Origin of the sequence: Streptomyces sp. NBC_00442 (assembly GCF_036014195.1) — a bacterium.
Classification (GTDB): Bacteria; Actinomycetota; Actinomycetes; order Streptomycetales; family Streptomycetaceae; genus Streptomyces.
Map to the genome: position 1 here is coordinate 5,762,385 of NZ_CP107918.1, position 115,343 is coordinate 5,877,727.

The 115,343-nt window shown below is 71.3% G+C and carries 101 protein-coding genes and 2 riboswitches (1 of these 103 only partly in view); of the genes, 65 read left to right on the plus strand and 36 right to left on the minus strand.

The features are described from left to right. Positions 1-1,381: the end of an efflux RND transporter permease subunit gene (locus tag OG432_RS25820; RefSeq protein ID WP_328313349.1), read on the plus strand. It extends 1,739 nt beyond the left edge of the window; the window shows 1,381 of its 3,120 coding nt (coding positions 1,740-3,120); the start codon falls outside the window, past its left edge; it ends in the stop codon at positions 1,379-1,381. A 122-nt stretch (positions 1,382-1,503) separates the two neighbouring features. Here the strand turns inward: OG432_RS25820 and nadA are convergent, their stop codons facing one another. Further along, positions 1,504-2,730, minus strand: coding sequence for a quinolinate synthase NadA (gene nadA / locus OG432_RS25825; RefSeq protein WP_328313350.1), 1,227 nt, complete (start codon positions 2,728-2,730; stop codon positions 1,504-1,506). A gap of 343 nt (positions 2,731-3,073) precedes the next feature. On the opposite strand from nadA, the gene OG432_RS25830 reads away from it, so the two are divergent. Beyond that, positions 3,074-3,430 (plus strand): HesB/IscA family protein, encoded by a 357-nt coding sequence (locus OG432_RS25830; protein WP_030933606.1) that lies wholly within the window; start codon positions 3,074-3,076, stop codon positions 3,428-3,430. An 82-nt stretch (positions 3,431-3,512) separates the two neighbouring features. Here the strand turns inward: OG432_RS25830 and OG432_RS25835 are convergent, their stop codons facing one another. Together OG432_RS25835 and OG432_RS25840 are read right to left on the minus strand one after the other, a co-directional pair. After that, positions 3,513-5,042: a hypothetical protein gene (locus OG432_RS25835; protein WP_328313351.1), complete on the minus strand. Its 1,530-nt coding sequence runs from the start codon at positions 5,040-5,042 to the stop codon at positions 3,513-3,515. 115 nt (positions 5,043-5,157) lie between these two features. Next, positions 5,158-5,370: a hypothetical protein gene (locus tag OG432_RS25840; RefSeq protein ID WP_328313352.1), complete on the minus strand. Its 213-nt coding sequence runs from the start codon at positions 5,368-5,370 to the stop codon at positions 5,158-5,160. Between the two features lie 141 nt (positions 5,371-5,511). On the opposite strand from OG432_RS25840, the gene OG432_RS25845 reads away from it, so the two are divergent. Continuing rightward, the gene (locus tag OG432_RS25845; RefSeq protein ID WP_328313353.1) at positions 5,512-6,486 is read left to right on the plus strand and encodes a carbohydrate kinase family protein; all 975 of its coding nucleotides are present in this window, start codon (positions 5,512-5,514) and stop codon (positions 6,484-6,486) included. Between the two features lie 3 nt (positions 6,487-6,489). Here OG432_RS25845 and OG432_RS25850 read toward each other — a convergent pair whose 3' ends face one another. After that, the gene (locus OG432_RS25850; RefSeq protein WP_328313354.1) at positions 6,490-7,878 is read right to left on the minus strand and encodes a cysteine desulfurase/sulfurtransferase TusA family protein; all 1,389 of its coding nucleotides are present in this window, start codon (positions 7,876-7,878) and stop codon (positions 6,490-6,492) included. 273 nt (positions 7,879-8,151) lie between these two features. On the opposite strand from OG432_RS25850, the gene ctaC reads away from it, so the two are divergent. From ctaC to OG432_RS25870, 4 genes are all read left to right on the plus strand, one after another. After that, the gene (gene ctaC, locus OG432_RS25855) at positions 8,152-9,150 is read left to right on the plus strand and encodes an aa3-type cytochrome oxidase subunit II (protein ID WP_443058453.1); all 999 of its coding nucleotides are present in this window, start codon (positions 8,152-8,154) and stop codon (positions 9,148-9,150) included. Continuing rightward, positions 9,147-10,889 carry an aa3-type cytochrome oxidase subunit I gene (ctaD, locus tag OG432_RS25860; RefSeq protein WP_328313356.1) on the plus strand — a complete coding sequence of 581 codons (1,743 nt, stop codon included), beginning with the start codon at positions 9,147-9,149 and terminating at the stop codon, positions 10,887-10,889. The genes ctaC and ctaD overlap by 4 nt, the downstream gene beginning before the upstream one ends. Next, complete coding sequence (locus OG432_RS25865) at positions 10,886-11,284, plus strand: cytochrome c oxidase subunit 4 (protein WP_328313357.1); 399 nt, start codon at positions 10,886-10,888, stop codon at positions 11,282-11,284. Before ctaD ends, OG432_RS25865 begins: the two co-directional genes overlap by 4 nt. Before the next feature lie 118 nt (positions 11,285-11,402). Next, positions 11,403-12,659 carry a L,D-transpeptidase gene (locus tag OG432_RS25870; RefSeq protein WP_328313358.1) on the plus strand — a complete coding sequence of 419 codons (1,257 nt, stop codon included), beginning with the start codon at positions 11,403-11,405 and terminating at the stop codon, positions 12,657-12,659. A 2-nt stretch (positions 12,660-12,661) separates the two neighbouring features. Here the strand turns inward: OG432_RS25870 and OG432_RS25875 are convergent, their stop codons facing one another. Continuing rightward, a complete protein-coding gene (locus OG432_RS25875) occupies positions 12,662-13,063 on the minus strand; it encodes a hypothetical protein (protein ID WP_328313359.1) in 402 nt (133 codons plus the stop codon). 187 nt (positions 13,064-13,250) lie between these two features. Between OG432_RS25875 and ctaE the strand changes: the two genes are divergently transcribed. The 6 genes from ctaE to OG432_RS25905 all read left to right on the plus strand — a co-directional run bounded on the left by ctaE (position 13,251) and on the right by OG432_RS25905 (position 20,545). After that, positions 13,251-13,871, plus strand: coding sequence for an aa3-type cytochrome oxidase subunit III (ctaE, locus tag OG432_RS25880; RefSeq protein ID WP_328313360.1), 621 nt, complete (start codon positions 13,251-13,253; stop codon positions 13,869-13,871). Positions 13,872-13,935: 64 nt separating this feature from the next. After that, on the plus strand, positions 13,936-14,745 hold the full coding sequence (qcrC, locus tag OG432_RS25885; RefSeq protein ID WP_328313361.1) for a cytochrome bc1 complex diheme cytochrome c subunit: 810 nt from the start codon (positions 13,936-13,938) through the stop codon (positions 14,743-14,745). Beyond that, positions 14,742-15,791 (plus strand): cytochrome bc1 complex Rieske iron-sulfur subunit, encoded by a 1,050-nt coding sequence (gene qcrA / locus OG432_RS25890; protein WP_328313362.1) that lies wholly within the window; start codon positions 14,742-14,744, stop codon positions 15,789-15,791. Before qcrC ends, qcrA begins: the two co-directional genes overlap by 4 nt. Before the next feature lie 4 nt (positions 15,792-15,795). Further along, positions 15,796-17,421, plus strand: a complete 1,626-nt coding sequence (qcrB, locus tag OG432_RS25895; RefSeq protein WP_328313363.1) for a cytochrome bc1 complex cytochrome b subunit — start codon at positions 15,796-15,798, stop codon at positions 17,419-17,421. A gap of 205 nt (positions 17,422-17,626) precedes the next feature. Beyond that, the gene (trpD, locus tag OG432_RS25900) at positions 17,627-18,691 is read left to right on the plus strand and encodes an anthranilate phosphoribosyltransferase (RefSeq protein WP_328313364.1); all 1,065 of its coding nucleotides are present in this window, start codon (positions 17,627-17,629) and stop codon (positions 18,689-18,691) included. 106 nt (positions 18,692-18,797) lie between these two features. After that, a riboswitch (SAM riboswitch) is annotated at positions 18,798-18,915 on the plus strand. A gap of 247 nt (positions 18,916-19,162) precedes the next feature. Then, the gene (locus tag OG432_RS25905) at positions 19,163-20,545 is read left to right on the plus strand and encodes an aminotransferase class V-fold PLP-dependent enzyme (RefSeq protein ID WP_328313365.1); all 1,383 of its coding nucleotides are present in this window, start codon (positions 19,163-19,165) and stop codon (positions 20,543-20,545) included. Positions 20,546-20,914: 369 nt separating this feature from the next. Here OG432_RS25905 and OG432_RS25910 read toward each other — a convergent pair whose 3' ends face one another. Continuing rightward, positions 20,915-21,196 carry an Lrp/AsnC family transcriptional regulator gene (locus OG432_RS25910; RefSeq protein WP_328313366.1) on the minus strand — a complete coding sequence of 94 codons (282 nt, stop codon included), beginning with the start codon at positions 21,194-21,196 and terminating at the stop codon, positions 20,915-20,917. Next, positions 21,193-21,942 carry a rhomboid family intramembrane serine protease gene (locus tag OG432_RS25915; RefSeq protein WP_328313367.1) on the minus strand — a complete coding sequence of 250 codons (750 nt, stop codon included), beginning with the start codon at positions 21,940-21,942 and terminating at the stop codon, positions 21,193-21,195. The genes OG432_RS25910 and OG432_RS25915 overlap by 4 nt, the downstream gene beginning before the upstream one ends. A gap of 155 nt (positions 21,943-22,097) precedes the next feature. Between OG432_RS25915 and OG432_RS25920 the strand changes: the two genes are divergently transcribed. The 5 genes from OG432_RS25920 (at position 22,098) to OG432_RS25940 (ending at position 27,630) form a co-directional block, all read left to right on the plus strand. Then, the gene (locus OG432_RS25920) at positions 22,098-22,352 is read left to right on the plus strand and encodes a hypothetical protein (protein WP_267053635.1); all 255 of its coding nucleotides are present in this window, start codon (positions 22,098-22,100) and stop codon (positions 22,350-22,352) included. A 44-nt stretch (positions 22,353-22,396) separates the two neighbouring features. Then, entirely contained in the window at positions 22,397-23,758 is a 1,362-nt protein-coding gene (locus tag OG432_RS25925) for an NYN domain-containing protein (RefSeq protein WP_443058454.1), read from the plus strand. Positions 23,759-24,044: 286 nt separating this feature from the next. Then, entirely contained in the window at positions 24,045-25,070 is a 1,026-nt protein-coding gene (locus OG432_RS25930) for a C40 family peptidase (protein ID WP_328313368.1), read from the plus strand. Positions 25,071-25,319: 249 nt separating this feature from the next. Continuing rightward, the gene (locus tag OG432_RS25935; RefSeq protein WP_328313369.1) at positions 25,320-26,348 is read left to right on the plus strand and encodes a C40 family peptidase; all 1,029 of its coding nucleotides are present in this window, start codon (positions 25,320-25,322) and stop codon (positions 26,346-26,348) included. Between the two features lie 88 nt (positions 26,349-26,436). Further along, a complete protein-coding gene (locus OG432_RS25940; protein ID WP_443058455.1) occupies positions 26,437-27,630 on the plus strand; it encodes a hypothetical protein in 1,194 nt (397 codons plus the stop codon). A 273-nt stretch (positions 27,631-27,903) separates the two neighbouring features. Here OG432_RS25940 and OG432_RS25945 read toward each other — a convergent pair whose 3' ends face one another. Then, entirely contained in the window at positions 27,904-28,440 is a 537-nt protein-coding gene (locus OG432_RS25945; RefSeq protein WP_328313371.1) for a PadR family transcriptional regulator, read from the minus strand. A gap of 120 nt (positions 28,441-28,560) precedes the next feature. On the opposite strand from OG432_RS25945, the gene OG432_RS25950 reads away from it, so the two are divergent. Further along, the gene (locus OG432_RS25950) at positions 28,561-29,892 is read left to right on the plus strand and encodes an MATE family efflux transporter (RefSeq protein WP_328313372.1); all 1,332 of its coding nucleotides are present in this window, start codon (positions 28,561-28,563) and stop codon (positions 29,890-29,892) included. On the opposite strand, the gene OG432_RS25955 is transcribed toward OG432_RS25950, so the two are convergent. After that, positions 29,853-31,079, minus strand: a complete 1,227-nt coding sequence (locus OG432_RS25955; protein WP_328313373.1) for a glycosyltransferase family 87 protein — start codon at positions 31,077-31,079, stop codon at positions 29,853-29,855. The two genes, OG432_RS25950 and OG432_RS25955, sit on opposite strands and share 40 nt — an antisense overlap. Before the next feature lie 161 nt (positions 31,080-31,240). Here OG432_RS25955 and OG432_RS25960 point away from each other — a divergent pair, with 161 nt between their 5' ends. Next, positions 31,241-32,383 (plus strand): glycosyltransferase family 4 protein, encoded by a 1,143-nt coding sequence (locus tag OG432_RS25960; RefSeq protein WP_328313374.1) that lies wholly within the window; start codon positions 31,241-31,243, stop codon positions 32,381-32,383. A gap of 593 nt (positions 32,384-32,976) precedes the next feature. Here the strand turns inward: OG432_RS25960 and OG432_RS25965 are convergent. Further along, complete coding sequence (locus OG432_RS25965) at positions 32,977-34,773, minus strand: AMP-dependent synthetase/ligase (protein WP_328313375.1); 1,797 nt, start codon at positions 34,771-34,773, stop codon at positions 32,977-32,979. A gap of 276 nt (positions 34,774-35,049) precedes the next feature. Here OG432_RS25965 and OG432_RS25970 point away from each other — a divergent pair, with 276 nt between their 5' ends. From OG432_RS25970 to OG432_RS25995, 6 genes are all read left to right on the plus strand, one after another. Then, entirely contained in the window at positions 35,050-35,811 is a 762-nt protein-coding gene (locus tag OG432_RS25970) for a metallophosphoesterase family protein (RefSeq protein ID WP_328313376.1), read from the plus strand. Positions 35,812-36,004: 193 nt separating this feature from the next. Then, complete coding sequence (locus tag OG432_RS25975; RefSeq protein ID WP_328313377.1) at positions 36,005-36,484, plus strand: SRPBCC family protein; 480 nt, start codon at positions 36,005-36,007, stop codon at positions 36,482-36,484. Positions 36,485-36,486: 2 nt separating this feature from the next. Continuing rightward, positions 36,487-37,617: an ArsA family ATPase gene (locus OG432_RS25980; RefSeq protein ID WP_328313378.1), complete on the plus strand. Its 1,131-nt coding sequence runs from the start codon at positions 36,487-36,489 to the stop codon at positions 37,615-37,617. A 69-nt stretch (positions 37,618-37,686) separates the two neighbouring features. After that, positions 37,687-38,118 (plus strand): DUF5304 domain-containing protein, encoded by a 432-nt coding sequence (locus tag OG432_RS25985; protein ID WP_328313379.1) that lies wholly within the window; start codon positions 37,687-37,689, stop codon positions 38,116-38,118. Between the two features lie 104 nt (positions 38,119-38,222). Next, a complete protein-coding gene (locus OG432_RS25990; protein WP_328313380.1) occupies positions 38,223-39,176 on the plus strand; it encodes an ROK family glucokinase in 954 nt (317 codons plus the stop codon). A gap of 121 nt (positions 39,177-39,297) precedes the next feature. Then, entirely contained in the window at positions 39,298-40,050 is a 753-nt protein-coding gene (locus OG432_RS25995) for an endonuclease/exonuclease/phosphatase family protein (RefSeq protein WP_328313381.1), read from the plus strand. Positions 40,051-40,544: 494 nt separating this feature from the next. On the opposite strand, the gene OG432_RS26000 is transcribed toward OG432_RS25995, so the two are convergent. Further along, positions 40,545-41,171, minus strand: a complete 627-nt coding sequence (locus tag OG432_RS26000) for a hypothetical protein (protein WP_328313382.1) — start codon at positions 41,169-41,171, stop codon at positions 40,545-40,547. Then, positions 41,164-41,943 (minus strand): alpha/beta hydrolase, encoded by a 780-nt coding sequence (locus OG432_RS26005; RefSeq protein ID WP_328313383.1) that lies wholly within the window; start codon positions 41,941-41,943, stop codon positions 41,164-41,166. The genes OG432_RS26000 and OG432_RS26005 overlap by 8 nt, the downstream gene beginning before the upstream one ends. Before the next feature lie 156 nt (positions 41,944-42,099). Here OG432_RS26005 and OG432_RS26010 point away from each other — a divergent pair, with 156 nt between their 5' ends. From OG432_RS26010 to OG432_RS26030, 5 genes are all read left to right on the plus strand, one after another. Further along, entirely contained in the window at positions 42,100-42,879 is a 780-nt protein-coding gene (locus tag OG432_RS26010; RefSeq protein WP_328313384.1) for a lysophospholipid acyltransferase family protein, read from the plus strand. A gap of 59 nt (positions 42,880-42,938) precedes the next feature. Beyond that, positions 42,939-44,153 carry a MacS family sensor histidine kinase gene (macS, locus tag OG432_RS26015; protein ID WP_328313385.1) on the plus strand — a complete coding sequence of 405 codons (1,215 nt, stop codon included), beginning with the start codon at positions 42,939-42,941 and terminating at the stop codon, positions 44,151-44,153. After that, positions 44,150-44,848 carry a response regulator transcription factor gene (locus tag OG432_RS26020; RefSeq protein WP_328313386.1) on the plus strand — a complete coding sequence of 233 codons (699 nt, stop codon included), beginning with the start codon at positions 44,150-44,152 and terminating at the stop codon, positions 44,846-44,848. Before macS ends, OG432_RS26020 begins: the two co-directional genes overlap by 4 nt. Positions 44,849-45,039: 191 nt before the next feature. Beyond that, entirely contained in the window at positions 45,040-46,068 is a 1,029-nt protein-coding gene (locus OG432_RS26025; RefSeq protein WP_328313387.1) for a 6-phosphofructokinase, read from the plus strand. Positions 46,069-46,179: 111 nt separating this feature from the next. Next, entirely contained in the window at positions 46,180-47,178 is a 999-nt protein-coding gene (locus OG432_RS26030; protein WP_328313388.1) for a 2-hydroxyacid dehydrogenase, read from the plus strand. A gap of 16 nt (positions 47,179-47,194) precedes the next feature. Here the strand turns inward: OG432_RS26030 and OG432_RS26035 are convergent, their stop codons facing one another. The 3 genes from OG432_RS26035 to OG432_RS26040 all read right to left on the minus strand — a co-directional run bounded on the left by OG432_RS26035 (position 47,195) and on the right by OG432_RS26040 (position 51,313). After that, complete coding sequence (locus OG432_RS26035; RefSeq protein WP_328313389.1) at positions 47,195-49,099, minus strand: anthranilate synthase family protein; 1,905 nt, start codon at positions 49,097-49,099, stop codon at positions 47,195-47,197. A 104-nt stretch (positions 49,100-49,203) separates the two neighbouring features. After that, positions 49,204-49,260, minus strand: coding sequence for a trp operon leader peptide (locus tag OG432_RS34965; protein WP_079033853.1), 57 nt, complete (start codon positions 49,258-49,260; stop codon positions 49,204-49,206). Between the two features lie 58 nt (positions 49,261-49,318). Beyond that, positions 49,319-51,313 (minus strand): N-acetylmuramoyl-L-alanine amidase, encoded by a 1,995-nt coding sequence (locus OG432_RS26040; protein WP_328313390.1) that lies wholly within the window; start codon positions 51,311-51,313, stop codon positions 49,319-49,321. Between the two features lie 180 nt (positions 51,314-51,493). Between OG432_RS26040 and OG432_RS26045 the strand changes: the two genes are divergently transcribed. Both OG432_RS26045 and OG432_RS26050 read left to right on the plus strand, forming a co-directional pair. Beyond that, positions 51,494-52,834: a class II 3-deoxy-7-phosphoheptulonate synthase gene (locus OG432_RS26045; protein WP_443058456.1), complete on the plus strand. Its 1,341-nt coding sequence runs from the start codon at positions 51,494-51,496 to the stop codon at positions 52,832-52,834. 163 nt (positions 52,835-52,997) lie between these two features. Then, a complete protein-coding gene (locus tag OG432_RS26050) occupies positions 52,998-53,270 on the plus strand; it encodes a (2Fe-2S)-binding protein (RefSeq protein WP_328313392.1) in 273 nt (90 codons plus the stop codon). Between the two features lie 46 nt (positions 53,271-53,316). On the opposite strand, the gene bfr is transcribed toward OG432_RS26050, so the two are convergent. Further along, positions 53,317-53,796, minus strand: coding sequence for a bacterioferritin (gene bfr / locus OG432_RS26055; RefSeq protein ID WP_328313393.1), 480 nt, complete (start codon positions 53,794-53,796; stop codon positions 53,317-53,319). 153 nt (positions 53,797-53,949) lie between these two features. On the opposite strand from bfr, the gene OG432_RS26060 reads away from it, so the two are divergent. Further along, the gene (locus OG432_RS26060) at positions 53,950-54,582 is read left to right on the plus strand and encodes a sulfite oxidase-like oxidoreductase (RefSeq protein ID WP_328313394.1); all 633 of its coding nucleotides are present in this window, start codon (positions 53,950-53,952) and stop codon (positions 54,580-54,582) included. Between the two features lie 52 nt (positions 54,583-54,634). Here OG432_RS26060 and OG432_RS26065 read toward each other — a convergent pair whose 3' ends face one another. From OG432_RS26065 to thiO, 5 genes are all read right to left on the minus strand, one after another. Then, on the minus strand, positions 54,635-55,486 hold the full coding sequence (locus OG432_RS26065) for a deoxyribonuclease IV (RefSeq protein ID WP_328313395.1): 852 nt from the start codon (positions 55,484-55,486) through the stop codon (positions 54,635-54,637). 7 nt (positions 55,487-55,493) lie between these two features. Next, positions 55,494-57,479: a Stk1 family PASTA domain-containing Ser/Thr kinase gene (pknB, locus tag OG432_RS26070; RefSeq protein ID WP_328313396.1), complete on the minus strand. Its 1,986-nt coding sequence runs from the start codon at positions 57,477-57,479 to the stop codon at positions 55,494-55,496. A gap of 104 nt (positions 57,480-57,583) precedes the next feature. Next, positions 57,584-58,405, minus strand: a complete 822-nt coding sequence (locus tag OG432_RS26075; RefSeq protein ID WP_328313397.1) for a thiazole synthase — start codon at positions 58,403-58,405, stop codon at positions 57,584-57,586. Positions 58,406-58,408: 3 nt separating this feature from the next. Then, positions 58,409-58,609 (minus strand): sulfur carrier protein ThiS, encoded by a 201-nt coding sequence (thiS, locus tag OG432_RS26080; RefSeq protein WP_328313399.1) that lies wholly within the window; start codon positions 58,607-58,609, stop codon positions 58,409-58,411. Next, a complete protein-coding gene (gene thiO / locus OG432_RS26085) occupies positions 58,606-59,787 on the minus strand; it encodes a glycine oxidase ThiO (RefSeq protein ID WP_328313400.1) in 1,182 nt (393 codons plus the stop codon). The genes thiS and thiO overlap by 4 nt, the downstream gene beginning before the upstream one ends. Beyond that, positions 59,785-59,897, minus strand: a riboswitch (TPP riboswitch). It overlaps the preceding gene by 3 nt. A 163-nt stretch (positions 59,898-60,060) precedes the next feature. On the opposite strand from thiO, the gene OG432_RS26090 reads away from it, so the two are divergent. From OG432_RS26090 to OG432_RS26110, 5 genes are all read left to right on the plus strand, one after another. Further along, positions 60,061-61,284: an NAD(P)/FAD-dependent oxidoreductase gene (locus OG432_RS26090; protein ID WP_443058457.1), complete on the plus strand. Its 1,224-nt coding sequence runs from the start codon at positions 60,061-60,063 to the stop codon at positions 61,282-61,284. 172 nt (positions 61,285-61,456) lie between these two features. Then, positions 61,457-61,822, plus strand: a complete 366-nt coding sequence (locus OG432_RS26095; protein WP_328313401.1) for an Rv2175c family DNA-binding protein — start codon at positions 61,457-61,459, stop codon at positions 61,820-61,822. A 169-nt stretch (positions 61,823-61,991) separates the two neighbouring features. Then, positions 61,992-62,642, plus strand: coding sequence for a thiamine phosphate synthase (gene thiE / locus OG432_RS26100; protein WP_328313402.1), 651 nt, complete (start codon positions 61,992-61,994; stop codon positions 62,640-62,642). Positions 62,643-62,781: 139 nt separating this feature from the next. Continuing rightward, a complete protein-coding gene (gene metF / locus OG432_RS26105) occupies positions 62,782-63,699 on the plus strand; it encodes a methylenetetrahydrofolate reductase [NAD(P)H] (protein ID WP_328313403.1) in 918 nt (305 codons plus the stop codon). A 61-nt stretch (positions 63,700-63,760) separates the two neighbouring features. Continuing rightward, on the plus strand, positions 63,761-64,696 hold the full coding sequence (locus tag OG432_RS26110) for a hypothetical protein (RefSeq protein ID WP_328313404.1): 936 nt from the start codon (positions 63,761-63,763) through the stop codon (positions 64,694-64,696). 114 nt (positions 64,697-64,810) lie between these two features. On the opposite strand, the gene OG432_RS26115 is transcribed toward OG432_RS26110, so the two are convergent. The 5 genes from OG432_RS26115 to OG432_RS26135 form a co-directional block, all read right to left on the minus strand. Further along, complete coding sequence (locus OG432_RS26115; protein ID WP_328313405.1) at positions 64,811-66,322, minus strand: phytoene desaturase family protein; 1,512 nt, start codon at positions 66,320-66,322, stop codon at positions 64,811-64,813. 31 nt (positions 66,323-66,353) lie between these two features. Next, entirely contained in the window at positions 66,354-66,971 is a 618-nt protein-coding gene (locus OG432_RS26120; RefSeq protein WP_328313406.1) for a DUF4126 domain-containing protein, read from the minus strand. A 444-nt stretch (positions 66,972-67,415) separates the two neighbouring features. Beyond that, positions 67,416-68,024, minus strand: a complete 609-nt coding sequence (locus OG432_RS26125; RefSeq protein ID WP_328313407.1) for a TetR/AcrR family transcriptional regulator — start codon at positions 68,022-68,024, stop codon at positions 67,416-67,418. Positions 68,025-68,062: 38 nt separating this feature from the next. Next, a complete protein-coding gene (locus tag OG432_RS26130) occupies positions 68,063-70,147 on the minus strand; it encodes a YhgE/Pip domain-containing protein (RefSeq protein ID WP_328313408.1) in 2,085 nt (694 codons plus the stop codon). Next, on the minus strand, positions 70,119-70,922 hold the full coding sequence (locus tag OG432_RS26135; protein ID WP_328313409.1) for an ATP-binding cassette domain-containing protein: 804 nt from the start codon (positions 70,920-70,922) through the stop codon (positions 70,119-70,121). Before OG432_RS26135 ends, OG432_RS26130 begins: the two co-directional genes overlap by 29 nt. Positions 70,923-71,120: 198 nt before the next feature. On the opposite strand from OG432_RS26135, the gene OG432_RS26140 reads away from it, so the two are divergent. From OG432_RS26140 to OG432_RS26150, 3 genes are all read left to right on the plus strand, one after another. Then, positions 71,121-71,696 (plus strand): SAV_6107 family HEPN domain-containing protein, encoded by a 576-nt coding sequence (locus OG432_RS26140; RefSeq protein WP_328313410.1) that lies wholly within the window; start codon positions 71,121-71,123, stop codon positions 71,694-71,696. Between the two features lie 222 nt (positions 71,697-71,918). Next, positions 71,919-72,677, plus strand: a complete 759-nt coding sequence (locus OG432_RS26145) for a class I SAM-dependent methyltransferase (RefSeq protein ID WP_328313411.1) — start codon at positions 71,919-71,921, stop codon at positions 72,675-72,677. Positions 72,678-72,953: 276 nt separating this feature from the next. Further along, positions 72,954-73,340 carry a DUF3040 domain-containing protein gene (locus OG432_RS26150; RefSeq protein WP_328313412.1) on the plus strand — a complete coding sequence of 129 codons (387 nt, stop codon included), beginning with the start codon at positions 72,954-72,956 and terminating at the stop codon, positions 73,338-73,340. A 339-nt stretch (positions 73,341-73,679) separates the two neighbouring features. Here the strand turns inward: OG432_RS26150 and OG432_RS26155 are convergent, their stop codons facing one another. The 4 genes from OG432_RS26155 to OG432_RS26170 form a co-directional block, all read right to left on the minus strand. After that, entirely contained in the window at positions 73,680-76,106 is a 2,427-nt protein-coding gene (locus tag OG432_RS26155) for a transglutaminaseTgpA domain-containing protein (RefSeq protein ID WP_328313413.1), read from the minus strand. Next, positions 76,103-77,470 carry a DUF58 domain-containing protein gene (locus tag OG432_RS26160; RefSeq protein WP_328313414.1) on the minus strand — a complete coding sequence of 456 codons (1,368 nt, stop codon included), beginning with the start codon at positions 77,468-77,470 and terminating at the stop codon, positions 76,103-76,105. The genes OG432_RS26155 and OG432_RS26160 overlap by 4 nt, the downstream gene beginning before the upstream one ends. Then, positions 77,470-78,480 (minus strand): AAA family ATPase, encoded by a 1,011-nt coding sequence (locus tag OG432_RS26165; protein WP_328313415.1) that lies wholly within the window; start codon positions 78,478-78,480, stop codon positions 77,470-77,472. Before OG432_RS26165 ends, OG432_RS26160 begins: the two co-directional genes overlap by 1 nt. Positions 78,481-78,681: 201 nt before the next feature. After that, positions 78,682-79,248, minus strand: a complete 567-nt coding sequence (locus OG432_RS26170; RefSeq protein WP_328313416.1) for a beta-class carbonic anhydrase — start codon at positions 79,246-79,248, stop codon at positions 78,682-78,684. 477 nt (positions 79,249-79,725) lie between these two features. Here OG432_RS26170 and rsmH point away from each other — a divergent pair, with 477 nt between their 5' ends. The 16 genes from rsmH (at position 79,726) to OG432_RS26250 (ending at position 97,400) form a co-directional block, all read left to right on the plus strand. Next, a complete protein-coding gene (rsmH, locus tag OG432_RS26175) occupies positions 79,726-80,631 on the plus strand; it encodes a 16S rRNA (cytosine(1402)-N(4))-methyltransferase RsmH (protein WP_443058458.1) in 906 nt (301 codons plus the stop codon). Then, positions 80,628-81,140, plus strand: a complete 513-nt coding sequence (locus OG432_RS26180; RefSeq protein WP_443058459.1) for a septum formation initiator — start codon at positions 80,628-80,630, stop codon at positions 81,138-81,140. Before rsmH ends, OG432_RS26180 begins: the two co-directional genes overlap by 4 nt. Positions 81,141-81,144: 4 nt before the next feature. Then, a complete protein-coding gene (locus tag OG432_RS26185) occupies positions 81,145-83,061 on the plus strand; it encodes a peptidoglycan D,D-transpeptidase FtsI family protein (RefSeq protein WP_328313418.1) in 1,917 nt (638 codons plus the stop codon). A gap of 15 nt (positions 83,062-83,076) precedes the next feature. Further along, positions 83,077-84,744, plus strand: a complete 1,668-nt coding sequence (locus tag OG432_RS26190; RefSeq protein WP_328313419.1) for a UDP-N-acetylmuramoyl-L-alanyl-D-glutamate--2,6-diaminopimelate ligase — start codon at positions 83,077-83,079, stop codon at positions 84,742-84,744. 4 nt (positions 84,745-84,748) lie between these two features. Beyond that, complete coding sequence (locus tag OG432_RS26195) at positions 84,749-86,170, plus strand: UDP-N-acetylmuramoyl-tripeptide--D-alanyl-D-alanine ligase (protein WP_328313420.1); 1,422 nt, start codon at positions 84,749-84,751, stop codon at positions 86,168-86,170. Then, positions 86,167-87,237, plus strand: coding sequence for a phospho-N-acetylmuramoyl-pentapeptide-transferase (gene mraY, locus OG432_RS26200; protein WP_267053688.1), 1,071 nt, complete (start codon positions 86,167-86,169; stop codon positions 87,235-87,237). Before OG432_RS26195 ends, mraY begins: the two co-directional genes overlap by 4 nt. Further along, on the plus strand, positions 87,219-88,658 hold the full coding sequence (gene murD / locus OG432_RS26205; protein ID WP_328313421.1) for a UDP-N-acetylmuramoyl-L-alanine--D-glutamate ligase: 1,440 nt from the start codon (positions 87,219-87,221) through the stop codon (positions 88,656-88,658). The genes mraY and murD overlap by 19 nt, the downstream gene beginning before the upstream one ends. 59 nt (positions 88,659-88,717) lie before the next feature. Next, positions 88,718-90,100 (plus strand): putative lipid II flippase FtsW, encoded by a 1,383-nt coding sequence (gene ftsW, locus OG432_RS26210; protein WP_328313422.1) that lies wholly within the window; start codon positions 88,718-88,720, stop codon positions 90,098-90,100. A 6-nt stretch (positions 90,101-90,106) separates the two neighbouring features. Next, on the plus strand, positions 90,107-91,192 hold the full coding sequence (murG, locus tag OG432_RS26215; RefSeq protein WP_328313423.1) for an undecaprenyldiphospho-muramoylpentapeptide beta-N-acetylglucosaminyltransferase: 1,086 nt from the start codon (positions 90,107-90,109) through the stop codon (positions 91,190-91,192). A 24-nt stretch (positions 91,193-91,216) separates the two neighbouring features. Continuing rightward, positions 91,217-92,029 (plus strand): cell division protein FtsQ/DivIB, encoded by an 813-nt coding sequence (locus OG432_RS26220; protein WP_443058460.1) that lies wholly within the window; start codon positions 91,217-91,219, stop codon positions 92,027-92,029. A 277-nt stretch (positions 92,030-92,306) separates the two neighbouring features. Next, a complete protein-coding gene (gene ftsZ, locus OG432_RS26225; protein WP_328313424.1) occupies positions 92,307-93,512 on the plus strand; it encodes a cell division protein FtsZ in 1,206 nt (401 codons plus the stop codon). 66 nt (positions 93,513-93,578) lie between these two features. Continuing rightward, a complete protein-coding gene (gene pgeF / locus OG432_RS26230; protein ID WP_443058461.1) occupies positions 93,579-94,286 on the plus strand; it encodes a peptidoglycan editing factor PgeF in 708 nt (235 codons plus the stop codon). A gap of 6 nt (positions 94,287-94,292) precedes the next feature. Further along, entirely contained in the window at positions 94,293-95,012 is a 720-nt protein-coding gene (locus tag OG432_RS26235) for a YggS family pyridoxal phosphate-dependent enzyme (RefSeq protein ID WP_328313426.1), read from the plus strand. A gap of 140 nt (positions 95,013-95,152) precedes the next feature. Next, the gene (locus OG432_RS26240) at positions 95,153-95,770 is read left to right on the plus strand and encodes a cell division protein SepF (RefSeq protein WP_328313427.1); all 618 of its coding nucleotides are present in this window, start codon (positions 95,153-95,155) and stop codon (positions 95,768-95,770) included. A gap of 72 nt (positions 95,771-95,842) precedes the next feature. Then, positions 95,843-96,127 carry a YggT family protein gene (locus OG432_RS26245; protein ID WP_114035728.1) on the plus strand — a complete coding sequence of 95 codons (285 nt, stop codon included), beginning with the start codon at positions 95,843-95,845 and terminating at the stop codon, positions 96,125-96,127. Between the two features lie 49 nt (positions 96,128-96,176). Next, complete coding sequence (locus tag OG432_RS26250) at positions 96,177-97,400, plus strand: DivIVA domain-containing protein (RefSeq protein ID WP_328313428.1); 1,224 nt, start codon at positions 96,177-96,179, stop codon at positions 97,398-97,400. Positions 97,401-97,810: 410 nt separating this feature from the next. Here OG432_RS26250 and ileS read toward each other — a convergent pair whose 3' ends face one another. Further along, entirely contained in the window at positions 97,811-100,984 is a 3,174-nt protein-coding gene (gene ileS / locus OG432_RS26255) for an isoleucine--tRNA ligase (RefSeq protein ID WP_328313429.1), read from the minus strand. 563 nt (positions 100,985-101,547) lie between these two features. On the opposite strand from ileS, the gene OG432_RS26260 reads away from it, so the two are divergent. The 5 genes from OG432_RS26260 to OG432_RS26280 all read left to right on the plus strand — a co-directional run bounded on the left by OG432_RS26260 (position 101,548) and on the right by OG432_RS26280 (position 106,303). Then, positions 101,548-102,498 (plus strand): TraR/DksA family transcriptional regulator, encoded by a 951-nt coding sequence (locus OG432_RS26260; protein WP_328313430.1) that lies wholly within the window; start codon positions 101,548-101,550, stop codon positions 102,496-102,498. A gap of 61 nt (positions 102,499-102,559) precedes the next feature. Further along, positions 102,560-103,126, plus strand: coding sequence for a signal peptidase II (gene lspA / locus OG432_RS26265; RefSeq protein WP_328313431.1), 567 nt, complete (start codon positions 102,560-102,562; stop codon positions 103,124-103,126). Positions 103,127-103,204: 78 nt separating this feature from the next. Beyond that, positions 103,205-104,146 carry an RluA family pseudouridine synthase gene (locus OG432_RS26270; RefSeq protein WP_328313432.1) on the plus strand — a complete coding sequence of 314 codons (942 nt, stop codon included), beginning with the start codon at positions 103,205-103,207 and terminating at the stop codon, positions 104,144-104,146. After that, a complete protein-coding gene (locus OG432_RS26275) occupies positions 104,143-104,616 on the plus strand; it encodes a GNAT family N-acetyltransferase (RefSeq protein WP_328313434.1) in 474 nt (157 codons plus the stop codon). Before OG432_RS26270 ends, OG432_RS26275 begins: the two co-directional genes overlap by 4 nt. 100 nt (positions 104,617-104,716) lie before the next feature. Next, positions 104,717-106,303 carry a Na+/H+ antiporter gene (locus OG432_RS26280; protein WP_328313435.1) on the plus strand — a complete coding sequence of 529 codons (1,587 nt, stop codon included), beginning with the start codon at positions 104,717-104,719 and terminating at the stop codon, positions 106,301-106,303. A gap of 30 nt (positions 106,304-106,333) precedes the next feature. On the opposite strand, the gene OG432_RS26285 is transcribed toward OG432_RS26280, so the two are convergent. Beyond that, positions 106,334-107,410 carry a mechanosensitive ion channel family protein gene (locus OG432_RS26285; protein WP_328313436.1) on the minus strand — a complete coding sequence of 359 codons (1,077 nt, stop codon included), beginning with the start codon at positions 107,408-107,410 and terminating at the stop codon, positions 106,334-106,336. A 30-nt stretch (positions 107,411-107,440) separates the two neighbouring features. Between OG432_RS26285 and OG432_RS26290 the strand changes: the two genes are divergently transcribed. Then, the gene (locus tag OG432_RS26290; protein WP_328313437.1) at positions 107,441-108,013 is read left to right on the plus strand and encodes a dienelactone hydrolase family protein; all 573 of its coding nucleotides are present in this window, start codon (positions 107,441-107,443) and stop codon (positions 108,011-108,013) included. 134 nt (positions 108,014-108,147) lie between these two features. Here OG432_RS26290 and OG432_RS26295 read toward each other — a convergent pair whose 3' ends face one another. The 3 genes from OG432_RS26295 to OG432_RS26305 form a co-directional block, all read right to left on the minus strand. Next, complete coding sequence (locus OG432_RS26295; RefSeq protein WP_328313438.1) at positions 108,148-108,960, minus strand: thioredoxin domain-containing protein; 813 nt, start codon at positions 108,958-108,960, stop codon at positions 108,148-108,150. A gap of 52 nt (positions 108,961-109,012) precedes the next feature. After that, positions 109,013-109,687: a hypothetical protein gene (locus OG432_RS26300; RefSeq protein WP_328315244.1), complete on the minus strand. Its 675-nt coding sequence runs from the start codon at positions 109,685-109,687 to the stop codon at positions 109,013-109,015. Between the two features lie 161 nt (positions 109,688-109,848). Next, a complete protein-coding gene (locus OG432_RS26305) occupies positions 109,849-111,177 on the minus strand; it encodes a DUF2252 domain-containing protein (RefSeq protein ID WP_328313439.1) in 1,329 nt (442 codons plus the stop codon). Positions 111,178-111,417: 240 nt separating this feature from the next. On the opposite strand from OG432_RS26305, the gene dnaE reads away from it, so the two are divergent. Next, positions 111,418-114,966, plus strand: a complete 3,549-nt coding sequence (dnaE, locus tag OG432_RS26310) for a DNA polymerase III subunit alpha (RefSeq protein ID WP_328313440.1) — start codon at positions 111,418-111,420, stop codon at positions 114,964-114,966. Positions 114,967-115,038: 72 nt separating this feature from the next. Here the strand turns inward: dnaE and OG432_RS26315 are convergent, their stop codons facing one another. Next, entirely contained in the window at positions 115,039-115,218 is a 180-nt protein-coding gene (locus OG432_RS26315) for a hypothetical protein (protein ID WP_328313441.1), read from the minus strand. Positions 115,219-115,343 lie beyond the last annotated feature (125 nt).

The following is a 115,343-nucleotide window of genomic DNA, read 5'->3' on the forward strand; positions in this document are numbered from 1 at the left end:
CGCCGCGTCGAAGAAGGTCGAGCAGATCCTGTCCGCCGACCCGGCGGTCAAGAGCTACCAGGTCACCGTCGGCTCCTCCGGCTTCATGGCGGCCTTCGGCGGCGGAACCGGTGCCAACCAGGCCTCGTACACGGTGACCCTGAAGAGCGCGGACGACTACGACACGGCCCACGACCGCCTGGAAGCGGCCCTCAAGAACCAGCCGGGCAACCCCGCGGTCTCGACCGGGGGCGGCTTCGGCAGCCAGGACCTGAGCGTGGTCGTCAAGGCCGCCGACGGCGATGTCCTGAAGAAGGCCGCGGAGCAGGTGCGCCAGGCCGTCGCGGGCCTCAAGGACGTCAGCGACGTGCAGAGCGACCTGGCGCAGAGCGTGCCCCGGGTCTCGGTGCAGCCCAACGACAAGGCGGCCGACGCCGGCTTCAACCAGACCACCCTCGGCATGGCCGTCGCCCAGCAGGTGCGCGGCACCCAGGTCACCAAGGCGATCATGGGCGACTCCGAGCGGGACGTGTACATCACCTCGCCCAGCCCGGCCACGACCGTGGACCAGCTCAAGAACCTGTCGCTCGGCCCGGTCAAGCTCGGTGACATCGCCGACGTGAAGCTCGTGCCGGGACCGGTCTCGATGACCAGGATCGACGGCGCCCGCTCGGCGACCATCACCGCCAAGCCCGTCGGCGACAACACCGGCAAGGTCAGCACCGACCTCCAGGCCAAGATCAAGGACCTGAAGCTGCCGTCCGGTGCCACCGCCTCCATCGGCGGCGTCTCCTCGGACCAGTCGGACGCGTTCAAGAACCTGGGCCTTGCGATGCTCGCGGCGATCGCGATCGTCTTCATGCTCCTGGTCGCCACGTTCAAGTCCCTGATCCAGCCGCTGATCCTGCTCGTCGCGATCCCGTTCGCGGCCACCGGCGCGATCGGCCTGCTGATCATCACCGGCACCCCGATGGGCGTCCCCGCGATGATCGGCATGCTGATGCTGATCGGCATCGTGGTCACCAACGCGATCGTCCTGATCGACCTGATCAACCAGTACCGCAAGCAGGGGCTCGGCGTGGTCGAGGCGGTCGTCGAGGGTGGCCGCCACCGTCTGCGCCCGATCCTGATGACGGCCCTGGCCACGATCTTCGCGCTGCTCCCGATGGCGCTCGGTGTGACGGGCGAGGGCGGATTCATCGCCCAGCCGCTCGCCGTCGTCGTGATCGGCGGTCTGGTGACGTCGACGCTGCTGACCCTCCTCCTGGTCCCGACCCTCTACGCGATGGTCGAGCTCCGTAAGGAGCGCAGGGCCACGAAGAAGGCGGCCAAGCGCGCCAGGAAGGCAGGCGAGCCCGTGCCGTCGGACGGCTCCGAGGACCGGGAGCCGGCCAACGCCTGACCCCTGACACGGGGAACGACTCCCGTACGTACGACGAAGGCCGCCCCCCGCGCGGGGGGCGGCCTTCGTCGTACGTACGGGGCCGAGAGCCCGGGGTCACGAGGACTCCGGGTTCACGAGGGCTACGGCAGCGCCAGCATCCGCTCGAGCGCCAGCTTCGCGAAGTGCTCGGTCTCCCGGTCGACCTTGATCTGGTTGATCAGCTTGCCGTCGGCGAGCGATTCCAGGGTCCACACCAGGTGCGGCAGGTCGATGCGGTTCATGGTCGAGCAGAAGCAGACCGTCTTGTCGAGGAAGACGATCTCCTTGTCCTCGGCGGCGAACCGGTTGGCCAGGCGCCGCACCAGGTTCAGCTCGGTGCCGATCGCCCACTTCGAGCCGCGGGGGGCGGCTTCCAGGGCCTTGATGATGTACTCGGTCGAGCCGACGTAGTCCGCCGCGGCCACGACCTCGTGCTTGCACTCGGGGTGCACCAGGACGTTCACGCCCGGGATGCGCGCGCGGACGTCGTCGACCGAGTCCAGCGAGAAGCGGCCGTGCACCGAGCAGTGCCCGCGCCACAGGATCATCTTGGCGTCGCGCAGCTCCTCGACGGTGAGCCCGCCGTTCGGCTTGTGCGGGTTGTAGAGCACGCAGTCGTCGAGGGACATGCCGAGGTCGCGCACGGCGGTGTTGCGGCCCAGGTGCTGGTCCGGCAGGAACAGGACCTTGGCCGAACCGGGCTCCTTCTGCTCGAAGGCCCAGTTCAGGGCGCGCTCGGCGTTGGAGGAGGTGCAGATGGTGCCGCCGTGCCGGCCGGTGAACGCCTTGATGTCGGCCGAGGAGTTCATGTAGGAGACGGGCACGACCTGCTCGGCTATCCCGGCCTCGGTCAGCACGTCCCAGCACTCGGCGACCTGCTCGGCGGTGGCCATGTCGGCCATGGAGCAGCCCGCGGCGAGGTCCGGAAGGACGACCTTCTGGTCGTCGCCGGTCAGGATGTCGGCGGACTCGGCCATGAAGTGCACACCGCAGAACACGATGTACTCGGCCTCCGGCCTGGCGGCCGCGTCCTTGGCCAGCTTGAACGAGTCACCCGTCACATCGGCGAACTCGATGACCTCGTCGCGCTGGTAGTGGTGCCCGAGGATGAAGACCTTGTCCCCGAGCCTGGCCTTGGCCGCGCGGGCGCGCTCGACCAGGTCCGGGTCGGAGGGCGAAGGAAGGTCGCCGGGGCACTCCACGCCGCGCTCGCTCCTGGGGTCGGCCTCGCGGCCGAGCAGCAGCAGGGCGAGCGGCGTCGGCTGGACGTCGAGATCGACGCGGCCGGCGAGGTCCTGACGGGGCTGGGCGGTGGTCACGTCACGCACCCTTTCTTTTCCTGAGCAGTGCGGCGGAGCCGCTCCAGTTGGCCCCAGGTGCTTGCACGCGGGGGTTTTCGTCTAAATGACGCTATCTATCATAACCGGTTCACGTCACTTTGACGATGCCGATAGCGTCGATGTGACGCACCCGGTCCGACCTGGTCTGCCCCTGGTCTGCCCCCGGTCCGCCCCCGGTCGGCCACCCGGTCCCGCACGGAGTTGTCCCCAGGCCTTTTCCCGCCTGCCCCCTTGTGTGCGAGCATGAAAGAGAAGAACCCGGAATGAATCCGGGGCCCCGCCGGTTGCAACCGTCGGCAAGCAGTCTCCGTACAACCCGGGAGAGAAGCAGATGTCCGTATCGGACGAGACCACCACCGTGAGCGACGGCATCCTCCTGTCCGACGCCGCCGCGGCCAAGGTCAAGGGCCTCCTTGAGCAGGAAGGCCGGGACGATCTGGCGCTGCGCGTCGCCGTTCAGCCCGGCGGCTGCTCCGGCCTGCGCTACCAGCTGTTCTTCGACGAGCGCTCGCTCGACGGCGATGTCGTCAAGGACTTCGACGGCGTCAAGGTCGTCACCGACCGCATGAGCGCCCCGTACCTGGGCGGCGCCTCGATCGACTTCGTCGACACCATCGAGAAGCAGGGCTTCACGATCGACAACCCGAACGCGACGGGCTCCTGCGCCTGCGGCGACTCCTTCAGCTAGATCTGACGGCAGCCGAAAGGCGGGCGCCCCCGGGATGACCGGGGGCGCCCGCCTTCGCCATGTCCGCGCGATCTCCGCGCGCCTACTTCTTCGGCAGCTCCTTGCCCGTGTCCGCGTCGATCACCGTGCGGGCGCCGAGCGACTCGTGCAGCTCCACCTGGACCGTCTGCTGCTTGGCCAGGGCGATGCACATCTTCTTCGGGTCCTGCCTGGCCTGCCCGGTCACCTTGACGCGCACCCCGTCACCGCTCTCGTCGGCGGTCGCCGTGTACGTACTGCACACCCCGCCCCAGAACGTGACGGTCAGGGTCCGTCCGTCCGGTGCGAGGGCGTAGGACGCGAGCGCCTGGCCGTGGGCACCGGGCGCCGTGGCCGATCCCGAAGGGGCCGGCACGGGAGCGCCGGTCGGGGACGCCGGGGGCTTGGTCACATACGGGGGAGCCACCGCGGGAGCGGTGACCGTGAACGCCTGGCCGGCGTCCGGCTTCACCTGGAACAACCAGGACGGCACGAGGCTCTGGACCCCGCCCACCGACTGTGCGGCGAGCCCGAACACGGCCCCGTCGACCGTGACGGCCGAGGGCGTGGGCTGCTTGCACGGCTGCTGGATGTTGCCCTGCGGATCGCTCGGCAGCCGGCCCTTGGTGGGCTGACCGTCCAGCGGCACCGGGCCCGTGCAGTCCTTGGCCTTCGGCCGTCCCGTGGCATGGCTGTTGAGCTGGGCCAGCGTCTGCTCCGCGCCCATCACCGGGTACGTCGCGCCCTTGTCCAGGGCCTTCAACTGGCCGCTTCCGCCGACCACTTGACCGCCGGAGCCGACCTGGATGCCGGTGGTCCAGCCGTACGTGGGAAGCCCGTCGAGCACCGGATCGGCGTTCACCACCCGGGCCGAGGCGAGGACCTCCTTGGCGTCGAGCTTGGCGTCGTCCTGGCCGAGCGCCTTGAGGACCGGGGCCGCGGCCGCCTTCGCGGCCTGCTCGCTCACCGGTGCGCCGCCGTCCGCGCCGCCACTGGTGCCGGCGTCGGTGTCCGCGCCCGTGGTGTGCATCGGACACATCTTCCCCTTGGGGCAGTTGTCCGTGCCGCCGCTGCCGAACCGGGCGAACGACCAGGTGCCCGGCGCCTTCTGACTGACCGTCAGGGTCGGCCCCGAGCCGTCCTTCGTGGCGCCCACCTTCCAGGTGCCGTCCTCCAGGCGCGCCGCGCCGTCGACGCCCAGCGCCTGCGCGAGCCGGTGCACCTCGGCCTCGCTCACCGTGCCGTGCGGCTGGTAGACGGACGCCTTGCCGGGTCCGCCGGGCAGCTTCACCGACGCCCGGTACACCACTCCGTTGGGGTCGGGCTCGCCCGGCGCGATGCCGTTGCCCTTCCCGGTGCCGGTGCCGCCGTCGCTGCCCGTGCCGCTCCCCCCGCCGGGGGCGCTGTCGAGCGCGAGCGGCGGCGGAGCGCCGTCCTTGCCGGGCGTACCGCCGCCGGCCGAGGACGCCGTCGTGGCCCAGTACGCCCCGCCGCCTCCCGCGGCCAGTACGGCCACGGCCGCCGCGGCGAGGACCAAGGGAGACCGCCGAGAACGCCGCTGCCGGGGCTCGTCCTGCGTGTGCTCGCTGCTCACCAGATCGCTCCTGTCCAGTCGTATCCAGCATCCCCCTTACGAGGGACGCAGATGGGACGGAGCGGGGGAGCGCACGGTTCCATCCGTGCGCCGCACCCGGCGTGAACAGGCCGTTTCAGTCCCCGTATTCGGACATGCCGGCGATCAGACGTACCGAGGACGGCGGAATGGTCACACCGTGGATGCGGGACGGCGGCACCGGCGCCGGAGCGGCCGCCTCGGGCACGACCCAGTGCGGAGCCATCCGCGCGCAGTCGCCCCGAAGCTCCTCCAGGCCCGGATCGGCCGCCACCCCACGCCCACGCGCACTGCTCACCTTGGTTTCCATGCCCGCACCGTACGCACCGGGTGGTGCGCGCAGAAAGACCTACTATTGGGTAGTTTCCGCCGGTCGGCCCATCGGGGACGACCCGGTAGCGTGAACTGTCAACGCCCGCCCCTCCGCATTCTCATCAGGAGCGCCCCCGTCGTGCGTATCGCAGTCACCGGCTCCATCGCCACCGACCACCTCATGACCTTCCCCGGCCGATTCGCCGACCAGCTGGTCGCCGACCAGCTGCACACGGTCTCCCTCTCCTTCCTCGTCGACAACCTCGACGTACGGCGCGGCGGTGTCGGTCCCAACATCTGCTTCGGCATGGGCCAGCTCGGCGGCCGGCCCATCCTGGTCGGCGCGGCCGGCTCGGACTTCGACGAGTACCGCGCCTGGCTCGACCGGCACGGCGTGGACACCGGCTCGGTACGGATCTCCGAGGTCCTGCACACCGCCCGCTTCGTGTGCACCACCGACTCCGACCACAACCAGATCGGCTCCTTCTACACGGGCGCGATGAGCGAGGCCCGCCAGATCGAGCTGAAGTCGGTGGCCGACCGCGTGGGCGGCCTCGACCTCGTACTGATCGGCGCGGACGACCCCGAGGCGATGCTGCGCCACACCGAGGAGTGCAAGGCGCGGGGCATCCCCTTCGCGGCCGACTTCTCGCAGCAGATCGCCCGCATGTCGGGCGACGACATCCGCACCCTGCTCGAAGGCGCCACCTACCTCTTCTCCAACGAGTACGAGAAGGGGCTCATCGAGTCCAAGACCGGCTGGAGCGACGAGGAGATCCTCGCCAAGGTCGACCACCGCGTCACCACCCTCGGCTCGCGCGGCGTGCGCATCGAGCGGACCGGCGACGAGCCCATCGTGGTCGGCGTCCCGCAGGAAGAGGCAAAGGTCGACCCGACCGGCGTCGGCGACGCGTTCCGGGCCGGCTTCCTGACCGGCCTGTCGTGGGGCGTCGGCCACGAGCGCGCCGCCCAGCTCGGCTGCATGCTGGCCACCCTGGTCATCGAGACCCTCGGCACCCAGGAGTACACCCTGCGCCGGGCCAACTTCATGGACCGCTTCACCAAGGCGTACGGCGACGAGGCCGCCGCCGAGGTGCGGGCCCACCTCCAGTAGCGCTCAGCTCACCCGGCGCACCCGGTAGGCGGTTCCGCCCGCCGCCGGGTGCTCCCCGAGGTACTCCTGCCCCCGCATCTCGCACCACGCCGGGATGTCGAGCCGGGCCGCCTCGTCGTCGGCGAGCACGGTCACGGAGCCGCCGACGGGCACGTTCCCGATCGCCTTCGCCAGTTCGATGACCGGGATCGGGCAGAGCCTGCCGAGCGAGTCCACGGTGACCGCGTCGCTCTCCCGGGGTCCGGCGGGCCCCGCAGGCGCGACGGGCGCCCCGAGGCTGGTCCGTACGGAGTCGACCACGCCGGGCAGCACCTCGATGAACCGGTCGACGTCCTCGGCCGAGGTGCCCAGGGGCAGCGACACCCGCACGTTGCCCTCGCTCAGGACGCCCATCGCGCGCAGCACATGGCTGGGGGTCAGGGTGCTGCTCGTGCAGGACGAACCGGATGAAACGGAGAATTCCACCCGGTCCAGTTCGTGCAGCAACGTCTCTCCGTCGACATAGAGACAGGAGAAGGTGACCAGGTGTGGCAGCCGGCGCACCGGGTCGCCGACCACCTCCACGTCCGTCACCAGCTCCGCGACCCGGCCCCGGATCCGGTCCACCAGGTCCCGCAGACGCGCCGCTTCGGCCGCCGCCTCGGCCCGTACGGCCCGCAGCGAGGCCGCCGCCGCCACGATCGCCGGGATGTTCTCGAAGCCGGGTGCCCGCCCCGACTCCCGCTCGTCCACGGGCCCTTGGGGTGCGAACCGGACGCCCTTGCGCACCGCGAGAAGACCGACTCCTGCCGGACCGCCCCATTTGTGGGCACTCGCCGCGAGGACCGACCACGCGCCCTCGACCGGCCCCCACGCGAGCGACTGCGCCGCGTCCACCAGCAACGGCACCCCGGCCGCCCGGCAGGCCTCGGCCGCCTCGGCGACCGGCTGGACCGTACCCACCTCGTGGTTGGCGGACTGGAGGCAGGCGAGCGCGGTGTCGGGACGCAGCGCCGCCGCGTACGCGTCGGGGGAGACCCGGCCCGTACGGTCCACCGCGACCTCCGTCACCGAACCTCCGTCCGACGCGTGGGACGCGGCCGAATGGAGGACCGATGAGTGTTCGACCGCGGACACCACCAGGTGCCGCCCGACACGCCGACGCCCGGACAAGGATCCGTAAATTCCCAAGTGCACCGCGCGGGTCCCCGAACCGGTGAAGCTGAGCTCGTCGGGGCGGCAGCCGACGGCCTCCGCGGCGGCCTCCCGCGCCGCGTCCAGGAGCAGCCGGGCCCGCCTGCCCTCCCGGTAGAGACGGGCCGGGTCGGCCCACCCCTCGTCCAAGGAGGCTTGCAGCGCTTGGCGTGCGACGGGGTGCAGGGGGGCCGATGAGGCCGCGTCGAAGTAGGGCACGCGGCCACGCTAACCCCGGCCCGCCGCGCGAGCTCCGGTGGCCGGGACGAGGGGTCGTCAGATGGCGCCCGGAGGCCGGGATTCCACCGCGACTCCACCCCTTCGGGGACTCGGACGGCGCGTTGGGCACCCTCCCCGCGCGACCCCAAATAGCGTCCAGTAGGGTTTGGTCCGCATAAACATCCAAACCCCTGCCCGTGTGCCAGGGCGGCGACCGACCAGCGAGACGGCCGTAGCCGACCACCGCGGGCGAGACTCTCGGGAAGGCGCTACGTGAGTCCCAACGGCTCCGACCTCCCCCGCAGCCTGAAAGGCGCGGGTGGCTCCCCCACGTCGAGGCGCCCGATGCGGCGGAAGCTGCCGCAGGTGCTGACTGCGGGTCTGGTCCTGGCGACAGCATCCGGTTGCTCGTACAACTGGAAAGACTTCCCTCGACTTGGTATGCCCACTCCGGTGACGGAAGAGGCTCCCAGGATCCTGTCCCTCTGGCAGGGCTCGTGGGCGGCTGCGCTCGCCACGGGCGTGCTGGTCTGGGGCCTGATCCTGTGGAGCGTCATCTTCCACCGGCGCAGCCGCACCAAGGTCGAGGTACCCCCGCAGACCCGGTACAACATGCCCATCGAGGCGCTGTACACCGTGGTCCCGCTCATCATCGTCTCCGTGCTCTTCTACTTCACGGCACGCGACGAGTCGAAGCTCCTGGCTCTGTCCCCGAAGCCCGCTCACACGGTCAACGTGGTCGGCTATCAGTGGAGCTGGGGCTTCAACTACGTCGAGGACGTACCCGGTGTGAAGGGCGACGCCAAGACGGCCCCGAACCTGGAAGCGATTCCGGACCGGTTCAAGAAGGACTTCCCCGCGAACGCGGGCGGTGTGTACGACGTCGGCATCCCCGGCACCCGTAACCCGCAGACCGGAAACCCGGGCCCGACCCTGTGGCTGCCGAAGGGCGAGAAGGTCCGCTTCGTGCTGACCTCGCGCGACGTCATCCACTCCTTCTGGATCGTGCCGTTCCTGATGAAGCAGGACGTCGTTCCGGGGCACACCAACTCGTTCGAGGTAACGCCGAACCAGGAAGGCACCTTCCTGGGCAAGTGCGCCGAACTCTGCGGCGTCGACCACTCGCGCATGCTCTTCAACGTGAAGGTCGTCTCCCCGGAGCGCTACCAGCAGCACCTCAAGGAGCTGGCTGCGAAGGGCCAGACCGGCTACGTGCCGGCGGGCATCGCCCAGACCGACCCCGCCAAGAACGCGGAGACGAACAAACTGTGAGCATCCTCAACGAATCTCAGGGTGCCGCGGCAGCAGACGACTCGTACGAGAACGAGCTGCCGGTCCGGCGCAAGCAGCCGGGAAACGTCGTCATCAAGTGGCTGACCACCACTGATCACAAGACGATCGGCACGATGTACCTGGTCACGTCGTTCGCGTTCTTCTGCATCGGCGGCATCATGGCGCTCTTCATGCGCGCCGAACTCGCCCGCCCCGGCACGCAGATCATGTCGAACGAGCAGTTCAACCAGGCGTTCACGATGCACGGCACGATCATGCTGCTGATGTTCGCGACGCCCCTGTTCGCCGGATTCGCGAACTGGATCATGCCGCTGCAGATCGGCGCGCCCGACGTGGCGTTCCCGCGGCTGAACATGTTCGCCTACTGGCTCTACCTGTTCGGCTCGACCATCGCGGTCGGTGGCTTCCTCACCCCGCAGGGCGCGGCCGACTTCGGCTGGTTCGCCTACAGCCCGCTGTCGGACGCGGTCCGCTCGCCGGGTGTCGGCGCCGACATGTGGATCATGGGCCTGGCCTTCTCCGGCTTCGGCACGATCCTCGGCTCGGTCAACTTCATCACCACGATCATCTGCATGCGCGCTCCCGGCATGACGATGTTCCGGATGCCGATCTTCGTATGGAACGTCCTGCTGACCGGTGTGCTGGTCCTGCTGGCCTTCCCGGTCCTCGCGGCCGCGCTGTTCGCCCTGGAGGCGGACCGCAAGTTCGGTGCCCATGTCTTCGACGCCAGTAATGGCGGCGCGCTGCTATGGCAACACCTCTTCTGGTTCTTCGGCCATCCAGAGGTGTACATCATCGCGTTGCCATTCTTCGGAATCATTTCCGAAGTGATCCCGGTGTTCAGTCGAAAGCCGATGTTCGGCTACAGCGGGCTGATCGGCGCCACCATCGCGATCGCGGGTCTCTCCGTGACCGTGTGGGCGCACCACATGTACGTCACCGGTGGCGTGCTCCTGCCGTTCTTCTCCTTCATGACGTTCCTCATCGCCGTCCCGACGGGCGTGAAGTTCTTCAACTGGATCGGCACGATGTGGAAGGGCTCACTGTCCTTCGAGACACCCATGCTGTGGGCCGTCGGCTTCTTGATCACCTTCACCTTCGGCGGTCTGACCGGCGTCATCCTGGCCTCGCCGCCGATGGACTTCCACGTCTCCGACTCGTACTTCGTCGTCGCGCACTTCCACTACGTCATCTTCGGCACCGTGGTCTTCGCGATGTTCTCCGGATTCCACTTCTGGTGGCCGAAGTTCACCGGAAAGATGCTGGACGAGCGGCTCGGCAAGATCACCTTCTGGACGCTGTTCGTGGGCTTCCACGGCACGTTCCTGGTGCAGCACTGGCTGGGTGTCGAGGGCATGCCGCGTCGTTACGCCGACTACCTGGCGGCCGACGGCTTCACCGCCCTCAACACGATCTCGACGATCTCCTCCTTCCTGCTCGGTCTGTCGATCCTGCCGTTCCTCTACAACGTCTGGAAGACCGCCAAGTACGGCAAGAAGATCGAGGTCGACGACCCGTGGGGCTACGGCCGTTCGCTGGAGTGGGCGACGTCCTGCCCGCCGCCGCGGCACAACTTCCTCACGATGCCGCGCATTCGCTCCGAATCGCCGGCGTTCGACCTCCACCACCCGGAGATCGCGGCTCTCGACCAGCTCGAGAACCACGGCGATGTCCACGGTGACAACATGCTCACCGGTGGCAAGGAGGCCGGGAAGTGAAGATCCAGGGCAAGATGTTCCTGTGGCTGTCCGCCTTCATCCTGGTCATGGCCGTCGTGTACGGCGCGTGGTCCAAGGAGGCGGCCGGAACCACCGCGCTCGTCATGGCCTTCGGCCTGAGCGTCATGATCGGCTTCTACCTGGCCTTCACGGCCCGGCGGGTCGACGTGGGCGCCCAGGACGACAAGGAGGCCGACGTCGCGGACGACGCCGGTGAGGTCGGCTTCTTCTCGCCGCACTCCTGGCAGCCGCTCGCGCTCGGCATCGGCGGCGCCCTGGCCTTCCTCGCGATCGCCATGGGCTGGTGGCTCCTGTACTTCTCGGCCCCGCTGATCCTGGTCGGCCTGTACGGCTGGGTCTTCGAGTACTACCGCGGCGAGAACCAGAACCAGTAGGTTCCGGGCACGCCGCACCGCACCACCGAGGGGCCCTCCGTCTCACCACGAGACGGGGGGCCCCTCGTTTGCAGTCATCCGACGCGCCGGAACTGACGATTCTTCATACCGTGTGGTCATGAGCCACGCACCGCGCATCCCCACCGTAGTGAGCTGCACCCTCCTGGTCCTGTCCCTCGGTGTGGGGGCCACGGGGTGCGGCGGGTCCCATGACCGCAACCCGCTGTCGGCCAAGCCGTACGACGCGGCCGGCCAGGTCGTCTACAACGGCCCGGCGGGCAGCCAGAAGGCCGATCCCGACAAGCCCCTGGAGATCACCGCCAAGGGCAAGGACGGCCGTCTGACCGACGTCACGGCCGTCGACGGCAACGGGCGCTATTTGGCGGGCGAGCTCGCCGCCGACGGCAGCAGGTGGCACTCCACCGCCCCGCTGGTGGCCGGCGCGCACTACACCGTCAAGGTCTCCACGGAGAACGAGGACGGCTCTCCCGGCCTGCGCACGCTGACGTTCGACACCGCGGCGGTCAAGGACGCCGTGGAGGTGGAATTCGGCCCGGACGCGGGCAAGTACGGCGTCGGACAGCCCATCACCGCGCAGCTGAGCAAGCCCGTGAAGGACAAGGCGGCCCGCTCGATCGTGGAACGGGCCCTGAAGGTCGAGTCGACCCCCTCCGTGGAGGGCGCCTGGTACTGGGTGGACGACAAGGTCCTGCACTACCGCCCGAAGAACTACTGGCCCGCCCACGCCACCATCAACGTCCACTCCAACCTGGAGGGCGTGAAGATCGCCGACAAGCTGTACGGCGGCGCGGGCAAGCCCCTGAAGATCACCACCGGCGACCGCGTCGAGGCGATCACGGACGCCGCGGCCCACACCATGACGGTGAAGCGCAACGGAGAAGTGATCAACACCATTCCGGTCACCACCGGCAAGCCCGGCTTCGCCACCCGCAACGGCGTCAAGGTGGTCCTGGGCAAGCAGTACTTCGTACGTATGCGCGGGACGACCGTCGGCATCTCGGCCGGCAGCTCGGACGCGTACGACCTGCCGGTGTACTACGCGACCCGGGTCACCTGGAGCGGCGAGTACGTCCACGCCGCGCCCTGGTCGGTGGGGTCGCAGGGCGCGGAGAACGTCAGCCACGGCTGCACGGGCATGAGCACCGGCAACGCCGCCTGGTTCTTCGAGAACATCAACGAAGGCGACATCGTCACCGTCGAGAACAGCATCGGCGAGGACATGACACCGTTCGACAACGGGTTCGGCGACTGGAACGTGTCCTGGGACAAGTGGCGCACGGGCAGCGTCCTGCAAGCCGACGTCAAGGCCGGGCAGACCAAGGTCAACTCCGCCCGGCTGCGCCCGGGAGTGTGAGGTCAGGCACCCACAGCGAGCCGCTTGCGCAGCACGGAGGCCAGGGCGTCCGCGAACTCGACCGGGTCCACCGGCAGGGTCACCGCGGCGTCCGCACGGCTCCACGTGGCCAGCCAGGCGTCCTGCGGGCGGCCGATGAGGAGCAGGACCGGCGGGCACTGGAAGACCTCGTCCTTGATCTGGCGGCAGACGCCCATGCCGCCCGCCGGGACCGCCTCGCCGTCCAGGACGCAGACGTCGATGCCGCCGCGGTCCAGTTCCTTGAGGACCGCCGGCAGCGTGGCGCACTCCAGGAACTCCACGGGCGGCACGTCCGAGGCGGGCCTGCGTCCGGCCGCGAGCCGCACCTGGGCACGGGTGTTCGCGTCGTCGCTGTAGACCAGAACGGTGGCGCTCGACTGCATGGATCCTCCGAAGGTCCGGCGCTTTCGCCGACGTTGGGTCATGAACCGATGCGCGGATGCTACTCCGTCCGACTGCCCGTCAACACCGGTTCGGCCAGCCCTTCGATGGGCCGTTCGGGCCCTGCATACGCGGCTGACACACCGAACGGCACCCCCCGGAGTGAGGGCGGGATAAGCGACCGACATAATGTCGGTCGTGGCGACAGCAACGACAGTAGAAACCGGGCACGCGCACCCGTCGGTCAATCGGCCGAACCTCACCAGCGTCGGAACCATCATCTGGTTGAGTTCCGAGCTGATGTTCTTCGCGGCCCTCTTCGCGATGTACTTCACTCTGCGATCGGTAACGGGTGCCGCGCATTGGAAAGAGATGGCCTCGTCCCTGAACGTTCCGTTCTCGGCGACCAACACCACGATCCTGGTGCTCTCCTCCCTCACCTGCCAGCTCGGCGTCTTCGCCGCGGAGCGGGGCGACGTGAAGAAGCTGCGTACCTGGTTCACCATCACGTTCGTGATGGGTGCGATCTTCATCGGAGGCCAGATCTTCGAGTACACCGACCTGGTGAAGGAGGACGGCCTCTCGCTGTCCTCCGACCCGTACGGCTCGGTGTTCTACCTGACCACGGGCTTCCACGGACTGCATGTGACGGGCGGCCTGATCGCCTTCCTGCTGGTTCTTGGCAGGACGTACGCGGCGAAGAGGTTCACCCATGAACAGGCGACCGCGGCCATCGTCGTGTCCTATTACTGGCACTTCGTCGATGTCGTGTGGATCGGCCTCTTCGCCACGATCTACCTGATCCAGTAACCGGACCCGTAGGTCCGCACCACATCCAGCATCGACGCAGAAGATCCTGACACCGGGGTAATCCGTGAAAAAGCTCTCCGCACGACGACGCCATCCGCTGGCGGCGGTCGTCGTCCTACTCCTCGCGCTGGCGGCCACCGGGGGGCTGTACGCCGCGTTCGCACCCGCGGGCAAGGCACAGGCTGACGAAACCGCCCAGTCCCTCGCCATCGACGAGGGCAAGAAGCTCTACTCCGTCGGCTGCGCCAGCTGCCACGGAACCGGCGGTCAGGGAACCTCTGACGGCCCGTCCCTGGTCGGCGTGGGCGCCGCCGCCGTCGACTTCCAGGTCGGCACCGGCCGCATGCCGGCGCAGCAGCCCGGCGCGCAGGTGCCGAAGAAGAAGGTCATCTACACCCAGCCCCAGATCGACCAGCTCGCCGCGTACGTGGCCTCGCTGGGCGCCGGGCCGAGCGTGCCGACCAACTCGCAGTACAACCCGAGCGGTGCGGACATCGCCAAGGGTGGCGAGCTGTTCCGCACCAACTGCGCCCAGTGCCACAACTTCACGGGTGAGGGCGGTGCCCTGACGAACGGCAAGTTCGCCCCCAGCCTGGAGGACGTGGACCCCAAGCACATCTACGAGGCCATGCAGACCGGCCCGCAGAACATGCCGTCCTTCCCGGACACGACGATGCCGCAGAAGCAGAAGCAGGACATCATCGCGTACCTGCACGCCGTGAACAGCGACACGTCCGCGAGCCCCGGCGGCCTCAAGCTCGGCGGGCTCGGCCCGGTCAGCGAGGGTCTGTTCGGCTGGATCTTCGGTCTGGGTGCCCTCATCGCAGTAGCCATCTGGGTCGCGGCCCACACCGCTAAGGCCAAGAAGTCATGAGTAGCCAAGAGAATTCCGAGAGCCTGCCCGAAGCGCAGGCCACCGCGCACGGCGCGGTAGAGCACGCGGGCGACCCCTTCGCCGACCCGGGACTGCCGGCCCACAAGCCGCGCGTCCAGGACATCGACGAGCGGGCGGCCAAGCGCTCCGAGCGCGCCGTGGCGTTCCTGTTCTTCCTGTCCATGGTCGCGACGGTCGGCTTCATCGCCTCGTACGTGATCTTCCCGGTCGACAAGATCGTCTTCATCTTCCCGTTCGGGCACGTCAGCGCCCTCAACTTCGCCCTGGGTCTGACCCTCGGCGTGGCGCTGTTCTGCATCGGCGCGGGCGCGGTCCACTGGGCCCGCACCCTGATGTCGGACGTCGAGATGCCGGCCGAGCGTCACGAGATCGCGGCTCCGCCGGAGGTCAAGGCGCAGGTCCTGGCCGACTTCAAGCAGGGCGCGGCCGAGTCCGGCTTCGGACGGCGCAAGCTGATCCGCAACACCATGTTCGGCGCGCTGGCCATGGTGCCGCTCTCCGGTGTGATGCTGCTGCGCGACCTGGGCACGCTGCCCGAGGACAAGCTGCGGCACACCATGTGGTCCAAGGGCAAGGCCCTGATCAACATGAACACCAACGAGCCGCTGCGTCCCGAGGACCTGCTGGTCGGTTCCCTCACCTTCGCCAAGCCCGAGGGCCTGGAGGAGGACGCGGAGGACTTCCAGACGCAGATCGCCAAGGCCGCCCTGATGCTCGTCCGGATCAAGCCGGAGGACATCAAGGACAAGCGCGAGCTCGCATGGTCGCACCAGGGCATCGTCGCGTACTCGAAGATCTGCACCCACGTCGGCTGCCCGATCTCCCTGTACGAGCAGCAGACGCACCACGTGCTCTGCCCGTGCCACCAGTCCACTTTCGACCTCTCCGACGGCGCCCGTGTCATCTTCGGCCCGGCCGGTCACGCCCTTCCGCAGCTGCGGATCGGTGTGAATGACGAGGGTTACCTCGAAGCGCTCGGCGACTTCGAAGAGCCCGTCGGTCCTGCCTTCTTCGAGAGGGGCTGACCCGATGAGCACTTCGACGAATTCACGTGAGCAGGCACCGGCCGGCGAGCGGATCGCGGACTGGGCGGACGGCCGGCTGGGGATCTACTCCCTGGCCAAGGCCAACATGCGCAAGATCTTCCCGGACCACTGGTCCTTCATGCTCGGCGAGATCTGCATGTACAGCTTCATCATCATCATCCTCACGGGTGTGTATCTGACGCTGTTCTTCCACCCGAGCATGAACGAGGTCGTCTACGACGGCTCGTACGTGCCGCTGCAGGGCATGCACATGTCCGAGGCTTTCAACTCGACCATGCACATCAGCTTCGATGTGCGCGGTGGTCTGCTGATCCGGCAGATCCACCACTGGGCGGCGCTGATCTTCCTCGCCGGCATGTTCGTGCACATGATGCGCGTGTTCTTCACGGGCGCTTTCCGCAAGCCGCGCGAGGTCAACTGGCTGTTCGGCTTCCTGCTGTTCGTCCTCGGCATGTTCACCGGCTTCACCGGTTACTCGCTCCCGGACGACCTGCTGTCGGGCACCGGTGTCCGCTTCATGGAAGGCGCGATCCTGTCCGTGCCGGTCGTCGGCACGTACCTCTCGTTCTTCCTGTTCGGCGGGGAGTTCCCCGGCGGCGACTTCGTGGCCCGGTTCTACTCGGTGCACATCCTGCTGCTGCCGGGCATCATGCTCGGCCTGATGGTGGCGCACCTGATCCTGGTCTTCTACCACAAGCACACCCAGTTCGCGGGCCCGGGACGTACGAACAAGAACGTCGTCGGCATGCCGCTGCTCCCGGTGTACATGGCGAAGGCGGGCGGCTTCTTCTTCCTGGTCTTCGGCGTCATCGCGGTCGTCGCGGCGATCGCCTCGATCAACCCGATCTGGGCGATCGGCCCCTACCGGCCGGACCAGGTCTCCACCGGCGCCCAGCCGGACTGGTACATGGGCTTCTCCGAAGGCCTCATCCGTGTCATGCCGGGCTGGGAGATCAACCTGTGGGGCCACACCCTCGTCCTGGGTGTGTTCATCCCGCTGGTGATCTTCCCGCTGGTCCTCGCGGCCATCGCGGTCTACCCGTTCATCGAGTCCTGGGTCACCGGCGACAAGCGCGAGCACCACATCGCGGACCGGCCGCGCAACGCGCCGACCCGCACCGGCTTCGGTGTCGCGTGGATCACCTGGTACACGGTGCTGCTCATCGGTGGTGGAAACGACCTCTGGGCCACGCACTTCCACCTCTCGATCAACGTCATCACCTGGTTCGTGCGGATCGCGTTCTTCGTCGCTCCGGTCCTCGCGTTCATCGCCACCAAGCGGATCTGTCTGGGTCTGCAGCGGCGCGACGCCGAGAAGGTGCTGCACGGACGCGAGTCCGGCATCATCAAGCGGCTGCCGCACGGCGAGTTCGTCGAGATCCACGAGCCGCTCGACGCCGGTGCGCGCTACAAGCTCACCGCGCACGAGCAGTACAAGCCGGTCGAGCTCGGTCCCGAGACCGACGAGAACGGTGTCGCCCGCAAGATCTCGCGGACGCAGAAGCTGCGCGCCAAGCTCAGCAAGGGCTACTACGGCGAGGGGAACCAGATCCCCAAGCCGACGGCCGAGGAGTACGAGGAGATCACGAGCGGCCACGGCCACCACTGATCCCCGCTTGACCTGACGGTCGCCACAACCGAGGCTCCGGCCCGGCCCCTTCCACGGGGCCGGGCCGGAGTCTTTGCCGTTCCCCGCACCGCCCTTCCCCCGGGTGCGCGCCACGTCCGCACTGCGGGCACGCATGCCGCGGCCGCTCCCGCTCTCGATAGGCTGACGGGCGGAATCCCATCCTTTTTGACCACCAGGAGCGACCATGAGCGCTGTTACCCCCACCGGAGGCGACACCGTGGCGGCCTACTCCTGGCCGGGTGTCCTGGACTCGCTGCTGAGCGGTACCGACCAGAGCGAGGACGCGACCGCCTGGGCGATGGACCAGATCATGAGCGGCGAGGCGACCAACGCCCAGATCGCCGGCTTCATGATCGCGCTGCGCGCCAAGGGCGAGACGGTCGCCGAGATCACCGGCCTGGTGCGCACCATGTACGCGCACGCCCACCTGATCGAGGTGCCAGGACCCAGCGTCGACATCGTCGGAACCGGCGGCGACGGCGCCAAGACCGTGAACATCTCGACCATGTCGGCGATCGTGGTCGCGGGCACGGGCGCCAAGGTCGTCAAGCACGGCAACCGCGCCGCCTCCTCCTCCAGCGGCGCCTCCGACGTCCTGGAGAAGCTCGGGGTCAATCTGCGGCTCACCCCGCAGCGGGTCGTGGAGGTGGCCGAACAGGCCGGGATCACCATGTGCTTCGCGGTGACGTTCCATCCCGCGCTGCGCCACGTGGCCGCGGCCCGCAAGGAACTGGGCATCCGCACCACCTTCAACGTGCTCGGTCCGCTCACCAATCCGGCCCGGGTGCGCGCCCAGGCCACCGGGGTCGCCGACCCGAGGATGGCGCCCATCGTGGCCGGAGTGCTCGCCGAGCGCGGCTCGTCGGCGCTGGTCTTCCGCGGCGACGACGGCCTGGACGAACTGACCACCACCGCCACCTCACGGGTGTGGGTGGTGCGGGACGGCGCGGTCCGCGAGGAGTCCTTCGACCCGCGGGACGTCGGCATCGAGATCGTGCCGATCGAGGCGCTGCGCGGCGGCGACCCGTCGCACAACGCGGAGGTCGTCCGCCGGCTCCTGGCCGGCGAGAAGGGGCCGGTGCGGGACGCGGTGCTGCTCAACTCGGCCGCGGCCCTCGTCGCCCTGGAACCGGGCGGGGGCCCGCTCGCCGGGCAGCTCGCCGCCGCGATGGCCCGAGCCGCCGAGGCCATCGACTCCGGGGCGGCCGAACGGTCCCTGGAGCGGTGGATCGCCGCGAGCAACGCCTGAGCCGTACGGGACGACGTCCGAGCCGTACGGGGTGTGACGCACGGCGCAGTCCGGATCGCGGACTGTGCCTTGCGCCCGCGGCGACGTGTGGCAGGATGCTGTTCAAGGTCATGAGTGACAGCGATTTAGGCCCCGGCTCGCTGTCCGGCAACCCTCCGTCCGTGGCGGGGTGCCCCGGGTGAAGACCAGGTCGTAGGCAGCAAGGCCTGCGGCAAGCGCGGACCCCTGGACATCGCGTGATGTCACAGCCCTGGGGTCCTGGTCCTCAAGGGAGCAGTCTCGTGAGCAAGCGAATGCGATAGGGCGTTTCCGCCCCTTCTTCACCGTTCTCCGCACGGCCTTCCTGTGTGCCGCGCGTCCGAGAACAACACCCGTATGCGGCACGCCAGTTGAGCCCTCTCCTTCGCTGGGCAACGCGGCCGTACCCGGGGTCCGAAGCCAACGCGCCTTGCCCTGCTGGGAGATACCGCCATGTCCGCACGCCCCGCCGCCACCGCCACCGCCTCTCTCGATTCCGCCCCCTGCTGTGCCGCGCCGCTGCCGGTGCTCGGCCGCGATGTCACCGTGCCGCTCGTCACCGGCGGCGAGGTGACGTACGCCGCCCTCGACTACGCGGCCAGCGCCCCCGCCCTCCAGCGGGTCTGGGACGACGTGGCCGCGTACGCCCCGTACTACGGCAGCGTGCACCGCGGGGCCGGCTACCTCTCGCAGCTCTCCACCGACCTGTTCGAGAACAGCCGCGTGACGGTGGCGGAGTTCCTCGACTGCCGCCCCGGTGACCAGGTCGTCTTCACCCGCTCCACCACGGACTCGCTCAATCTGCTCGCCCAAGCGCTCCCCGCCGACTGCCAGGTCTTCGTCTTCGAGACCGAGCACCACGCCTCGCTGCTGCCGTGGCAGGACGCCCGGGTGACCTACCTGAACGCGCCGCGCACCCCGCACCAGGCCGTCGAGACCCTGGAGCGCGCCCTCGCCGACCGCGACCCCTACGGGCCCGCGCTGGTCTGCGTCACGGGCGCGTCCAATGTCACCGGCGAGCTGTGGCCGGTACGCGAACTCGCCGCGGCCGCGCACGCCCACGGCGCGCGCATCGTCCTCGACGCGGCCCAGCTCGCTCCTCACCACCCCGTCTCCGTACGGGAGTTGGACGTCGACTGGGTCGCCTTCTCCGGGCACAAGCTGTACGCGCCGTTCGGCTCGGGTGTGCTGGCGGGCCGCGCGGACTGGCTCCAGGAAGCGGAGCCGTACCTGGCCGGCGGCGGCGCGTCCAAGCGCGTCGCCCGGCGCGCCGACGGCGGTGTGGACGTCGAGTGGCACACGACGGCCGCGCGCCACGAGGCCGGCTCGCCCAACGTCATCGGCGTCTACTCCATCGCCTCCGCGTGCAAGGCGCTGACCGAGGCGGGATTCGACGCGCTGGTCGAGCGGGAGCGGCATCTGATCGCGAAGGTCCGCGAGGGGCTCGCGGAGGCGCCCGAGGTGCGGGTCCTCTCCCTCTTCGGGGACGACGCGCCCCGGGTCGGCGTGATCTCGTTCGTCGTCGACGGCTGGAACAGCTCGCACTTCGCGGCGGCGCTCTCCGCGGAGTACGGGATCGGGGTGCGCGACGGGCTCTTCTGCGCCCACCCGCTGGTGCGCACGCTGCTCGGCAGCGACCCGCAGGACCCGGGGGAGTGCGGTGCCCCCGAGGCGGAGCCGGGCGAGCGGTCCCTGAACGCGATCCGGGTCAGCTTCGGGGCGGGCACGCCGGACGAGCACGTGGAGCGGTTCGTGGGGGCGGTGCGGGAGCTGGTGCGGGACGGGGCGGCCTGGCAGTACCGCACGGAGTCCGGCCGCTGCGTCCCGGCGGTCTGACGCCGCCAGGCCACGCCTTCCTGGGGCTCCGCCCCAGACCCCGTTCGCGCGTTTTCCCACCCTCCCGCCCGTGCGGCAACTCCGAAGGATGCGGCTCCCTGGGGCTCCGCCCCAGACCCCGTATCGCGCCTTGAGGGCGCTCGTCCTCAATCTCCCCCAAGGCCTCAAGGGCCAGGGGGGACCCCCATGACGGGCTGAGGGTGTCCATGCGGGCCGGCAGCGAGTAGTTCAGGGGCGGGGAACTGCGCGCTCAGCCACGCACGACCCGCACCCGAAAGCGAACCGGGTTTCTCAGGGGCGCGGGAAACTGCGCGGGAAGGGGGGTACGGTCCGCGGACGAAAGCGGGGCGGGGTTCGGGGCGCGCGGGGCTAGGAGTCCAGGCCGATGGCGAACGCGGCTTCCAGGTCGTGCTGGGAGTAGGTGCGGAACGCCACGTGCGTATCCGTCCCCTCGACCCCGGGAATCTTGCTGATGCGGCCGGGGATGATGTCCGCCAGATCGTCGTGGCGGGCCACCCTGACCAGCGCGATCAAGTCGTACGTACCCGTCACCGAGTACACCTCGCTGACGCTGTCCAGCGCCGCGATGGACTCCGCGATCTCGGGAATGCGGTCCACGCTGGTCTTGATGAGCACGATCGCGGTGATCACGGCTGGCTTTCTCCCTCGGTGGCGGCCGGACCCGCACTCTTCACGGGCTTTCGGCGTTTCACTCTAGCCGCCCCGCCGAACCGGGCCCACGCGTAGAGGAAGCCCAGGCCGAAGCCGACGAGATGGGCGAGGTAGGCCACCCCGGGCCCGGACGACGCGCTCCGGACCGCCAGCCACTGCAGCGCGAACCAGAAGACGAGCACGATCCACGCGGGGAAGCGCAGCGGCAGGAAGAGCAGGAACGGGAAGATGCTCGTCACCCGGGCCTTGGGGAAGAGGTAGAGGAACGCGCCGAGGACGGCCGAGATCGCCCCCGATGCCCCCACCAGGGTCTGCTCCGATTCCGCGTGCGCCATCGCGTACCCGAGCAGCGCCAGATAGCCCGACACGAGGTAGAACAGGGCGAACTCGATCCGGCCGACGTGCTCCTCGGTCATCGCGCCGAACACGTACAGGAACAGCATGTTGCCGAGCAGATGCAGCCAGCTGCCGTGGACGAACAGGGCGGTGAGCGGCGTGAGCAGGGCGTGCGCGTGTCCCGTCATCAGCTCCGCGGGGACGACGCCCCACCGCCGGAAGTAGTCGCTCTGGGCGCTCAGGATCGCGTCGCCCGTGCCGTAGCCCGGGTTCAGGCCGGAGACCGGGCTCACCAGGAAGAGCAGGCAGCACGCGGCGATCAGCCCGTACGTCATGGTCGGGCCCCGTACCGCGCCCCTGACGATCGCCGCACCCCGCCACTTGATCATGGGGAGAGAATGGCTCAAAGGGAGCTTTCGGTACAGACCGCCTCGCCGTGGAGGCGGTCGACGGGTAGGCCGTAGGGTTGCGGGCAGTACTCCCGCAGTTCGATGGCGCACCGCGAGATCCTGGACCATGGAAGTGGAAAAGAGGGCGGCACCACATGACCACTGTTCCCCAGCCGACCACCGAGACCCGGTGGCGCTGCACGCTCTGCGGAAACCTCACCCGTTTCGATGTCACCCGCTCGTCGAAAGTGATCGAGTACGTCCATCTGGACCTCGCCGGAGAGCCCAAGGTGGAGGAACGCGAGGTGGTCAGTGAGACCATCGAGTCGGTCCGCTGCCGCTGGTGCAACGCGGTGGACCAGATCGAGCTGGTGGACAGGCCGGGTGCCGACTCCGCGACCGCTTCCTGAGAGGCGGCCCGCGCGGTACGTAATGACAGTTGGGGTGACGGATTGTGGAGCATGCAAGCGGTGCCGAACCGGCCGCTGCGGCCGGTGACGGCCCCGCCGAGGTGCTCGACCGCCCGCTGCCCGAAGGCGTGCGGCGCAGGGTCGTCGCCTTCGTCTCCGAGGCGTTCGGCGGCCTGACCGTCGCCGAACTGCCCGGACAACTGAGGCAGTACGCCCGTTTCACCCCGACCCGGCGCGCCAAGTTCGCGGGCAACGCGATGGCCGCCGCCCTGGAGAGCGACCCCGTCTTCCGCCAGCGCATCGGCGAGCGGCTCAAGGACGCGCAGCCGGAGCTCGCCGGCGCGGTCGAGGCCGGCTCGCCGCCCGCCGCGGCCGACCCCGTCGACGTCGCGGCCGCCGCCTACGTGCTGCGCCCCACCGGCTGGGTGAAGCTGGTCGCCGCGGCCGGCGAGGAGGCCCAGCGGGCGTTCGCCGAACGCGCCGACGAGGAGGGCAGACGCGAGGTCGAGCGGCTGCGCGAGGAACTCGCCCAGGCGCGCGCCCTGATCAAGTCCGAGAACGAGGCCCTGCGCACGGAGCTGCTCGCCGCCCGCAAGGAGGCCGAGACGCTCCAGCGCAAGCTGCGCAGCGCGCAGAGCGATGTGAAGCGCGGCGAGGCCGCCCTGCGCAAGGTCGTCTCCGAGATCGACGGCGCGAAGGCCGAGGCGGCCGCCCAGGTCGCCGCCGCCGAGAGCGAGACGCGGCGGCTCAAGACGCGGCTCGGCGAGGCCGAAGCGGGCCTCGAGGCGAGCCGGCGCGCGGTGCGCGAGGGGCGTTCCGTCGAGGACATGCGGCTGCGGCTGCTGCTCGACACCGTCCTCGAAGGCGCCCAGGGGCTGCGCCGCGAACTGGCCCTGCCGCCCGCCTCGGTGCGCCCCGCCGACACCGTGGACGCGGTGGCGCCGGGCACCATGACACCCAAGGACATCGCGGCCCGCGCCCTGTCCGAGACCGACCCGGCGCTCCTGGACCAGCTGCTCGGGCTGCCCCAGGTCCACCTGCTCGTGGACGGCTACAACGTCACCAAGACCGGTTATCCGACGATGCCGTTGGAGAAGCAGCGCCTGCGCCTGCTCGGCGGTCTCTCCGTGCTCGCCGCGCAGACGGGCGCCGAGGTGACCTGTGTCTTCGACGGCGCGGAGCTGGCCGCTCCGGTGCTGCTCGCCCCGCCCAGGGGCGTGCGGGTGCTGTTCTCCAAGCCCGGGGTGACCGCGGACGAGCTGATCCGTCAGCTGGTGCGGGCCGAGCCCTCCGGCCGCCCGGTGGTGGTCGTCTCCACGGACAAGGAAGTCGCGGACGGCGTCGCGAAGGCGGGCGCCCGCCCGGTCGCCTCCCTGCTGCTCCTCAAGCGGCTTTCACGGGTCTGAGGCATTGAGACGGCATTGCGGGCGTTCCGCAACTCCTGTGTTCAATGCCCGAATTCGGGTGATCGCTGTCGAGCACTCCGTCAAGTGCCAACTACTGCGCGTGGGATGACAGTAAAGAATCCTCTCGGCGATGGACTTTTTCCCCATCAGGATTTGAACTGATCACAAGAAGGTCACTAAGGTCTGGCTTCGTACCTTCATGCGGTTGATCACTCGTTCGGGGTGTCCGTGAAGGGCCCGCCGACTCTGCTCTGTCCGGCGGCCGAGGAAGAAGGAGCTCGCCTTCGTGGGGTCCCACCGCCGTCCCAAGCCCGCGAGCCGCACCCGCGTGACCGTGCTCAGCGCGACCGCCGCCGCTGTCGTCGCCCTCACCTCGCAGGCCGCCCAGGCCGACCCCAAGCCGACCAAGGACGAGGTCAAGAGCAAGGTCGACAAGCTCTACGACGAGGCGGAGCAGGCGACCGAGACGGCCAACGGCGCCAAGGAGAAGCAGACCCAGCTGGAGAAGCAGGTCAGCGAGATCCAGGACAAGGTGGCCCGCGGCCAGCAGGAGCTCAACACCCTGCGCAGCGGCCTCGGTTCGATGGCGTCGGCGCAGTACCGCTCGGGTGGCATAGACCCCTCGCTCGCGCTCTTCCTCTCCTCCGACCCCGACGACTTCCTGGACAAGGCCTCCGCGCTCGACCAGTTGAGCACCTCTCAGGCCGAGGCGTTGCAGAAGATCCAGGGCAAGCAGCGCACCCTCGCGCAGGAGCGCAAGGAAGCCCAGGACAAGCTGAAGGACCTCGCCGACACCCGCAAGGTGCTCGACGACAAGAAGAAGGAAGTCCAGGGCAAGCTCGCCGACGCGCAGAAGCTGCTCAACTCCCTGACCGCGCAGGAGAAGGCGGCACTCACCGCGGACACCGAGCGCGCCAACCGCTCCACCGAGCGCCCCAACCTCGGCAAGGACGTGCCCGCCTCGCAGGTCGGAGCCGCCGCCCTCGCCGCGGCCCAGACCCAGCTCGGCAAGCCGTACAGCTACGGCGCGACCGGCATGGCGACCTTCGACTGCTCGGGTCTGACCGGCTACGCCTACGCCCAGGCGGGCGTTCACCTGCCGCGCACCTCGCAGGAGCAGGCCACCCGGGGCACCCGGATCGGCCGCGGCGAGCTCAAGCCCGGTGACCTCGTGCTCTTCTTCGGCGACCTGCACCACATCGGCCTGTACGCCGGCAACAACACGGTGCTGCACGCCCCGCACACCGGCGCGGTCGTCCGTTACGAGTCGATGGACAACATGCCCTTCCAGTTCGGTGTGCGCATCGGCTGATCCGCGCCTTTCCCTTCGTCAGCCGTCGACACCGCCCAAACGGGCGAATTGCGGCAACTCCCGCTGACGCGACGCCCCGCCGGTGACCTGTGTTCTCCGGTGGGGCGTCACTTTGCGTAGGCGGCACGGGCGTTGGCGTCGTTGGTCCACGGGTATCCGCCCGGTTACTGTCCGGCGTGCGGTTCCCCCGGTGACTCGCCGCCCGTCCGGGCGGCAGGGGCCGCACGCAGTGCAAGGGAGTGCGGATCCGTGGCGTCCCATCGCCGGCCTTCGCAGTCGGGCCTGACCCAGAGCGCCCGCGTCACCGTCCTCTCGGCCGCGGCGGCCACCGCGGCGGCGGCCTTCGCGGCGCCCGGCGCGAGCGCGGCCCCGCACGAGCCCGGCTCGTCGGGGAAGGCCACGGTCGACCGTCTCTTCGAGCAGGCCGAGCAGGCCACCGAGCAGTACGACAAGGCCGATGAGCACACCAAGCAGTTGCGCCAGCAGGTCGCGCAGGCGCAGGACGCCGTCGCGCGCGGCCAGGAGAAGATCAACCGCATGCGGGGCGCGCTCGGCGCGATCGCCGGAGCGCAGTACCGCTCGGGCGGCATCGACCCCGCGCTCGCGCTGCTCCTCTCCTCGAACCCGGACACCTACCTCGACCGGGCCGTCACCTTCGACCGGCTGAGCGAGCGCCAGGCCGGCGCGCTGCACGACCTCCAGCACGAGCAGCGCCGGCTGGCGCAGCAGCGTGCCGAGGCCGGGCGCAAGCTCGCCGAACTGGAACACAGCCGCACCGAGGTGGCCCGGCACAAGCGGACCGTCGAGTCGAAACTGGCCCAGGCGCGCCGGATGCTCAACGCGCTGCCCACCGCCGACCGGGCCGCCTTCGACCGTGCCTCCCGCTCCGGGCGGACCGAGCTGCCCCCGCTCTCCGGCTCCGCGCCGGCCTCGTCGCGGGCCGCGGCGGCCGTGATGGCGGCCCGCTCCGCGATCGGCAAACCGTACATCTGGGGCGCCAACGGGCCCTCCGGGTTCGACTGTTCGGGCCTGATGCAGTGGTCGTACGCCCACGCGGGAATCGGCCTGCCGCGCACCTCGCAGGAGCAGCGGTACGCCGGCCACCAGGTGCCGCTCTCCGAAGCCAAGCCCGGTGACCTGGTCGCCTACCGGCACGACGCGAGTCACATCGCGATGTACGTCGGCAACGGCCAGGTCGTGCACGCCCCCTACCCGGGCGCGCCGGTGCGCTACGACCCCGTCGGGATGATGCCCATTTCCTCGGTGACGCGGGTGTGACCGTACGATCGGCGGCGTGGCGGGTCAGGGACGCGGTCGAAGAGCGGGACGCGGGCGGCGCGCGGGGCGCGGGCGGGTGGCGGGGTGCGTGCTCGCCGTGCCGCTGCTCGCCGTGCCTCTGCTCGGCACCGGCTGCTCGGCGCCCGGCGCCGGGCCGGACGCCGCCACGGGCGCGGTGCAGCGGATGCTCGACCGGCGCGCGACCGCCGTCCTCGAGCACGACGCGGACGCCTACCTGGCCGCCGTGGATCCCTCCGCGAGCGGCCTGCGTGCGGCCCAGCGCACGGAGCTGGGCAATCTCGCGCAGGTGCCGCTGACGTCCTGGACGTACCGGGTCACCGGGCTCGACCGGCACGGTGCGTCGGCCACCGCCAAGGTGGACCTGCACTACCGGATCCAGGGCTACGACACCGCGCCCGTGTCCACCTCCCGCGTCCTCACGCTGTACCGGCGCGGCGAGAACTGGTACGTCACCGGCGACCGGCCCGCCGAGGGCGCCGGCCAGATGCTGTGGCAGCAGGGCCCGGTCACCGTCGTGCGCGGCGCCCGCACCCTGATCCTGGGGGTGGGACAGGAACCGGCCGAGCTGCACGAGATCGCCGCCGCCGAGGACGCGGCGGTGCCCGCGGTGTCCGCGGCCTGGCCCGGCCGGTGGGCGGGCCGGGTCGTCGTCCTGGTCCCCGCGTCCCTGGACGCCATGGCCGCGCTGCTCGGCGCTCCCGCCGCCTCCTACCGGGGCATCGCGGCGGTGACCACCGGTGAGGCGGGCGGCGCGGGGGCGGCCCCCGCGGACCGGGTCATCGTCAATCCGGCGGCGTACGCGATCCTCGGTGACATGGGCCGGGAGGTCGTCCTGACCCACGAAACGACCCATGTCGCCACCCGCGCCCACACCTCGGCCGCCACCCCGATGTGGCTCTCGGAGGGGTACGCCGACTGGGTCGGCTACCGCCGCACCGGCCGCACCGCGCCCCAGGCCGCCCCCGAACTGCAGAAGGCGGTCCGCGCGGGCGACCTCCCCGCGGGCCTTCCCACGGACGCGGACTTCGGCTTCGACGGCGGCGCGGACCGCTTGGCGCGGGCGTACGAGGGCGGCTGGCTGGCGTGCCGGATGATCGCCGCGCGCTGGGGCGAGGCGAAGCTGGCCCGCCTCTACGAGGAGGTGGGCGACCAGCCGGGACGCGAGGGCGCCCTGGAAAAGGCCATGACCGACCAACTGGGCCTGACCCCACCCGAGTTCACGACCCAGTGGCGCGCCTACGTACGCACCCAACTGACCTGACCTCCCCCGACCCGCGCGGCCGGGTGGAGCCCGCGCTCGTCCGCGGATCGTGCTGGGTCGCCCGCGTCTGCCTCCGGCGGGGTGCGGTTGGGCTGTGGGTTCGTCCGCGGATCCTGCTGGGTCGCCCGCGCAGTTTCCCGCGCCCCCGACGGGATGCGGCTGGGCCGCGCGTCATGGTTTTCAGGGGCGCGGGGAACTGCGCGACCAGCCATGCGCGGTCTGCGGGTGAAGACGGGGTTTGGGGGCTGGCGCGCCGCGCGGCCCGGTCGGGGGTCAGGGCCGAGGGGGGCCCGGGAGCTGATCGAGCGTCTCGGTCAGCCACGTCTTCTCCTCCGCCGTCGCGGCCCGAGCGATCCGCAACATGCCCCGCCGGAACGGGTCTCCGGCCTGCTCGGCGCGGACCGGTTCGCCCTCGCGGTAGAAGAAGCTCGCCGGCGTGTCGAGGAAGACCTGCCGCCGCTTGAGCACGGCCGCCTGGTCGGCGGGATCCGGCAGATGCCGCAGGAAGGCGAGCAGCGTGAAGAACCGCTGGCCGTCGGTGATCTCGGCGTCCTTGGGGTGTCGCAGCCGCGCCAAGAGGTCGGTGCGGCCCGTGTCGGTGAGGGAGAGGATCCGCCGGGGCGCGGCCCCGCTGCCCGGCTCGGTGCGTTGCTCCAGGGCGCCCGCCTTCACCAGGCGGGCGATCGCCGGATAGAGCGCTCCGTCGCTGACCGGCCGGATGTGCCCGGTGAGCCCCTTGATGCGCTCCTTGAGCTCGTATCCGTGCAGCGGTTCCTCGTACAGGAACCCCAGGATCGACAGTTCCAGCATGAGCATCCTCGCCTTGTCCGGTGGTCGCGGCCCATGGTACCTCTTATCGCGCTACCTCGAATCGATGTAGCTCGATAAGAGAACCAGGAACCAGGAATCGAAAACCAGGGAGGGGGACCCATGGGCTGCCCGACCGCTCATCGCCGGGCGCTGGTGTCGCTGGCGTATCCGGTCTACTTGGAGCTCCTGGCCGGGGTCGCGGCCGGAATCATCAACACCGTCTGGGTGGCCCGGCTCGGTGGGGGCGCCGTTGCCGCCGTCGCCGTGGCGACCAACGTCGAGAACGTGCTGCTCGGCGTCGCCCTCATGGCCGGGTCCGGCACGACCGTGCTGCTCGCCCGCGCCAGGGGCGCCGACGACCCGGACGGGATGCGGGCGGCCGTGCGGGGCGGCTGGGCGTTGTGGGCCCTGCTCGCCCCGGCCGTCGCGGCGGGCGGGTTCCTGTGCCGGGAGACGCTCGCCCGCCTCGTGCTCGGCGCCGACGCGGGAGAGGCCCTGCCCCTCGCCACCGGCTACTTCTCCATCGCGCTGCCCGCGATGGCCGTCCTCTTCGCCACCAATCTGGTGGACGGCATCCTCAAGGGCGCCGGTGACACCCGCACCCCGATGCGCCTCGCGCTGCTCGCCAACGGGATCGTCCTCGTCCTCGACCCCGTGCTCGTCCTGGGCTGCGGCCTGGGGGTGCGGGGTGCGGCCATCGCCACCGTTGCCGGGCGAACGGCCGCCCTGGCATGGGGAGTTCGCGCGCTACGGCGCAACCGGGTGCTGCGCGCGGCCGGACCGCGAGGGCGCTTGCGGTACGCCGATCTGCGCCGCACGGTCCGGGTCGGGCTTCCCCTGTCCGCCGACTTCGTCGTGCGCATGGGTGGCACGCTGGCCCTGGTCGCGATCGTCGCCCGGATCGGTGTGGCCGAGGTCGCCGCGTACGGCATCGCGACCAAGGCGGTGTACGGGGCGACCATGGCGTTCTACTCCGTACGCCAGGCGGCCTCGATCCATACCGCACGCCTGCTCGGCGCCGGGCGCGACGAACGGCGGGCCGTGGGGCGCGCGGCGCTGAGGCTCTCCGGAGCGCTGGGCGTCACGGCGTCGCTGGGGCTGCTCGCCGGCGCCCCATGGATCATGGCGGCGTTCGGTGCGGGCGGGGAGGTCGCCGCCGCGGGGACGCTGTACCTGCGGTGCCTGGGGCCCTATCTGCTGCTGCTCTCCTGCTTCATCGCGCTGGGCGGGGTGTTCGAGGGCGGCGGCGCCGGCCCGCTCCTGGCGCGGATCACCGCGTGCGGTGTGGCGCTCCAACTGGGGCTCGCCCACGGCCTGTCGGGGCTCGGGATGCCGGGCGTCTGCCTGGCGATGGCCCTGGCGGCGGCCGTTCAGTGCGCGGCCCTCGCCCGGCTCCACCGCGGTGGCGGCCGTCAGCGACTGGCCGACGGCTCTGTCGTGCGGGCGGGTTGAACCGACGGCGGGCGCAGGCCGTGGCTTCGGGGCGTGGAGCGCCACAGTTGGCGGCAGGCGAGGAAGGATGCCGCGACCAGGAGGCCGTTGCGGGTGGTGAGGAGGAGCAGGCCGAGCCAGTCGCCGGACACCACGTGCGAGAACCAGATCGGGAACTCCAGGAACGTCACGGCCGTCGCGGCCAGGACCAGCTGGGCGGGCCGGGTCATGGGGCTGCGGCGGAAGGCGAGGCACACCGCGGCGAGGCCGACCAGCCACAGGAGGTACTGGGGGCTGATGACCCGGCTCGTGGTGGTGAAGAGCAGCACCGCGGTGAACGCCGCGTCCGCGAGCGTGCTCGGACGCGCGGGGCCCCGGGCCCGCAGGCGCCACACCAGCAGCCAGCCGAACGCGAGCACGCTCAGCGCCATCGCGAGGGCGGACACCAGCGGCACGTAGGGGCCGAGGAACTCCACCGAGCCGTAGTTCAGCTGCACCCGGCCCCGCCAGCCGAAGTGCCGGGCCACCTGGAAGACCAGCGCGCCGAGCGACTCGACCTCCGTACCGCGCTCGCGCTGGAAGGTGAGGAAGGCCAGCGCGCCCGGCGCCGCCGCCACGCAGGCCACCAGCAGGGCGGCCGCCGTGACGACGGAGGTCGCCCAGGCCCGGCGCGGCGCGCGGACAAGCAGCAGCACCGGCCACACCTTGAGCAGCGCGCCGACGGCGGCCAGCGCGCCCAGGATCCGTGGATGGCGGATCCCCGCGAGCAGTGCCGCGACCGCGACGGCCGTCACCATCAGGTCGTACCGGGCGTACGCGGTGGGCCCGAGCAGGGGCACGCCGAGCGTCCACACCCAGGCCCCGTTCAGGGACTTGCCGGGCCGGCCCGCCGCGTACATCAGGAGGGCGAAGACCAGCGCGTCCGCGAGGAAAGCGAGGACGAAGAACGCCGACGCGTACGGCAGGAACGGCAGCGCCGCGGGGGAGAGGATCGCGAGGGCGGCGAGCGGCGGGTACTGCCAGGTCACGTCGTCCAGCGGATACGTGCCGGTGCCGAGCACCTGCGCCCAGCCCTGGTAGATGACGTGGACGTCGCTGGTGACGTCGGGGCCGGGCGGTGCCAGCACCCCGAAGACGCAGAGCAGCAGCGGATAGCGGGTCGCGGCCCAGGTGACCGGCACCGCCAGGGTGCGCCGGGGGATGCTCATGATGTCCGTCTCGTCCTCATATCGGGGCCCGGAGGCAGCCATGATGCCGGGTGCGCGGACACCTCGGCCGTCAGGCGCGGCCGGGCGCCCTCCGGTTCAACGGCGCCGCCCCGCGAGCGGCCCTTCGGCTCCGCGCCCCCGGTTCGGTACTGTCGGCGGCGATGCACAAGACCTTGATCGTGACCAATGACTTTCCGCCGCGTCCCGGCGGGATCCAGGCGTTCCTGCACAACATGGCGCTGCGCCTCGACCCCGAACGGATCGTCGTCTACGCCTCGACGTGGAAGCGGAGTAGGGAAGGCGTCGAGGCGACCGCCGCGTTCGACGCCGAACAGCCGTTCACCGTCGTACGGGACCGCACGACGATGCTGCTGCCGACGCCCCGGGTCACCCGGCGTGCGGTCGCCCTGCTGCGCGAACACGGCTGCTCGTCGGTGTGGTTCGGGGCGGCCGCGCCGCTCGGTCTGATGGGGCCCGCGCTGCGCAGGGCCGGAGCCGAACGCCTGGTGGCGACCACACACGGGCACGAGGCGGGCTGGGCCCAACTGCCCGGTGCGCGAAGCCTGTTGAGACGGATCGGCGAGGGTACGGACACGATCACCTATCTCGGCGAGTACACCCGCTCGCGGATCGCCGGCGCGCTGACCGAGCAGGCCGCGGCCCGCATGGTCCAACTCCCGCCCGGCGTCGACGAGAAGACCTTCCACCCCGGCTCGGGGGGCGACGCGGTGCGCGCGCGGCTCGGGCTCGCGGACCGGCCGGTCGTGGTCTGCGTCTCGCGCCTCGTGCCGCGCAAGGGTCAGGACACGCTGATCCGCGCCATGCCGGCGATCCTCGCGCAGGTGCCGGACGCGGTGCTGCTCGTGGTGGGAGGCGGACCGTACGAGGCCGACCTGCGCAAACTCGCGCTCGACACCGGGGTCTCGTCCTCGGTCCGCTTCACCGGCGCGGTGCCGTGGGCGGAGCTGCCCGCGCACTACGGCGCCGGTGACGTCTTCGCCATGCCGTGCCGCACCCGGCGCGGCGGGCTCGACGTCGAGGGCCTCGGCATCGTGTACCTGGAGGCATCCGCGACCGGCCTGCCCGTCATCGCGGGCGACTCGGGCGGGGCGCCGGACGCGGTGCTCGACGGAGAGACGGGGTGGGTGGTTCCGGGCGACTCCGCCGGGGCCGCGGCGGAGCGCGTCGTGACCCTGCTCCAGGATTCCGATCTGCGGCGGCGCATGGGGGAGCGGGGGCGGGCCTGGGTCGAGGAGAAGTGGCGCTGGGACCTCCTGGCGGAGAAGCTACGGGGCTTGCTGTAGCCCCGCCCGGGGGCGGCCCGGCCCGGGGGTGACCCGGCCCAGGGGGTGACCCGGCCTAGGGGGTGCCCCGCCCAGGGGGTGCCCCGCGCCCCTGCAACCCGCTTTCGTCCGCGGGCCGTGGGCGGTTGCTCGCGCAGTTCCCCGCGCCCCTGGTAGGACGCTCGGCGCCGAGGGGTCGCGCCCGCCGCGGCGGAGCCGCGCAAGGTCACAGCCCCGCGTCCCTGGTAGGGCGCTCGGCGCCGAGGGGTCGCGCCCGCCGCGGCGGAGCCGCGCAAGGTCACAGCCCCGCGTCCCTGGTAGGGCGCTCGGCGCCGAGGGGTCGCGCCCGCCGCGGCGGAGCCGCGCAAGGTCACAGCCCCGCGCCCCCCCCCGGACCCCGGCGGGGGCTTCGCCCCCGGACCCCGGTTCGTTTTCGTCCGCGGGCCGTGCGTGGCTGGTCGCGCAGTTCCCCGCGCCCCTTACGGGGCTTGGCAGAGGCATCCTCAGCCCGTTATGGGGGTCCCCCCTGGCCCTTGAGGCCTTGGGGGAGATTGAGGGCGAGCGCCCCTAAGGCGCGAACGGGGTCCGGGGCAGAGCCCCAGGGGGCCGCACCCTCAGGGCGTGTAGATCGCCTCGATCTCGTTCGCGAAATCCTTCGCCACGACATTCCGCTTGAGCTTCAGCGAAGGCGTGATGTGCCCCGCCTCCTCCGTGAACTGCGCCCCCAGGATGCGGAACTTGCGTACCGACTCCGCCTTGGAGACCGCCGCGTTCCCGTCGTCCACCGCCCGCTGCACCTCCGCGAGGAGCTCCGCGTCGTCGCGCAGCGAGATCGCCGTGGACCCCACGGGCTTGCCGTTCTCCTCGGCCCAGCGGGCCAGGAACTCCTCGTCGAGGGTGATGAGCGCGCCGATGAACGGCCGCCCGTCGCCGACCACCATGCACTCCGCGACCAGCGCATGCGCACGGATGCGGTCCTCGATCACCGCCGGGGCGACGTTCTTGCCGCCCGCCGTCACGATGATCTCCTTCTTGCGGCCGGTGATCGCGAGGTAGCCGTCCTCGTCGAGGGTGCCGATGTCCCCGGTGTGGAACCAGCCGTCGGCCAGCGCGACCGCGGTCGCCGCCTCGTTGTTCCAGTACCCCTGGAACAGGTGCTCGCCGTGCAGCAGCACCTCCCCGTCGTCCGCGATCCGTACCACCGAGCCCGGCAGCGGCTGCCCGACCGTGCCGATCTTCGGCCGGTCCCACGGGTTGAACGCGGTCGCCGCGCACGACTCGGTGAGACCGTAGCCCTCAAGGACCGTGAAGCCGATGCCGCGGAAGAAGTGGCCGAGCCGCTCGCCCAGCGGCGCACCGCCGGAGATCGCGTACTCGCCGCGCCCGCCGAGCACCGCCCGCAGCTTGCTGTAGACGAGCTTGTCGAAGACCTTGTGCTTGATCCGCAGGCCCACGGACGGGCCCGCGTCCGTGCTGAGCGCCGTGCTGTAGGCGATCGCGGTGTTCGCGGCCTTGTCGAAGATCGCGCCCTTGCCGTCGGCCTGCGCCTTGGCGCGCGCCGAGTTGTACACCTTCTCGAAGACGCGCGGCACTCCGAGGATCAACGTCGGCCGGAACGAGGCGAGTTCGTCGGTGAGGTTCTTGATGTCGGGGACGCAGCCGAGCTTGATCGGCGCCATCACCGAGGCCACCTCGACCAGCCGCCCGAAGACGTGGGCCGCCGGCAGGAAGAGCAGCACCGAGCACTCGCCGGTGCGGAACAGGGGCTTGAGCCGCTCCACCACGTTGCCGCACTCCGCGAAGAACGCGCGGTGGGTCAGCACACAGCCCTTGGGGCGGCCGGTGGTGCCCGAGGTGTAGACGATCGTCGCCGGGTCGTCGGCGTGGGCCGAGGACATCCGCTGGTCGAGCAGGTCGTCGGAGACGTCCGCGCCCATCGCGGTGAGCCGCTCCACGGCCGCCGCCTCGACCTCCCAGACGCTCTTGAGGGCGGGGAGCCCGGCCTGGACCGAGGACACCGAGGCGTGGTGCGCCGCGGACTCGACGATGGCGAGCGTCGCGCCCGAGTCGCCGAGGATCCACTGGATCTGCTCGGGCGAGCTGGTCTCGTACACCGGCACGGTGACCGCGCCCGCGCTCCAGATCGCGAAGTCGAGCAGCACCCACTCGTAGCGCGTGCGCGAGAGCAGGGCGACCCGGTCGCCCGCCTCGACGCCCGCGGCGATCAGGCCCTTGGCGACGGCGCGCACCTCGGCGAGGAACTGGCGGGCGGTGACATCGGCCCAGGGACCCGCGATCTTGCGGCCCATCACCGCGACATCGGGGTGCTGCGTGGCATTGCGGCGGATCAGATCCGTCAGGTTGCCGTCCGAAGGGACCTCGTACAGGGCCGGAAGGCTGAACTCGCGCAAGACTGCTGCTCCTCATCGGGCGCCGGCGCCACGGCTCTGTGTGATGCACCGGCTGCGGTCCAAGATCGGGCAGGTGCCCGGCGGATCCGTGGGGGGCGGAACTCTCCGAGCACGACTGGACTGCCCGGACGTTACCCATGGGTAGTGGGTTCCCGATAGGGGGTTCTGGCCAGATGTTCGGTGCGTCACACAACTTTGACTCTGCTTCGCGCACAGTAGTCCACACCTTTGACCACTCGGAAGTAACCGCAGGTCCGACGGCCTAAGGTGGCTCGCATGCGAGTTCATGTGGTCAGTGACGTGCACGGAAACGCCGAAGGTCTGGCACGGGCGGGCCAGGGCGCGGACGCGCTGGTCTGCCTGGGTGACCTGGTCCTCTTCCTCGACTACGCCGACCACGCGCGCGGCATCTTCCCCGACCTCTTCGGCGTCGAGAACGCCCACCGGATCGTCGCCCTGCGCACCGCCCGGCGCTTCGACGAGGCCCGTGAGCTGGGGCGTTCGCTGTGGGCCGGCCTCGACCGCGAGGCCGCGATCGAGGCCGCGGTCCGACGCCAGTACGCCGAGCTGTTCGCCGCCTTCCCCACCCCGACGTACGCCACGTACGGCAACGTCGACATACCGGACCTCTGGCCGCAGTACGCGGGGCCGGGCACCACCGTCCTGGACGGCCAGCGCGTCGAGCTGGCCGGGCGTGTCTTCGGCTTCGTCGGCGGCGGCCTGCCCACCCCGATGCGCACCCCGTACGAGATCTCCGAGGAGGAGTACGCCGCCAAGGTCGAGGCGCTCGGCGAGGTCGACGTGCTCTGCTCGCACATCCCGCCCGAGGTCCCCGAGCTCGTGTACGACACCGTGGCCCGCCGCTTCGAGCGCGGTTCGCGCGCCCTGCTCGCCGCGATCAGGAAGACCCGGCCCCGCTACTCCCTGTTCGGCCACGTCCACCAGCCGCTGGCCCGCCGCATGCGGATCGGCCGCACCGAATGCGTGAACGTCGGCCACTTCGCCGCCACCTCACGGCCGTTCGCCCTGGAGTGGTGAGCCGCCCCCCCGCCCGTCGCCCGCCCGTGGCGATCCGGCCACCTCCCGTCCCTCGCCCGCGCGGGGTGGCCCGGCCACTGGACCGGCCACCGGCCCGTACGCGATAGCCTGCACACACCTCCCCACCGCCGCAGGCCCCGCCGGGCGGGGGAGACCCAGACCCACCGGACCGCGCACTGGAGGAGCCACGACGATGGCGGAACACACCAGCTCGTCTATCACCATCGAGGCGGCCCCCGCCGACGTCATGGGAGTGATCGCGGACTTCGCCCGCTACCCGGAGTGGACCGGTGAGGTGAAGGAGGCCGAGGTGCTCTCCACCGACGCCCGGGGCCACGCCGAGAAGGTGCGCCTGCTGCTCGACGCGGGAGCCATCAAGGACGACCACACCCTCGCCTACACCTGGCAGGGCGACACGGTCAGCTGGACGCTGGTCAAGTCCCAGATGCTGCGCACCCTCGACGGCTCGTACACCCTCGCCGACGCCCCCGGCGGGCAGACCGAGGTCACCTACCGGCTGACCGTCGACGTCAAGATCCCGATGCTCGGCATGATCAAGCGCAAGGCCGAGAAGGTCATCATCGACCGCGCGCTCGCCGGCCTGAAGAAGCGCGTCGAGAGCGGGCCGGGCGAGGCGGCGGCCGGTTCCGCCGACGGGGCCGAGAAGCTCTAGACGTGCGTACGGTCCTGGTCACCGGCCCCGGCGGCGCGGGCCGCACCACCGTCGCGGCGGCGACCGCACGCGCCGCCGCCCGCCGCGGCGCCCGGGTCACCCTGCTGACCTCGGACCGGCTGCCCGGTGACCTCGCCGGGGTCACCGTGCGGCGCATCGACGCGGCGGCCCACTTCCGCGCCGAACTCCTCGCCTTCCAGGACCGCGCGGGCGCCGCCCTCGACCTGCTGGGCGCCTCCCGCCTCGACGCCGAGGAACTCACCGAACTTCCCGGCGCCGAACAGCTCGCCCTGCTCAGCGCCCTGCGCGAGGCCGCGGCCGAAGAACCCGGGCTGCTCGTCGTCGACCTCCCGCCGGCCGACCGGGCGCTCGCCCTGCTCGCCCTGCCCGAGCAGCTGCGCCGCTATCTGCGCCGGCTCCTGCCGCCCGAACGCCAGGCCGCCCGCTCGCTGCGCCCGGTCCTCGCCCAGCTCGCCGGGGTCCCCATGCCCGCGCAGTGGCTGTACGAGACCGCCGCGCGCTGGGATCTCGAACTCGCCGCGGTGCAGGGCGTCATCGAGGACCCCGGCACGACGGTACGGCTCGTCGCGGAGCCCGGAGAGGCCGCGGCCGAAGCCCTGCGCACCGCCCGGCTCGGCCTCGCCGTCCAGCGGCTCGCCCTCGACACGGTGGTCGCCAACCGGCTGCTGCCCGCCGAGACCCCCGACCCCTGGCTCGCCGGGCTCGTCGCCCAGCAGCGCAAACATCTGGCCGAGCTGACCGACGAGTACCCCGCGGTGTGCGAGGTGGCGCACCTCGGGCGCGACCCGCGCGGCGACGACGACCTGGAGCTCCTCGGCCTCGGGCCCGGCCCGTCCGGGCCCGGCGACGCCGGCCCGCGGTGGACCGTCACCGACCGGCTCGCCGACGACGACGTCCTGGTGTGGAGCCTGCCGCTGCCCGGCGCCGTCAAGGAGGGACTCTCGCTGGTGCGGCGCGGCGACGAACTCCTGCTCACCGTCGGCCCGTTCCGCCGCATCGTGCCGCTGCCGTCCGCGCTGCGCCGCTGCACCGTCACGGGGGCCGGCCTGCACGACGGCGTCCTGGAGATCCGTTGCGCACCGGATCCCGAGCTGTGGCCCCGCGGACGCTGAACGCAGTACCGCCGTTCGGGTAACGTCGAAGGAAACAACACCGTAGGAAACCAGCTGCTGGAGTCCGCCATGAGCGAAGCCACCGAGCGCCCCGCACCCGACGCGGATGCCTGGGCCGACGCCTGCGCCGAGGACCTGGCGGCCGAGAAGGAGCGCCTGCGCGCCGAGTACGGCACCCCACCGGGCTCCGCCGCCGAGGAGCTGCGCAAGCTGTTCGACGCCGTGGCCGACAAGGTCGGCGGCATCTTCGCCGGCCCGGCGGGTCTCTCCGGCATGGCCGCACAGGGCGCCGTGCAGCAGCTGATCAGCCAGGCGAAGTCGGCCGTCGAGCCCGTCATCGAGCGCAACCCCGAGGTCTTCGACCACCTGGCCGCGGCCGGCGGCGAGCTGCTGGCCGCCTACCGGTCGGCCGTCGAGGGCCATGAGCGCCGCTGGACGTCCGACGACACGAGCAAGCGCGACGAGGGCCCCGGCCCGACCGAACACATCGACCTCGACTGAACCCCCGGTCTCACCCCCCGGACGAAGGCGGGCTCGGCACGCTGGATGCCGCCCCGCCTCGGGTACGGTTGGCCGTAGCGGGGCTCGACCGAACTGAGGGATTCATGGGACTCACCATCGGTGTCGATATCGGCGGCACGAAGATCGCGGCGGGCGTGGTCGACGAGGACGGCAACATCCTCTCGACGCACAAGGTGCCGACTCCCGGCACGCCCGATGCCATCGTGGACGCGATCGCCTCGGCCGTCGACGGCGCGCGCGCCGGGCACGAGATCGTGGGCGTGGGCATCGGGGCCGCCGGTTACGTCAACCGGCAGCGGTCCACCGTCTACTTCGCGCCCAACATCGACTGGCGTCAGGAGCCGCTGAAGGAGAAGGTCGAGCAGCGCGTCGGCCTCCCCGTCGTCGTCGAGAACGACGCCAACGCGGCGGCCTGGGGCGAGTACCGCTTCGGCGCCGGCAAGGGCCACCGCAACGTCATCTGCATCACGCTCGGCACCGGCCTCGGCGGCGGCATCATCATCGGCAACAAGCTGCGCCGCGGCCACTTCGGCGTGGCCGCCGAGTTCGGGCACATCCGGATGGTGCCGGACGGTCTGCTGTGCGGCTGCGGCAGCCAGGGCTGCTGGGAGCAGTACGCATCCGGCCGTGCCCTGGTCCGCTACGCCAAGCAGCGCGCCAACGCCACCCCCGAGCGCGCCGAGTTCCTGCTCGGGCTCGGCGACGGCACCCCCGAGGGCATCGAGGGCAAGCACATCTCGATGGCCGCCCGTCAGGGCGACCCGGTCGCGGTCGACTCCTACCGCGAGCTGGCGCGCTGGGCGGGCGCGGGCCTGGCCGACCTGGCCTCGCTCTTCGACCCGTCGGCGTTCATCGTCGGCGGCGGGCTCTCGGACGAGGGCGAGCTGGTGCTCGACCCGATCCGCAAGTCCTACAAGCGCTGGCTGGTCGGCGGGAACTGGCGCCCGGTCGCCGACGTCATCGCGGCCCAGCTCGGCAACAAGGCCGGCCTGGTCGGCGCCGCCGACCTGGCGCGCCAGCCGGACCCGATCATGTAGGACCGCACGGCCGCAGGGCCGTACGAACCCGTACGACCCGTACGGGTTCGCGGGACCCGTACCACCGACAGCGCCCCCGAGTCCTCCCCGGACCGGCGGGCGCTGTCATACGTTGTGGACCATGACCACCCACCCTGCCGACGGAATGCCCGCGTCCGCGACGGAGAACGGCTCGGCCGTGATCCGTGTCCTCAGCTACAACATCCGCTCGATGCGCGACGACAACGCGGCGCTCGCCCGGGTGATCCGCGCCTGCGCGCCCGATCTCGTCCTGATCCAGGAGGCACCGCGCTTCTTCCGCTGGCGCAAGGCCGCGGCGCGCCTGGCCGCGGCGACGGACCTGGTGGTCCTCGGCGGCGGCGCCACGGCCGCGGGCCCCATGCTCCTGTGCTCCCTGCGGGCCACCGTGGAACGCACCGAGGACGTGCTGCTCCCGCTCACCCCCGGGCTGCACCGGCGGGGCTTCGCGACCGCGGTCGTACGGATCGGCGGGGCCAGGATCGGTGTCCTGAGCGCACATCTCAGCCTCCAGGAGGCCGAGCGGTACGAGCAGGCGGGCGCGCTGCTCGACCGGCTCGCCGGGATGGGTGTGGACCATGCGATCGCCGGCGGCGACCTGAACGAACGGCCCGGCGGGCGCGGCTTCACCCGGCTGTCCGCGGGGCTGAGGGACTGCTGGGAAGTGGCCCCGTGGGGCGGGGAGTTCACCTCCACGCCCGGGGACCCGCATCAGCGGATCGATGCGATCTTCACGACCCCGGGTGTCGAAGTCCTGGCCTGCGGCGTGCCGTTGCCCCTGACGCGGCCGGACGATCTGCTGTCCGCCACGGACCACCTGCCGGTACTGGCGGCACTCCGCGTCCCCACGCGATAACCCCTGGGGCTCCGCCCCAGCCCCCGTTCGCGCGTTTCCCCACCCACCCGCCCGTGCAGCGGGGTTGGCGAGGCCCGGCTCCCTGGGGCTCCGCCCCAGACCCCGTTTCGCGCCTTAAGGGCGCTCGTCCTCAATCTCCCCCAAGGCCTTGAGGGCCAGGGGGGACCCCCATGACGGGCTGAGGATGCCCATGCTGGCCGGCACCGAGTAGCCAAGGGGCGCGGGGCTGCAACATCGCGCGGCTCCGGGTGCCCTACAAGGGGCGCGGGGAACTGCGCGAGAAGCGGGCACGGTCCGCACCCGAAAACGGGCTTTTGGGGGCGCGGGGAACTGCGCGACCAGCCGTCCACGGCCCGCGGACGAAAGCGGGGTTTTCAGGGGCGCGGGGAACCGCGCGGGACGCGGGCGCGGTTCGTACGCTGAGGCGGGATTGGGGGCGTGAGCAGGCGCGATGGGCCCGCAGACGAAACGAACCCCCCGCGGAGCGAACCCGCTCAGACGACCGCGCCCCGCCCAGGATCATCGTCGTCCTCATCCGGCTGCATCCGAGCGAACAACGTGGCGATCCCCCCGAGAAACCCGCCCACCCCCAACGTCGTGAGCCACCACGTCATGTCCCAGCCGAAGACCGCGGCGAGGAGGAGCAGCAGCGGGCCCCCGACCACGCCGAGCCAGGCGAACTTGGCCGTGACGTCGGCCTCGGGCAGCGGCGGCGGCTCCGGCGGTACGAAGTGGCCCTCGTCCGAGCCGTCCGAGCCGTCCACGTCGTGGTCGAGGGGCTCGGCGGGCCGGAAGTCGCGCGGGCCGCGCACGCCGGGGGCGAACACCACCGAGCTGCCGAGCGCCGGCTTGTCGAGGCCCTTGTCGGGTGCCTCGGGACCGGCCGCCGCCGCGCGTCCGGGCCCGCCGCCGTCCTCACGGTCCTCTCCGTCGGCCCCGTCGGCCCCGTCGCTCTCCGCCGTGTCCGGCTCGTCCTCGATCAGGACGAGGTCCTCCACCGGTCGGAACGGTCTGGTGCCCGGCGGGTCGGACGGCTCCTCGCCGTATCCCGCCACGATCGCCGCCCAGGCAGCCTCTTCGTCGATCGGCTGCGGCTCGCGGTCCGCGTCGTGCTCAGCCACCGGTCGTGCTCCCCTTCTCTTTGACCCCAGGAGCGAGGCGGCCGATGAACGAGTAGCTCTCCTCGAAGATCCGCTCCGCGTCGTGGTCCAACGTCGCGACGTGGTAGCTCTGTTCCAGCAGGATCTCCTCGACGTCCGTGGACGACACCCGGCTGAGGATCCGTGCCGAGTCGACGGGCGGCACCACATGGTCCTGCGGGCTGTGCAGGACCACCAACGGCTGGGTCACCTGCGGCAGTTCGCCGTCGACCATCTTGAAGAAGGTGCGCAGCGAGTGCGCCGCGTGCAGCGGCACGCGCTCGTAGCCGATCTCCTCGGAGCCCTCCTTGGCGATGTCGCTCGCGATGCCCTTCGTGGACGGAACGAAGTGGCGGACCACCGGCAGCGCACGGGCGGCCACGCCGTGCACCTTGTTGCCCGGGTTGACCAGCACCAGGCCGCTCACCGTGTCGCCGTGCCGCGCGGCCAGGCGCAGCGCCAGGGCGCCGCCCATGGACAGCCCGAAGACGAAGACGTGGGAGCAGCGCTCAAGGAGCTCGCGCAGGGCGCGGTCCACCTCCGCGTACCAGTCCTGCCAGCCCGTGAGCTGCATGTCCTGCCAGCGGGTGCCGTGTCCGGGCAGGAGCGGCAGCGAGACCGTGAGGCCGCGCTCCGCGAGGTACTCCGCCCAGGGGCGCAGCGACTGCGGGGAACCGGTGAAACCGTGACAGAGGAGGACGCCGACCTCTCCGCCCTCGTGGCGGAACGGCTCGGCTCCAGGGAGGACCGGCACCAGGGGTCTCCTGTTCATGAGCGGGGGCGGGGGGTTGTGCGAGGGAGTCGTACTTCACGGTACGCGACCGGACCGACACCGACCAGAGCCGTCGCGCGGGAGGGCGGCTCCCGCACGGGTTAAGGTCTGTTCGACAAGCACAGGAAGGCATCCGAGTTGATCTACGGCGCTATGAAGTTCTCCATCGGCGGCTCGCTGAAGCTCGCCTTCAGGCCGTGGGTGGAGGGCCTGGAGAACATCCCCGCCGAGGGACCGGCGATCCTCGCGAGCAATCACCTCTCGTTCTCGGACTCCTTCTTCCTGCCCGCCGTCCTCGACCGCAAGGTGACCTTCATCGCCAAGGCCGAGTACTTCACCTCGCCCGGTGTGAAGGGCAAGTTGACGGCCGCGTTCTTCAAGGGCGTCGGCCAGCTCCCGGTGGACCGCTCGGGCGCGCGCGGGGCCGGCGAGGCCGCGATCAACGCCGGCATCGACGTCATCAAGGGCGGCGGGCTCTTCGGTATCTACCCGGAGGGCACCCGCTCGCCCGACGGCCGCCTCTACCGCGGCAAGCCGGGCGGTCTCGCCCGGGTCGCCCTGGCCACCGGTGCCCCGGTCATCCCGGTCGCCATGATCGACACCGAGAAGATCCAGCCGCCCGGCAAGGTCGTCCCCAAGCTGATGCGCCCCGGCATCCGGATCGGCAAGCCGCTCGACTTCGGCCGCTACCAGGGCATGGAGGGCGACCGCTTCATCCTGCGCTCGGTGACCGACGAGGTCATGTACGAGATCATGAAGCTCTCCGGCCAGGAGTACGTCGACATCTACGCGACCGCCGCCAAGCGGCAGATCGCCGACGAGGCCAAGCGGGTCGCGGACGAGCAGAAGGCCGCCGAGCGGGCGGAGAAGGCGCGCGAGATCGAGCAGGCCAAGCGTGCGGAGCGGCCCGGCGACTAGCCGCGCCCGGCCGGGGGGCCGTGTGCGGGGTGTGTGTCGGTGGCGTCCAGGGGTGGGAAATGGCGAAGCGCGAACGAGTCGTACGGATGTCGGTGGAACTGCCGCTGTGGCGTGCCCTGACCGGCTACCGGGTGCTCACCACCCTCTACGCCCTCGCGCTCTTCGCCAACGGATACGAGAAGTTCGAACGGCCCTGGGTCGGCATCGGGTACCTGGCCGTGCTCACGGTGTGGAACTTCGCGACCCTGCCCCGGGTGGCCAACGCGGCCGCCTGCACCAAGCCCTTCCTCGCCCTCGACCTCGCCGTGGTGATGACCGGCATCCTGCTGACCCCGCTCGCCGACATGGACGCCCAGCACATCGACGGCCCGACGCTGCCGACGATAGCGACGGCCGGGGCGGTGCTCGCGTACGGGATCAAGGGAGGCTGGCGCTGGGCCGCGTTCGCCTCCTCCCTCGTGGCCGTGGCCAACATCGTCGAGCGCGCCCACCCCACCCGGGACACCTTCCACAACGTGCTCCTCGTGTGGATCGCCTCCATCGCGATCGGTTACATCGTGGAGGTGGCTCGGGCCAGTGAGGCCACGCTCGCCCGAGCCCTGGAGATCGAGGCGGCCACCCGCGAACGCGAGCGTCTGGCCCGCGACATCCACGACAGCGTGCTCCAGGTGCTCGCCATGGTGCAGCGCCGCGCCAGTGCGCTCGGCGGGGAGGCGGCCGAGCTCGGCCGGCTGGCGGGCGAGCAGGAGGTCGCCCTGCGCACCCTCGTCTCCAGTGGCCTGGTGCCGACGAGCCGGGCCTCCGAGGACGTGGCGAACGGCGCCGTCGTGCGGGTGGTGGAGGTCGACGACGAACCGGGCGCCCCGGGCGCCGTCGACCTGCGCTCGCTGCTCGCCCGGCACGCCGGGGCGAAGGTCTCCTTCGCGGAACCCGGCGCCCCGGTGCTGCTCGCACCCGCAGCCGCACGGGAGCTGGCGGCCGCTGTCAGTGCCGCCCTGGACAATGTCCGTATGCACGCGGGGGAGTCCGCCCAGGCCTGGATCCTGGTCGAGGACTGGGGGGACGAAGTGGTCGTGACGGTACGGGACGACGGGCCCGGAATCCCGGCGGGCCGGCTGGAGAAGGCCGAGGGGGAGGGGCGCATGGGCGTCGCCCTCTCGATCCGTGGCAGGCTGCGCGACCTGGGCGGCACGGCGGAGCTGATCTCCGTACCGGGCCAGGGCACGGAAGTTGAACTGAAGGTCCCACGGGGGAAGGCAGGACGGCACGGATGACGGAGCAGCAGAGCGGGCGGGCGGACGCGACGGTGCGGGTGATGGTGGTCGACGACCACCCGATGTGGCGCGACGCGGTCGCCCGCGACCTGGCCGCCGCCGGCTTCGACGTGGTCGCCACGGCCGGCGACGGACCGCAGGCGGTGCGCAGGGCCCAGGCCGTGGCGCCCGACGTCCTGGTCCTCGACCTCAACCTGCCGGGGATGCCCGGCGCGCAGGTCTGCAAGGAACTGGTCGCGGCCAACCCGGCGTTGAGGGTGCTGGTCCTCTCCGCGTCGGGCGAGCACGCCGATGTCCTGGAGGCGGTGAAGTCGGGCGCGCTCGGCTACCTCCTGAAGTCGGCGAGCACCGAGGAGCTGACCGACGCGGTGCGCCGTACGGCCGTCGGCGACCCGGTGTTCACACCGGGCCTCGCCGGTCTCGTCCTCGGCGAGTACCGCAGGCTCGCGAGCGACCCGGCGCCCGCCACCGCCGACGAGCCCAAGGCCCCCCGGCTCACCGAGCGCGAGACCGAGGTGCTGCGCCTGGTCGCCAAGGGCCTGAGCTACAAGCAGATCGCCGAACGCCTGGTGATCTCGCACCGCACCGTGCAGAACCACGTCCAGAACACCCTGGGCAAGCTCCAGCTGCACAACAGGGTGGAGCTCGTGCGCTACGCGATAGAGCGCGGCCTCGACAGCGTCGGCGACGGCTGAGGCTCGCGCCTCGTGAGCGCCGGCCTCGTGAGCGCCGCCCCCCCCGCGAGCGCCATCCCTCGTGAGGGTGAACGACGGGTCATCAACTCCCTTTCTTGTCCCATGAATTGACCTTTCACCCCATCCCGGAGTGACGTACGTCACCACTAGCGTGGACCGCGTACGTCACTCCCAGGTGAAGGGACCATTCCATGCGGGTCGGAGTACTGACCGGAGGCGGCGACTGCCCCGGGCTCAACGCGGTCATCCGGGGCATCGTCCGCAAGGGTGTGCAGGAGTACGGATACGAGTTCACCGGGTTCAAGGACGGCTGGCGCGGCCCACTGGAGGGCGCCACCGTCCCGTTGGACATCCCGGCGGTGCGCGGCATCCTGCCGCGCGGCGGCACCATCCTCGGCTCCTCGCGCACCAACCCCCTGAAGGCGGAGAACGGCGTCCGCCGTATCAAGGAGAACCTCGCCAAGTACGAGATCGACGCCGTGGTCGCGATCGGCGGCGAGGACACCCTCGGTGTCGCGGCCCGCCTCAGTGACGAGTACGGCATCAAGTGCGTCGGCGTGCCCAAGACGATCGACAACGACCTGTCCGCCACCGACTACACCTTCGGCTTCGACACCGCCGTCGGCATCGCGACCGAGGCGATCGACCGGCTGCACACCACGGCCGAGTCGCACATGCGGGTCCTGGTCGTCGAGGTCATGGGCCGGCACGCCGGATGGATCGCCCTGCACTCGGGCCTGGCCGGCGGCGCCAACGTCATCCTCATTCCCGAGCAGCGCTTCGACGTCGACCAGGTCTGCGGCTGGGTCACCTCACGCTTCAAGGCCTCCTACGCCCCGATCGTCTGCATCGCCGAGGGCGCCATGCCCAAGGACGGCGAGATGGTGCTCAAGGACGGCACGCTCGACTCCTTCGGGCACGTGCGCCTGTCGGGCGTCGGCGAATGGCTGGCCAAGGAGATCGAGAAGCGCACCGGCAAGGAGGCGAGGACCACCGTCCTGGGCCACGTGCAGCGCGGCGGCACCCCGAGCGCGTTCGACCGGTGGCTCGCGACCCGCTTCGGGCTGCACGCCATCGAGGCGGTGCGCGACGGCGACTTCGGCAAGATGGTGGCGCTGCGCGGCACCGACATCGTGCGGGTGCCGATCGCCGAGGCGACCGCCAAGCTGAAGACGGTGGACCCCGCGCTCTACGCCGAGGTAGGGGTCTTCTTCGGCTGACCCGGACCGTCCCGGCCGGGCAGGGCGGGGCTGTGGGCCGTATATTCGCGATATCCGGCCCATAGCCCTCATGCCCGGCGAAACGCCCGGGAGTGCCCCCAAGGGAGCATCGTGGAGATCCTGGCATTCGGCGTGCAGGCCGACGAGAAGCCGCTGATCGAGCGGGCCTTCGCGGGCCGCCACCAGGTGCGCTGTCTCGATGTCTTCCTCACCGAGGACACGGCGCCGATCGCCGCCGGCTACGAGGCGATCTCCACCAGCGTCAACGCCGACCTCGGCGCCCGGGTCCTGCAGAGCCTCGCCGTCGGCGGCACCCAGCTGATCGCCCAGCGCTCCACCGGCTTCAACAACATCGACCTGGACGTGGCCGAGCGCCTCGGCCTCACCATCGCCCGGGTCTCCTCCTACTCCCCGTACTCCGTCGCCGAATTCGCCTGGACCCTGGCGATGGCCGTCAACCGCCGCATCGTGCGGGCGTCCAACCGCACCCGCGACTTCGACTTCCGCCTCGACGGACTGCTCGGCCGCGACCTGCGGGGGCGCACCGTCGGCGTGCTCGGCACCGGCAAGATCGGCGAGGCCTTCACCCGGATCGCCCACGGCTTCGGCATGAACCTGCTCGGCTGGGACGTGGCGCAGAACCCGGCCTGCGTGGAGCTCGGCATGACGTACGTCGACAAGGACGACCTCCTCGCCGCCGCCGACGTGATCAGCCTGCACGTGCCGCTGCTGCCCTCGACGCACCACATCATCGGCCGCGCGGAGCTCGTCGCGATGAAGGACGAGGCGATCCTCGTCAACTCCAGCAGGGGCGGCCTGATCGACACCGATGCGCTGGTCGACGAGCTGCGCAGGGGCCGCTTCGCCGGCGTCGGGCTCGACGTGTACGAGGCCGAGGCCGGGCTGTTCTTCCACGACCGGTCCCTCGACGCGGTCGAGGACGACACCCTGGCCCGCCTGGTGACCTTCCCGAACGTGGTGGTCACCTCGCACCAGGCGTACTACACCGTGGACGCGGTGAGCCAGATCGTCGCGGCGACCGTGGAGAACGTGGCGGCCTACGCGGAAGGCCGCCACACCGAGAACATCCTGGTACCGGCCGCTCCGTGAGCCGGGCGGCGCGGCCTCAGCGGACCGCCGCCACCCCCGCGAGCAGCTCCCTGACGATCTCCGGGCCGCGCAGCGTCAGCACCGACTCCGGGTGGAACTGGATGCCCGCGTAGCCGGCGCCGCGCAGCGCGTGCACCTCCCTGGTCACCGGGTCCAGCGACACCTCGACCCCCGCGGGCGCCTGCGCGCAGCGCGCCGCGAAGCTGTTGTAGAAGCCCACGGTCTCCTCGCGGCCGAACACATCGATCCGCACCTGCGCGCCCTGGTGGGGCTCCCGCTTGCGGACGATCGGCAGGCCGAGTTCCGCCGCGATCAGCTCGTGGCCCAGGCACACCCCGAGCAACCCGTGCCGGTGCGAGCGCAGCAGCTCCGCCGTGAGCGGGCGAAGCAGGCGCATCTTCGGGTCGGCCGCGTCCACGGGGTTGCCCGGACCCGGCCCCAGGATCACCGGGCCCTCATGCGCGAGGGCCCGCCCGCGCAGTCCGGGGGCGTCGTAGCGGAGCACCGACACGTCCAGGCCCGCCGAGCGCAGCACGTGCGCGAGCATCGCCGTGAAGGTGTCCTCGCCGTCCACCACGAGCGCCGAGCCGCTCGGCTCCGCGGGGCGGTCCCGCATCCGCAGCCAGAACGGCGCGAGGCCGGCCCGCCGGGCGTCCAGGGCGGCCCGCACCCGGGGATCGTCGGCGAGGCGGGGGCGTACCGACTCGGCGGCCGGGCGGGCGGGGCGCACTCCGAGCGCGGCCAGCACCCCGGCGGCCTTGGCGTGGGTCTCGGCGACCTCGCCCGCCGGGTCCGAGTGCCGGACGAGGGTCGCGCCGACCGGGACCTCCAGCCGTCCCCCGGGGGAGATGTGGGCGGTGCGGATCAGGATGGGCGAGTCGAGCGTCTGGGCGCCGCCCGCGTCCAGGCCGAGCAGCGCGAGCGCGCCCGCGTAGTAGCCGCGTCCACCGGGCTCGTGGCGCTCGATGACCCGGCACGCGTTCTGCACCGGGGAGCCGGTGACGGTCGCCGCGAACATCGTCTCCCTGAGCACCTCGCGCACATCCAGCGAGGAGCGGCCCCTCAACTCGTACTCGGTGTGCGCGAGATGAGCCATCTCCTTCAGGCGCGGGCCGATCACGACGCCGCCCATGTCACCCACCGTGCACATCATCTTGAGTTCCTCGTCGACGACCATGGAGAGCTCGTCGGTCTCCTTGCGGTCGGCGAGGAAGGCCAGCAGGTCCTCGGGAGTGGGCCCGCCGGCCGGATAGCGATAGGTCCCGCTGATCGGGTTCATGACGACGGTGCCGCCGGACATCCGCACGTGCACCTCGGGGCTGGCCCCGATGAGTGTGCGCCCGCCCGTCGCCCGCCGCCGCCCTTCCGAGGAAGGCCCTCCGGGCCCCTTGCTGTTTCCGGTGTGCACCACATACGTCCAGTACGCGCCCCGCTCGCCCTCCAGCAGGCGGCGGAACAGGGCCAGCGCGTCGGCCCGCCCGAAGCCGGGGATCTCGCCCCTGAACGTGCGGCGGATGACGAAATTGGCGCCTTCGCCGCGGCCGATCTCGTCGTCGATCACCCGCCGCACGATGCCCGCGTACTCCTCGTCGCCGACGTCGAAAGCGCCGTCCTCGACCCGTACCTCGTGCGTGGGCAGCTCCGCGAGCACCTTGGCGAGCGGCAGCTCGTGCGCCTCGGCCGCGACGAGCACCGAGAGCGGCGTCCCGTCGTCGCGGACGTCGAAGCCGCGCTCCCTGATCTGCCGGAACGGCACCAGGGCGAGAGCGGGGAGTTCCCCGACGGGCAGGTCGGCCAGGTGCTCGGCCTCGTGGACCTCGCCGATCAGCAGCTCGACGGTGTCGTGGTCACGGCCCGGAGTGCGCCTGCGCAGCAGCGCGAACGGCGGGCAGTCCTCGTCCAGCAGTCTCTCGATGAGCATGGGACGGGTGGTTCCTTCCGGTGGGGAGCGGGAGGAACGGCCCGGGAAACACCGAAGGCCGCCCCTCGGGGCGGCCTTCGCGAGTCTGTGTGTACGCGCAGAGATCAGCGGGCCGCCGGATGAGCGGTCCACCACCAGTTCTGGATCGAGTGCGCGAACATGGCGGGCACTCTACCCGACGATCCGACGGCACCGCCGCCGGGCGGTGCCGTCGGATCTCTAGCGGGTCCCGGGCGTGACCGCCTGGACGTCGCTCGCCCGCACCCAGGCGATCCGGTGGTTGTACCGGACCGGGTAGAAGGTCTGGGCGCCCTTGACCAGGGTGCCGAGCGTGGTGCCGCCGTAGTAGTAGTCGCCCGCGACCGCGTCACCGGCGGCCACGTAGGCCTGCCCGGCCGGGAGGGCGTACTTCGTCAGGGAGGCGGAGTTGCTGCCCTGCACCGGCACCCCGGTGCCCGCGTACGCCGCGTCCTCGGGGTAGGCGCGGCCGTAGACCTGCACCGGGGCGTCGCCCTTGGCCTTCAGGACGACCGGGGCCGCCGAGCGCGCGACGGCCGAGGTGTAGCGGCCTCCTGGGTTGTGGAACCAGGCCTTCTGCCCGCCGTACCAGATCGCCGTCCAGTCGCCCTGCCGGTCCGCGACGACGTACCGGCCGCCCGCGACGACCTTGTTGCCCCAGTTCGGGCCCTCGGTCGCGACCTGCTCGCCCAGGTAGGGGTCGCTCAGCGGGGCGGCGTCGGTGGACGGTGCGGCGTACAGGTAGCCGAAGTTGACGGGCTCGTCGAAGGTGGTGCGGACCTTGGTGGCCGGGTCGTAGTACGTCGTGGTGCGCGGGGTGAACGGCGGCACGACCTTGACGACCTGGCCGGCCGCGGGCATCCGGGGGGCGGCGCAGTCGTCGGCGCCGAGCAGGGACATGTAGTGGTTCCAGTCCCAGAACGGGCCGGGGTCCCAGTGCTGCCCTGCCACATAGCCGTCCAGCGGGCCCGGCACCTCGTCGTGGCCGAGGACGTGCTCGCGGTCGAGCGGGATGGAGAACCGGCCGGCCAGGTATTTCACCAGCGTCGCGGACGCGTCGTAGAGCGGCTCTCCGTACCAGCTGCCCTGCTTCATGGCGAAGCCCACGTGCTCGATGCCGAGGGCGTGCATGTTCACCGACTTGTTGCCCGCGTGGTACGACTCGTCCTTCGTCGCCACCACCTGGGTGACCAGGCTGCCGTCGTCCTTGACGATGTAGTGCGTGCTGGCCGAACTCCTCGGGTCCTGGAAGGTCTTGATGGAGCCGTCGTAGGAGCCCTCGGTGTCGTGGATCACGATCTGCCGGATGTCGTATCCGTTGTCCGGCCGGGTCGCCACGTTGTAGTTGTTCGGGTCGGCCGGCCGGTAGTCGCAGTTGAGCCCGGCCGGGCACTCGGGGGCCGGAGCGGCCGGGTCGGCAGCCAGGGCCTTCTTCGCCGGGCCCGCCGGCCTGACGCCGGGGTCGGCGGGCAGGGCGAGGGCCTGGCCGTCCGTGGTGACCCGGCTCTCGCCCGAGCGCACCGAGGCGAAGACGCGCTCCGCGAAGGCGTCGGCGCCCTTGGCGTCGGGGGCCTGGCTGTAGCGGGCCACCGCCGGGTACCAGGCGCCCGGGTCGGCGGGCAGCGAGCCGGTCGCCGCGCGCTGGTAGTGGGCGAGCAGGGCCGCGCCCGCCCGGATGCTCCGGCCGGCGTCGGTACGCACCGCGTCCACGGGCTCGCCGATGAGTCGCGCTGCCTCGTCCAGGGTGTGCAGGCCGGGCGCCGTGGTGTCGACGGCGGGCTCGGCGGCCGGCGCCTTCTTGGCGTCGAACCGCTTCATGACGGCCGGGTCGCCGCTCAGATCGAGGTGCGCGAGCCGGTCCTGGGCGCTGGGCTGCTCGACATCGCCGGGCAGCACCCGGGTCAGGCCCATGACGTTGTACGCGCCCGACGTGCTGGGCCTTCCGTCGTGGTCCTCCCAGAGCGTCTGACGGTAGGAGACCGCCATGAGGACGCTCTGGGGAACCTTGAACTCCCGTGCGGCACCGGCGAATTGGGCCTGGAGGGCCGTGCTTGCCCGGGTCTGTCCGCCGGCGCCGAGCGGCGCCGCGAGCGCCTGCGGGCCGAGCGCGGTGAGCGCCAGTGCCCCGGCCACCGCCGACCCCACCAGCTTCGCCTTCGTGTGTTTCCGCTGTCCGCCGGTCACGCTTCGGCTCACACCCACCCCTGGTCACGTTTGTCCCACATTCGGTAACTGGCGTGACAGTAACAGGGGATGATCATGGTCGGTCACGATCGGGACCTTCCGGACCGCATGCCTGCCCTTACGGTCATGGCCGCGTGCCCGGGTGTCTCATTTGGCGGTCGTGGGAATGGACGGCTTTGCCGACCACGTAATGTGGGTGCGGTGACCGTGAACGTAAACACCTGGCGTGACCTTCCCGCGGCGCAGCAGCCCGAGTACCCCGATGCCGAGGCTCTGCGCGATGTGATCGCGGACCTCGAATCGTATCCGCCGCTCGTCTTCGCCGGCGAGTGCGACCAGCTGCGTGCCCGTCTGGGAGCCGTCGCCCAGGGCGAGGCGTTCCTCCTCCAGGGCGGCGACTGCGCCGAGGCCTTCGATGCCGTGTCGGCCGAGCAGATCCGGGCCAAGCTCAAGACGCTCCTGCAGATGAGCGCCGTCCTCACCTACGCGGCCTCCGTGCCCGTGGTGAAGGTCGGCCGCATCGCCGGCCAGTACTCCAAGCCCCGCTCCAAGGGCACCGAGACCCGCGACGGCGTGACCCTGCCGACCTACCGCGGCGACTCCGTGAACGGCTTCGCCTTCACGGAGAAGGACCGCGTGCCCGACCCCGAGCGCCTGAAGCGGATGTACCACGCGTCCGCCTCGACGCTGAACCTGGTGCGCGCCTTCACCACCGGTGGCTACGCCGACCTGCGCCAGGTGCACGCCTGGAACCAGGACTTCGTGAAGTCCTCGCCGTCCGGCCAGCGCTACGAGCAGCTCGCCCGCGAGATCGACAACGCGCTGAACTTCATGAAGGCCTGCGGCACCGACCCGGCCGAGTTCAAGGCAGTCGAGTTCTACGCCTCCCACGAGGCCCTGCTGCTCGACTACGAGTCGGCGCTCACCCGCACCGACTCGCGCACCGGGCACCTGTACGACACCTCGGCCCACATGGTCTGGATCGGTGAGCGCACCCGGCAGCTCGACGGCGGGCACATCGAGTTCGCCTCCCGGATCCGCAACCCGATCGGCATCAAGCTCGGCCCGACGACCTCCGTCGACGAGGCGCTCACCTACGTGGACCGTCTCGACCCGGACCGCGAGCCGGGCCGGCTGACCTTCGTCGTCCGCATGGGCGCCGACAAGGTCCGCGACAAGCTGCCCGAGCTCGTCGAGAAGGTCACCGCCTCCGGCGCGGTCGTCGCCTGGGTCACCGACCCGATGCACGGCAACACCTTCGAGGCGGCCTCCGGCCACAAGACGCGCCGCTTCGACGACGTCCTGGACGAGGTCAAGGGCTTCTTCGAGGTCCACAAGGCGCTGGGCACCCACCCGGGCGGCATCCACGTCGAGCTCACCGGTGACGACGTCACCGAGTGCGTGGGCGGCGGCGACGAGATCTTCGTCGACGACCTGCACCAGCGCTACGAGACGGCCTGCGACCCGCGCCTGAACCGCAGCCAGTCCCTCGACCTGGCGTTCCTGGTCGCCGAGATGTACCGCGATCAGTAAATTCCCGTACGCAGCGGCAGTGGGGCGCGGATCCATGTGATCCGCGCCCCACTGGCGTATCCGGTCTTTTGCGCACCCGGGGCGGCAGGTAAGGTTAGGTTAGCCTCACCGAGTCATCGGGACGGGCTTTCCATGACGATCCCGCGCCGAGCGCCCACGGGAGGTGAACCGCGTGTACGTATGCAACTGCTTCGGTGTCACCGAGGAGCAGGTCAAGAAGCACGCGGACGGCGGTGCCTGCACCCCCCGTCAGATAGCTTCGGCCTGCAAGGCCGGCACCGACTGCGGTTCGTGCGTGCGCCGCATCCAGGCCCTGCTCGGACGCGGCGCCTGCCCCCGGCGCGAGCTGGTGGACCAGGGCGTTCCCGCGCTCACCGCCGTCACGACGGAAGCCGTGACGGCGCCATTCGCTCCCGCCCTCGACGACGCGGCCTGACGCTCGCCGCCCCGCGAGCCCGCAGGCCTGAACGCCGGCTCTCCCGCTAGCTCTCCGGCTGCTCGATGAGCTGCGCGATGTAGAGCGCCTCGCCGAGCTTCTCGACGAGCTCCAGCTGGGTGTCGAGGTAGTCGATGTGGTGCTCCTCGTCGGCCAGGATCGACTCGAAGATGTTCGCGGACGTGATGTCGCCCTTGCCCCGCATCACCTCGATCCCGCGCTTGAGGCGGTCGATCGCCTCGACCTCGACCTGCCGGTCCGCCTGGAACATCTCGGTGACCGTCTGCCCGATGCGCACATGGAAGAGCCGCTGGAAATTGGGCAGACCGTCCAGGAACAGGATCCGGTCGGTCAGCACCTCCGCATGCTTCATCTCGTCGATCGACTCGTGACGCGTGTACTTGGCCAGCTTCGTCCAGCCGAAGTTGGCCTGCATCGCGCTGTGCAGCCAGTACTGGTTGATCGCCGTCAGCTCGGCACTCAGCTGCTCATTCAGGAATTCGATGACCTCGGGGTCGCCCTGCATCGCAGAGGCTCCTTCCAAGCGGTAACTGGGCAGGTTTCGCGCATCCTTGCACCGTGATTCGGGACCGTCCAGTAAGTGCATGCTTAGTAGGAGTTGCCCGAATCGGGATGTCCCTGGTCATCACCACCCTCCGGGGTCTGTCACCATGGAGTCATGGGTCAGCCGGAGAGCCGGGAGCGGCAGGGAGCAGCGCAGACGGAGCTTCCGCCGGGCCAGCGGCTCCAGCGCGGCTGGCCGGTCACCCACTACGGGCCGGTGCCCAAGTTCAAGCCGGAGCGCTGGGAGTTCCGGGTCTTCGGGGCCACCGCCGACGGCGACAAGCGCTGCTGGAACCACGAGGAGTTCTCGGCGCTGCCCTTCGAGACCGTGGTCGCCGACCTGCACTGCGTCACCAAGTTCTCGATGCTCGGGGCCGAATGGGGCGGGGTGAGCGCCCGCACGATCGCCGAACTCGCGCCGCCCGCACCCGATGTCACCCACGTGATGGTCTGGGCCGAGTACGGCTTCAGCTCCAATCTGCGCCTCGCCGACTTCCTCTCCGACCGCACGGTCTTCGCCACCCACAACGGCGGCGAACTGCTCACCGCCGAGCACGGCTTCCCGCTGCGCCTGGTCGTGCCGCACCTCTACGCCTGGAAGGGCCCCAAGTGGGTCCGCGGCATCGAGTACATGACGGCCGACCGCCGGGGCTTCTGGGAGGAGCGCGGCTACCACAACGTCGGCGACCCCTGGCGCGAGCAGCGCTACTCCTACCAGGAGGAGCCCGGGGACGGCCCCGAGCTCTGAGCGCGGCCCGCCGAAGAACCCCGGGTGCCGACAGGATCCGCCGGGCAGGTCCTCAGGCCCGCAGGGACTTCAGCCGGGCCACGTCGTTCGCGTGGCCCTCCTTGCCGCCCGGCGTCTCGATGACCAGCGGCACGCCCGCGGTCGCCGGGTGCCCGAGCAGCTCGCGGAACGGCTCCTCGCCGATGTGTCCCGAGCCGATGTTCTCGTGACGGTCCTTGTGTGCGCCGGCCACGTCCTTGGAGTCGTTGGCGTGGATCAGTTTCAGCCGTCCCTCGCCGACGGTGTCCACGAGCAGGTCCAGGGTCTGCTTCATCCCGCCGGGACCGGCCAGGTCGTGCCCGGCCGCGTAGATGTGGCAGGTGTCCAGGCAGACGCCCAGCATCGGATGCGCGTCCAGGGCCTCGAAGTACGGGCCGAAGTCCCAGGTGCGCGAGCACAGCGAGGACCCCTGGCCCGCGGTCGACTCCAGGAGCAGGAACGGGTCGTCGTCGTGGGTCAGTTCGTCGAGCAGCGGCAGCAGATGCGACCTGACCTGCGCGAGTGCCTCGGCGCGCGGCCGGCCGCCGGTCGCCGAGCCGGTGTGCACGACCACGCCGAGCGCCCCGATCTCCCGGCCCCTGCGCAGGGAGTGCCGCAGCGACTCCACCGACCTCTCCACCGTCGCCGCGGTGTGCGAACCGAAGTTGATCAGGTACGGAGCGTGCACGTACGCCGGGATCGACGCCTCGGCGCACTCGGCCCTGAACCGCTCGTCCTGGGCCGGGTTCCCGGTGGGGGTGGCCCAGCCGCGCGGGTTGGCGGCGAAGACCTGCACGGTCTCGGCGCCGATCTCGCGCGCGTAGGCGAGGCCGACCGTGGCGAGGCCGCCGGCCACGGGCACATGGCCGCCGATGGGGTTGCGCATGGAGTGACTACAGTCCCTTGGTGGTGATCGTGATGGTGGAGCCCTCGGGGGCCTGGCTGCCGCCGGCGACGGACTGACCGGAGACCTCGTCGCTGAGGAACGGGAAGCTGCGGTCGACCTTCACCTTGAAGCCGGCCGCCTCCAGGGCCTTCTGCGCGTCGTCCGCCTTCTGGCCGGTCACCGTGGGGACCGGGACCATCCGGGGCCCCTTGGACACGGTCAGCGTGACGGTGTCGCCCTTGGTGAGCCGGGCGTGCTCGGCCGCCGACTGTGCGGCCACCTTGCCCGCCTCCTGCTCCGAGTTGACCTGGTCGGGCGCGACGGTGACCTTGAGACCCGCGCCCTGGAGGGCGGCGGTGGCGTCGGCCACCGGATCGCCCACCACATTCGGCATGTCGACCGGGGCGCCCTTGCTCACGACGAGCGCGACCGCGGTGTCGGTGTGGCGCTTGACGCCGGCCGCCGGCTCGGTGCGGATCACCGCGCCCTGCGCGACGCCGTCGCTGAACTCGCTCGTGGTGTCGCCGGGCGCGAAGCCCGCCTTCTGCAACTCGCTCCTGGCCCGGTCGAGCGGCATCCCGTCGAGCTTGGGCACCTGCGCCGTCTCGGGGCCGCGCGAGACGACGAGCGTCACCGAGCCGTTGCCGCGGATGCGGGCGCCGGTCGCCGGGTCGGTCGAGATGACCTGGCCCCGCTCGACGGTGTCGCTGAACTGCCGGTCCACCTTCTTGAGGTCGAGCCCGGCGCCCGACAGCTTCTTCTTCGCCGCGTCCTCGCTCCGCCCGATGAGCGCGGGGACCCGGGTGAACTGGCCGGAGTTGATGTACCAGACGCCCGCGCCGACCCCGAGGATCAGCAGGAACGCGGTCACCAGCGCGACGACCCCGCGCCGGTTGTCGAACCGGCCGCGAGCCGCGCGCGGCACCGGCCGCCGCTCCGGCCCCTCCTCGACGCGCTGCGGCATGATCAGACGGCTGGTGCGGTGGACGGGATCCGGCCCGGCGGACTCCGCGGGCAGCGGCACGCCCGCCGGCGTCACCTGCGTCACCGGCGTCGCCGCGGCCCGCGGGATGACGCTCGTACGGTCGTCGGCGCCGGCCCCCGCCGCCACGGCGTGGGCGCCCGGCGGGAGGGCGTCCAGCTGGTCGTCGTCCAGGGCGGCGCGGGCCGTGAGGGTCTCGGCGAGCAGGGCCACCGCGTCGTACGGGCGGACGTCGGGGTTGCGGGCGGTCGCCGAGGCGACCAGATCGTCCAGCTCGAAGGCGAGGCCGGGCACGGCCGCGGACGGCGCGGGCATGCCCTCGTGGAGGTGGGCGTAGAGGATCTGGGCGGGGGTGTCCCCGCCGTGCGGCTTGGCGCCGGTGAGCATCTCGTACAGGACGACGCCGCACGCGTACACGTCGGCGCGGGTGTCGGCGGTGCCGTGCTCGATCTGCTCGGGGGCGAGGTAGGAGACCGTACCGAGGACCGAGCCGGTGCTGCTCGTCACCGAGTCCACGGCCCTGACCAGGCCGAAGTCGGCCACCTTGACCCGGCCGTCGTCGCCGATCAGGACGTTCTCGGGCTTCATGTCCCGGTGCACGAACCCGGCCCGGTGGGCGGCGCCGAGCGCGGCGAGCACCGGCTCCAGGATGTCGAGCGCCGCGCGCGGCTGGAGCGCGCCGCGCTCGCGCAGCACGTCGCGCAGGGTGCAGCCCGCGACGTACTCCATCGCGAGATAGACGTACTGGTCCTGGGCGCCCTGGTCGAAGACGCCGACCACATTGGGGTGCGCGAGCCGGGCGACCGACTTGGCCTCGCGGATGAAGCGTTCCACGAACGTGGCGTCGGCGGCGAGGCCGGGGTGCATCACCTTGAGGGCGAGCACACGGTCGAGGCGGGTGTCGACGGCCCGGTAGACCGTGGCCATACCGCCGACGGCGATGCGCGCGTCGACGCGGTAGCGGCCGTCGAGCACCTGCCCGACGAGGGGGTCATGAAGGGTCGTATCCACGGAGGAGAGTTTACGAGCGCCACTCGGCCCCCTTCACGCCGCGTACGTGGTGGGGGCCGTACTGAAGCCGAGCTGTGACGCGGACCGGGCCGGAAGGCGGGCTGCTACGGCCGCGACGCGGGACCGTCGGGCGAGAACGCCGGGCGCTCGGGGTCGAGGGCGGCCCGCCCGGCCATCGTGGAGGAGGCCTCCGCGAAGTGGCGGCGCGGGATGCGCCCCGCACGCCGCGCCAGGCGTCCCGCCTCCACCGCGTGCCGCATCGCCTCCGCCATCAGGACCGGCTCCTGGGCCCGGGTGACGGCCGACGCCAGCATCACCGCGGCGCAGCCGAGCTCCATGGCGAGCGCCACGTCGGAGGCGGTGCCCGCGCCCGCGTCGAGAATCACCGGGACGTTCGCCCGGTCCACGATGAGCTCGAAGTTGTGCGGGTTGCGGATGCCGAGCCCGGAGCCGATGGGCGAGCCGAGCGGCATGATCGCCGCGCAGCCGACGTCCTCCAGTTTGCGGGCGAGGACCGGGTCGTCATTGGTGTACGGCAGCACCGTGAACCCGTCGTCCACCAGCACCTCGGCGGCGTCGAGCAGCTCGATCGGGTCGGGCAGCAGGGTGCGTTCGTCGGCCACGACCTCCAGCTTCACCCAGGCGGTGCCGAGTGCCTCGCGGGCCAGGCGCGCGGTGAGTACGGCCTCGCCCGCGGTGAAGCAGCCGGCCGTGTTGGGCAGCACGCGGATGCCGAGCCGGTCGAGCACGGACAGGACCGAGCCCCGCACGGTCGGGTCGAGGCGGCGCATGGCGACCGTGGTGAGTTCGGTGCCGGACACCGCGAGCGCCCGTTCCAGGACGTCGAGACTGGGCGCCCCGCCGGTCCCCATGATCAGGCGGGAGGCGAAGGTGGTGTCGGCGATGGTCAGCGCGTCGTCGGCCATGGGTCAGCCCCCCTGCACGGCGGTGAGGACCTCGACACGGTCGCCGTCGTCGAGCGTGGTCGTCGGCCAGGCGCTGCGGGGTACGACCGCCTCGTTGACGGCGGCGGCGACACCGGAGCGGGACGGGGTGAGGGCGGTGACGAGGGCGTCGAGGGTGGTCCCGGAGGCGAGCGCGCGGGGCTCGCCGTTGACGGAGATGGTCATGCGGTCGTCAGCTCCCGAGGTGCGGAGGTGAAGCGGCGGGGGGTGAACGGGCGTGCCGCGTCGGGCAGTTCGCCGGTGGTCAGCACGTGCGCCATGACATCGCCGGTGACCGCGGTGAGCAGCACGCCGTTGCGGTAGTGCCCGGTGGCGAGCAGCAGGCCGGGCAGCGCGGTCGGGCCGAGCAGGGGCGCGTTGTCGGGCGATGCGGGGCGCAGTCCCGCCCGGGTCTCGGTGAGCGGAAGCTCGGTGATTCCGGGCACCAACTCGTGCGCGTCGCGCAGCAGTTGATAGACCCCGCCCGCGGTGACCGTGGTGTCCCAGCCGAGTTCCTCGCTGGTGGCGCCGACGACCAGCTCACCGTTCTCGCGCGGTACGAGATAGACGTCGCTGCCCCGCACCACCGCCCGCACGGTCCGGGACAGGAAGGGTGCGTACGCGGGCGGCACGGTGAGCCGCAGCACCTGGCCCTTCACGGGCCGTACGGGCGGAAGGAGTTCCTCCGGTACGCCGTCGAGCCTGCCGCTGAGGCTTCCGGCCGCGAGCACGACCTGGTCGGCGGCGAGCGTGGCGCCGTCCGCGAGGACGACCCCGGCCGCTCGCTCCCGCACCACCGAGAGCCGCTCGGCCCAGCCGTGCGCGAACCGCACCCCGGCCCCCGTGCAGGCGGCGACCAGGGCCTTGGCCAGGCGCCGGGGGTCGACCTGATGGTCCCCGTCCACCCGGAGGCCGCCGCGCACACCCGGTGCGAGCATCGGCTCCAGACGGCGGCACTCGCGCCCGGAGAGCCACTCCGACTCCAGGCCGCAGCGGACCTGGAGCGCGTGCAGATCCCGCAGGTGCGCGCGGTCGTCGGAGTCGAGCGCCACGGCGAGCGTGCCACAGGCGCGGTAACCGGTGTCGAGCCCGGTGGTCTCGCTCAGCTCGGCCGCGAAGGCCGGATAGCGGCGGGCGGACTCGACGTTGAGCGCGAGCAGGGTCTGCTCGCCGTAGTGGAGTTCGGTGACGGCGGCGAGCATCCCGGCCGCGACCTGGGCGGCCCCGCCGCCCGGCTCGGGGTCCACGAGCACGACCGCCAGGCCGCGCTGGGCGGCCCGCCACGCGGTGACGAGGCCGATGATGCCGCCCCCGACCACGAGGACGTCGGACCCGTTCGCGGATCCGCTGTGTGAAGAACGCATGGGCGTCCAGCCCCTCCCTTCGCCGGCATGACCCGGATCAGGTTCGTACGGTCGGAGGCCGCCCAGCCTCCCTCTCAGCCCGGTGCGTCCGGGCTCCCGCGAGTGCTTTACGCCTGCCACCATAGCCCGAGCCTCCAGCGCGCAGTAAGGGAGCGTCCGGGTGCCCGGGGGGTGTGCGGGCGGGTCCGGCGGGGTGTGCGGGCGGGGCCGGCGGGGTGTGCGGGCGGGTCCGGCCCCTTACCTGACGAATAGTCAGCTGCTTATGGTGATCGGGTGAGCGAACAGCAGACGCAATCCGAAGCGCGGCACGTGGTCGTCGTCGGCGCGGGCATGGCCGGCGTGCAGACCGCGGTGGCCCTGCGCGAACAGGGCTTCACCGGAGCCATCACCCTCATCGGTGCCGAACCCCACCAGCCCTACGACCGGCCGCCGCTGTCCAAGGCGGTCCTGCTCGGCAAGGCCGAGAGCTCGGCCTTCGAGGTCGACTTCGACGCGCTCGGCGTGGACCTGCGCCTGGGTCTCGAAGTCACCGGGGTGCGGCCCGCCGAGCACCGGGTGGTGACCGAGGCGGGCGAGGTGGGGTACGACACCCTGGTCATCGCCACCGGCGCCGAACCGCTCACCCTGCCCGGCAGCCGGGGGGTGCCCGGCGTCCACCTCCTGCGCACCCTCGACGACGCGCGGCGGCTGCGCCCGGTCCTCGACCAGCGCCACCGGATCGTGGTCGTGGGCGCGGGATGGATCGGCGCGGAGTTCGCGACGGCCGCGCGCGACGCGGGATGCGAGGTCACCGTCGTGGAGGCCGCCGACCGCCCGCTGGCCGGGGTGCTGCCCGCACAGGTCGCCGCGCCCATGGCCGACTGGTACGCGGAGTCCGGCGCGGAACTCCTCACCGGCGCGCGGGTCGAGGCGGTCGTACCCGGCGAGGTGCGGCTCGCCGACGGCCGCGCGCTGCCCGCGGACGCGGTGGTCATCGGCATCGGCGCCCGCCCCTCGACGGGCTGGCTGACCGGCTCGGACATCGCGCTCGGCCCCGAGGGCGCGATCACCGCGGACGCCCGCCTGCGCACCTCGCTGCCCGATGTGTACGCGGTCGGCGACTGCGTGTCCTTCCCCTCGGCCCGCTTCGGCGAACGCCTGCTCGTCCACCACTGGGACAACGCGCTCCAGGGTCCGCGTACGGTCGCCGCCGACATCGTGGGCGAGGACCCCACCGACTACGACCCGGTGCCGTACTTCTGGTCCGAGCAGTTCGGCCGCTTCGTCCAGTACGCGGGCCACCACGCGGGCGCCGATCAACTGATCCACCGCGGCGACCCCTCCATGACGCCCTGGTCCGTGTGCTGGCTCCGGGGCGGTGCGCTGGTGGCGGTGCTGGCGGTGGGGCGGCCCCGGGACGTGGCCCAGGGCCGCAAGCTGATCGAGTCGGGCGCGTTGGTCGATGCGTCGAGGGTGGCGGAGCCTTCGGTTCCACTGAAGTCGACGGTGCTGCGGTAGCGGTGGCGCGGGCCCGCCGGGCACCCTGCCGAGGTCGGCCCCGGCAGGGGTCGGGGAACCGCGCGAGCGACCACGCACGGTCCGCGGCGGGAGGGGCCGGGGGGTTCGGGGGCGGAGCCCCTGAAAGGTCACCCCGGTACCGACTGTCAGTCGGAGGTGGCACGCTTGTCCCGTGACCGAGATTGACGCAAAGATTGATGCTCTCGTCCCCGCCTGGCTCCACCTCCCCGACATCGCGGAGATGCTGGACGTGGAGGTGACGCGCGTACGGCAGCTGGTCAAGGAGGGCCAGCTCGTCGCCGTGCGCCGAGGTGAGAACAGGACCCTGCAGGTACCGGCTGCCTTCATCGACACCGACAAGGTGGTCAAGGGGCTCGCCGGAACCCTGACGCTCCTGCGGGACGACGGCTTCTCCGACGAGGAAATGCTGGAGTGGCTGTTCACTCCGGATCCGAGCCTGCCCGGCACCCCCGCGCAGGCCCTCAGTGAGAACCGCGGCACGGAGGTGAAGCGCCGCGCCCAGGCGCTCGCTCTCTGAGCCGAGCGAGCCCACCCGTCAAGCGCCGACCAGCCGCGGTGTACGGTCCGGTCCTGCCGGCCCGTACACCGCGCGGCGCGGCCGAAGACCGAAGGCCCAAGGCCAGGCCCAAGGCCGAAACGAAAAACGCCAACGAACGCGCATACGCAGACCCACGGGGGACCCAGCCATGCCCACCGCCCGCGAGCAGCTCGCCGACGCCCGGCTCTATCTGTGCACCGACGCGCGCAGGCGTCAGGGCGACCTGCCCGAGTTCCTGGACGCCGTCCTGTCCTCGGGCGTGGACATCGTGCAGCTGCGGGACAAGGGCATGGAGGCCGCCGAAGAGCTGGACCACCTGGCCGTCTTCGCGGACGCCTGCCGCAGGCACGGCAAGCTGCTCTCGGTGAACGACCGGGCCGACGTGGCCCACGCCGTCGGCGCCGACGTGCTGCACCTGGGCCAGGGCGACCTGCCGGTGCCCGCCGCTCGGGCGATCCTGGGCGCGGAGGTGCTGATCGGCCGCTCCACGCACGCCGATACGGAGGCCGCCGCGGCCGCCGCCGAGCCGGGCGTCGACTACTTCTGCACGGGCCCCTGCTGGCCCACCCCCACCAAGCCGGGCCGCCACGCCCCGGGCCTCGACCTGGTGCGGTACACCGCCTCGCTCGGCACCGGCCGGCCCTGGTTCGCGATCGGCGGGATCGACGCGGGCAACCTGGACGAGGTCCTGGACGCGGGCGCCGACCGCGTCGTCGTCGTACGGGCGATCACCGAGGCCGCCGATCCGGCGGCGGCCGCCGCCGACCTGGCCAAGCGGGTCAGGGAGCGGCTCGGCTAGAGCCGGCCCCCGGCCCCCGGCCTCCCCCGAGGACGGCCTCGGGGCGGGTCGTGTCCGAGGAGTGGACAGAAGTCCGACAATGTGGACAATTTACCCCCGTTCTGTTGGGGGACCGACCACCCCTGGCTAACCTGCAAGTATGGCCCTTGGCACCGCTTCCACCAGGACTGATCGCGCACGCACCGTGCGCGACATGCTCGCTACCGGCGAGACCACGTACTCCTTCGAGTTCTACGCGCCCAAAACCGAGAAGGGCGAACGGAACCTCTGGAACGCGCTGCGCCGGGTCGAGGCCGTCGCCCCCGACTTCGTCTCCGTGACGTACGGCGCCGGCGGGACCACCCGTACCGGCACCGTCGAGGCCACCCAGCAGATCACCGAGGACACCACCCTCACCCCGGTCGCCCACCTCACCGCCGTCGGGCATTCGATCGCCGAACTCCGCCACGCGGTGGGCCAGTACGCCGACGCGGGAATCCGCAACATCCTCGCGGTGCGCGGCGACCCGAAGGACGACCCGATGGGGGAGTGGGTCCCGCACCCCCAGGGCGTGACGTACGCGGCCGAACTGGTCTCGCTCATCCGGGAGTCCGGCGACTTCTGCGTCGGGGTGGCCGCCTTCCCCGAGATGCATCCCCGCTCCGTCGACTGGGACTCGGACATCCGTAACTTCGTGGACAAGTGCCGCGCGGGCGCCGACTACGCGATCACGCAGATGTTCTTCGAGCCCGCGAACTACGCGCGCCTGCGCGACCGGGTCGCGGCGGCCGGCTGCGAGACCCCGATCATTCCCGAGGTCATGCCCGTGACCAGCGTGAAGCAGTTGCAGCGGCTGCCCCAGCTCAGCAACGCGGTCTTCCCCGCGGAGCTCGGGGACCGCATGCTGGCGGCCAAGGACGATCCGGCCGCTGTACGCTCCATGGGCATCGAGTTCGCCACTGAGTTCTGCTCACGGCTGCTCGCCGATGGCGTTCCCGGGTTGCACTTCATTACCCTCAACAACTCCACGGCGACGCTCGAAATCTACGAGAATCTCGGTCTGCACCAGCAGGCGTAGCCGGAAACCGGTACCCGGGTCAGGGGACAGCTGCACCCGGGGCAGGAGAAGAGGGGCGTACATGGGCTGGACGGTCCTCTACATCGCGTTCGCGTTCGTCGCACTGTGGCTGCTCGGGGAAGTGCTGTTGCAGTACAAGGCGCGACTGCGCTGGCGCCTGCTGGCCTTCACCGGGTTCCTCGGGGTGGTCCTCGGCGTCATGCTGTCGTCGGTCTTCGTGATCATCGTCGGCGCGATCGCCTTCGCCGTCGGCCAGGTGTACGTGACGCTCTCCTTCCGGCGCGGCTTCTCCACCGGCTGGGCGCTGGGCGGCAGGCCGGGCGCGAGCCGCCGCCGCCGGGCGGCCCGCAAGGGGGCCCCCGCGGCCGAACCGGTCCTCGAAGTCACCGACCTCCAGTACGAGGGCGGTGCCGGGCCCGACGACCCCCACGCGACCGACGACCCCAACGGCGCCGACGGCTCCAACGGCCGGGCGCCGCACGGCGATTCGGTCTACTCGCCACAGCCGATGCCCGACGAGACCGGTCAGTACGGCATCTACAACCCGGCGCCGCAGCAGCAGAACGAGACGCAGGCCCAGCCCCAGTACGGCGCGTTCGACCCGCAGCAGCCCTATGCCGACCCGTACGCCGATCCCTACGCCCCGCAGTACGACGAGAGCGGCGCCGGGCAGCAGCAGTACGCCGCCTACTCCGACCCGTACATCGGCAACGGCGGCCAGGCATACGGCACCTACAGCGACTACGACAGCTTCGGCGGGCAGCAGTCGCAGCCCTACCCCGATCCGCTCACCGCGCAGTACGGCACGGACACCCCGCCGGGCGGCGTCTGGGTGCCGCAGCAGCGCGACGGTGAGCAGGCGTACGCCCCGTACGAGCAGCAGCAGGCCCAGCAACCCCCGCAGCCGTACGACCCGAACCAGCCGCATCACGTGTACGACCCGGCCCACCCGGATCCGCCGCCCTACCGGCCCGAGCAGCAGAACTACCGCTACTAGGGACTTACCAGGGCCTCCCGGCCCCGAGCACCCCCACCGCGCCCGGCGCGCACCGCAGTTGGGCCGTGCGCGCGGCAGTTGGAGCGCGGGCACGGCAGTTGGGCCGCCCGGGGCTCACTGCGAGCCCCGGAAGTCCTCCCCCTCGACGATCAGCCCGGCCACCAGCGCGCCGGACATTCCCGCGTAGGCGAGCCCGCCGCCCGGGTGGGCCCAGCCGCCCGCCAGATGAAGCCCCGGCAGGCCGGTGGTGTTGGCGGGGTGCAGGAAAGCGGCCTGCCCGCCGGCCAGCGAGGGCGCCGGCACCGAGCCACCCTCCGCGCCGGTGGCCCGCGCCACGTGCAGCGGGGTGCGGACCTCCTGCCACAGCACGCGCTCCCGCAGACCGGGCACGGCCCGTGCGGCGGCCCCGATCAGCTCGTCCGCGTACCGCCCGGTCAGCGCCTTCTCCGTCCAGTCGACCGGGCCGTGCGGTGCGACGGTCGCCGTCAGGGTCACCGCCTCGTGATCGTCGTCGGGCCGCACCGACGGATCGTCGGGGCGCAGGACCGTGACCGTGGGCGGCGCGGTGTGCGGGCCGGCGAAGGCCGCGCGGGCCTCGGCCGCGGCGTCCGGCGCGTGCACCACCGTGCGGTGCGCCGTGTCCGAGGGGCGCCCGCCGCGCAGCGCGAGCAGCACCGTGAACCGGCTCGGCCGGGCCTCGGCGCCGGGGCCGACCGTGTCCGGCGCCCACAACTCCCGGCCGAACAGCATCCGTTGGAGGCCGCGCGGGTCCGCGCCGCACACCACCTGGTCCGCCTCCACGACCGTGCCGTCCGCCAGCTCGATCCCGGCGGCCCGGCCGTCCTTCTCCCGCACCAGCGTCACCTCGGCGTCGAAGACGAACTCGACCTTCCGCGCCAGACAGCGCTCGTACACCGCGCGCGCCAGCTCCCGCATGCCGCCGCGCACGTACCAACTGCCGAAGGTCTGCTCCATGTAGGGCAGCACGGCCGCGGCGGCCGGGGCCGTGCCCGGGGCCAGGCCGTACTCCAACGCGTAGCTCTCCAGGAGCGCGCCGAGCCGCCCGCCCCCCAGCTCCCGGGCGGCGACCTCGCCGAGCGTGACGGCCCGGCGCGGCGACCGCAGCAGGCGGCGCTGCTTCAGGGCGGGGTAGGGCTCGCGGGCCAGGGTCTGCCAGTTGGGCCACAGGGGCTCTTCGAGCAGTGGCCGGCGTGTGCGGTCCCAGGTCTCCCTGGCCCGGCCGAGGAACGCGCCCCAGCGCTCGCCCGCGTCCCCGCCCAGGGCCTCGTCCAGCGCGGAAACCACTCCGGCGCGCGAGGCATTGGGCAGCGATACCTCGCTGCCGTCGGCGAAGAGGTGGCGCGAGGCCGGGTCCACCGGGGCGAGCTCCACGAGACTCTCCAGCGGCTCCTTGCCGGTCTTCACGAACAGGTCGCGGTAGACGGCGGGCAGCCGCAGCAGCGCTGGGCCGGTGTCGAAGACGAACCCGTCCCGCTCGAACCGCCCGAGGGCGCCGCCGTAGGTCGACGCGCGCTCGTACACCGTCACCCGGTGGCCTGCCACGGCCAGCCGGGCGGCAGCCGCCATGGCGCCCGCGCCGGCGCCGATCACCACAATCCGTGCCATGTCAGCGACTTTATCCGCCGCCACTGACACCTCACTCCGGCGGCCGCACCACCCCGGCCGCGGCCAGCCGCTTCTCCTCCCGGCGCTGCGCCCTGCGCCGCCGGAAACGGCGGATCCTGCGCCACAGCACGACCAGTATCACGACGCCGAGCACGAGCAGCGTGCCCGCGATCACGGCCGCCGCGACCGGATGGAAGATCGCGAAACTTATGATCCCGGCGACGCCCAGATCCTCCGCCGTGCTCAGCGCGATGTTGCTGAACGGCTCGGGCGAGGTGTTCACCGCCATCCGCGTCCCGGCCTTCACCAGATGACTCACCAACGCCGTCGACCCGCCCACGGCGCCCGCCGCGAGGTCCGGCAGCGAACCGTTCTGGCCGGCGAGCAGCGCCCCCACGACCGCGCCGGCGATCGGCCGGATCACCGTGTGCACGGAGTCCCAGACGGAGTCGACGTACGGAATCTTGTCCGCGACCGCCTCGCAGAGGAACAGCACCCCGGCGACGATCAGCACATCGGGCCGCTGCAACGCCTCCGGCACGTCGTCGGTGAGCCCGGTCGCCCCGAAGATCCCGAGCAGCAGCACCACGGCGTAGGCATTGATCCCACTGGCCCAGCCGCTGGTGAAGACGAGGGGGAGTACCTGCATACGGGCTCCTGTGCGTGGGCTCGTGGCTCGACTGATCGTGCGGGCGGCGCCCCGTCGACATGGGGCACCTGATCATGCCGCACGAGGCATGCCCGCCGGGACGGATACCGGGCCGTCAGCGGAAGTGGACGTCGCATGTCACGAACGGCGACGGCGGCCCGGGGCTGAGGGCGTGAGCGGATGTCTGAGTACGCGTACTCAGATCGCTAGATGAGTACCCGCACGGATGGGTTCCCACCTGCGGAGAAGGGATGGTTGAGGCCACGGAAGGGGCGCGGCGCCGGTACCGCCGGCACGGGGCGGCGGAACCGGCGCGGCTCCCCTGACGTGACGGGGTACGGGGGGTACCCGGGGGACGTACGGGGGAAGCGCCGGGCCGGCGCGGTTCAGGGGGGACTGAGCCGCGCCGGCCCGGCGTGCTTCTCACGGCGGCGCCGCGTGGTGTCAGCGGCCGCCCACGCGGCCGTGGAGCAGTCGTGACAGCGCCGCGTGGACGTCGTCGAGGGAGCGCTCGCTCTGGAAGGCCTGCCAGTCGAGCGCGGCCACCAGGACCATGCCGACCAGGGCCGCGGCCGTGAGCGGGATGTCGATCTCCTCGCTCAGTTCGCCCGCCGCCACCGCGTCCCGGAGCACCCCCTCCACGACGGCCACCGCCTCCTGACGCACCACGAGCAGGGTCGACTGCCAGGCGCGGTTGGTGCGCCACAGCTCGGCGACGTACAGCTGGGTGAAGGCCGGGTAGCGGTGGATGAAGCCCAGGCCGGCCCGGATCATCGCGTCCAGGGCCTCGATCTTGGTTCCGCCCCGCTCGTCGGTCTCGTCCGCCGCCGCCTGCAAGGACGAGGTCAGCAGACCCACGCCGTGGCGCAGCAGCTCCTCGAAGAGCTCGGTCTTGCTCTTGAAGTTGTAGTAGACCGTGCCCTTGGCGACCCCGGCCCGCTCGGCGATCTCGTCCACCGTGGTGGCCGAGAAGCCCTGCTCGGCGATGAGCGTCACGGCGGCCTCGTACAGCTTCTGCCGGGTCGCCTGCCGTCTGGTGCTGCTGCTCTCCATGGCGTCGATTCTCACAGGTCTCACCGCTCTCGCCGCTCTCACAGGCTCAGTTCGGGGTGCAGCCGGTCGAGCGACCACACCTGCTTGTGCCGGGCGGACAGCGCGGTCAGCGCGAGGGCGCCCGCGGTGAACGCCGCGAGGACCGCACAGCCCTGCCACACCACGCCCAGGTCGCCGCCGGTGATCAGCCTGCGCAGGCCGTCCACGACGTAACTCATCGGCAGATAGGGGTGGATGGCGCCGAAGAAGGCCGGGCTGGTCTGCACGGGGTAGGTGCCGCCCGCCGACGTCAGCTGGAGCATCAGGACGGCGAGGACGAGGATGCGTCCGGCCGCGCCGAACTTGGCGTTCAGCCACTGCACGATCGCCGCGAAGCAACAGGTCGTCAGGACCAGATAGCCCAGTGTGCCGGCGGTGCGCTGCATTTCGAGCCCGAGCCCGAAGTGCAGCACCGACATCAGCGCGGCGACCTGGAGCACCCCGACCGCCGCGACCGGCAGCCAGCCGGCGAACGCGATCCGCCAGGCCGAGGCGCCGGCGGCGAGCGCGCGCCGGTTGAGCGGCGCGATCAGCATGTACGCCACCATCGCGCCCACCCACAGGGAGAGCGGGATGAAGTACGGGGCGAAGCCGGTGCCGTAGTTGGGCGCCTTGTGCATCGCCTGCGAGGCCAGCTTGACCGGGTCGGCCATCACCCCGGTGCGCTGGTCGCGCTGCTGCTTGTCGTAGTCCGGGATCTTGTCCACGCCCTCGTGCAGGCCGTTCGACAGCTGGACCGACCCGTCGGAGAGCTTGACGATGCCGCCGTCGAGCGCGCCCGCGCCCGTCTTCAGCTTGCCGATGCCCGTGTCGAGGTCGGTGGAGCCCGTCTTGGCGGTGCCGAGGCCCGTGTGAATGGCGGCCGCACCCTTGGCGACGTCGTGCGCGCCCTTGTTGAGCTTGTTGACGTCGGCGACCTGCTTGTCCAGGTCGCTGGAGAGGTGCGGCGCCTTCGCGGCCAGGCTCCGGGCCTTGGTCTGGAGGTCTTCGAGGCTCTTGTCGAGCTTCTTGAAGTCACCCCCCTGGTCCTTGACGAGGTTGTTGACGTCCGCGGTAAGGGTCGCGCCAGTGGCCATCGCCTTCTTGGCCTCCTTCAGCTTCGGACAGACCTGGCCCTCGGTGGACGTGTCCACACAGAGCTGCTGGTAGAGCGTGTCGAGGTCCTGGGAAGCCTTGCGGGTGCCGGCCGCGGCGGCGGGCGCGAGGTCGATGATGTGCGTGAGCTGGTCGCGTACCGGCTGGATGGAGTCCGCGAGCAGCTTCGCCGCGTCCCCCACGGTCTTGCCGTTGTCCTTGAGGTACGGACGCACCTGTCCGGCCACCCCGTTGACCTGGTCCGCGAGTTGCTGGGTGCCGTCGGCCACCTGCTGGGCGCCGCCGGCCAGGGTGCCCGCGCCGGTGTCGAGCTTGGAGATCCCGCCGGCCAGCTTGCCGCTGCCGTCCTTGGCGTCCTTGAGCCCGTCGGCCAGTTGCTTGGAGCCGTCCTTGGCCTTGCCGAGGCCGTCCTTGAGGTCGCCCGCCCCCTTGGCGGCCTTCTCGGTCTGGTCGTGGAGGTCGCCGAACGAGATGAAGATCTTGTCGAGGAAGGAGCGTGACGCCTTGCTGGAGGCGGCGGCGCGCACCTCGGAGAAGACCGAGCGGGAGATCGAGCCGACGATGTAGTTGTTGGCGTCGTTGGTGCGCACCTGGAGAGCGCCCGTCTCGGGGGAGTTCCCGGAGCTGGACGCGATCCTCTCGCTGAAGTCGGCGGGCATGGTCAGGGACAGGTAGTACGTGCCCTTCTCCAGGCCTTCGCGCGCCTCGGTGTCGCTGACCTCGTGCCATGCGAAGGTCTTGCTGTCCCGCAGCTTCGCGCTGAGGTCGTCACCGGCGTGGAGTTTCTGCCCGGCGGCCTCGGCGCCCTTGTCGTCGTTGACCAGCGCCACCGGGATCCGGTCGAGCCGGCCGTAGGGGTCCCAGAACGAGCACAGGTACAGCGCGCCGTACAGCAGCGGCAGCAGGAGCAGCGCGACCAGGGCGGCCCGTGGCATCCGCCCCCTGCCGAACCGCTTCAGCTCAAGCGCTGCCAGTCGTGGCGAACGCATCGGCCGCCCCCTCCTCGCTCGTGGCCCCGCCGTCGGCGCCGGTGTGTGTCGTCACGGTGGTGTCGGCCTCGTCGGGCGCTTCGCTGCACACGGCGAGCACGGTCGTGCCGCCGTCGGCCACGCGGCGCAGCAGCGCCCAGGCGGCGGCGCGTTCGGCGTCCGACAGCTTCATGTCGGTGTCGTCCACCGCCAGGAGCCGCGGCCGCTGGATCATCGCGAGGGCCACCGTGAGCCGCAGCGCCTCCAGGCGCTCCAGATCCCGTACGGAGGTGCGGTCCCGCTTGGGCAGGGAGGCGAGATCGAACCCTGCCGCGGCGAGCGCCTCGTCGATCAGGGCGCGGGACTCGGCCCTGCGCCGCGCGGGGGAGCGCACCAGTGCGCGGAGGGAGCCGTCGTAGCGGCGGGTGAGCATCACGCGCTCACGCAGGTGCTCGGCGACGGTGAGGGCGGGGTCGAGTTCGCTGACCCCGGGCACCTGGCCGAGCGCGCTGATCCGTCGCACGGCGGCCATCTTGCGGGGCAGCTGGTGCTCGCCCACCCGCGCCCGGCCCTCGGCGGGCTTCATGCGGCCGGTGAGGGCGAGCAGCAGGCAGGTCCGGCCGGATCCGGAGGGGCCCGTGACCGCGACGAGCGAGCCGGGGGCCGCGTCGACGCCGATGCCCCGGAAGGCCCAGCCGCGCGGCCCCTTGAGTCCGAAGCCCTCGGCGCGGATCGCCGCGCCGGTCGCTCCGGCGCCGGTCGCCGTGCCGGTCACTTTCGAGTGCGGGCTGTCCACATTCCCCCCTGCTCTCGCGTCCCCCGGACCGGATCGCCGGCCCATTTTTAAACTGACTGGTCAGTGCAAAAGATAGCCGTACCTGCTACCTCAGGCAAAGCAGCAGGTCAGAGGGCGGATTCGGGGTAATTGTCAGTGGTGCCCCTCACGATGGGCACATACGGCCACAGTGCCGTCACAGACGACAGGAGGTTCGTCATGGCCAGCTCCCACGCAGCAGCTGTACCCCGGCGCCGCGCAAGCAGCCCTGTCCCCTCACTGAACGGTGCCGCGAACGACGTCCACCCCGTCCTGCGCCGGGCCGGCGCACCGCCCGCGGCTCTCGATCTGCTCGCCCAGGCGCGCGGGGGCCTCGACGAGGCGGCAGCCCTCGACGCCCCCAACGAGCGGTACGCCACGGCCCATCTGGCCGCCCTGCGCACCGCGGCCGCCGTCCTCGCCGCCCGCGGCCGCCCCGAGACCAGCCCGCGCCGGCGGCAGCGAATCCGCAGTGCCTGGGAGGTGTTGCCGGAGATAGCGCCCGAACTGACGGAGTGGAGCGCCCTGTTCGCCTCGGGGGCGGACCGGCGTGCCCGCGCCGAAGCCGGCATCCGGGGCGCGGCCACCCGGCGGGACGCGGACGATCTGCTCCGCGACGCGGCGATGTTCCTGCGCCTGGTCGAGCGCCTGCTCGTCCTCCAGCCGGTGCTGCCCCAGCCGAGGCCCGGCGAACCGGAGGGGTCGGCGGAGCAAGGGGCGAGGGAACGGGGGGCGGGGGAACAGGGGTCGGGCTGAGGCGTGCCGACCGGGTTCGTCGTGGGTCCGTCCAGGGGCCGCAGAGGGGTCTGTCGCGGGAGCGTTCGGGGTCCCGTCCAGGGGGCCGGCGCGGGCCGGTCGTGGCGGCTCGCGGTTGATCGGGGACGGACCGGGCACGGACCGGGGAGGCAATAGGGTGGACGGGTCTTCACCCTTCCCACGCCGCGTCCGCGGCGGCACCGCGCCAAGGAGTCAACTGCCGTGTCGGACCCCATGCGCCCCCGCGCCTCCCTTCGTACCGCCGTGGTCTGGGAGGTCCTCAAGGAAGCGCTCGACCGCCGGGTCAAGGCGACCGGGCGCGAGGCCCTCGACGTCCTGGACACCGGTGGCGGCTCCGGCAACTTCGCGGTGCCGCTGGCCGCCCTCGGCCACCGCGTCACCGTCGTCGACCCCAGCCCCAACGCGCTGTTCGCGCTGGAGCGCAGGGCAGCCGAAGCCGGGGTGGCCGAGCGGGTGCAGGGCGTCCAGGGCGATGTGCTCGGCCTCTTCGACGTGGTCGAGCGCGGCGGCTACGACGCGGTGCTGTGCCACGGCGTCCTGGAGTACGTCGAGGACCCGGCGGAGGGCGTACGCAACGCGGTGGACGCGCTGCGCCCCGAAGGCGCGCTCAGCCTGCTCGCCGCGGGGCTCGGCGGCGCGGTGCTCTCGCGCGCCCTCGCCGGACACTTCACCGAGGCCCGGCACGCACTCTCCGACCCGGCCGGCCGCTGGGGCGAGGGCGACCCGGTCCCGCACCGGTTCACCGCGGAGCAGCTCATCGACCTCGTCGGGGCGGCCGGGGCCAGTGCCGGGGCGGTGCACGGCGTGCGGGTCTTCGCGGACCTGGTCCCCGGCGTCCTGGTGGACACCGAGCCCGGAGCCCTCGACGCGCTCCTCAAGCTGGAGGCCGCGGCCGCCGAGCTGCCCGCCTTCCACGCGGTCGCCACCCAGCTGCACGTACTGGGCGAGAAGCGCGGCTGACGTCGTGCCGGCCCTCCGCGGCAGGCTGATCAGCGGCGCTGTGCCGCATGGAGTACGCCCCAGGCCCCCCGATCGGCGGCTTCGCCCCGTATGATCGGGGGACACCGTCCGGCATGACGGATCGACTCTTGGGGAATTGAATCTCCACAGCCGAGCCGCCGTGGCGGCCCGGCTGGTGAATTGGCGTAGAGGGCGGGTTTCACGGGGGCGATTCCCTGCCTATCCTGAAGGGGCCGCATCCGGTCGCCCCCCGCGACCGACGAGTAGGAGGACTCCGTGCCGCTCTCGGAGCACGAGCAGCGCATGCTCGAGCAGATGGAGCGAGCGCTGTACGCCGAAGATCCCAAGTTCGCGACAGCGCTTGAGGGAAGCGGGCTGCGTACGTACACCCGGCGACGGGTCTACCAGGCGGTCGTCGGCTTTCTGGTGGGTATCGCGCTCCTCATGGCAGGAATGGTCGCGCAGCAGATCTGGATCAGTGTGGTGGGGTTCCTCGTCATGCTCGGATGTGCGGTGCTCGCGGTGACCGGCTGGCGCAAGGCGCCGCGGCCCGGTGAACAGGCCCGTGGTGGTTCTGCCGCGCCCCGGCAGGCCCGGCAGCGGCGGTCCGTCATGGACCGGATCGAGCAGCGGTGGCAGCGGCGCCGCGACGAGGGGCGCTAGCCCGCCCCGTTCCGACCTGAACCACAGGGGCGGCCACCATCTCCAGGTGGCCGCCCCTGGGCGTACCCCCGCTCGGGCACCCCGCCAAGGTCAACCTCGACAGGGGCGCGGGGAACTGCGCGCTCAGCCACGCACGGTCCGCACCCGAAGGCCTGGGTTCCCTGCGGCTCCGCCCCAGACCCCCTGTCGCGGTATCGCGCCCGAAGGGCGCTCGTCCTCCATCTCTCCCGAGGCCTCAAGGGCCAGGGGGACGACCCGCATGACGGGCTGAGGTGGCTCATGCTGGCCGGCACCGAGTAGCTGAGGGGCGCGGGGAACCGCGCGGGCTGTCCCCCCGGGTCAGGGGGACGGTTTCGGTGGGGGAGACGTGCGGTGGCGGGGTCGTAGGCGTGAGCCAAGTGCGCGGACCCGCCACGCCACCCCCTCCCTCACCCGGCCCCAGCGGCGCGCCACCGTCCAGATCACCCGGACAGCTGAGCGAGGCGCGACAATCGCTCGCAGGGTCTCCCACCGCGTCGCTGCCGCGCGCAGCCCTGCCGTCACGCGGGCCACGTCGTCCGCAAGGCCCGGCGTCGGCCGCGGGTCCGGGGCGTACAGCACCTGCTCCACCGCGCCCGCCGCCCGCTGGACCGATGCGGCGGCCGCTCCGGTGAGGCGGCCGAGGAGGATCACCCGGGTCGCCGCCTTGCGGGGCGTCAGCGACTCGTCGGGCGGGATGCCGTGGTCCCAGGCCGTGTCGGTGATCTCCTGCCAGGCGGCCAGCGTGCGGGCCACCGCGTCGGCCGGGGTGCGGCCGCCCGAGCCGAGCCGCCTGGCCCGGATCCTCCTGCGCCACAGCAGCGGCAGCAGGGGCAGCACGAGCAGCGCGGCCACGCCCAGGACCGTACCGATGAGGGCGGGGGCGGACGGGCCGCTGTCCTGCGGGCTCGTCGCGGTCGCCGCCGCGCTCGGGCCGCAGTCGCCCAGGCGCCGTGCGCTCGGCGGGCAGGAGTCGGCGGCGGAGGGCGCCGCCGAGGGCTCGGCCGAGGCGCTCCTGGCCGGCTGGGCCGGGCCGCTCGGGGTGCCGGCGGGGGTTTCCTGCCGGGTGTAGTCGGGGGCGCTGCCCCGCGTCGGCGTCGGCTCGAAGCGCGTCCAGCCCACGCCCTCGAAGTACAGCTCGGGCCAGGCGTGCGCGTCGCGCAGCCCCACCGACATCGTGCCGTCCGAGCGCGGCTCACCGGGAGTGAAGCCCACCGCGACCCGGGCGGGGATGCCCAGGGTGCGGGCCATCGCGGCCATCGAGAAGGAGAAGTGGACGCAGAACCCCTGCTTCTCCCTGAGGAAGTTGGCTATCGCCTCGGTGCCGCTGCCCGACGAGACGTGCGTGTTGTAGGTGAAGCCGCCGCTGGTGGAGAACCAGTCCTGGAGCTTGACCGCCCGCTCGTAATTGTTGGCGGCGCCGCTCGTGACCTGCCGCGCCGTTGCGCCCACCACCGACGGCAGCGAGTCCGGGACGCGGGTGTACTCCTTGACGAGGCTCGCGGGCGGCGCCGCCGCCTGGGCCAACTGGGCGGCCGTCGGGCGCACCAGAAGGCTGGAGACGGTGTACTGCGCGCCCCGGGTCGTCTGCTTGCGGTCGCCCACCAGCGTCCGGCCCACCGGCTCGTACCGCCAGTCGCCCTTGATCTTCACCTGGGTCGCGGGGAACGGCATCGGCAGCCAGCTCTGCGCGTACCAGCCGGCCGCCGAGACACTGGTCTGGACTTCGGTGGTGCCGACCGCGGCGCTCAGGCCGTCCGGCGGGGGCAGCGGATCGGGCACGTCCTTGATGTGACGCTCCGAGGACTTCCAGGAGGAGCCGTCGAACTCGTCGAGCGCGACGATCCGCAGATACATCTCCTGGGTGTCCTGCGCGTTGGTGTTGTACCGCATCACCTCGCGGTCCTCGGGCTGGTTGAGGCTGTTCTGCAGCGACACCAGCGGGTTGACCGCGGAGATGGTCCCGCCGACCCCGTCGCCGCCCTCGCCGTTCGCACCGGGGCCGAGCAGCCCGCTGTCGAGAGCGGGCAGCATCGCCGGGATCACCAGCGCGATGCCGAGCGCGAGCGCCCCGATGCGCCGTCCCGTACGGACCGGGGCCAGCGGGGCCGTGTTCTCGAACATGCCCTCCTTGACCCGGCCAGGACGCGCCGAGCCGCTGAAGACCCGCCCCCACTGCGACAGCCGGTCGCGTCCCTCGGCGAGCAGCAGCAGCAGATAGCCGGCGGCCGCGATCACGAACCAGAGCCAGCTCGCGCCGCCCGGGGAGAGCCCGGCGGCCACCGAGTACAGCGCGAGCAGCGGCAGCCCGGCCGGCGCGGCGCTGCGGAACGTCACCGCGAGCGCGTCCACCGCGAGCCCGATGAGCAGCACCCCGCCGACCATCATCAGGCGGATGCCCGGGGTCGCCGGTGCCGGTATCGCGTACTGCCCGACATCCGAAGCACCCTGCTGGAGCAGGGCGTTGAGCTGGACGAATGCGTCGGGCCCCGGCAGCACTCCGACGATCGCCTGCTGCCGCGCGAACACCAGCGTCAGCGTCAGGAGCGCCACCACCGCCTGGGCGAGCACGGTGAGCGGCCGGGCCAGCGGCACCCGCCGCGCCAGCGCTCCGACCCCGCTCACGATCGCCATCAGGAAGGCGGCCTGGACGATCCAGAGCGCCGGGTCGACCAGCGGCAGCATCGAGCACGACGCCATCACCGTGGCCGCGTAGGCGCACAGCGCCAGCCGTCCGCGCCCGCTCATGACCATCCCCCTGCCGTGCCGGCCGCGCCACCGGGCGCCGCTCCCGCGTTCGTACGTTCCCGACCCGCCAGGCGCCACAGCTCGGACAGGGCGGTGCCCGGCCGTACCGCGAGCGCCGTCCACCCGCCCTCGCGCAGCAGCCGCAGCGACTCCTCCACCGGGCCGGACTCCGGCGCGCCGTGCGTCCACTCACCGCTGTCGAGCACGAAGGCGACGGCCGCGCCGCTGCGCCGCCGCATCTTCGCCGCGATCGCCGCCTGTTCCTCGTCGAGGTCGCCGAAGAAGCCGACGAGCAGCCCTTCGTTGCCGCCGCGCAGTACGTCGTACGCGCGGGAAAGACCGCCGCCGTCGGAGTGGTCGACCACCGCGAGGGTGTCCATCATCAGCCCCGCCGCGTCCGACGAGTCCTGGCCCGAGCCGGCGAAACCGCCCGAGCCCTCGCCCGGAACCGATGTGCCGGTGTCGGTCAACAGCCGGACGGAGAAGCCCCGTTCGAGCATGTGCGTCAGGGCGGATGCCGCACCCGAGACCGCCCACTCGAAGGCCGAGTCGGGACCGGCGCCCGCGTAGGCGATGCCCCGGGTGTCGAGCAGCACGGTGCACCTGGCCCGCTGCGGCTGCTCCTCGCGGCGCACCATCAGCTCGCCGTAGCGCGCGGTGGAGCGCCAGTGCACCCGGCGCAGGTCGTCGCCGTGCCGGTAGCCGCGCGGAATGACGTCGTCCTCGCCGGCGAGCGCGAGCGAGCGGTGCCGCCCGTCGCCGTACCCGGCGGCCTCGCCGGAGAGCCGCACCGGCGGCAGCGGTTCGGTCCGCGGGATGACGGTGAGCGTGTCGTACGCGCTGAAGGCGCGGGTCAGCTCGCACATCCCGAACGGGTCGGTGAGGCGCAGCTGGAGCGGCCCCAGCGGATAGCGGCCGCGCAGGTCGGAGCGGACCCGGTAGGACACCTCGCGCTTGCCGCCGGCCTCGACGCGGTCGAGCACGAAGCGCGGGCGCGGCCCGAGCACGTACGGCACCCGGTCCTGGAGCATGAGCAGCCCGGTGGGCAGCCGGGAGATGTTGTCGATCCGCAGCTGGACGCGGGCCTCGGAGCCGGCGGGGACCCGGCCGGGGGAGAGCCGGCGGCTGCCGGCCACGCGGTAGCGCGTGCGGTAGAGCACCACCGTGCAGACCACCGGAAGCACCGCGAGCAGCAGCCCGACCCGCAGCAGGTCCTCCTGGCCGAGCACGAAGGCGCAGATCGCGGCGGCCACGCCGGCCGCGAGGAAGGAGCGGCCGCGGGTGGTCAGGCCGGAAAGGGCGGCCCACGGGCCGCCCTTGGCCTGCTCGTCGGCGGACTCGGCGGGGACCTCCCCGGCCGCCATCACAGCCGCCGGGCGCCGGGCGGCTGCCGGCCGTACAGCGGATTCCCGGCCTGCGGAACGGGCGTGTGCTGGAGGATTTCCAGGACGACCTGCTCGGCGGTGCGCCGGTTGAGCTGGGCCTGTGCGGTGGGCAGCAGCCGGTGGGCGAGGACGGCCACGGCGAGCGCCTGGACGTCGTCGGGCAGCGCGTACTCCCGGCCGCTCAGGGCGGCGGACGCCTTCGCCGCGCGCAGCAGATGGAGCGTGGCGCGCGGCGAGGCGCCGAGTCTGAGGTCCGGGTGGCTGCGCGTCGCGCCGACCAGCTGCACCGCGTACCGCCGCACCGCGTCGGCCACGTGCACGCCGCGAACCGCGTCGATCAGCTTCACGATGTCGTGGGCGTGTGCCACCGGCTGGAGGTCGTCGAGCGGGGAGACGGCGCCGTGCACGTCGAGCATCTTGAGCTCGGCCTCGGGCGTCGGATAGCCCATCGACACCCGGGCCATGAACCGGTCGCGCTGGGCCTCGGGGAGGGGATAGGTGCCCTCCATCTCCACCGGGTTCTGGGTGGCGACCACCATGAAGGGGCTGGGCAGTTCGTAGGTCTGCCCGTCGATGGTGACCTGCCGCTCCTCCATGGACTCCAGGAGCGCGGACTGCGTCTTGGGCGAGGCGCGGTTGATCTCGTCGCCGATCACGATCTGCGCGAAGATCGCACCCGGCTTGAACTCGAAGTCCCGCCGCTGCTGGTCGTAGATCGACACACCGGTGATGTCCGACGGCAGCAGGTCCGGCGTGAACTGGATGCGCCGCACCGAACAGTCGATGGACCTGGCCAGTGTCTTGGCCAGCATGGTCTTGCCCACGCCGGGCACGTCCTCGATGAGGAGATGCCCTTCCGCGAGCAGTACGGTCAGCGAAAGCCGTACGACCTCGGGCTTGCCCTCGATCACGCTTTCCACCGACTCGCGGACTCGCTCCGCTGTGGCGGTCAGATCGTTGAGGCTCGCTCGATCGTCATAGGTCGTCACCCGGCCCTCCTCGGCCCTTTCATACGGGCCGATGCACAGCAAACGGCCCGGCCCACCCCGACATACGGACACCACGGCCGAACGGTTCGGTCCGATGTCACATCCGCATTCTTGTTGCCGTTGCCGCGTCGTGTCACTCGCCTGTGGACAACCGAGGGGGATTCATGGTGAGTTGTCCCCCTATTTCCGTTCCTGGGACGCTCAGTCGGCCGGGTCGATCTCCCTCAGCAGGCCCGTCGTCACATCGAAGACGAAGCCGCGCACGTCGTCGACGTGCGGCAGGAACGGCGAGGTCCGCACCCGCCGCATCGACTGGCGTACGTCCTGGTCGGCGTCGCGGAACGACTCCACGGCCCAGGCCGGCCGCTGGCCCACCTCGGCCTCCAGGTCATGGCGGAACTCCTCGGTGAGCGACTCCATGCCGCAGCCCGTGTGGTGCACCAGCATGACGCTGGTGGTCCCGAGGGCGCGCTGGCTGATGGTGAGGGAGCGGATCACGTCGTCGGTGACCACGCCGCCCGCGTTGCGGATGGTGTGGCAGTCGCCGAGTTCGAGCCCGAGGGCGGCGTGCAGGTCGAGCCGGGCGTCCATGCAGGCCACGACGGCGACGCGGAGGACGGGGCGGGCATCCATGCCGGGGTTGCCGAAGGCGGCGGCGTACTGCCGGTTCGCCTCGACCAGCCGGTCGGTCACCGTGCCGCCGCCGCGGACGGTGAGGTGCGGGCGGGGGGCGGGAGGCTCTGCGGGTATGTGCGCAGGAGTCGACATGTATACGACGGTAGCCGCCGCAGATCTCCCGGTCGCGCCCTGCGGGCGGAAAAAGAGCGTCAACTCGGGCACCTGTGAGGTACCCCACAGGCCTCATGTGAACTCACCCGGACGAGTGAAAAAAGTGCTCGGCGGCGCGCTGGAGGGTTGATTGACCGCAAGGACGAGTGGACTAAAGTGGCGCGAAGTGGGAGGCGTGACGCACGGTCTCCCCCTACGCGCGACCTCCCTTGCGCAACTCCACGCTTCCGGGAAGCACGGCCTCCCGGACCATACGTTTACCCGCGTGCGCGGCGCACGTACGGCTCGGCCTCCTCCCGCCCTCCGGTCGGCTGACGCCCCTTCACCGGCGCCAGCGGTCCGCCACCACGGCGGAGCGGTGCGGCCCGGCCCGTATGCGCGGCGGCGCGCCGGATCCTTGAGAGGGCGGCTTTGAGCCAGCGACACGTCCCGGTGATGCTCCAGCGATGCTTGGACATGTTGGCCCCGGCCCTGACCGAGCCGGGTGCGGTCGTCGTCGACTGCACCCTCGGCCTCGGCGGCCACAGCGAGGCCCTGCTCACCCAGTTCCCCGAGGCGCGCCTGATCGCCCTCGACCGCGACAAGGAAGCCCTGCGCCTGTCCGGCGAGCGCCTCGCCCCCTTCGGGGAGCGCGCCACCCTGGTCCACGCCGTCTACGACGAACTCCCCGAGGTCCTCGAACGTCTCGGCATCCCGCGCGTCCAGGGCGTCCTGTTCGACCTCGGCGTCTCCTCGATGCAGCTCGACGAGGCCGACCGCGGCTTCGCCTACGCCCAGGACGCGCCCCTGGACATGCGCATGGACCAGTCGACCGGCATGAGCGCCGCCGAGGTGCTCAACACCTACCCGGCCGGAGAACTCGTGCGGATCCTGCGGCTGTACGGCGAGGAGAAGCAGGCCAAGCGGATCGTCTCGGCGATCGTGCGCGAGCGCGAGAAGGAGCCGTTCACCAACAGCGCCCGGCTCGTCGAACTGATCCGCGACTCGCTGCCGCAGGCCGCCAAGCGCACCGGCGGCAACCCCTCCAAGCGCACCTTCCAGGCGCTGCGCATCGAGGTCAACGGCGAACTCGCCAGCGTGGAGCGGGCGATCCCCGCCGCCGTCGGGGCCATCGCGGTCGGCGGCCGCGTCGCGGTGCTCTCCTACCAGTCGCTGGAAGACCGCATCGTCAAGCAGGTGTTCGCGGCCGGCGCCGCCAACACCGCACCACCCGGGCTGCCGGTGGTGCCCGAGCGTTACCAGCCGCGGCTCAAGCTCCTCACCCGCGGCGCCGAACTCCCCACGGAGGAGGAGGTCGCCGAGAACCGGCGCGCGGCCCCCGCCCGGCTCCGAGGGGCCCAGCGGATCAGGGAGGACGTGTGAGCAAACCGGCCAGGCAGCTGCGCGGCACGGCCGCTCGGCTCGGCAGGCTGATGCCGGCGCAGGGGCCCAACAGCGCCGCCCGCACCCCGTTCGTGCTGCTCGTCGTCGCGTTGCTCGGCGGCGGGCTCATCACCCTCCTGGTGCTGAACTCCGCCCTGAACGCGGGCTCGTTCAAGCTCAGCGAATACCGCAGACAGACCACCGAACTCACCGACGAGCAGCAGGCGCTCCAGCGGGACGTCGACGACCTGTCCGCCCCCGACGCGCTGTCCCGCCGGGCCGGCGACCTCGGCATGGTCCCCGGCGGCAACCCCGTCTTCCTCGGCCCCGACGGCACCGTCAAGGGCGTTCCCACCCCCGCGGGCGAGCCCTCGCCGGCCGAGGCGGCCGAACCGTCACCGCTGCCCGCGGCCCAGCAGAACCAGGCTCCCGCGCCCCAGCCCAAGCACCACACCCCGGCCGCCCGGCCCCACAAGCCCGCGAAGACCTCCCCGACTCCCGGCAGGTGACGCAGTGAGTGCCAAGGAACCCCCGCGCCGCCGGGTGCCCGCGCCGGCCCGGCCCCGGCCGCAGGCCCGCAGGCCCGCGCCGAAGAAGTTCAAGCGCGGTAGCCACCGGCCGCGGCTGCGCCTGGTCAGCCTCGGGCTCACCCTGGTCATGCTGGCCTTCGTCGTACGGCTGCTCCAGGTGCAGGCCGTGGACGCCAGCGCGTACGCGGCCAAGGCCGACAAGAACCGGTACGCCAGCTACACGCTGCCCGCCGAGCGCGGCCGGATCACCGACCGGGCCGGCATCGCGCTGGCCACCAGCGTCGACGCGTACGACATCACGGCCGACCCCACCTTGTTCACCCCCGAGGCGACCAAGATCCCGGACGCCGCGGAGCAGGCGGCCGCGCTGCTCGCGCCGCTGGTCGGCAAGAGCCAGGCGGAGCTCGCCAAGAAGCTCAAGACCCCCAAGACCCGCTACGTGGTGCTCGCCCGCCGACAGACCCCGCAGGTCTGGAACCAGATCAAGGACCTCAAGAAGGTCTTCACCGAGAAGGCGGCCACCGACCGCGCCAAGGGCGGCCCCGGCGCCAATGTGCTGGCCGGCGTACTCAACGAGTCCAGCACCAAGCGGGTGTATCCGAACGGCGATCTCGCCGCCGGGATACTGGGCTACGTCAACGCCGAGGGCAAGGGCGGCGGCGGCCTGGAGTCGTCCCTGAACAAGGAACTGGCCGGCACCGACGGCAAGATCTCCTACGCCCAGTCCGGCGGCCGCCGGGTGCCCACGGCCGGCACCCACGAGACGCAGGCCGTGCCCGGTTCCGACGTCGAACTCACCATCGACCGGGACATCCAGTGGATGGCGCAGAAGGCCATCGCCGACCAGGTCGCCGAGTCCCACGCCGACCGCGGGTACGTCATAGTGCAGCGGTCCGACACGGGCGAGGTCCTGGCCATGGCCAACGCGCCCGGCTTCGACCCCAACAACATCGCCCAGGCCAATGCGGCCGCCATGGGCAACGCGGCGCTCCAGGACGCCTTCGAGCCCGGATCCACCGCCAAGGTCATGTCCATGGCCGCGGTCCTGGAGGAGGGCGTCGCGACGCCGGAGACCCATGTGGTGGTGCCCAACCGGCTCCAGCGCGGCGACCGCCTGTTCAAGGACGACGTCGACCACGCCACCTGGAACCTGACGCTCAACGGTGTCCTCGCCAAGTCCAGCAACATCGGCACCATCCTCGCCGTCGAGCAGCTCGGCAAGACCGACGCCCAGGCCGACGGCGTGCTCTACTCCTACCTGCGCAAGTTCGGCATCGGCCTGCCCAGTGGACTCGGCTTCCCCGGCGAGACCCCCGGCATCCTCGCCCCGGCGAACAAGTGGTCCACTTCGCAGCAGTACACGGTCCGCTTCGGCCAGGGCCTCTCGCTCAACGCGATGCAGGCGGCCTCGGTGTACTCGACCATCGCCAACGGCGGCGTACGCGTCGAGCCGACCCTGGTGCGCGGCACCAAGGGGCCGGACGGGCGGTTCACTCCGGCGCCCGCGCCCAAACAGACCCGGGTGGTGAGCGAGAAGACCGCCAAGACCCTCGCCCAGATGCTCGAATCGGTCGTCGGCGACGCCGAGGGCACCGGAACCAAGGCCGCCATCCCCGGCTACCGCGTCGCGGGCAAGACCGGCACCGCCAACCGGGTCGACCCCAAGACCGGCACCTACAAGGGCTACACCGCGTCCTTCGCGGGCTTCGCCCCCGCCGACAACCCCAAGATCACCGTCTACTGCGCCATCCAGAACCCCACCAAGGGCAGCTACTTCGGCGGCCAGATCTGCGGCCCCATCTACAAGCAGGTCATGGAGTTCGCCCTCAAGACCCTCCAGATCCCCCCGAGCGGAGCCCAGCCGCCCAACCTGCCCGTCACCTTCGGCGGCAACGACTGAAATCCGGAACCCTCAGTGACAACCATCACCCAGGGCCCTGGGAACCAGGACGGGTCCCAGGACGACGTGCCCCCCTCTTTTGGCGACCCGGCCGGTACGCCCGGTACGCTCACCGCCGTGCCACACGCTGATCAGTACCGAACCGCCCCGAAGGACACCCCCGCGAAACAGCCGGGAGCGCCCCGACCGGAACAGGCCCGTCCGACCCCGCTCGGCACGCTGGCCGAGCGCCTGGGGACGAGCGACCCCGGACCCGGAGAGGTCACCGGCATCACGCACGACTCCCGGGCAGTGCGCCCCGGAGACCTGTACGCCGCGCTGCCGGGCGCCAACACGCACGGCGCCGACTTCGCCGCCCAGGCCGCGAGCCTCGGCGCGGTCGCCGTCCTCACCGACCCCGCGGGCCGCGAGCGGGCCGCCGCGACCGGCCTGCCGGTCCTGGTCGCCGGCGACCCGCGGGGCCGGATGGGCGAGCTGGCCGCCGAGATCTACGGCCACCCCGGCCGCGACCTGCTCCAGCTCGGCATCACCGGAACCTCCGGCAAGACCACCACCGCCTACCTCGTCGAGGGCGGCCTGCGCGGCGCCGGACACGCGACCGGCCTGATCGGCACGGTCGAGATGCGCATCGGCGACGAGCGCATCAAGTCCGAGCGCACCACCCCCGAAGCCACCGATCTCCAGGCGCTGTTCGCGGTCATGCGCGAGCGCGGCGTCGACTCGGTGGCCATGGAGGTCTCCAGCCACGCCCTGGTGCTGGGCCGGGTCGACGGCTGCGTCTTCGACGTGGCCGTCTTCAACAACCTCAGCCCGGAGCACATGGAGTTCCACTCCGGCATGGAGGACTACTTCCAGGCCAAGGCGCAGCTGTTCACGCCGCAGCGCGCCAGGCGCGGCGTGGTGAACTTCGACGACGAGTACGGCCGGCGCCTCGTGAAGGAGGCCGGCATCGAGATCACCACCTTCTCCGCCGAGGGCCACCCCGACGCCGACTGGCGGGCCGAGGACGTGGCGATCCGCCAGGACAGCAGCACCTTCACCGTGGTCGCCCCGGGCGGCGAGCGGATCTCCGCCACCGCCCCGCTGCCCGGCCCCTTCAACGTGGCGAACACCCTCGCCGCGATCGTCACGCTCGCCATCGCGGGCGTCGACCCGCAGACCGCCGCCGACGGAGTGGCCGCCGTACCCGGCGTGCCCGGACGTCTGGAGCGGGTCGACGCGGGCCAGCCCTACCTCGCCGTCGTCGACTACGCCCACAAGACCGACGCCGTCGAATCGGTCCTGCGCTCGCTGCGCAAGGTCACCGAGGGCAAACTGCACATCGTGCTCGGCTGCGGCGGCGACCGCGACAAGACCAAGCGGGCCCCGATGGGCGCCGCCGCGGTCCGCCTCGCCGACACCGCCGTACTGACCTCGGACAACCCCCGCTCCGAGGACCCCCTCGGGATCCTCGCCGCGATGCTGGCGGGCGCCGCCGAGGTGCCGGCCCACGAGCGCGGCGAGGTCCAGGTCTTCGAGGACCGTGCCGCCGCCATCGCGTCGGCCGTCGCCCTCGCCGAACCGGGCGACACCGTGCTCGTCGCGGGCAAGGGCCATGAACAGGGCCAGGACATCCACGGAGTGGTACGCCCCTTCGACGACCGCCTGGTGCTCCGCGCCGCCATCCAGAAGAGTCAGGGATGAAGTTGTGATCGCTCTCTCCCTCGCCGAGATCGCCGCAATCGTCGGCGGGCAGCCGCACGACATACCGGATCCGTCCCTCACGGTCACAGGACCCGTCGTCATCGACTCCCGCCAGGTGGCGGCCGGTTCGCTCTTCGTGGCGTTCGCGGGTGAAAACGTCGACGGCCACGACTACGCGCGGCGCGCCTTCGAGGCGGGCGCCGTCGCGGTCCTCGCGGCCCGGCCCGTCGGGGTGCCCGCGATCGTCGTCGACGACGTGCAGGGCGCGCTCGGCGCGCTCGCCCGCGACGTGGTGGGCCGGCTCGGCGCCGAAGTCGTCGCGCTCACCGGCTCGTCGGGCAAGACCTCGACCAAGGACCTGATCGCGCAGGTGCTCCAGCGGCACGCGCCGACGGTCTTCACGCCGGGCTCCCTCAACAACGAGATCGGTCTGCCGCTGACCGCGCTCACCGCCACCGCGGAGACCAGGCACCTCGTCCTGGAGATGGGTGCGCGCGGCGTCGGTCACATCCGCTACCTCACCGGTCTGACCCCGCCCACCGTCGGCCTCGTCCTGAACGTCGGGTCCGCTCACATCGGCGAGTTCGGCGGCAAGGAGCAAATCGCCCTGGCCAAGGGCGAGTTGGTGGAGTCGCTGCCGGAGTCGGGGTGCGCCGTCCTGAACGCGGACGACCCGCTGGTGCGGGCCATGGCGTCCCGCACCACGGCGCGGGTGCTGTTCTTCGGGGAGGCCGCGGACGCCGACGTACGTGCCGAGAATGTCCGGCTCACAGCGGCCGGACAGCCTTCCTTCAGCCTTCACACACCCTCCGGGTGCGGTGATGTGACGTTGCGCCTGTACGGTGAGCACCACGTGTCGAACGCGCTCGCCGCGGCCGCCGTCGCCCATGAGCTGGGCATGTCCGCAGACGAGATCGCCCGCGCGCTCTCCGAGGCGGGCTCCCTCTCCCGCTGGCGTATGGAGGTCACCGAGCGTCCGGACGGCGTGACGGTCGTCAACGACGCCTACAACGCGAACCCCGAGTCCATGCGAGCCGCTCTCCGCGCGCTCGCGGCCATGGGCAAGGCCCCACGGGCACAGGGGGGACGTACGTGGGCGGTGCTCGGTCCGATGGCCGAGCTGGGTGACGAGTCGCTCGCCGAGCACGACGCGGTCGGACGGCTCGCCGTCCGGCTCAACGTCAGCAAGCTCGTGGCAGTCGGGGGCCGGGAGGCGTCCTGGCTGCAACTGGGCGCATATAACGAGGGTTCGTGGGGTGAGGAGTCGGTGCACGTGTCCGACGCACAGGCGGCCGTCGACCTGCTGCGCAGTGAACTGCGCCCGGGTGACGTCGTGCTGGTGAAGGCTTCCAGGTCGATCGGTCTGGAACGGGTGGCGCTCGCGCTGCTCGATGGCGCCGCCGAGGGTGAGGTCGCCGCCCGATGAGGCAGATCCTCTTCGCGGGAGCCATCGGTCTCTTCCTGACCCTGGTCGGCACCCCGCTGCTCATCAAGCTGCTCGCCCGCAAGGGCTACGGCCAGTTCATCCGTGACGACGGCCCGCGCGGCCACGCCGGGAAGAAGGGCACACCCACCATGGGTGGCATCGCCTTCATCCTGGCCACGCTGATCGCGTACGCGCTGACCAAGGTGTTCACCAGCGAGGACCCGACCTTCTCGGGCCTGCTGGTGCTCTTCCTGACCGCCGGCATGGGCATGGTCGGCTTCCTCGACGACTACATCAAGATCGTCAAGCAGCGTTCGCTGGGCCTGCGGGCCAAGGCGAAGATGGCGGGACAGCTGATCGTCGGCATCGCCTTCGCGGTGCTCGCCCTCCAGTTCGCCGACAACCGGGGCAACACCCCGGCCTCCACCAAGCTGTCGTTCATCAACGACTTCGGCTGGTCCGTCGGGCCGGTCATCTTCGTGGTGTGGGCCCTGTTCATGATCCTCGCCATGTCGAACGGCGTGAACCTGACGGACGGTCTGGACGGCCTGGCCACCGGTGCGTCCGTGATGGTCTTCGGCGCGTACACCTTCATCGGCCTGTGGCAGTTCCAGGAGTCCTGCGCCAACGCGCAGACCCTGACCAACCCCAACGCCTGCTTCGAAGTGCGCGATCCGCTCGACCTCGCGGTCGTCGCCTCAGCCCTGATGGGCTCCTGCTTCGGCTTCCTGTGGTGGAACACCTCGCCCGCCAAGATCTTCATGGGCGACACCGGCTCGCTCGCCCTCGGCGGCGCGCTCGCGGGCCTGGCGATCTGCTCCCGCACGGAGTTCCTGATCGCCCTGCTCGGCGGCCTGTTCGTCCTGATCACGATGTCCGTGGTCATCCAGGTCGGCTCGTTCAAGATGACCGGCAAGCGGGTCTTCCGGATGGCGCCGCTCCAGCACCACTTCGAACTCAAGGGGTGGTCCGAAGTCCTTGTCGTGGTCCGGTTCTGGATCATCCAGGGCATGTGCGTGATCGTGGGTCTGGGTCTCTTCTACGCGGGATGGGCAGCCGACAAGTGAGCACCACCTGGCAGGGCAAGCGCGTGACGGTGGCCGGTCTCGGCGTCTCCGGGATGCCGGTGGCCCGGGTCCTCAACGGGCTCGGCGCCGTCGTCACCGCCGTCAACGAGGGCACCGACGAGCGCTCGCGCAGCCAGGCCGCGGAACTGGAGGCGCAGGGCATCACCGTGCGCCTCGGCGACGGAGACACCCTGCCCGAGGGCGCCGAACTCGTCGTCACCACGCCCGGCTGGCGGCCCGACAAGCCGCTGTTCGCGGCGGCCGCAGAGGCGGGCGTGCCGGTGTGGGGAGACGTCGAGCTGGCCTGGCGCCTGCGCGACCTGGACGGCCGCACACCGGCCCCCTGGCTCGCGGTCACCGGCACCAACGGCAAGACCACCACCACCCGGATGCTCGCCTCGATCCTGGAGGCCGCGGGCCTGCGCACCGCCGCCGTCGGCAACATCGGCGTCTCGCTGCTCGACGTCGTCCTCGGCGAGACGGAGTACGACGTCCTGGCCGTCGAGCTCTCCAGCTACCAGCTGCACTGGGCGCCGTCGCTGCGCGCCCACTCCGCCGCCGTGCTCAACCTGGCGCCGGACCACCTCGACTGGCACGGCTCCATGGAGGCGTACGCCGCCGACAAGGGCCGCGCCTACGAGGGCAACACCGTGGCCTGCGTCTACAACGCCGAGGACAAGGCGACCGAGCACCTGGTGCGCGAGGCCGACGTGGAGGAGGGCTGCCGGGCGATCGGCTTCACCCTCGCCACCCCCGGCCCCTCCCAGCTCGGCGTGGTCGACGGCATCCTCGTCGACCGGGCCTTCGTGCAGAACCGGCAGAAGAACGCCCAGGAGCTCGCCGAGGTCGCCGACGTCAACCCGCCGGCCCCGCACAACATCGCCAACGCGCTCGCGGCCGCGGCCCTGGCCCGCGCCTTCGGCGTCGAGCCCAAGGCCGTACGCGACGGCCTTCGCGCCTTCCGCCCCGACGCCCACCGCATCGAACACGTCGCGGACGTCGCCGAGGTCGCCTACGTCGACGACTCCAAGGCCACCAACACCCACGCCGCCGAGGCCTCCTTGGCCGCCTACGACCCGATCGTCTGGATCGCCGGGGGACTGGCCAAGGGCGCCTCCTTCGACGAGCTCGTCCAGCGCTCGGCGAAGCGGCTGCGCGGCGTCGTCCTGATCGGCGCCGAGCGCCACCTCATCGCCGAAGCCCTGGCGCGACACGCCCCCGAGGTCCCGGTGGTCGACCTCGACCGGACCGACACTGGGGCGATGTCGGCGGCGGTCCGCGAGGCGGCGGGGCTCGCCCGGCCGGGGGACACCGTCCTGTTGGCCCCGGCCTGCGCCTCGATGGACATGTTCGCGAACTACAACAAGCGCGGCGAGGCCTTCGCGGAAGCGGTCCGCGACCTCACCGCAGGGCGCGCCTAGCCGGACCACCCGTTCCACGGACCGGCCGGCGCCGGGCACGACTGGAGGGGACAGCACACATGGCGGCCGATGTTCTTGGCGGCTCCGGGGACGCCGCGCGCGGGGTCCGCGCACGCGCCGGTCTCCTGCTGCGCAGCCGTACCGCGGGCCCCGCGCGGCGCCCGCCCGTCCGCGGTGGCTCGTCCGGCGCCCCCCGGCGCTCCGGGCCACGCGGCCCCCGGCGCCTGGTGGAGCAGGCCAGGAGGGCCTGGGACCGCCCCCTGACGGCGTACTACCTCATCCTGGGCAGCGCCCTGCTCATCACCGTGCTCGGCCTCGTGATGGTCTACTCCGCGTCGATGATCAAGGCGCTCGAACTGTCGCTGCCGGGCTCGTACTTCTTCCGCAAGCAGTTCCTCGCCGCGCTCATCGGCGGGGGCCTGATGATCGCGGCCGCCCGGATGCCCGCCAAACTCCACCGGGCGCTCGCCTACCCGATACTGGCCGGCACGGTCTTCCTGCTGATCCTGGTGCAGGTCCCCGGGATAGGGAAATCGGTCAACGGCAACCAGAACTGGATCTACCTCGGCGGCCCCTTCCAGCTCCAGCCCAGCGAGTTCGCCAAGCTCGCCCTGCTCCTGTGGGGCGCCGACCTGCTCGCCCGCAAGCAGGACAAGCGACTGCTCACCGAGTGGAAGCACATGCTGGTGCCGCTGGTCCCGGTCGCCTTCCTGCTGCTCGGGCTCATCATGCTCGGCGGCGACATGGGCACCACGATCATCCTGACCGCGATCCTGTTCGGCCTGCTCTGGCTGGCCGGCGCCCCCACCCGGCTGTTCGCGGGGGTGCTCGCCGTCGCGGGCACGCTCGCCGCGCTCTTCATCAAGATCAGCCCGCATCGGATGGGCCGGCTGAACTGCATCGGCGCCACCGACCCCGGCCCGCAGGACCAGTGCTGGCAGGCCGTGCACGGAATCTACGCGCTCGCCTCCGGCGGATGGTTCGGATCCGGCCTGGGTGCGAGTGTGGAGAAATGGGGTCAACTCCCCGAGCCCCACACGGACTTCATCTTCGCCGTGACCGGTGAGGAACTGGGTCTGGCGGGGACGCTGTCGGTCGTCGCCCTCTTCGCGGCTCTAGGCTATGCGGGTATCCGCGTGGCCGGACGCACGGAGGACCCCTTCGTGAGGTACGCCGCGGGAGGTGTGACCACCTGGATCGTGGCCCAGGCCGTGATCAACATCGGTGCGGTGCTCGGCCTGCTGCCGATCGCCGGTGTCCCGCTCCCGCTGTTCTCCTACGGAGGGTCCGCGCTGCTGCCGACCATGTTCGCCGTGGGGCTGTTGATCGCGTTCGCGCGGGACGACCCCGCGGCGCGGGCGGCGCTTGCCATGCGGCAGCCTCGGGTGAGTTGGAAGTCGATGAGACGGCGCGTCAAGAAGCGTCCGTCCGGAGAGCGGTGAATTTCGGTGCATGTCGTACTCGCCGGTGGGGGGACCGCCGGCCACATCGAGCCCGCGCTCGCCCTCGCGGATGCCCTGCGCAGGCAGGACCCCACCGTGGGGATCACGGCACTCGGTACCGAGAAGGGTCTGGAGACCCGGCTCGTACCCGAACGCGGCTATGAGCTCGCGCTCATCCCGGCCGTCCCGCTGCCCCGCAGGCCCACCCCCGAACTGATCACCGTCCCCGGGCGGCTGCGCGGCACCATCAAGGCCGCCGAGCAGATCCTGGAGCGCACCAAGGCCGACTGCGTCGTCGGCTTCGGCGGCTACGTGGCGCTGCCCGGCTATCTGGCCGCCAAGCGGCTCGGGGTGCCGATCGTGGTCCACGAGGCCAACGCCCGGCCCGGCCTCGCCAACAAGATCGGCTCGCGGTACGCGGCAGGCGTGGCCGTCGCGACGCCGGACAGCAAGCTGCGCAACTCCCGCTACATCGGCATCCCGCTGCGGTACTCGATCGCCACACTCGACCGGGCCCGGGTCCGCCCCGAGGCCCGCGCCGCGTTCGGCCTGGACCCCGGCCTGCCGACGCTGCTCGTCTCGGGCGGCTCGCAGGGCGCCCGCCGTCTCAACGAGGTCATCCAGCAGGTCGCCCCGGTGCTCCAGCGCTCCGGCATCCAGATCCTGCACGCGGTCGGCCCGAAGAACGAACTGCCGCGTGTCGAGCACATGCCCGGGATGCCGCCGTACGTCCCGGTACCGTACGTGGACCGGATGGACCTCGCGTACGCCGCGGCCGACATGATGCTCTGCCGCGCGGGCGCGATGACCGTCGCCGAACTCTCCGCCGTCGGGCTGCCCGCCGCCTACGTACCGCTGCCGATCGGCAACGGCGAACAGCGGCTGAACGCCCAGCCGGTGGTCAAGGCGGGCGGCGGTCTCCTCGTCGACGACGCCGAACTCACCCCGGAGTGGGTGCAGGGCAACGTCCTCCCGGTACTGGCCGACCCGCACCGGCTGTACGAGATGTCGCGCTCCGCCGCCGAGTTCGGGCGGCGCGACGCCGACCAGCTCCTCGTGCAGATGGTGTACGAGGCCGTCGCAGGACGTTGATCGACTGACGGAAGGCAGGGGACCGTGGCCGGACAGGCGACCGCTCAGCGCGGTGGCGGACAGAGCGTGCAGGCGAAGTCCGCGAAGTCCGGCCGGCCCGGCCCCCGTCCCGGGCGGGGCGGCCGGCTCCGGCTGCCCCGCCGGCGCTCCCTGATCCTGCTCGCCGCCGCCGCGGCCCTGATCGGGGCCGGCGTCATCTGGATCCTGTACGGCTCTTCCTGGCTGCGCGTCGAGCACGTGAAGACCACCGGGACACGGGTTCTGACCACGGCCGAGGTCGAATCGGCCGCCGCGGTACCGATCGGTTCACCGCTGATTTCCGTCGACACGGGTGCCATTGAGGCACGACTGCGTCAGAAGCTGCCCCGCATCGACTCCGTCGAGGTCGTCCGTTCATGGCCGCACGGAATCGGTCTCAAAGTGACCGAACGCCGGCCCGTCCTGGTCGTGAAGAACGGCGCGAAGTTCGACGAAGTGGACGCGAAGGGTGTGCGTTTCGCCACGGACGCGCAGCCGCTGAAGGGCGCCCCACAGCTCGAATTGACGGTCTCCCAGTCCCCGAGCGTGCGCCGCTTCGGCGCCGACCGGCTCGTCCTCGAAGCGGTCCGCGTCGCGGGCGAACTCCCGGCCGCCGTCGCCAAGGAGACGCGCTCCGTGAAGATTTCCTCCTACGACTCCGTCACCCTCGAGCTGACCGGCGGCCGGAGCGTCCGATGGGGAAGCGAGGAGGAGGGCGAGCTGAAGGGACGTACCCTCAGTGCACTGATGAAAGCCCGTCCCAAGTCCGTCCACTTCGATGTGAGCGCCCCCACCGCGCCTGCGGTATCGGGTAGTTGACGGACATTTGCGCTGGCCAGCACCCTGGTTGGTCAGCGACACGGGTGATCACATAGGGTGAAAAGAAAAACGGGAGGTTCGGCGTGTTCGTTGAACGTGCGCCACTTGTCGACTTAGTGTCCTGTTCGGAAGAGTCCAGCGAACAGACACACTGGTAACCCTAAACTTCAGCGTTAGGGTTCGGGTCGGCGATACGGACCGTCCCAATCGGCATTCGTCGTCACCTTGCGGAACCCGCGAAGTGACGACCCGTAACTCGAGGCGAGAGGCCTTCGACGTGGCAGCACCGCAGAACTACCTCGCAGTCATCAAGGTCATCGGTGTCGGCGGCGGTGGTGTCAATGCCATCAACCGAATGATCGAGGTCGGTCTCAAGGGCGTCGAGTTCATCGCGATCAACACTGACGCACAAGCACTGTTGATGAGCGACGCCGACGTCAAGCTCGACGTCGGCCGTGAACTCACCCGCGGCCTCGGGGCCGGAGCCAACCCGGCAGTCGGACGCAAGGCGGCAGAGGACCACCGTGAGGAGATCGAGGAGGTCCTCAAGGGGGCCGACATGGTCTTCGTCACCGCCGGCGAAGGCGGCGGCACCGGCACCGGCGGCGCGCCCGTCGTCGCCAACATCGCCCGCTCGCTCGGCGCCCTGACGATCGGCGTGGTCACCCGCCCGTTCACCTTCGAGGGCCGGCGCCGGGCGAACCAGGCGGAGGACGGCATCGCCGAGCTCCGCGAAGAGGTCGACACCCTCATCGTCATCCCCAACGACCGGCTGCTGTCCATCTCGGACCGCCAGGTCAGCGTGCTCGACGCCTTCAAGTCCGCCGACCAGGTGCTGCTCAGCGGCGTCCAGGGCATCACGGACCTGATCACCACGCCGGGCCTCATCAACCTCGACTTCGCCGACGTCAAGTCGGTCATGTCGGAGGCCGGTTCGGCGCTCATGGGCATCGGCTCGGCCCGCGGCGACGACCGCGCGGTGGCGGCCGCGGAGATGGCGATCTCCTCGCCGCTCCTCGAAGCCTCCATCGACGGCGCCCGTGGTGTGCTGCTCTCCATCTCCGGCGGTTCCGACCTCGGTCTCTTCGAGATCAACGAGGCGGCCCAGCTGGTCAGCGAGGCCGCCCACCCCGAGGCGAACATCATCTTCGGCGCGGTCATCGACGACGCCCTCGGCGACGAGGTGCGGGTCACGGTCATCGCGGCCGGCTTCGACGGCGGACAGCCCCCGGCCCGCCGGGACACCGTGCTCGGCGCCGCCTCCAACAAGCGCGACGAGCCCGCCCCTTCGCGGCCGTCCGAGGTGTCCCGTCCGCTCGGCGGCCTCGGCACGGTGCCCACCCGCGAGGAACCCCCGGCCCCGCCGGTCCCGGTCGAGCCCGCCCCGGTCAACGAGGCCCCGGCCCCCTCGGCCATCCCGACGGCCCGTCCCTACCCGGACAGCCAGGCCGAGGAGCTGGACGTGCCGGACTTCCTCAAGTGAGCGGACTCACGTGAGCGAAGCGACGTTTCGAAGCGATTCCTCGAAGTGATACGAGAGCAGGGCACTGTGAGCGGCGCGCACTTCGCCTTCACCGACCGGTGGGGCGGGGTGAGCGCCGTTCCGTACGAGGAGCTCAACCTCGGCGGTGCGGTCGGCGACGACCCCGCCTCGGTACGCGCCAACCGTGAGCTCGCCGCCAAGGGGCTCGGGCTCGACCCGGCCCGAGTGGTCTGGATGAACCAGGTGCACGGGCGCGAGGTCGCCGTCGTCGACGGCCCCTTCGGTCCCGGCGAGGCGGGCACCGTGGATGCGGTGGTGACGAGTCGTCGGGGAACCGCGCTCGCCGTGCTGACCGCGGACTGCACGCCGGTCCTGCTCGCGGACCCGGTGGCGGGCGTCGCGGGCGCCGTCCACGCCGGCCGGCCCGGAATGGTGGCGGGCGTGGTGCCCGCGGCCGTCGAGGCGATGGTCTCGCTCGGCGCCGACCCGGCCCGGATCGTCGCCCGTACCGGGCCCGCCGTCTGCGGGCGCTGTTACGAAGTCCCCGAGCGGATGCGGGCCGAGGTCGCCGAGGCCGAGCCCGCCGCCTGGTCCGAGACCAGTTGGGGCACGCCCGCCGTGGACGTCACCGCGGGGGTGCACGCACAGCTCGCGGCCCTCGGCGTCACCGACGTCGAGGCCTCACCGGTCTGCACGCTCGAATCGCTCGACCACTTCTCGTACCGCCGCGACCGCACCACGGGGCGGCTCGCCGGATATGTCTGGCTGGACTGACGACTCATGACGGATCGCAAGACCGAACTCGCCTCGAACCTGGCACGGGTGGAGGAACGTATCGCCTCCGCCTGCGCCGCGGCCGGGCGCGAGCGCGCGGAGGTGACCCTCATCGTGGTCACCAAGACCTACCCGGCGAGCGATGTGCGCCTGCTGCACGAACTGGGGGTGCGTCAGGTCGCGGAGAACCGTGACCAGGACGCGGCCCCCAAGGCGGCGGCCTGTGCCGACCTCGATCTGACCTGGCACTTCGTGGGCCAGCTCCAGACCAACAAGGTCCGCTCCGTTGCGGGTTACGCCGCCGTGGTGCAGTCGGTCGACCGGGGCAGGCTGGTCGGTCCGCTCTCCACCGCGGCGGTCCGGGCCGGACGCGAACTCGGCTGTCTCATCCAGGTCGCCCTGGACGCGGAGTCCGGTGAGCGCGGTGAGCGCGGGGGCGTCGCTCCGGACGGGATCGAGGAGTTGGCGGCGCTCGTCGCCGAGGCGCCCGGACTCCGGCTCGACGGTCTGATGACGGTCGCGCCGCTGGCCGGCGAGTACGCCGGAAGGCAACGGGCCGCCTTCGAGCGGCTGCTGGAATTCTCATCCCGCCTGCGCGCGGACCATCCGGCTGCGAACATGGTGTCAGCAGGGATGAGTGCGGACCTCGAAGAGGCCGTCGCGGCCGGAGCGACACATGTACGCGTCGGAACGGCGGTACTCGGAGACCGACCCCGGCTCGGGTAACGTCGCCAAGCAAGTCGGACCACAGCAGAAAATATGGTCATTCCCACTCTTCGGTGGGCGGACCGCGTGGATCGTGGGCCCTTGATGACGCTGCCACTCGGCGACAGGAGCGATCCACCACAGAGCGGAGGAATCTGAGCATGGCCGGCGCGATGCGCAAGATGGCGGTCTACCTCGGCCTCGTGGAGGACGATGGGTACGACGGCCGGGGGTTCGACCCCGACGACGATTTCGAACCCGAGCCCGAACCGGAGCGCGACCGTCGGCGGCACCAGCCCCCGCACCAGGTACCGCTCCAGGACGAACGGGACGAACCGGTACGAGTAACTCAGCCTCCAGCGCCGAGAGAACCGGTTCAGCTATCGGTAGAAAGCGGACGACCAGCGCGAATTGCACCCGTGGCGTCCATCACACCTGAACGTCCGAGCCTGGAGAAGAACGCACCGGTGATCATGCCCAAGGTCGTGTCCGAGCGGGAGCCGTACCGCATCACCACGCTGCACCCGCGGACCTACAACGAGGCCCGTACCATCGGGGAACACTTCCGCGAGGGCACCCCGGTGATCATGAACCTCACCGAGATGGACGACACCGACGCGAAGCGACTTGTCGACTTTGCCGCCGGTCTCGTCTTCGGCCTGCACGGCAGCATTGAACGCGTGACGCAGAAGGTGTTCCTGCTGTCTCCTGCTAACGTCGATGTCACGGCGGAGGACAAGGCCCGCATCGCAGAGGGCGGATTCTTCAACCAGAGCTGAGAACACGACACCGGGAACGAACCGGCCGACAACTGGCCGGAGCTTTGATGCAAGGGGAGAGGGAAGCGCGAGATGGGCGTCGCACTACAGGTGGTCTACATCGCGCTGATGTGCTTCCTCATCGTGCTGATCTTCCGGCTCGTCATGGACTACGTCTTCCAGTTCGCCCGTTCATGGCAACCCGGTAAGGCGATGGTGGTCGTTCTTGAGGCCACCTACACTGTCACCGATCCACCGCTCAAGCTTCTGCGGCGGTTCATTCCGCCGCTGCGTCTCGGGGGCGTGGCACTCGACCTGTCCTTCTTCGTTCTGATGATCATCGTCTACATCCTGATCAGCATCGTGGTCAGGTTGTGAACGATTCGGTCCTGCCGACTGCCGACGACTACGTAGAGGTGAAGAAGAGATGCCGCTGACCCCCGAGGACGTGCGGAACAAGCAGTTCACGACGGTCCGCCTCCGAGAAGGCTATGACGAGGACGAGGTCGATGCCTTCCTCGACGAGGTCGAGTCCGAGCTGACACGACTGCTCCGTGAGAACGAGGATCTGCGCGCCAAGCTGGCCGCCGCCACCCGCGCCGCCGCGCAGAACCAGCAGCAGCAGGGCATGCGCAAGCCGGAGCAGCAGCAGGACGGCCGAGGCCCCGGCGCGCCCGTTCCCGCGGCCATATCCGGTCCGCCGCAGGTCCAGCAGCAGCAGCCGCAGATGGGTCCGCCGCAGCTGCCGAGCGGCGCGCCGCAGCTGCCCGCGGGTCCCGGTGGCCACGGCCCGCAGGGCCAGCACGGCCAGGGCCCCATGGGCCAGGGTCCGATGGGTCAGGGCCCCATGGGCCAGGGTCCGATGGGGCAGAACCAGCTGGGCCAGAACCAGATGGGCCAGAACCAGATGGGCCAGAACCAGCTGGGTCAGGGCCCCATGGGGCAGAACCAGCTCGGCCAGGGCCCCATGGGCCAGCAGATGGGCGGCCCCATGGGCGGCCACGGCCCGCAGATGGGACAGCCGGCCCAGGCACCCGGTGGCGACAGCGCCGCCCGTGTGCTCTCCCTCGCGCAGCAGACCGCCGACCAGGCGATCGCGGAGGCCCGTTCCGAGGCCAACAAGATCGTCGGCGAGGCCCGGTCCCGCGCCGAGGGTCTGGAGCGCGATGCCCGTGCCAAGGCGGACGCCCTGGAGCGGGACGCGCAGGAGAAGCACCGCGTCGCGATGGGCTCCCTGGAGTCCGCCCGCGCGACCCTTGAGCGCAAGGTCGAGGACCTGCGGGGCTTCGAGCGCGAGTACCGCACGCGTCTGAAGTCCTACCTGGAGTCGCAGCTGCGTCAGCTGGAGACCCAGGCCGACGACTCGCTCGCGCCGCCGCGCACCCCGGCGACGGCCTCGCTGCCGCCGGCTCCGCAGATGAGCGGCTCCATGGCGTCGGCCGGTGCCGGTTCGATGGGGCACCAGATGGGTGGCCAGCCGTCCATGGGCGGCCAGCAGTCCATGCCGAGCGGGCCGTCCTACGGTGGCCAGCAGCAGATGTCGCCGGCGATGACGCAGCCGATGGCGCCGGTGCGGCCGCAGGGGCCTTCGCCGATGCAGCAGGCGCCTTCGCCGATGCGCGGCTTCCTGATCGACGAGGACGACAACTGACGGGCTCTACGCGCGTGACACGCGCGTAGCCGTCGGCAGGCTGCGAGGGCCGGTACCGGGTTTCCCCGGTGCCGGCCCTTCGCCGTACCCGGCGCGCGGGTCGCCTGCGGCGGGCGGTTTCTCCCCGCCCCGCCCCTTCCCGCAACCCTCCGGGGGTGAAAAGGTTCCTGGGGCTCCGCCCCAGACCCCGTTCGCGCCCGAAGGGCGCTCGTCCTCAAACGCCGGACGGGCTGACTACGCCCATGCGGGCCGGCACCGAACAGTCAAGGGGCGCGGGGAACTGCGCGAGCAACCACGCACGGTTCGCGTACGAACCACCCCCGGAGGGCTGCGGGAAGAGGCGGGGCGGGGAAAACAACGGCCCGCCCCCGAACCGCGGGAGCGGGCCGTCAGCTCGGCTGGGCCGGGGATTACACCTTGCGGAGGCGGAACGTCAGGGACAGGGGCTCGTCCGTGAAGGCGGAGCCGTACGACGCGTCGGCCTCACCCGAGGCGTAGTCCGTCGCCAGAACCTCGTCCGCGATCAGCTCCGCGTGGGCCGAAAGGGCCGAGGAGACCTCCGGGTCGGTGGACTCCCAGCGGACCGCGATCCGGTCCGCCACGTCGAGCCCGCTGTTCTTGCGCGCCTCCTGGATCAGCCGGATCGCGTCACGGGCCAGGCCCGCGAGGCGCAGCTCCGGGGTGATCTCCAGGTCGAGGGCGACCGTCGCCCCGGAGTCGGAGGCCACCGACCAGCCCTCGCGCGGGGTCTCGGTGATGATGACCTCGTCGGGGGCGAGCGCCACGGACTCGCCGTTGACCTCGACCGACGCCGTACCCGTGTCGCGCAGGGAGGCCGAGAGGGCCGCCGCGTCCGCCGCGGCCACGGCCTTGGCCACGTCCTGCACGCCCTTGCCGAACCGCTTGCCGAGCGCCCGGAAGTTGGCCTTCGCCGTGGTGTCGACGAGCGAGCCGCCCACCTCGGAGAGCGAGGCGAGCGACGACACGTTCAGCTCCTCCGTGATCTGCGCGTGCAGCTCGGGGGAGAGCGCCTCGAAGCCCGCCACCGCGACCAGTGCCCGCGACAGCGGCTGGCGGGTCTTGACGCCCGACTCGGCGCGCGTGGCACGGCCCAGCTCCACCAGGCGGCGGACGAGGGCCATCTGCCGCGACAGTGCCGGGTCGATCGCCGAGGTGTCCGCCGTCGGCCAGGACGAGAGGTGGATGGACTCCGGTGCGTCCGGCGTCACCGGCACGACCATGTCCTGCCAGACGCGCTCGGCGATGAACGGCGTCAGCGGCGCCATGAGACGGGTGACGGTCTCGACCACGTCGTGCAGCGTGCGCAGCGCGGCCTTGTCGCCCTGCCAGAAGCGGCGGCGCGAACGGCGCACGTACCAGTTGGAGAGGTCGTCGACGAAGGACGAAAGGGCCTTGCCCGCCTTCTGGGTGTCGTACGCCTCGAGGGCCGAAGTGACCTGCTCCACCAGCGAGTTGAGCTCGCCGAGCAGCCAGCGGTCCAGGACCGTGCGGTCGGCAGGGGCCGGGTCCGCCGCGCTCGGCGCCCAGCCGGACGTACGGGCGTACAGGGCCTGGAAGGCGACCGTGTTCCAGTAGGTGAGGAGCGTCTTGCGGACGACCTCCTGGATGGTGCCGTGGCCGACGCGGCGGGCCGCCCACGGGGAACCGCCGGCCGCCATGAACCAGCGCACCGCGTCCGCGCCGTGCTGGTCCATCAGCGGGATCGGGTCCAGGGTGTTGCCCAGGTGCTTGGACATCTTGCGGCCGTCCTCGGCGAGGATGTGGCCGAGGCACACCACGTTCTCGTACGAGGACTTGTCGAAGACGAGGGTGCCGACCGCCATCAGCGTGTAGAACCAGCCGCGGGTCTGGTCGATGGCCTCGGAGATGAACTGCGCCGGGTAGCGGCTCTCGAACAGCTCCTTGTTCTGGTGCGGGTAGCCGTACTGCGCGAACGGCATCGAGCCCGAGTCGTACCAGGCGTCGATGACCTCGGGCACGCGCACCGCTTCGAGGGAGCAGCCCTCGGCGGTGCAGGTGAAGGTCACCTCGTCGATGTACGGCCGGTGCGGGTCGAGCGCCGACTGGTCGGTGCCGGTCAGCTCGGTGAGCTCGGCGCGCGAGCCCACGCAGGTCAGGTGTCCCTCCTCGCAGCGCCAGATGGGCAGCGGGGTGCCCCAGTAGCGGTTGCGGGACAGCGCCCAGTCGATGTTGTTCTTCAGCCAGTCACCGAAGCGGCCTTCCTTGACCGACTCCGGGAACCAGTTGGTCTTCTCGTTCTCCCGCAGCATCGCGTCCTTGACGGCGGTGGTGCGGATGTACCAGGACGGCTGCGCGTAGTAGAGCAGCGCGGTGTGGCAGCGCCAGCAGTGCGGGTAGCTGTGCTCGTACGGGACGTGGCGGAAGAGGAGGCCGCGCTCCTTGAGGTCCTCCGTCAGCTTCTCGTCGGCCTTCTTGAAGAAGACGCCACCGACCAGCGGGACATCCTCCTCGAAGGTGCCGTCGGGGCGGACCGGGTTCACGACCGGCAGGCCGTACGCCTTGCAGACCAGGAGGTCGTCGGCGCCGAAGGCGGGGGACTGGTGGACCAGGCCCGTACCGTCCTCGGTCGTGACGTACTCGGCGTTGACGACGTAGTGGGCCGGGGCCGGGCTGTGCCCGTGGGTTCCCTCGCTGTCGCTCGGGAACTCCACCAGCTCGAAGGGGCGCCGGTAGGTCCAGCGCTCCATCTCGGCGCCGGTGAAGGACTGGCCGGTGCGCTCCCAGCCCTCGCCGAGGGCCTTCTCCAGGAGCGGCTCGGCGACGACGAGCTTCTCCTCGCCGTTCGTCGCCACGACGTAGGTGACCTCGGGGTGGGCCGCGACCGCCGTGTTGGACACCAGGGTCCAGGGCGTCGTCGTCCACACCAGGAGGGCCGCCTCGCCGGCGAGCGGGCCGCCGGTGAGCGGGAAGCGGACGAAGACGGAGGGGTCGACGACCGTCTCGTAGCCCTGCGCCAGCTCGTGGTCCGAGAGGCCGGTGCCGCAGCGCGGGCACCAGGGGGCGACGCGGTGGTCCTGGACGAGGAGGCCCTTGTTGAAGATCTCCTTCAGGGACCACCACACCGACTCGACGTACTGCGGGTCCATGGTGCGGTAGGCGTCGTCCAGGTCGACCCAGTACCCCATGCGGGTCGTGAGGTCGGCGAAGGCGTCGGTGTGCCGGGTCACGGACTCGCGGCACTTGGCGTTGAACTCGGCGATGCCGTACGCCTCGATGTCCTTCTTGCCGGTGAAGCCGAGCTCCTTCTCGACCGCCAGCTCGACGGGCAGGCCGTGGCAGTCCCAGCCGGCCTTGCGGGCCACGTGGTAGCCCTGCATCGTGCGGAAGCGGGGGAAGACGTCCTTGAAGACGCGGGCCTCGATGTGGTGGGCGCCCGGCATGCCGTTGGCGGTGGGCGGGCCCTCGTAGAAGACCCACTCGGGGCGGCCCTCGGACTGTTCGAGGCTCTTGGCGAAGACCTTGGACTGCTCCCAGAAGTCGAGCACGGCGTGCTCCAGGGCGGGCAGGTCTACCTGGGCGGGCACCTGGCGGTACTGCGACATCCGTTCATCCTCCGGCGGATCGTCGTGCGGCTCCGTCGAAGGGACGAGAGCGGGCCCACGTGGGGCGCTCCCGCGGTACCACCCTCCTTGGCGGTGTGCGGAACACCGCCCCCTCATTGGGGCGCGAAGCCGGTTCTACTGGACTGCGTGGCGCACGCGGTCGTTCTTCCGGCGGCTCGGGGGTGATCTTCACCGCGCGCTCGCCTCCGGGCTCCCACCGTCCCCGGATCGCTCTTGGCTGCGTACGCCGCTACTCGTCCCGTCCACGCCTCTCGCTGGGGCCAGTGTACGGGGCCCGGAGTGGGGCGGCCCACCGGATTTGAGAGGGCCGCGCGCGGGGCGGCGCGTGACCCGAATGGCCATACCGGCCGCGGCGGCGTCGGGGCCCGCCCGTACGGCGGATTCGCCGGGCCGGGAGCTGGGCACAACCGATGCAGGTTCGCCGTGCCCGGGGCCGGGGCGGGGCGAACCGGCGGCGTGCCCCGTTGCCGCGGGCCTGGAGTCGATTTATCGTCCCAGCACGATTCGCGTGCAAGATCACAATATGTGAAGGGGCCGCGGCCATGGTGGCGAAGAAGACCGCCGTAGAGACCACAACGGCGTCGAGGAAGACCAGTGCCACACGTGCTGCCGCAGGTGCCACCACGGACTCGGCGGCCAAGGACGCGAAGGGCGGGAAGACCGCCGTCGCCAAGAAGGCGACGGCCAGGAAGACGGTGAGGAAGACGGCGGCCAAGGACACGGCGGCCCAGGACACGGCGGCCCAGGCGGCGCCGGTCACGGGGGCGGCCGACGCCGTCGCCGGCACGGCAGCCGAGGCGGAGCCCGCCAAGAAGGCTCCGTCGAAGAGGGCCACCGCCAAGAAGACCGCGGCCCGCAAGGCAACCGGGACGGCGTCCGCCGCGTCCGACAAGGCGACCGACAAGAAGGCGCCGGCGAAGCGGGCCGGGGCGGGCGCCGGGAAGGCCGCGACCGCGGCCGAGGGGGCGGCTGCGGCCGCGGAAGAGACGGGAGCCGACAAGGTGGTTGCGAAGAAGACTGCGGGCGGGGCAACGGCGGCCAGAACCGCCGCGGCGTCGGCGGTGCCGACGGCCCGTGCTGTGGCCACGGCCGCCCCGGGTGAGCTTCCGGTCCGGCCGGGCGAGGACCCGTGGACGCCGGAGGAGGTCGCCGAGGCCCGCACCGAGCTGTCCAGCGAGGTGCTGCGCCTGCGCACGGAGATCGAGTCCTCGGAGGCGGCGCTGGCCGGCCTGATGCGCGACTCGGGCGACGGAGCGGGCGACGACGACGCCGACACCGGCACCAAGAACATCACCCGCGAACACGAGATGGCGCTCGCCGCCAACGCGCGCGAGACCCTGGAGCAGACCGAGCACGCCCTGGAGCGGCTCGACGCCGGGACGTACGGGTACTGCGAGGTCTGCGGAAACCCGATCGGCAAGGCCAGGATGCAGGCGTTCCCGCGGGCCACGCTCTGCGTGGAGGACAAGCAGAAGCAGGAAAGGCGGGGCTGATCCCGCACAAGTGTGCCGTACCCTCGTGCTCAGTCAGGCACCTAGCGGTTGAGGGACTCACGTGGCAGAGGCGGAGCGCATCATCGGTACGCCGGATGCGGAGGGGGCCGACGAACAGGCGGCACCCTCCGAGCAGCCGAAGGGCAAGCGGAAGATCCCCGTGCTGTTCGCGGTGGCCGCCTTCGCCTACCTTCTGGACCTCGGCAGCAAGATGCTCGTGGTGGCCAGGCTGGAGCACCACGAGCCGATCGGGATCGTGGGTGATCTGCTGCAGCTGAACGCGATCCGCAACCCGGGGGCCGCCTTCGGGATCGGCGCGGCGTTCACCGTGATCTTCACGATCATCGCGGCGACCGTGATCCTGGTGATCGTGCGGCTCGCGCGCAAGCTCTACAGCACGCCCTGGGCGTTCGCGCTCGGCCTGCTGCTCGGCGGTGCGCTCGGCAATCTCACCGACCGGATCTTCCGTTCGCCCGGGATCTTCGAGGGCTGGGTCGTCGACTTCATCGCGCCCAAGGGCTTCGCGGTCTTCAACCTCGCGGACTCGGCGATCGTCTGCGGCGGCATCCTGATCGTGATCCTCTCCTTCCGCGGCCTCGACCCGGACGGCACCGTCCACAAGGACTGAGCCCGCCACGGGGGCCGGCCGCGCCCGCCCGCCGGACGCGCGGCGGGCGATGCCGGTACGGCAAGGCATACTCGACGGGTGAGTACGATTCCCGAGATCCGCACCCTGCCCGTTCCCGACGGCCTCGAAGGCGAGCGCGTCGACGCCGCCATCTCCCGCATGTTCGGGTTTTCCCGGACCAAGGCGGCCGAGCTTGCCGCGGCGGGGAAGGTGCAGGTCGACGGCGCCGTGGTCGGCAAGTCCGAGCGGGTGCACGGCGGGGCGTGGCTGGAGGTCGAGATGCCGCAGGCGGCGGCCCCCGTGCAGATCGTCGCCGAGCCCGTCGAGGGCATGGAGATCGTCCACGACGACGACGACATCGTCGTGATCATGAAGCCGGTGGGCGTCGCCGCCCACCCGAGCCCCGGCTGGACCGGTACCACCGTCATCGGCGGCCTCGCCGCGGCCGGCTACCGCATCTCCACCTCCGGCGCCGCCGAGCGCCAGGGCATCGTGCACCGCCTCGACGTCGGCACCTCGGGCCTCATGGTCGTCGCCAAGTCCGAGCGCGCCTACACCTCGCTCAAGCAGCAGTTCCGCGAGCGCGTGGTCGACAAGCGCTACCACGCCCTGGTCCAGGGCCACCCGGACCCGATGAGCGGCACCATCGACGCCCCGATCGGGCGCCACCCCAACCACGACTACAAGTGGGCCGTGACCGCCGAGGGCAAGGCGTCCGTCACGCACTACGACCTGATCGAGGCCTTCCGCGCCGCCTCCCTGCTCGACATCAAGCTGGAGACGGGGCGCACCCACCAGATCCGGGTGCACATGTCGGCCCACCGCCACCCCTGCGTCGGCGACCTCACCTACGGCGCCGACCCGACGATCGCCAAGCGCCTCAAGCTGACCCGCCAGTGGCTGCACGCGGTGCGGCTCGGCTTCGAGCACCCCTCGGACGGCCAGTGGGTCGAATTCGAGAGCGTCTACCCGGCGGACCTCCAGTACGCCCTGGACGCGATCCGCGCCGAGAGCGAATGACCGCGTTCACCGTCCGCGTCGCCGAGGGACCGGCCGACCGCGAGGCCTGCTTCGCGGTGCGCCGCGCCGTCTTCGTCGTCGAGCAGCAGGTCCCCGAGGACGTGGAGTACGACGCCTACGACGCGACGGCGCTGCACGTGCTGGCCGTCGGAGCGGACGGGCCGCTGGGCACCGGCCGCCTCCTGTACGGCCCGCGGGCGCTCGCCAGGACCGGCTCGGCGCAGGTCGGCTCGCTCGGCCGGCTCGCGGTCACCGGGGCGGCCCGGGGGCTCGGCGTCGGCGCCGCCCTGGTGCGCGCCATCGAGGCGGCCGCCGCCGAGCGCGGCCTGAGCGCGGTCGACCTGCACGCGCAGACCCATGCGCTGGGCTTCTACGAGCGGCTCGGGTACGAGGCGTACGGCCCGGAGTTCCCCGACGCGGGGATCGAGCACCGGGCGATGCGGCGGACCCTGGCCCAGCGCTCCGCCTGAGCCCTTTGCGCCCCGATGGGCGGTTCGGCCCGGTTGCGTGGCACGCTTGAGGCCTTGATCGTCAAGGCCGTCCAGGCCCGCACCGCCCGGAGGGCATCCCGTGGACCAGCTCGCCCTACTGCTCGTGCTCCTTCTCGGCGCGGTGGTGACGGTCCCCCTGGGCGAGCGCCTGGGGCTGCCCGCCCCGGTACTCATGACGCTCGGCGGGATCGCCATGGCGCTCCTGCCGTTCGTGCCGAACGTGGAGATCGAGCCCGAGTTCATCCTGCCGCTCGTGCTGCCGCCGCTGCTCTACGCGTCCGTACAGCGCACGTCCTGGCGGCAGTTCACCGCCAACCTCCGGCCGATCTTCCTGCTCGCCGTCGCGCTCGTCTTCGTGACCACGGCGGCCGTCGCGGCCGTCGCCAGTTCCATCGTGCCCGGCCTGCCGATCGCCGCCGCCGTCGCGCTCGGCGCGCTCGTGGCGCCGCCCGACCCGGTCGCCGCGACCGCGGTGGCGGGCTCGCTCGGGCTTCCGCGCCGCCTGGTGTCGATCCTGGAGGGCGAGGGCCTGTTCAACGACGTCACCGCGATCGTGCTGTACCACGTGGCGATCACGGCGGCCGTGAGCGGGAGCTTCTCCTGGGCGTCGGCCGCCGGCAAGCTCGTGCTGTCCGCCGTGGTCGCCGTCGTCGTGGGCCTCGCGCTCGGCTGGCTCGCCAACAAGCTGATGGGGCTGCTCGGCGACCCCACCCTGCAGATCGGTCTCACCCTCCTCGTCCCGTTCGTCGGCTACGTCCTGGCCGAGGAGTTCGGCGGCTCGGGCGTCCTCGCCGTCCTGACGGTGGCGCTGTTCCTCGCCGAGCACACGATGGACGCCGACGACGTGCAGGGCCGGCTCGCCGGGGCCACGTTCTGGCAGATCGTCGACACCCTGGTGACCGGCGTGGCCTTCGGCCTCATCGGGCTCGAACTCCACAACGTGTTCGGCACCGCGACCGGCAACGCGTCGCACATGTTCGGCTGGGCGGCGGCCGTGGTCGGCGTGGTCGTGGGCGTACGGCTGCTGTGGCTGCTCCCGGCGACCTGGCTCGCCAAACGGCTGCACACCAAACGCGACTACGACGAGGAGATCCCCACCTCGTGGCGGGAGACCATCGTCATGTGGTGGGCCGGGATGCGGGGCGTGGCCTCGGTGGCCCTGGCCCTCGCCATCCCGCTGAAGACCGAGGACGGCGCGCCCTTCCCCGGCCGGGACGAGATCATCTTCATCGCCTTCGCCGTGATCATGACCACCCTGGTCTTCCAGGGCCTCACCCTGCCCTGGCTGGTCAAACGGCTGGGCGTACGCGCGGACACGGATGCCGAGCGCGTCCTGGAGCGGGACCTCGCGATCCGCGCGGCGAAGGCCGCCAAGCGGCGTCTGAAGGAGATCCAGGACGTCGAGGAGCTGCCGGAGGAGGTCATGGAGCAGCTGCACCGCAGGGCGTACGACGTCGGTGCGAGGATCAGCCCCGACATGGTCGACGAGGAGCGGCGCGCGTCCTACGCGAAGCGGGTCGAGCGGATCCGGGCCGTGCAGCGCATCCAGCGCGAGATGATGTCCGCCGCCCGGCACGAGGTGCTGTCCGCCCGCAACGAGCCGGGCGCGGACCCGGAGATCGTCGACCGGGTGCTGCGCCAGCTGGACGTACGCAGCCTGCGGTGACCCGGGGCCCCGGGGCCCCGGGCACGCGCTCTACGGGCGGCCGTCCTCGATCGCCGGCCGGGTGAGGGGAGTCGGCGGCCGGGCCTCGGTGGTGATCCTCGGCAGCGCGGACGGATACTCCTCGTACAGCCAGGCCACCATCTGCTCGCGGACCGTGACGCGGACCGTCCAGATGTCGTCCGCGTCCTTCGCGGTCACCACGGCCCGCACCTCGATGGTGGACGGCGTGGTGTCGGTGACGGCCAGGGAGAAGGCCCGGCCGTCCCAGGCGGGGCACTCCTTGAGGATCAGGGCGAGCCGCTCGCGCATCAGGGGCAGCGGCGCCGAGTGGTCCAGGTGGAAGAAGACGGTGCCGGTCATCTGGACGCCGCCGCGCGACCAGTTCTGGAACGGCTTGCTGGTGAAGTACGACACCGGCATGGTCAGGCGGCGCTCGTCCCAGGTGCGCACCGCGAGAAAGGTCAGCGTGATCTCCTCGACCACGCCCCACTCGCCGTCGACCACCACCGTGTCGCCGAGCCGCACCATGTCGCCGAAGGCGATCTGAAGGCCGGCGAAGAGGTTGCCGAGGGTGGACTGGGCGGCGACACCGGCGACGATGCCCACGATGCCGGCCGAGGCGAGCAGGGAGGCGCCCGCCGCCCGCATCGCCGGGAAGGTGAGCAGCATCGCCGCGATCGCCACCACGATGACGATCGCGCTGACCACCCGCTGGATGAGCGTGACCTGGGTGCGGACCCGGCGGACCCGGGCGGGATCGCGCGTCGAGGCGGCGTAACGCGTGTACGAGGACTCCACGACCGCCGTGGCGATCCGCACCACGAGCCAGGAACTGGCGCCGATCAGGACCAGTGTCAGGAACTGGCCGAGGCCGGCGTCGTGTTCCTGCACCGGCTTCCACTTGATCTCGTCGTAGGAGCCGCGCAGGATCGCGGTGAGCATGACGAGGTTGAGCGGTATGCGGCAGCGGCGCAGCAGTCCCCACAGCGGGGTCTCGCGGTCCCGGGCGTCGGCCCGGCGCAGCAGTCGGTCGGCGAGCCATCCCACAACGAGCGCGAGGACGACCGAGCCGCCGATGACGATCAACGGACGCAGTACGTTCTCCATGCCCTCGACCGTAACTGGCACGATGGCCTCATGAACATCATGCTTTTCCATTCGGTCTACGGTCTGCGGCCCGCCGTACAGGAGGCGGCCGAGCGGCTGCGGGCCGCCGGCCACGAGGTGCACGTCCCCGACCTGTACGAAGGACGCACCGCTGAGACCGTCGAGGAGGGCGCGGGGCTCAAGGACGAGATCGGCAAGGAGGAGCTCCTGAAACGAGCCATTCTGGCCGCGGCGCCCTACTCGGAGCGCGGACTCGTCTACGCGGGGTTCTCGCTCGGCGGGTCCATCGCCCAGACCCTGGCTCTCGGCGACGACAAGGCCCGCGGTCTGCTGCTGCTCCACGGCACCTCGGACATGGCGGAGAACACGGCCGTGGACGAGCTGCCCGTCCAGCTGCACGTCGCCGACCCCGACCCGTTCGAGTCGGCGGACTGGCTCAACTCCTGGTACCTGCAGATGCGGCGGGCCGGGGCCGACGTGGAGATCTACCGCTACCCGGGCGCGGGCCACCTCTACACCGACCCGCGGCTGCCGGACTACGACGAGGCGTCCGCGGAGCAGACCTGGCGCACCGCGCTCGGCTTCCTCGACAGCCTGGCATAGCCGCGAAGAAGCCGAACGGGCCGTGCGGACCCGGAGGTTCGCACGGCCCGTTCGTCGTGGCCGCCGGAAACAGCCGCCGGAAACAGCCGCCGGAGACGGCCGCCGGAAACAGCCGCCGGAGACGGCCGCCCGGATCAGCCCTTGAGGGCCTTGTCGAGGGCCGCGGTGTACGTCGCCGCGTCCATCGGGGCGTTGTCCGACTGGCCGTCGGTGATCTTCTTGCCGTCCATCTTCAGCGTCGGCGTGCCCTGGACGCCGCTGCTGTTGAACTTGTCCGACATGGTCAGCGCCCACTTGTCGTAGGTGCCGTCCTTCACGGACTTCTGGAAGGCCGCGTTGCCCTTGAGGGCCGGGACGGTGTCCGCGATCTCGATCAGGTAGTCGCGGCTCTTGAACTTGTCCTCGGTCTCCTCGGGGTGGTACTTCGCCGAGTAGAGCGCCGACTTGTAGTCGAGGAACGCCTCGGGGCTGACGTTCAGCGCGGCGCCGAGGGCGCTCAGGGCGGTCTTGGAGCCGGTACCGGGGCTGCCGTTGTCGATGAACGTGGCGCCGAAGAACTGGATCTTGTACTTGCCCGCGTCGACGTCCTTCTTGACCGTCGGGCCGACGGTCTGCTCGAACTGCGAGCAGATCGGGCAGCGCGGGTCCTCGTACATCTGCAGGGTCTTCTTGGCGTCCGCCTTGCCGATGACGACGGTCGTGCCGTCGCTGCCCGTGGTGTTGGCGGGCTTCACCAGCGTCTTGTCCTTGGCGGCCGTCCACGCGGAGGGCTTCATGGCCTCCTTGATCAGGTAGCCGGCGCCACCCACGACGGCGAGGGCGGCGACGACGGACACGGCCACGATGACCTGGCGGCGGGTCTTCGCCTTCTTCGCCTCGCGCTCGCGCTCCGCTCGCAACCGATCGCGGGCGGCAGCCTTGTTGGCCTGGCTGTTGCGGGAACTCATGATGTTTCTCTCCGGATGGCAGGGGGGAATTCGGGGGACTGCGGTGCTGCGCTCAGACCAGGCCGAGCGACGGGCAGGGCGGTCCCCTTCGTGCCACGGAGTGCACCAGGAGGCGGGTGCGCGAGGGGCCGGGCCCGTGGTGCGCCGAACGCGCGGGCCCCCGGACGCCGTCGTCGGCGGCGCGCACCACGGCGACCGCCACGAGCAGCGGGCGGAAGGCACGGGCGCCGGCCGCGCGCAGCAGCCGGGCCAGGGCCGCCTCGCCGCGCCGCAGCCACAGGGCGGCGAGCAGCCCGACGCTCAGATGCGCCGCGAGCAGGAGCCAGGGCACGGCAGGACCGGGATGGGTGAGCAGCGCGGCCGCGTTCGCCGGGGCGGGTACCGCCCCGAGGGTGCCACCGCCGCACAGCACGTCGACGCCCACCGCGCGCAGGGCGCCAGCGACGGGGCCGCCGGCCGGGCCGTAACAGACGTGCTGGCCGGTGGTGAACACGGTGTCGGCGGCCAGTTCGAGCGGGACCAGCGTGCCCGCGATCGCCCCGAACCCGCGCTCGCGGCCGGCCAGGGCGTACGCGATGACGAACACCGTGCCGGCCGCGCCGGCCACCAGCGACAGCGGCAGCGCGACTCGGGAGAGCAGCACGTGGGACGCGGCGGAGAGCGTCACGACGAGCGCCGTGAAAAGCGCCGCGCGTGCCGCTCTGAGCTGCGTCCCGGATATGTCCATCGCGGGTGAGTGTGCCATGCCGTGCCGTATGCCGTGCCTAAGAGTTCGGTGAGAGCGGCGGACCCGGCGGATCGCGGCCGTCACGACCCGCCCGCCCGGCCCGCCGGACACCCCCGCCGGCCCCGCCCTACGGGCGGACGACGCCACGGTGACGACACTCCCTAGAGGCCCGGGATCCGCCCGTTGCGGAACAGGTCGACGAAGATCTGGTGATCCGCCCGCGCCCGCGCCCCGTAGGCGTGCGCGAACTCGACGAGCAGGTCCGCGAAGCCCTCCTCGTCGGCGGCGATCGCCGCGTCGATGGCGCGCTCCGTGGAGAACGGCACCAGCTCGGAGTGGCCGCTCTCGTCGTCCGCCGCCGCGTGCATCGTGGCCGTGGCCCGGCCGAGGTCGGCGACGACCGCCGCGATCTCGGCCGGGTCGTCGATGTCCGACCAGTCCAGGTCCACCGCGTACGGCGAGACCTCGGCGACCAGCTGGCCCGCGCCGTCCAGCTCGGTCCAGCCGAGCCACGGGTCGGCCGCGGCCTGGAGCGCCCGCTGCGAGATCACCGTGCGGTGCCCCTCGTGCTGGAAGTAGCCGCGCACCGCCGGGTCCGTGATGTGCCGCGAGACGGCCGGGGTCTGCGCCTGCTTGATGTAGATCACCACGTCGTTCTCCAGGGCGTCGCTGTGCCCTTCGAGCAGGATGTTGTACGAGGGCAGACCGGCCGAGCCGATCCCGATGCCGCGCCGCCCGACCACGTCCTTGACGCGGTAGGAGTCGGGGCGCACCAGGCTCTCCTCGGGCAGCGTCTCCAGATAGCCGTCGAAGGCCGCGAGCACCTTGTACCGGGTCGCCGCGTCCAGCTCGATCGAGCCGTCGTCCTCGGTGAACCGGCGCTCGTGCTCCCGGATCTCGGTCATCGAGTCGAGCAGCGCGAACCGGGTCCGTGCGCGGGCGTCGCGCAACGCGCCCAGCAGCGGGCCCTCGGCCGTGTCCAGGGTGAAGGGCGGGACCTCGTCCTCCTTGGCACCCGAGGCGAGCGCGCGGACCCGCTCGCGGTAGGCGGCCGCGCAGGTGCGCACCAGGGAGGTGATCTGCTCGTCGCTGAACGCCTTGGTGTAGCCGATCAGCGCCAGCGAGGCCGCGAGCCGCTTCAGGTCCCAGGTGAAGGGGCCCACGTACGCCTCGTCGAAGTCGTTGACGTTGAAGATCAGCCGGCCGTTGGCGTCCATGTACGTGCCGAAGTTCTCGGCGTGCAGGTCGCCGTGGATCCAGACCCGGCCGGTCTGCTCGTCCAGGTAGGGACCGCCGTGCCGTTCCTTTTCCAGGTCGGAGTAGAACAGGCAGGCCGTGCCCCGGTAGAAGGCGAAGGCCGAGGCGGCCATCCTGCGGAACTTGACCTGGAAGGCGGCCGGGTCGGCGGCCAGGAGCCGGCCGAACGCCGTCTCGAAAACGGCGAGTATCTCTTCGCCGCGCGTCTGGGCGCTGGGCTGCGGGGCCGACATCGCTGGGTGCCTCCTGGTGCGTACTGCCTGGATCACGATCGGAACGGGGTGGGGTGTGCTTCTTCCAACGCGCGACCGTACCGCCAAGTGCCCGCCCGTCGCCCGGTCGCCGGGCGCTCGCGGGGCACTCGCCCAGGCGCCTCGCGCGGCAGTTCCCCCTCGGCTGTCACTGGGGCGACGTAGACTCCGAGGCTGTCCCACCCGCTCCGCGAACCCCCCTCGCCGTTGGAGGCCCCACCCGTGACTGGCACGTCCAAGACACCGTTCACGCACCTTCACGTCCACACCCAGTACTCGCTGCTGGACGGTGCCGCGCGGCTCAAGGACATGTTCGACGCCTGTAATGAAATGGGCATGTCGCACATCGCCATGTCCGACCACGGCAACCTCCACGGCGCCTACGACTTCTTCCATTCGGCGAAGAAGGCGGGCGTCACGCCGATCATCGGCATCGAGGCGTACGTGGCCCCCGAATCGCGGCGCAACAAGCGCAAGATCCAGTGGGGCCAGCCGCACCAGAAGCGCGACGACGTGTCCGGTTCGGGTGGTTATACGCACAAGACGATCTGGGCGGCGAACAAGACCGGTCTGCACAACCTCTTCCGGCTCTCCTCGGACGCCTACGCCGAGGGCTGGCTCCAGAAGTGGCCCCGGATGGACAAGGAGACGATCGCGCAGTGGTCGGAGGGACTCATCGCCTCCACCGGCTGCCCCTCGGGCGAGGTCCAGACCCGGCTGCGGCTCGGCCAGTTCGACGAGGCGGTGCGGGCGGCCTCCGACTACAAGGACATCTTCGGTGAGGGCCGGTACTTCCTGGAGCTGATGGACCACGGCATCGAGATCGAACGCCGGGTCCGTGACGGCCTGTTGGAGATCGGCAAGAAGCTCGACATCCCGCCGCTCGTCACCAACGACTCGCACTACACCTACGCCCACGAGGCGACCGCGCACGACGCCCTGCTGTGCATCCAGACCGGCAAGAACCTCTCGGACCCGGACCGCTTCCGCTTCGACGGCACGGGCTACTACCTCAAGTCCACCGACGAGATGTACGCGATCGACTCCTCGGACGCCTGGCAGCAGGGCTGCGCCAACACCCTGCTGGTGGCCGAGCAGATCGACACGTCCGGCATGTTCGAGGCCAAGAACCTCATGCCGAAGTTCGAGATCCCCGACGGCTACACCGAGGTCACCTGGTTCCAGGAGGAAGTCCGGGTCGGCATGGAGCGCCGCTATCCGGGAGGTGTCCCCGAGGACCGCCAGAAGCAGGCGGAGTACGAGATGGACATCATCATCCAGATGGGGTTCCCGGGATACTTCCTCGTCGTCGCCGACTTCATCATGTGGGCCAAGAACAACGGCATCGCGGTGGGTCCCGGCCGTGGTTCGGCGGCCGGTTCGATCGTCGCGTACGCGATGGGCATCACCGACCTCGACCCGATCACGCACGGCCTGATCTTCGAGCGGTTCCTCAACCCCGAGCGCGTCTCCATGCCCGATGTCGACATCGACTTCGACGAGCGCAGGCGCGTCGAGGTGATCCGGTACGTGACGGAGAAGTACGGCTCCGACAAGGTCGCCATGATCGGCACCTACGGAAAGATCAAGGCGAAGAACGCCATCAAGGACTCCGCGCGCGTCCTCGGCTACCCGTACGCGATGGGCGACCGCCTCACCAAGGCGATGCCCGCCGACGTCCTCGGCAAGGGCATCGACCTCTCCGGCATCACCGACCCCAAGCACCCGCGCTACAGCGAGGCCGGCGAGATCCGGGGGATGTACGAGAACGAGCCGGACGTGAAGAAGGTCATCGACACCGCCAAGGGCGTCGAGGGCCTGGTCCGTCAGATGGGCGTGCACGCGGCCGGCGTCATCATGTCCAGCGAGCCGATCGTCGACCACGCGCCGATCTGGGTGCGGCACACCGACGGCGTGACCATCACGCAGTGGGACTACCCGCAGTGCGAGTCGCTCGGCCTGCTGAAGATGGACTTCCTGGGCCTGCGCAACCTGACCATCATGGACGACGCCGTCAAGATGGTGAAGGCCAACAAGGGCGTCGACCTGGAGATGCTCTCGCTCCCGCTCGACGACCCCAAGACCTTCGAACTGCTCTGCCGCGGCGACACCCTCGGCGTCTTCCAGTTCGACGGCGGCCCGATGCGCTCGCTGCTGCGCCAGATGCAGCCCGACAACTTCGAGGACATTTCCGCCGTCTCGGCCCTGTACCGGCCGGGCCCGATGGGCATGAACTCGCACACGAACTACGCCGAGCGCAAGAACGGCCGCCAGGAGATCACCCCGATCCACCCGGAGCTGGAGGAGCCGCTCAAGGAGACCCTGGGCCTCACCTACGGCCTCATCGTCTACCAGGAGCAGGTCCAGAAGGCCGCCCAGATCATCGCCGGCTACTCGCTGGGCGAGGCCGACATCCTGCGCCGCGTGATGGGCAAGAAGAAGCCCGAGGAGCTGGCGAAGAACTTCGTCCTGTTCCAGGGCGGCGCCAAGGAGAAGGGCTACTCGGACGCGGCGATCCAGGCCCTGTGGGACGTCCTGGTCCCGTTCGCCGGATACGCGTTCAACAAGGCGCACTCCTCGGCGTACGGCCTGGTCACCTACTGGACCGCGTACCTCAAGGCCAACTACCCGGCCGAGTACATGGCGGCGCTGCTCACCTCGGTGAAGGACGACAAGGACAAGTCGGCCGTCTATCTGAACGAGTGCCGGCGCATGGGCATCAAGGTGCTCCCGCCGAACGTCAACGAGTCGGTGCACAACTTCGCCGCTCAGGGCGACGACGTGATCCTGTTCGGCCTTGAGGCCGTCCGCAACGTCGGCACCAACGTGGTGGAGTCGATCATCCGGTCGCGCAAGACCAAGGGGAAGTTCAGCTCCTTCCCCGACTACCTCGACAAGGTCGAGGTGGTCGCCTGCAACAAGCGCACCACGGAATCGCTCATCAAGGCGGGCGCCTTCGACACGATGGGCCACACCCGCAAGGGCCTCACCGCCCAGTTCGAGCCCATGATCGACAACGTGGTGCAGGTCAAGCGCAAGGAGGCCGAGGGCCAGTTCGACCTCTTCGGCGGCATGGGAGAGCAGGACACCAGCGAGCCGGGCTTCGGGCTCGACGTGGAGTTCGGCGACGTGGAGTGGGAGAAGTCCTACCTGCTGGCCCAGGAGCGCGAGATGCTCGGCCTGTACGTGTCCGACCACCCGCTCTTCGGCCTGGAGCACGTGCTGTCCGACAAGGCGGACGCGGGCATCGGCCAGCTCACCGGCGGGGACTACTCGGACGGCTCGATCGTCACCATCGGCGGCATCATCTCGGGCCTCCAGCGCAAGATGACCAAGCAGGGCAACGCCTGGGCGATCGCCACCGTCGAGGACCTGGCCGGCTCCATCGAGTGCATGTTCTTCCCGGCCACGTACCAGCTGGTGTCGACCCAGCTCGTCGAGGACGCCGTGGTGTTCGTCAAGGGCCGCCTCGACAAGCGCGAGGACATCCCGCGCCTGGTCGCGATGGAGCTGATGGTCCCCGACCTCTCGTCGGCGGGCACCAACGCGCCGGTCGTCCTGACCATCCCCACCGTCAAGGTCACCCCGCCGATGGTCAGCAGGCTCGGCGAGATCCTGGGGCACCACCGGGGCAACACCGAGGTCCGCATCAAGCTCCAGGGGCCGCGCTCGACGACCGTGCTGCGGCTCGACCGGCACCGGGTCCAGCCGGATCCCGCCCTCTTCGGCGACCTGAAGGTACTGCTCGGCCCGTCCTGCCTGGCCGGCTGAGTCCCGGCACGTCCCGTGCACGGGAAAGGGGCGCACCCCACGGGGTGCGCCCCTTTCCCGTGCGACGACGGGCTAGTTATGACCGAAGCGACGCTGGTGCTTACGGGCAACATCCGCCGGGCTGCCCTGACCCTGCGACTGCGGCATGGCCTGGGACTCGAAGGCAGTGGACTTGGACTCCTCCTGACCGCGCTCGGCGGCGCTGGAGCGGTCCTGCTGACTGCCCGACTTGCGGTTCTTGTTCTTGGCCATGGTGCTGCCTCCTGTGGGGGAACTCGGGGCCAGGGCCGCTGTCAGACTCACACAGAAGGACAAAGGTCGCATTTCGGATCATTACCGTGCGTGACGGCAGGGTGACGCCCCAATCCGCCACGCCG

Bases quoted from the DNA above. Each gene is read 5' to 3' on its own strand.
- OG432_RS25830 (WP_030933606.1), top strand. From the start codon at position 3,074: ATGTCCGTATCGGACGAGACCACCACCGTGAGCGACGGCATCCTCCTG.
- OG432_RS25840 (WP_328313352.1), bottom strand. From the start codon at position 5,370: ATGGAAACCAAGGTGAGCAGTGCGCGTGGGCGTGGGGTGGCGGCCGAT.
- OG432_RS25870 (WP_328313358.1), top strand. From the start codon at position 11,403: ATGAGCCACGCACCGCGCATCCCCACCGTAGTGAGCTGCACCCTCCTG.
- OG432_RS25875 (WP_328313359.1), bottom strand. From the start codon at position 13,063: ATGCAGTCGAGCGCCACCGTTCTGGTCTACAGCGACGACGCGAACACC.
- ctaE (WP_328313360.1), top strand. From the start codon at position 13,251: ATGTCGGTCGTGGCGACAGCAACGACAGTAGAAACCGGGCACGCGCAC.
- qcrA (WP_328313362.1), top strand. From the start codon at position 14,742: ATGAGTAGCCAAGAGAATTCCGAGAGCCTGCCCGAAGCGCAGGCCACC.
- qcrB (WP_328313363.1), top strand. From the start codon at position 15,796: ATGAGCACTTCGACGAATTCACGTGAGCAGGCACCGGCCGGCGAGCGG.
- trpD (WP_328313364.1), top strand. From the start codon at position 17,627: ATGAGCGCTGTTACCCCCACCGGAGGCGACACCGTGGCGGCCTACTCC.
- OG432_RS25905 (WP_328313365.1), top strand. From the start codon at position 19,163: ATGTCCGCACGCCCCGCCGCCACCGCCACCGCCTCTCTCGATTCCGCC.
- OG432_RS25915 (WP_328313367.1), bottom strand. From the start codon at position 21,942: ATGATCAAGTGGCGGGGTGCGGCGATCGTCAGGGGCGCGGTACGGGGC.
- OG432_RS25920 (WP_267053635.1), top strand. From the start codon at position 22,098: ATGACCACTGTTCCCCAGCCGACCACCGAGACCCGGTGGCGCTGCACG.
- OG432_RS25945 (WP_328313371.1), bottom strand. From the start codon at position 28,440: ATGCTGGAACTGTCGATCCTGGGGTTCCTGTACGAGGAACCGCTGCAC.
- OG432_RS25950 (WP_328313372.1), top strand. From the start codon at position 28,561: ATGGGCTGCCCGACCGCTCATCGCCGGGCGCTGGTGTCGCTGGCGTAT.
- OG432_RS25955 (WP_328313373.1), bottom strand. From the start codon at position 31,079: ATGAGCATCCCCCGGCGCACCCTGGCGGTGCCGGTCACCTGGGCCGCG.
- OG432_RS25960 (WP_328313374.1), top strand. From the start codon at position 31,241: ATGCACAAGACCTTGATCGTGACCAATGACTTTCCGCCGCGTCCCGGC.
- OG432_RS25970 (WP_328313376.1), top strand. From the start codon at position 35,050: ATGCGAGTTCATGTGGTCAGTGACGTGCACGGAAACGCCGAAGGTCTG.
- OG432_RS25975 (WP_328313377.1), top strand. From the start codon at position 36,005: ATGGCGGAACACACCAGCTCGTCTATCACCATCGAGGCGGCCCCCGCC.
- OG432_RS25985 (WP_328313379.1), top strand. From the start codon at position 37,687: ATGAGCGAAGCCACCGAGCGCCCCGCACCCGACGCGGATGCCTGGGCC.
- OG432_RS25990 (WP_328313380.1), top strand. From the start codon at position 38,223: ATGGGACTCACCATCGGTGTCGATATCGGCGGCACGAAGATCGCGGCG.
- OG432_RS25995 (WP_328313381.1), top strand. From the start codon at position 39,298: ATGACCACCCACCCTGCCGACGGAATGCCCGCGTCCGCGACGGAGAAC.
- macS (WP_328313385.1), top strand. From the start codon at position 42,939: ATGGCGAAGCGCGAACGAGTCGTACGGATGTCGGTGGAACTGCCGCTG.
- OG432_RS26020 (WP_328313386.1), top strand. From the start codon at position 44,150: ATGACGGAGCAGCAGAGCGGGCGGGCGGACGCGACGGTGCGGGTGATG.
- OG432_RS26025 (WP_328313387.1), top strand. From the start codon at position 45,040: ATGCGGGTCGGAGTACTGACCGGAGGCGGCGACTGCCCCGGGCTCAAC.
- OG432_RS26035 (WP_328313389.1), bottom strand. From the start codon at position 49,099: ATGCTCATCGAGAGACTGCTGGACGAGGACTGCCCGCCGTTCGCGCTG.
- bfr (WP_328313393.1), bottom strand. From the start codon at position 53,796: ATGCAGGGCGACCCCGAGGTCATCGAATTCCTGAATGAGCAGCTGAGT.
- OG432_RS26060 (WP_328313394.1), top strand. From the start codon at position 53,950: ATGGGTCAGCCGGAGAGCCGGGAGCGGCAGGGAGCAGCGCAGACGGAG.
- OG432_RS26065 (WP_328313395.1), bottom strand. From the start codon at position 55,486: ATGCGCAACCCCATCGGCGGCCATGTGCCCGTGGCCGGCGGCCTCGCC.
- OG432_RS26075 (WP_328313397.1), bottom strand. From the start codon at position 58,405: ATGGCCGACGACGCGCTGACCATCGCCGACACCACCTTCGCCTCCCGC.
- thiS (WP_328313399.1), bottom strand. From the start codon at position 58,609: ATGACCATCTCCGTCAACGGCGAGCCCCGCGCGCTCGCCTCCGGGACC.
- thiO (WP_328313400.1), bottom strand. From the start codon at position 59,787: ATGCGTTCTTCACACAGCGGATCCGCGAACGGGTCCGACGTCCTCGTG.
- thiE (WP_328313402.1), top strand. From the start codon at position 61,992: ATGCCCACCGCCCGCGAGCAGCTCGCCGACGCCCGGCTCTATCTGTGC.
- metF (WP_328313403.1), top strand. From the start codon at position 62,782: ATGGCCCTTGGCACCGCTTCCACCAGGACTGATCGCGCACGCACCGTG.
- OG432_RS26110 (WP_328313404.1), top strand. From the start codon at position 63,761: ATGGGCTGGACGGTCCTCTACATCGCGTTCGCGTTCGTCGCACTGTGG.
- OG432_RS26115 (WP_328313405.1), bottom strand. From the start codon at position 66,322: ATGGCACGGATTGTGGTGATCGGCGCCGGCGCGGGCGCCATGGCGGCT.
- OG432_RS26120 (WP_328313406.1), bottom strand. From the start codon at position 66,971: ATGCAGGTACTCCCCCTCGTCTTCACCAGCGGCTGGGCCAGTGGGATC.
- OG432_RS26125 (WP_328313407.1), bottom strand. From the start codon at position 68,024: ATGGAGAGCAGCAGCACCAGACGGCAGGCGACCCGGCAGAAGCTGTAC.
- OG432_RS26130 (WP_328313408.1), bottom strand. From the start codon at position 70,147: ATGCGTTCGCCACGACTGGCAGCGCTTGAGCTGAAGCGGTTCGGCAGG.
- OG432_RS26140 (WP_328313410.1), top strand. From the start codon at position 71,121: ATGGCCAGCTCCCACGCAGCAGCTGTACCCCGGCGCCGCGCAAGCAGC.
- OG432_RS26155 (WP_328313413.1), bottom strand. From the start codon at position 76,106: ATGAGCGGGCGCGGACGGCTGGCGCTGTGCGCCTACGCGGCCACGGTG.
- OG432_RS26160 (WP_328313414.1), bottom strand. From the start codon at position 77,470: ATGGCGGCCGGGGAGGTCCCCGCCGAGTCCGCCGACGAGCAGGCCAAG.
- OG432_RS26170 (WP_328313416.1), bottom strand. From the start codon at position 79,248: ATGTCGACTCCTGCGCACATACCCGCAGAGCCTCCCGCCCCCCGCCCG.
- rsmH (WP_443058458.1), top strand. From the start codon at position 79,726: ATGTTGGCCCCGGCCCTGACCGAGCCGGGTGCGGTCGTCGTCGACTGC.
- mraY (WP_267053688.1), top strand. From the start codon at position 86,167: ATGAGGCAGATCCTCTTCGCGGGAGCCATCGGTCTCTTCCTGACCCTG.
- murD (WP_328313421.1), top strand. From the start codon at position 87,219: ATGGGCAGCCGACAAGTGAGCACCACCTGGCAGGGCAAGCGCGTGACG.
- ftsW (WP_328313422.1), top strand. From the start codon at position 88,718: ATGGCGGCCGATGTTCTTGGCGGCTCCGGGGACGCCGCGCGCGGGGTC.
- OG432_RS26235 (WP_328313426.1), top strand. From the start codon at position 94,293: ATGACGGATCGCAAGACCGAACTCGCCTCGAACCTGGCACGGGTGGAG.
- OG432_RS26240 (WP_328313427.1), top strand. From the start codon at position 95,153: ATGGCCGGCGCGATGCGCAAGATGGCGGTCTACCTCGGCCTCGTGGAG.
- OG432_RS26245 (WP_114035728.1), top strand. From the start codon at position 95,843: ATGGGCGTCGCACTACAGGTGGTCTACATCGCGCTGATGTGCTTCCTC.
- OG432_RS26250 (WP_328313428.1), top strand. From the start codon at position 96,177: ATGCCGCTGACCCCCGAGGACGTGCGGAACAAGCAGTTCACGACGGTC.
- ileS (WP_328313429.1), bottom strand. From the start codon at position 100,984: ATGTCGCAGTACCGCCAGGTGCCCGCCCAGGTAGACCTGCCCGCCCTG.
- OG432_RS26260 (WP_328313430.1), top strand. From the start codon at position 101,548: ATGGTGGCGAAGAAGACCGCCGTAGAGACCACAACGGCGTCGAGGAAG.
- OG432_RS26275 (WP_328313434.1), top strand. From the start codon at position 104,143: ATGACCGCGTTCACCGTCCGCGTCGCCGAGGGACCGGCCGACCGCGAG.
- OG432_RS26285 (WP_328313436.1), bottom strand. From the start codon at position 107,410: ATGGAGAACGTACTGCGTCCGTTGATCGTCATCGGCGGCTCGGTCGTC.
- OG432_RS26290 (WP_328313437.1), top strand. From the start codon at position 107,441: ATGAACATCATGCTTTTCCATTCGGTCTACGGTCTGCGGCCCGCCGTA.
- OG432_RS26295 (WP_328313438.1), bottom strand. From the start codon at position 108,960: ATGAGTTCCCGCAACAGCCAGGCCAACAAGGCTGCCGCCCGCGATCGG.
- OG432_RS26300 (WP_328315244.1), bottom strand. From the start codon at position 109,687: ATGGACATATCCGGGACGCAGCTCAGAGCGGCACGCGCGGCGCTTTTC.
- OG432_RS26305 (WP_328313439.1), bottom strand. From the start codon at position 111,177: ATGTCGGCCCCGCAGCCCAGCGCCCAGACGCGCGGCGAAGAGATACTC.
- OG432_RS26315 (WP_328313441.1), bottom strand. From the start codon at position 115,218: ATGGCCAAGAACAAGAACCGCAAGTCGGGCAGTCAGCAGGACCGCTCC.